Annotated in this window: 71 protein-coding genes, 2 rRNA genes, 1 pseudogene and 1 CRISPR repeat array (1 of these 75 only partly in view); of the genes and pseudogenes, 42 read left to right on the forward strand and 32 right to left on the reverse strand. The window is 73.1% G+C overall.

Annotated features, from left to right (window positions below):
- From CD790_RS16780 to CD790_RS16790, 3 genes are all read left to right on the forward strand, one after another.
- Window positions 1-110, forward strand: the final stretch of a protein-coding gene (locus CD790_RS16780; RefSeq protein WP_144384032.1) for an amidase domain-containing protein. It extends 1051 nt beyond the left edge of the window; the window shows 110 of its 1161 coding nt (coding positions 1052-1161); its start codon lies off the left edge, out of view; it ends in the stop codon at window positions 108-110.
- Between the two features lie 149 nt (window positions 111-259).
- On the forward strand, window positions 260-592 hold the full coding sequence (locus CD790_RS16785; RefSeq protein WP_144384033.1) for a glyoxalase superfamily protein: 333 nt from the start codon (window positions 260-262) through the stop codon (window positions 590-592).
- 129 nt (window positions 593-721) lie between these two features.
- Entirely contained in the window at window positions 722-1192 is a 471-nt protein-coding gene (locus tag CD790_RS16790; protein WP_144384034.1) for an FG-GAP repeat protein, read from the forward strand.
- 97 nt (window positions 1193-1289) lie between these two features.
- Here the strand turns inward: CD790_RS16790 and CD790_RS16795 are convergent, their stop codons facing one another.
- Together CD790_RS16795 and CD790_RS16800 are read right to left on the reverse strand one after the other, a co-directional pair.
- Window positions 1290-2204 (reverse strand): D-alanyl-D-alanine carboxypeptidase family protein, encoded by a 915-nt coding sequence (locus tag CD790_RS16795; protein ID WP_260867632.1) that lies wholly within the window; start codon window positions 2202-2204, stop codon window positions 1290-1292.
- A 188-nt stretch (window positions 2205-2392) separates the two neighbouring features.
- Window positions 2393-3247, reverse strand: coding sequence for an SGNH/GDSL hydrolase family protein (locus CD790_RS16800; RefSeq protein ID WP_260867633.1), 855 nt, complete (start codon window positions 3245-3247; stop codon window positions 2393-2395).
- 479 nt (window positions 3248-3726) lie between these two features.
- Here CD790_RS16800 and CD790_RS36615 point away from each other — a divergent pair, with 479 nt between their 5' ends.
- The 8 genes from CD790_RS36615 (at window position 3727) to CD790_RS16840 (ending at window position 11473) form a co-directional block, all read left to right on the forward strand.
- A complete protein-coding gene (locus CD790_RS36615) occupies window positions 3727-4923 on the forward strand; it encodes a CdaR family transcriptional regulator (protein ID WP_186319059.1) in 1197 nt (398 codons plus the stop codon).
- 179 nt (window positions 4924-5102) lie between these two features.
- Window positions 5103-6131, forward strand: coding sequence for a serine/threonine-protein kinase (locus tag CD790_RS16810; RefSeq protein WP_144384036.1), 1029 nt, complete (start codon window positions 5103-5105; stop codon window positions 6129-6131).
- Window positions 6118-6576: a hypothetical protein gene (locus CD790_RS16815; RefSeq protein ID WP_260867634.1), complete on the forward strand. Its 459-nt coding sequence runs from the start codon at window positions 6118-6120 to the stop codon at window positions 6574-6576. The genes CD790_RS16810 and CD790_RS16815 overlap by 14 nt, the downstream gene beginning before the upstream one ends.
- A gap of 121 nt (window positions 6577-6697) precedes the next feature.
- Window positions 6698-7945 (forward strand): hypothetical protein, encoded by a 1248-nt coding sequence (locus CD790_RS34645; RefSeq protein WP_186319060.1) that lies wholly within the window; start codon window positions 6698-6700, stop codon window positions 7943-7945.
- Window positions 7935-8696 carry a VWA domain-containing protein gene (locus tag CD790_RS16825; protein WP_144384037.1) on the forward strand — a complete coding sequence of 254 codons (762 nt, stop codon included), beginning with the start codon at window positions 7935-7937 and terminating at the stop codon, window positions 8694-8696. The genes CD790_RS34645 and CD790_RS16825 overlap by 11 nt, the downstream gene beginning before the upstream one ends.
- A 57-nt stretch (window positions 8697-8753) precedes the next feature.
- Window positions 8754-9506 carry a PP2C family serine/threonine-protein phosphatase gene (locus tag CD790_RS16830; protein WP_260867635.1) on the forward strand — a complete coding sequence of 251 codons (753 nt, stop codon included), beginning with the start codon at window positions 8754-8756 and terminating at the stop codon, window positions 9504-9506.
- A complete protein-coding gene (locus tag CD790_RS16835; RefSeq protein WP_144384039.1) occupies window positions 9503-10684 on the forward strand; it encodes a hypothetical protein in 1182 nt (393 codons plus the stop codon). Before CD790_RS16830 ends, CD790_RS16835 begins: the two co-directional genes overlap by 4 nt.
- A gap of 105 nt (window positions 10685-10789) precedes the next feature.
- Window positions 10790-11473: an alpha/beta fold hydrolase gene (locus CD790_RS16840; protein WP_144384040.1), complete on the forward strand. Its 684-nt coding sequence runs from the start codon at window positions 10790-10792 to the stop codon at window positions 11471-11473.
- Window positions 11474-11527: 54 nt separating this feature from the next.
- Here the strand turns inward: CD790_RS16840 and CD790_RS16845 are convergent, their stop codons facing one another.
- From CD790_RS16845 to CD790_RS16855, 3 genes are all read right to left on the reverse strand, one after another.
- The gene (locus tag CD790_RS16845; RefSeq protein ID WP_144384041.1) at window positions 11528-12061 is read right to left on the reverse strand and encodes a histidine phosphatase family protein; all 534 of its coding nucleotides are present in this window, start codon (window positions 12059-12061) and stop codon (window positions 11528-11530) included.
- Window positions 12058-13077 (reverse strand): hypothetical protein, encoded by a 1020-nt coding sequence (locus CD790_RS16850; RefSeq protein ID WP_144384042.1) that lies wholly within the window; start codon window positions 13075-13077, stop codon window positions 12058-12060. Before CD790_RS16850 ends, CD790_RS16845 begins: the two co-directional genes overlap by 4 nt.
- A gap of 105 nt (window positions 13078-13182) precedes the next feature.
- Window positions 13183-14775 carry an MFS transporter gene (locus CD790_RS16855; protein WP_144384043.1) on the reverse strand — a complete coding sequence of 531 codons (1593 nt, stop codon included), beginning with the start codon at window positions 14773-14775 and terminating at the stop codon, window positions 13183-13185.
- A gap of 79 nt (window positions 14776-14854) precedes the next feature.
- Here CD790_RS16855 and CD790_RS16860 point away from each other — a divergent pair.
- Window positions 14855-15454: pseudogene (locus CD790_RS16860) on the forward strand (TetR/AcrR family transcriptional regulator); the annotation flags it as partial.
- A gap of 97 nt (window positions 15455-15551) precedes the next feature.
- Here the strand turns inward: CD790_RS16860 and CD790_RS16865 are convergent.
- From CD790_RS16865 to CD790_RS16875, 3 genes are all read right to left on the reverse strand, one after another.
- Entirely contained in the window at window positions 15552-16541 is a 990-nt protein-coding gene (locus CD790_RS16865) for an alpha/beta fold hydrolase (protein ID WP_222108256.1), read from the reverse strand.
- A gap of 330 nt (window positions 16542-16871) precedes the next feature.
- Complete coding sequence (locus CD790_RS16870; protein ID WP_144384045.1) at window positions 16872-17237, reverse strand: DUF488 domain-containing protein; 366 nt, start codon at window positions 17235-17237, stop codon at window positions 16872-16874.
- An 85-nt stretch (window positions 17238-17322) separates the two neighbouring features.
- The gene (locus tag CD790_RS16875) at window positions 17323-17520 is read right to left on the reverse strand and encodes a hypothetical protein (RefSeq protein ID WP_144384046.1); all 198 of its coding nucleotides are present in this window, start codon (window positions 17518-17520) and stop codon (window positions 17323-17325) included.
- 240 nt (window positions 17521-17760) lie between these two features.
- Here CD790_RS16875 and CD790_RS16880 point away from each other — a divergent pair, with 240 nt between their 5' ends.
- The 12 genes from CD790_RS16880 (at window position 17761) to cas2e (ending at window position 36167) form a co-directional block, all read left to right on the forward strand.
- The gene (locus tag CD790_RS16880) at window positions 17761-18732 is read left to right on the forward strand and encodes a cyclase family protein (protein ID WP_144384047.1); all 972 of its coding nucleotides are present in this window, start codon (window positions 17761-17763) and stop codon (window positions 18730-18732) included.
- 228 nt (window positions 18733-18960) lie between these two features.
- Window positions 18961-21996, forward strand: a complete 3036-nt coding sequence (locus tag CD790_RS16885) for a SpoIIE family protein phosphatase (RefSeq protein WP_144384048.1) — start codon at window positions 18961-18963, stop codon at window positions 21994-21996.
- Between the two features lie 91 nt (window positions 21997-22087).
- Complete coding sequence (locus tag CD790_RS16890) at window positions 22088-23656, forward strand: sugar ABC transporter ATP-binding protein (protein ID WP_144384122.1); 1569 nt, start codon at window positions 22088-22090, stop codon at window positions 23654-23656.
- On the forward strand, window positions 23653-24708 hold the full coding sequence (locus tag CD790_RS16895; protein WP_144384049.1) for an ABC transporter permease: 1056 nt from the start codon (window positions 23653-23655) through the stop codon (window positions 24706-24708). The genes CD790_RS16890 and CD790_RS16895 overlap by 4 nt, the downstream gene beginning before the upstream one ends.
- Window positions 24709-24746: 38 nt before the next feature.
- Window positions 24747-25871 carry a substrate-binding domain-containing protein gene (locus tag CD790_RS16900; RefSeq protein ID WP_144384123.1) on the forward strand — a complete coding sequence of 375 codons (1125 nt, stop codon included), beginning with the start codon at window positions 24747-24749 and terminating at the stop codon, window positions 25869-25871.
- A 720-nt stretch (window positions 25872-26591) separates the two neighbouring features.
- Window positions 26592-31334 (forward strand): type I-E CRISPR-associated protein Cse1/CasA, encoded by a 4743-nt coding sequence (gene casA / locus CD790_RS16905; RefSeq protein WP_399217665.1) that lies wholly within the window; start codon window positions 26592-26594, stop codon window positions 31332-31334.
- Complete coding sequence (gene casB, locus CD790_RS16910; RefSeq protein ID WP_144384051.1) at window positions 31334-32059, forward strand: type I-E CRISPR-associated protein Cse2/CasB; 726 nt, start codon at window positions 31334-31336, stop codon at window positions 32057-32059. The genes casA and casB overlap by 1 nt, the downstream gene beginning before the upstream one ends.
- Before the next feature lie 45 nt (window positions 32060-32104).
- Complete coding sequence (cas7e, locus tag CD790_RS16915) at window positions 32105-33322, forward strand: type I-E CRISPR-associated protein Cas7/Cse4/CasC (RefSeq protein ID WP_144384052.1); 1218 nt, start codon at window positions 32105-32107, stop codon at window positions 33320-33322.
- Window positions 33319-34137, forward strand: coding sequence for a type I-E CRISPR-associated protein Cas5/CasD (gene cas5e, locus CD790_RS16920; protein WP_144384053.1), 819 nt, complete (start codon window positions 33319-33321; stop codon window positions 34135-34137). The genes cas7e and cas5e overlap by 4 nt, the downstream gene beginning before the upstream one ends.
- On the forward strand, window positions 34137-34853 hold the full coding sequence (gene cas6e, locus CD790_RS16925) for a type I-E CRISPR-associated protein Cas6/Cse3/CasE (protein ID WP_144384054.1): 717 nt from the start codon (window positions 34137-34139) through the stop codon (window positions 34851-34853). Before cas5e ends, cas6e begins: the two co-directional genes overlap by 1 nt.
- Before the next feature lie 4 nt (window positions 34854-34857).
- Window positions 34858-35805 carry a type I-E CRISPR-associated endonuclease Cas1e gene (gene cas1e, locus CD790_RS16930; protein WP_144384055.1) on the forward strand — a complete coding sequence of 316 codons (948 nt, stop codon included), beginning with the start codon at window positions 34858-34860 and terminating at the stop codon, window positions 35803-35805.
- A complete protein-coding gene (gene cas2e / locus CD790_RS16935) occupies window positions 35802-36167 on the forward strand; it encodes a type I-E CRISPR-associated endoribonuclease Cas2e (protein WP_144384056.1) in 366 nt (121 codons plus the stop codon). The genes cas1e and cas2e overlap by 4 nt, the downstream gene beginning before the upstream one ends.
- A gap of 106 nt (window positions 36168-36273) precedes the next feature.
- Window positions 36274-37457: a CRISPR direct-repeat array (repeat unit 29 nt; unit sequence GTGGTCCCCGCGCATGCGGGGGTGGTCCC).
- A gap of 176 nt (window positions 37458-37633) precedes the next feature.
- On the opposite strand, the gene CD790_RS16940 is transcribed toward cas2e, so the two are convergent.
- Window positions 37634-38275, reverse strand: coding sequence for a cysteine hydrolase family protein (locus CD790_RS16940; protein WP_144384057.1), 642 nt, complete (start codon window positions 38273-38275; stop codon window positions 37634-37636).
- Window positions 38276-38645: 370 nt separating this feature from the next.
- Between CD790_RS16940 and CD790_RS16945 the strand changes: the two genes are divergently transcribed.
- Window positions 38646-39467 carry an SDR family NAD(P)-dependent oxidoreductase gene (locus CD790_RS16945; RefSeq protein WP_144384058.1) on the forward strand — a complete coding sequence of 274 codons (822 nt, stop codon included), beginning with the start codon at window positions 38646-38648 and terminating at the stop codon, window positions 39465-39467.
- Here the strand turns inward: CD790_RS16945 and CD790_RS16950 are convergent.
- The 6 genes from CD790_RS16950 to CD790_RS16975 form a co-directional block, all read right to left on the reverse strand.
- Window positions 39464-40855, reverse strand: a complete 1392-nt coding sequence (locus CD790_RS16950; RefSeq protein WP_144384059.1) for a deoxyribodipyrimidine photo-lyase — start codon at window positions 40853-40855, stop codon at window positions 39464-39466. The genes CD790_RS16945 and CD790_RS16950 overlap by 4 nt on opposite strands.
- A 150-nt stretch (window positions 40856-41005) precedes the next feature.
- Complete coding sequence (locus CD790_RS16955) at window positions 41006-42709, reverse strand: SDR family oxidoreductase (protein WP_260867637.1); 1704 nt, start codon at window positions 42707-42709, stop codon at window positions 41006-41008.
- Between the two features lie 128 nt (window positions 42710-42837).
- Complete coding sequence (locus CD790_RS16960) at window positions 42838-43917, reverse strand: lipopolysaccharide assembly protein LapB (RefSeq protein ID WP_144384060.1); 1080 nt, start codon at window positions 43915-43917, stop codon at window positions 42838-42840.
- Entirely contained in the window at window positions 43914-45329 is a 1416-nt protein-coding gene (locus CD790_RS16965; protein ID WP_144384061.1) for a 26S protease regulatory subunit, read from the reverse strand. Before CD790_RS16965 ends, CD790_RS16960 begins: the two co-directional genes overlap by 4 nt.
- A gap of 88 nt (window positions 45330-45417) precedes the next feature.
- Window positions 45418-46353, reverse strand: a complete 936-nt coding sequence (locus CD790_RS16970; protein ID WP_144384062.1) for an aldo/keto reductase — start codon at window positions 46351-46353, stop codon at window positions 45418-45420.
- Window positions 46354-46510: 157 nt separating this feature from the next.
- The gene (locus CD790_RS16975) at window positions 46511-48229 is read right to left on the reverse strand and encodes a dihydroxyacetone kinase family protein (RefSeq protein ID WP_144384063.1); all 1719 of its coding nucleotides are present in this window, start codon (window positions 48227-48229) and stop codon (window positions 46511-46513) included.
- Between the two features lie 240 nt (window positions 48230-48469).
- Here CD790_RS16975 and CD790_RS16980 point away from each other — a divergent pair, with 240 nt between their 5' ends.
- Complete coding sequence (locus CD790_RS16980; protein WP_186319063.1) at window positions 48470-49270, forward strand: helix-turn-helix domain-containing protein; 801 nt, start codon at window positions 48470-48472, stop codon at window positions 49268-49270.
- 93 nt (window positions 49271-49363) lie between these two features.
- Here the strand turns inward: CD790_RS16980 and CD790_RS16985 are convergent, their stop codons facing one another.
- Complete coding sequence (locus tag CD790_RS16985) at window positions 49364-50266, reverse strand: LysR family transcriptional regulator ArgP (protein WP_144384065.1); 903 nt, start codon at window positions 50264-50266, stop codon at window positions 49364-49366.
- Window positions 50267-50335: 69 nt separating this feature from the next.
- On the opposite strand from CD790_RS16985, the gene CD790_RS16990 reads away from it, so the two are divergent.
- The 3 genes from CD790_RS16990 (at window position 50336) to CD790_RS17000 (ending at window position 53607) form a co-directional block, all read left to right on the forward strand.
- Entirely contained in the window at window positions 50336-50959 is a 624-nt protein-coding gene (locus tag CD790_RS16990) for a LysE/ArgO family amino acid transporter (protein WP_144384066.1), read from the forward strand.
- A gap of 164 nt (window positions 50960-51123) precedes the next feature.
- Window positions 51124-52275 (forward strand): MalY/PatB family protein, encoded by a 1152-nt coding sequence (locus CD790_RS16995; protein WP_144384067.1) that lies wholly within the window; start codon window positions 51124-51126, stop codon window positions 52273-52275.
- Window positions 52276-52359: 84 nt separating this feature from the next.
- Window positions 52360-53607: a PP2C family protein-serine/threonine phosphatase gene (locus tag CD790_RS17000; RefSeq protein ID WP_144384068.1), complete on the forward strand. Its 1248-nt coding sequence runs from the start codon at window positions 52360-52362 to the stop codon at window positions 53605-53607.
- Between the two features lie 21 nt (window positions 53608-53628).
- Here CD790_RS17000 and CD790_RS17005 read toward each other — a convergent pair whose 3' ends face one another.
- Window positions 53629-54420 (reverse strand): VOC family protein, encoded by a 792-nt coding sequence (locus CD790_RS17005; protein WP_144384069.1) that lies wholly within the window; start codon window positions 54418-54420, stop codon window positions 53629-53631.
- A 226-nt stretch (window positions 54421-54646) separates the two neighbouring features.
- Between CD790_RS17005 and CD790_RS17010 the strand changes: the two genes are divergently transcribed.
- Window positions 54647-55429, forward strand: coding sequence for an SUKH-4 family immunity protein (locus CD790_RS17010; protein ID WP_144384070.1), 783 nt, complete (start codon window positions 54647-54649; stop codon window positions 55427-55429).
- Between the two features lie 199 nt (window positions 55430-55628).
- Window positions 55629-57242 carry a phospholipase D-like domain-containing protein gene (locus CD790_RS17015; protein WP_260867638.1) on the forward strand — a complete coding sequence of 538 codons (1614 nt, stop codon included), beginning with the start codon at window positions 55629-55631 and terminating at the stop codon, window positions 57240-57242.
- Window positions 57243-57384: 142 nt separating this feature from the next.
- On the opposite strand, the gene CD790_RS36850 is transcribed toward CD790_RS17015, so the two are convergent.
- A complete protein-coding gene (locus CD790_RS36850; RefSeq protein WP_399217693.1) occupies window positions 57385-57462 on the reverse strand; it encodes a 50S ribosomal protein L37 in 78 nt (25 codons plus the stop codon).
- A 128-nt stretch (window positions 57463-57590) separates the two neighbouring features.
- On the opposite strand from CD790_RS36850, the gene CD790_RS17020 reads away from it, so the two are divergent.
- The 5 genes from CD790_RS17020 to CD790_RS17040 all read left to right on the forward strand — a co-directional run bounded on the left by CD790_RS17020 (window position 57591) and on the right by CD790_RS17040 (window position 62742).
- Window positions 57591-58139, forward strand: coding sequence for a DUF4396 domain-containing protein (locus CD790_RS17020; protein ID WP_144384071.1), 549 nt, complete (start codon window positions 57591-57593; stop codon window positions 58137-58139).
- Window positions 58140-58332: 193 nt separating this feature from the next.
- Window positions 58333-59043, forward strand: a complete 711-nt coding sequence (locus CD790_RS17025) for a transketolase (RefSeq protein ID WP_144384072.1) — start codon at window positions 58333-58335, stop codon at window positions 59041-59043.
- A 137-nt stretch (window positions 59044-59180) separates the two neighbouring features.
- On the forward strand, window positions 59181-60113 hold the full coding sequence (locus CD790_RS17030) for a transketolase family protein (protein WP_144384073.1): 933 nt from the start codon (window positions 59181-59183) through the stop codon (window positions 60111-60113).
- A 148-nt stretch (window positions 60114-60261) separates the two neighbouring features.
- Window positions 60262-61641: a diacylglycerol kinase family protein gene (locus CD790_RS17035; RefSeq protein ID WP_144384074.1), complete on the forward strand. Its 1380-nt coding sequence runs from the start codon at window positions 60262-60264 to the stop codon at window positions 61639-61641.
- Window positions 61642-61791: 150 nt separating this feature from the next.
- Window positions 61792-62742 carry a polyphosphate kinase 2 family protein gene (locus tag CD790_RS17040; RefSeq protein WP_144384075.1) on the forward strand — a complete coding sequence of 317 codons (951 nt, stop codon included), beginning with the start codon at window positions 61792-61794 and terminating at the stop codon, window positions 62740-62742.
- Window positions 62743-62813: 71 nt separating this feature from the next.
- Here the strand turns inward: CD790_RS17040 and CD790_RS17045 are convergent, their stop codons facing one another.
- Entirely contained in the window at window positions 62814-63794 is a 981-nt protein-coding gene (locus CD790_RS17045) for a helix-turn-helix transcriptional regulator (protein ID WP_144384076.1), read from the reverse strand.
- Between the two features lie 98 nt (window positions 63795-63892).
- On the opposite strand from CD790_RS17045, the gene CD790_RS17050 reads away from it, so the two are divergent.
- Window positions 63893-64687 (forward strand): NAD(P)H-dependent oxidoreductase, encoded by a 795-nt coding sequence (locus CD790_RS17050; protein WP_144384077.1) that lies wholly within the window; start codon window positions 63893-63895, stop codon window positions 64685-64687.
- Window positions 64688-64836: 149 nt separating this feature from the next.
- On the opposite strand, the gene CD790_RS17055 is transcribed toward CD790_RS17050, so the two are convergent.
- Together CD790_RS17055 and CD790_RS17060 are read right to left on the reverse strand one after the other, a co-directional pair.
- Window positions 64837-66012: a glycosyltransferase gene (locus CD790_RS17055; RefSeq protein ID WP_144384078.1), complete on the reverse strand. Its 1176-nt coding sequence runs from the start codon at window positions 66010-66012 to the stop codon at window positions 64837-64839.
- Window positions 66013-66155: 143 nt separating this feature from the next.
- The gene (locus CD790_RS17060; protein WP_260867639.1) at window positions 66156-66782 is read right to left on the reverse strand and encodes a TetR/AcrR family transcriptional regulator; all 627 of its coding nucleotides are present in this window, start codon (window positions 66780-66782) and stop codon (window positions 66156-66158) included.
- Between the two features lie 154 nt (window positions 66783-66936).
- Between CD790_RS17060 and CD790_RS17065 the strand changes: the two genes are divergently transcribed.
- On the forward strand, window positions 66937-67518 hold the full coding sequence (locus CD790_RS17065) for an NADPH-dependent FMN reductase (protein WP_144384080.1): 582 nt from the start codon (window positions 66937-66939) through the stop codon (window positions 67516-67518).
- 152 nt (window positions 67519-67670) lie between these two features.
- Here CD790_RS17065 and CD790_RS17070 read toward each other — a convergent pair whose 3' ends face one another.
- The 5 genes from CD790_RS17070 to CD790_RS17090 form a co-directional block, all read right to left on the reverse strand.
- Entirely contained in the window at window positions 67671-68546 is an 876-nt protein-coding gene (locus tag CD790_RS17070) for a nuclease (RefSeq protein WP_144384081.1), read from the reverse strand.
- Window positions 68547-68796: 250 nt separating this feature from the next.
- Entirely contained in the window at window positions 68797-70011 is a 1215-nt protein-coding gene (locus tag CD790_RS17075; RefSeq protein WP_144384082.1) for a S8 family peptidase, read from the reverse strand.
- A 331-nt stretch (window positions 70012-70342) separates the two neighbouring features.
- The gene (locus CD790_RS17080; protein ID WP_144384083.1) at window positions 70343-72496 is read right to left on the reverse strand and encodes a SpoIIE family protein phosphatase; all 2154 of its coding nucleotides are present in this window, start codon (window positions 72494-72496) and stop codon (window positions 70343-70345) included.
- A 481-nt stretch (window positions 72497-72977) separates the two neighbouring features.
- Window positions 72978-74012, reverse strand: coding sequence for an SHOCT domain-containing protein (locus tag CD790_RS17085; RefSeq protein ID WP_144384084.1), 1035 nt, complete (start codon window positions 74010-74012; stop codon window positions 72978-72980).
- Window positions 74013-74104: 92 nt separating this feature from the next.
- Window positions 74105-74650 carry a hypothetical protein gene (locus CD790_RS17090; protein WP_144384085.1) on the reverse strand — a complete coding sequence of 182 codons (546 nt, stop codon included), beginning with the start codon at window positions 74648-74650 and terminating at the stop codon, window positions 74105-74107.
- A 214-nt stretch (window positions 74651-74864) separates the two neighbouring features.
- Between CD790_RS17090 and CD790_RS34650 the strand changes: the two genes are divergently transcribed.
- A complete protein-coding gene (locus CD790_RS34650) occupies window positions 74865-75440 on the forward strand; it encodes a hypothetical protein (RefSeq protein ID WP_186319064.1) in 576 nt (191 codons plus the stop codon).
- A gap of 16 nt (window positions 75441-75456) precedes the next feature.
- Here the strand turns inward: CD790_RS34650 and CD790_RS17100 are convergent, their stop codons facing one another.
- A complete protein-coding gene (locus tag CD790_RS17100; protein WP_144384086.1) occupies window positions 75457-77541 on the reverse strand; it encodes a SpoIIE family protein phosphatase in 2085 nt (694 codons plus the stop codon).
- 397 nt (window positions 77542-77938) lie between these two features.
- Between CD790_RS17100 and CD790_RS17105 the strand changes: the two genes are divergently transcribed.
- The gene (locus CD790_RS17105) at window positions 77939-78823 is read left to right on the forward strand and encodes a hypothetical protein (RefSeq protein ID WP_144384087.1); all 885 of its coding nucleotides are present in this window, start codon (window positions 77939-77941) and stop codon (window positions 78821-78823) included.
- Window positions 78824-78925: 102 nt separating this feature from the next.
- Here the strand turns inward: CD790_RS17105 and CD790_RS17110 are convergent, their stop codons facing one another.
- Window positions 78926-79423 carry a hypothetical protein gene (locus CD790_RS17110; protein ID WP_144384088.1) on the reverse strand — a complete coding sequence of 166 codons (498 nt, stop codon included), beginning with the start codon at window positions 79421-79423 and terminating at the stop codon, window positions 78926-78928.
- Between the two features lie 103 nt (window positions 79424-79526).
- On the opposite strand from CD790_RS17110, the gene CD790_RS17115 reads away from it, so the two are divergent.
- Window positions 79527-80153, forward strand: coding sequence for a hypothetical protein (locus tag CD790_RS17115; RefSeq protein WP_260867640.1), 627 nt, complete (start codon window positions 79527-79529; stop codon window positions 80151-80153).
- 79 nt (window positions 80154-80232) lie between these two features.
- On the opposite strand, the gene nadE is transcribed toward CD790_RS17115, so the two are convergent.
- Both nadE and CD790_RS35830 read right to left on the reverse strand, forming a co-directional pair.
- Window positions 80233-81063, reverse strand: coding sequence for an ammonia-dependent NAD(+) synthetase (nadE, locus tag CD790_RS17120; protein WP_144384089.1), 831 nt, complete (start codon window positions 81061-81063; stop codon window positions 80233-80235).
- A 105-nt stretch (window positions 81064-81168) separates the two neighbouring features.
- Window positions 81169-81300, reverse strand: a complete 132-nt coding sequence (locus tag CD790_RS35830) for a hypothetical protein (protein WP_260867641.1) — start codon at window positions 81298-81300, stop codon at window positions 81169-81171.
- 90 nt (window positions 81301-81390) lie between these two features.
- Between CD790_RS35830 and CD790_RS17125 the strand changes: the two genes are divergently transcribed.
- Window positions 81391-82899 (forward strand): 5'-methylthioadenosine/S-adenosylhomocysteine nucleosidase, encoded by a 1509-nt coding sequence (locus CD790_RS17125; RefSeq protein ID WP_186319065.1) that lies wholly within the window; start codon window positions 81391-81393, stop codon window positions 82897-82899.
- A gap of 104 nt (window positions 82900-83003) precedes the next feature.
- Here the strand turns inward: CD790_RS17125 and rrf are convergent.
- A 5S ribosomal RNA gene (gene rrf, locus CD790_RS17130) occupies window positions 83004-83120 on the reverse strand.
- A gap of 71 nt (window positions 83121-83191) precedes the next feature.
- Window positions 83192-83281: ribosomal RNA gene (locus CD790_RS17135) — 23S ribosomal RNA — on the reverse strand; the annotation flags it as partial.

Consider the following 83281-nt stretch of genomic DNA (forward strand, 5'->3'; position numbering starts at 1 on the left):
GGAGCGGCGTCCCCTACCTGACGTACCACCAGACCAACACCTACCGGAAGTCGGTCGCCAGCATCATCGCCACCAACCCGCGCGCGCTCTACTACGCCTACCGCACCTGATCGCTCGCCGCACCACGCCACACCCCCGGCTGACGCCGGCTGACGTGTCCTTAGGACGCGCCACCGTGGCCACGGGCCCCGCCGGAACCCATCGGCGGGGCCCGACTGCTGCCGCCCGCACGGTGCGCACGGTCTGCGAGGATGGCCCCATGGACGAGGAAGTCATCCCGGTTCTTCATGTGGCGGACGCCGCGACGGCGGTCGACTGGTACACCCGGCTGGGCTTCGCCAAGGAGTGGGAGCACCGCTTCGAGCCCGGGTTCCCGGCCTTCGTGGAGGTGGCCCGCGGGAAGGTGCGGCTCTTCCTGTCCGAGCACCGGGGGGACGCCCGTCCCGACACACTGGTGTACCTGCGCGTGCGTGACGTCGACGCGGTCGCCGCGGAGTTCGGGGTGACGGCCACGGAGGCTCCGTGGGCGCGCGAGGTCGAGCTGCGCGACCCGGACGGTAACCGGCTGCGGGTGGGCACGCCGAAGGACTGATCCGTCGCGTCGCCCGTCAGCCGCGGGGCTTGAGCCGGCGGGGTCCAGGCCCTGGTGGCCTGTGTGAAGAGGTAACGGCCCGTTCGTGGGAGAGCCGGCCGGGGCCGGGGACGGAAGGCACGCCCGCAGTTGTCCACCTGTGATCCACCGGGTGCAACCCTCCCCGGGGCCGCCGAGGCGGAGGACGACTTCGGCGGGGCGCTGGCCGTCGCCAACCTCGACCGGGACGGCATCGACGAGCTGATCGTCGGCGTCGGCCACGAGGCCGTCGGCACCCAGGCTGACGCGGGCTCGTACCTGTGGCTCGCGGCGAACCACGACGGCGTCCTGGGCGGCGCCTCCTTCAGCCAGAACTCCCCCGGTGTGGCCGGTACGGCGGAGGCGGGCGACCGCTTCGGCGCGGCGGTCGCCACCGGCGACTACAACGGCGACGGCTACCCGGACATGGCGATCGGCGCGCCCGGCGAGGACGCCGCCTCGGGCGGCGTGTGGTTCGACGCCACCCGCGAGGAGGGCACCCAGCCGCCGACCACCTCGGTGACCCCGGCGCGGCTGGGGCTGACGGGAGCGGTCGAGTACGGCGGGACGCTCGGCCGATAGCCCGCCAAGGGCCGACCACCGGCCCACGACGAAGGGGCCCGCCCGGCGACCTGGATGGCCGCCGGACAGGCCCCTGGGCCGTCCGACCCGGTGCGGACTACTTCTTGAAGCCGTAGTCCATGAGCTTCTTGGCGTCCGCCAGGCGGGCCTCCGGGGAGGTGGAGGTCAGCACCGTGCCGATGACCGTCTTGCCGTTCCGGGTGGCGGCGAAGACCAGGCAGTACTTGGCCTCCGGACCCGAGCCGGTCTTGACGCCGATGGCACCGGAGTAGCCGCCGAGCAGCTTGTTGGTGTTCTCCCAGTCCATGTAACGGTAGCCACCGGACTTGGTGGTGACCGTCTGACGGGTCTTCTTCGTCTTCACGACGGTACGGAACGTGGAGTTCTTCATCGCGCTGCTGGCGAGCTTCGTCAGGTCGCGCGGGGTGGAGTAGTTGGCTCCGTGCCCGATGCCGTCGAACGAGTCGAAGTGGGTGTTGGTCATGCCGAGCCTCTTGGCCGTGGCGTTCATCTTGCCGATGAACGACTTCACCCGCTCGGCACGGGTCTTGCCGGTGCCGAACTTGTCGGCGAGTGCGTACGCCGCGTCGCAGCCGGACGGGAGCATCAGCCCGTACAGCAGCTGGCGGACGGTGACCTTGTCGCCGACGATCAGCCTGGCCGAGGAGGCCCAGTTGTTGTCGACGATGTAGTCGCTGTACGCCTTCTGGACGGTGACCTTGGCGTCCAGATTGAGGTTCTTCTGGTCGAGCACCACCTTCGCCGTCATTATCTTGGTGGTGGAGCCGGTGGATCGGCGGGTGTCGGCGGCCTTGGTGTAGAGCGCCTTGCCCGTGGCGTTGTTCATCACGAAGCCGCCCTTGGCGGCGATCGTGGGCGTCTTCAGCGTGACGGCCGCCGGGGCGGCCTGCGCGGCGGCGTCCCGCGCCGGAGCTGCCTGGGCCGGGGCGACGAACGCCCCGGCGACCATGACGGCCCCCGCGGTGACGACAATCGCGGACACGTGACGCATGCCCTTAATGCCGGTTTTCAACGTGAATACTCCAAACTGCACCTTGCAGTGCGGCAACATGAGGGTGCCGCTCACCCATGAGACGCATGAGACGGGCCAATGGATGTACAGCCGGCGGATATTTTCTCTCAGATGTCTCACACGTCCCACACAACGCGGCGCAGCGGGAGGGCCAGAACGCGCCAAAGTCAGCGCCCCAGGGCGTTCAGCACCGCGGTCGCCATCACCCGCTCCCCCGTCGCGTTGGGGTGGAGCGGCAGCGCGGGCGCGGTGGGGAGGAGCCCCTCGACCCAGGGTTCGGCGGAGCAACCGTCATGTCCCCTGGTGGGGTTGAGCGTGTCGACGTACGTGGCGTGGCCGGTCTCGGCGGCGTCGGCGACCCGGTCGTTCAGCTCCCCGAGGACCGAGCGGAGAAAGGCCACGTCGCCGGTGGTGATGGGCAGTCTGCCCAGGCACTTCGCCGGGTCGTCCGGCACCACCGACGGATAGCCGACGACCAGCACCCGGGCTCGTGGCGCCTTGGCGTGAACGAGACGGAGAGCTCCCGCGAGTCGTGACGCGGCGGACTCCAGACGCCCGCTGAGGGAGTTCCCGTAGTGGGCACGGCACGGGGCCCCCAGGGGATCCGTCACGGCCAGGGACGCGCAGGTGGCCACGACGTCGACGAACCCGAGGTCCGAGGTGCCGAGGTCGTTGCCGCCGATGGTGACCGTGACCAGGCTGACGTCCGGTGCCACGGCGTCGAGCTGTGGGCCGTTGACGACCGCTCCGGCATCGGTCTGCGGGAGGGTCAGCGCGCCGACCTTGGCCCCCGCGCAACTCCGGTCCGTGTAGCCGGCGGGCGCCAGGGCGGCCGCGACGACCCGGCCGTAGTCGCGGTCGGAGCGCAGGCACAGACCCGCGGACTGCGCGGGGATGCCGGCACCGGCGGCATAGGAGTCCCCGAGCGCCACATAGCGGCCGGCCGCGACCCCCTCGCCGGTGCCGGTCGGGCGCGCGTGCGCGGGCACCGGGGCGGTGACGGCGCCGAGCGCGGCGGCCACGAGCGCACAGCCGACCGCGGCGGGGCGCCACTTCCCGGCGCGCCGGGAGCCGTCGCGCGCGGGGAGGGCCCGCCGGCCTCCGGACCGCGCCCGAGGGGTGGGGTGCGCCGCACTCGTCGACGGGACGGCACCCGTCGACGGCGCCGCGCTCGTTGACGAGACGGCACCCGTAGAGGAGGCCGCGCTTGTTGACGGCACGGCATCCGTCGAGGGGACCGCGCTCGCCGACGGGACGGCGCTCGCCGGCAGCGCGGGGCGCGGCGACTTCGGTGTGCGCGGGGGTACGGCTCCGGGCATGGTTGCTCCTGGGAGATGAGGACAGGGGAGACCGGGCTTCGAAACCGGCCGGTAACGTTCCCGACATGGTGGCGGCCGCCCGCCCCGCGAACCATGTGCCGGTGCCAGCGGCGCGGCAGGCGCCGTTTGTGCCCCGGCACAACCCCGCCCCGCTGCCAGACGGTCTTTGTAACCTGCGGGCCATGAGCCGCATACCGGAGCCGCCGAACGAGATCACCCCTGTGGCCTCCCTCCTGCTGGGGCACGCCGAGGAGTTGGGCCTGCGGATGGCCCACCGCATCCGGGCCGAGGTGGGCTACTACGGAAGCGAGGACCGGGTGCCCCTCGCCGAGCTGAGCTCCTCCTGCCGGCGCAACGCCGAGCTGGTCTTCGGCCAGCTCGCCGCCGGACGGTGCACCGACATGGCCGGGGCTGAGGACACCGGCCGGACGCGGGCGCGCCAGGGGGCGCCGCTGGGCGAGCTGCTGCACGCCTACCGCGTCGGGTCCGGGTTCCTGTGGTCCGAGCTGACCGCGGCGGTCCGCGGCAGCGACGCGGTCACCGCCGACACGATCGCGTCGCTCGCCGCGTGGTGGGTGCGCGAGGGTCTCGCGGCGGCGGCCAGCGACGCCTATCGGGAGGCCGCCGCCGCGCTGTCGCTCCAGCGCGAGAGGGAGCGCTCGGCGCTGGTGGAGGCGCTGTTCACGGGGGCGCTCGGCGGTCGCACCACCCTCTGGGAGACCGCCGACGCGCTCGGTCTGCCCACCGAGGGGCCGTATCTGGTGGTGGTCGCCGAGGCGCCCGGCCCGGGACGGGAGCCGCTGCCCGGCATCGAGCCCCGGCTGCTGGCCGAGCGGCTGCGCTCCGCCTGGCGGCTCCAGCCCGACCTCCAGGTCGGCGTGGTCGCCGCCCGCGAACCCGACGGCGCGGAGACCGTGCTGCGGGTCCTCGAGCGCTGCCCCGGCGCCCGGGTCGGCGTCAGCCCGCCGTACCGCACACTGCGGGACACCCCCAGGGCGCTGCGGTTGGCGCGGCTGGCGCTGGCCGGGCTGCGCGGACGGACGGCGGGGGTCGCCCGGTTCGCCGACAGTCCGGTCGCCCTGCTGGTGGCCGCCTCCCCCGAGGAGGCCGCGCGGGCCGCGCGGGCGGTGCTCGGCCCCGTACTGGAGCTGCCGCCCGCCGAGCGGTCCCGGCTGCTGGAGACGCTGGACCGCTGGTACGCGGCGGGGGGCTCGACGGCCGAGGCGGCGGTGCTGCTGTACTGCCACCGCAACACCGTGCGCTACCGACTGCGCCGGCTGGAGGAGCTGACGGGCCGTTCCCTCCAGGACCCGCGCGCGGTCGCCGACCTGGCGGTGGCGCTCCAGGCGCTGCGCCTCCCACCTCCCGAGCGGACCTGATCCGGGCAACCGGCGCGATAGCGCGGTACGCCGGCACCGAGACCGGGATCGAGCGAGGTGGAGCGGGCCGCCCGGTCCTCGGCGGGTGGCCGGATTCCTTCGGTGGACGTAGACGGAATCATCGCCGGGGAATCCGCACGGACCCTCCCGACGCGCGGGTCCAGCGGGAGAATCCTGCTATGAGAACACCGGTCAGCGACCCGCTGCGGGTGGGGCCGTACCGCATCGTGGGCCGTCTCGGCTCCGGCGGCATGGGCTGGGTCTACCTGGCCCGTTCGCCGTCCGGCCGGGCGGTGGCGGTCAAGGTGGTGCGCCCGGAGTTGGCCGCCGACCCCGAGTTCCGGCACCGTTTCGCCGGCGAGGTCGCGGCGGCCAAGGTGGTGAGCGGAGCGTTCACGGCGCCGGTCGTCGACGCCGATCCGCGGGCCGAACCGCCCTGGTTGGCCACGATGTACGTGCCGGGCCCCTCGCTCGCCGAGGCGGTCGTCCAGGACGGCCCGCTGGACGAGGCGCGGTCGCGGGCGCTGGGCGCCGGGCTGGTGGAGGCGCTCCAGGCCATCCATGGGGCCGGGGTGGTGCACCGCGACCTCAAGCCGTCCAACGTGCTGCTGGCCGCGGACGGTCCGCGCGTCATCGACTTCGGCATCTCCCGGGTCAGCGGCTCCGCGGGGCTCACCCGGGCCGGGATGGTGCTGGGCACACCCCCCTTCATGTCCCCGGAGCAGATCACGGGCCGAGCCGTGGACTTCAGGACCGATGTGTTCTCGCTGGGCGGGGTGCTCGTCTACGCCGCGACCGGCGGTCCGCCCTTCGGTGGCGACGACACGGTCGCCTACCGCGTCGTTCACGGGGAGCCGTCGCTCGACGGCGTCCCGCGGGCGCTGCGCGGCCTCGTGGCCCGCTGTCTCGCCAAGCGCCCCGCCGAACGGCCACCGCTCGACACGCTGTTGCGGGAGCTGGCCCCGCAGGAGGGCGAGGACCCGGCGCCGCGCCCGCGGCCCGCGGGGCGGGGCGCGAGCGCCGGGCCCGAGGCGCCGACCGGGCCTGGGGAGACGCCCGGGGAGACGCCCGGGGTGCGGCACCCGTCCGGTTCGGAGCCGGTCGGGGTGTCCGTGCCGTCATGCCTGCTGCTGCACGCGCGGGCGCTGTTGGACGCCGGGCTCAGCGACGCCATGGTGGCGGAGGCGGTGACGCGTGGAGCGGGCTGAGGCGTCGTCGTCCGTGCCCGTTCCCGGCATCGGCGGCCACTGGAGAACGGCGGTGGAGAGCTGGTCCGCGCGCGACCGTCTCCGCACGGTCGTGGCCGCCGACTCCATCTCCGTGGAGTTCGGGCTGCCGGAGACCGGCCGCGAGATCACCGTCCGGTTCATGACCACCCGAGAGCTGCTGGTGGCCTTCATGACGGACGGCCGCCGGCTGCGCCCGAACCAGCTCGCCGTGGCGGCGGCCGCGGCCAACGCCTGGAACACCGAGCAGTTGGTCCCCATGCTCTCCGTCTGGGACGTCCGGGGTCCGACCCCGTGCATCGCGGGGGTCTGCGCGCTGCCGCTCACCTGCCGGATGACCCAGCGGGACTTCGACGCGCTGGCGCGGGACTGGACCGGGCGGGCGCGACAGATGTTCACCCGGTGCCACCAGGTGTTCAGACTCTAGGCGCGCCGAGCGGGGCCCCGCGGTCGGCTGCGGCTTTCCCCTCCCTTGACCGAAGCCCTTTTCAAAATAGGGTAGTTGCTCCATATTTGTCCCTGTGATTCTCCGGCTTGAGGGAGGTGCCGTGGGCCACTCCACACGCCGTGCGGTCCTTCTCGGTGTGCTCCTCACGACGACACCGGTCGACACCGCGACCGCCGCTACCGCCACCGCCGCCACCGCCACCGCGACCGCCACCGCGACCGCCGCCAGCACGTTCACCACCACGCCCGCGGCGCGCCCCACCGAGCGGCCGTGCGACGACGAGAAGGACTTCGCCCGCCGGCTGAGCTGCCTGGCGGACGAGAGCGCCGAGCACCCGGGGACGAAGGTCGTCACCCGCCTCGACCACCCACTCGACCTGCCGAAGGGAGGCGCGGGCGACGACGGGCGGGGCCCCGCCGACGGCCTCGCGCTGAACCGACTCACCTCCGACCTGAACAAGGCCACGCTGGTCGTGGAGGTCCCCGGCGGGGGGACGACCGGCGAGGGTGGCACCGTCCTGCTGGTCCTCGCCGCGCGGCGCCACCTCGCCGCCGACAGCGTCGTCACCCGCCTCGACAAGGACACCGTGGCGCGGCTCCGACGCGCGGGCGCCTGCCCGAACGGAGGCGGAGAGGGAGCCGACGACGGCGCCCCCGGGAGCCCGGACGGCACCGACCTGTGCCAGCTGGTGCGGGGAAGGGGGGACGACGACCCGGACCTGACCGGCCGGGACCTGATCGACGAGAAGGTAGCCGGCCCACTCGCCGAGCGGGACGCCGGCACGTCCCCGCGGACCGCCGAGGACTCGTCCTCCACCCCGTGGCCCCTGCTGCTCACCGGCCTGCTCCTGCTGCTGGTCCTCCTCTTCCTGCTGGCCGTCAGCCGCTCCCGGGTGCGGGAACCGATGCCGGTCCGGGCGGATCCGGACACCCCGACCCGCCCCGACCTCCGTCCGGCGTACGCGGATCCCCCGGGGTACGAGGACCGCCCGGGGTACGAGGACCGCCCGGAGTACGAGGACCCGCCCCGGTACGAGGACGCGGCCTACGGGGACCACCGGGGACACGTGGATCACCCGACGTACGCGGACCGCCCGAGACGCGAGGAGCGGGCCCGCGCCACCGGCCCGCGCCGCCGCGCCGTCGTGCGGACCGTGCTGCACCCCCAGGGGTACGTCGAGGTCGACCGCTGTCTGCACCGCGTGGTGTGGGCCGACCCGGACGTCGATCCGCCCGCGCCCGGCAGCCCCGTCGAGATCGCGACGCCCGGCGGTCCGGAGCCGGATGTACTGCTCGCCTTCACGCCCGGTGACGGGCGGCGGACCACGGGAGACGCCCATGCGCAATGACCAGCAGCCCACGCTGCCGGCGCAGTACGCCGACATCGAGATCGAGAACAACGCCCAGCGGTTGCCGCTGGTGCTCTGCCTCGACACCTCCAGCTCCATGGCCGGGATACCCATCGAGTCGCTCAACGGCGCGCTGGCCGAGTGGACCCGGGAGCTGCACGACGACGTCAGCCTCAGCTACAGCGTCGAGGTCGCCGTCATCACCTTCGGCGGCCAGGGGGTGTACGCCTGGCAGGGGCCGCAGCCGCTCCCCGCGCACGCCCCGACCAACCCCTTCGTGCCCGCGCACCTGTTCCAGGCGCCCCGGCTCGTCGCCTCCGGAGTGACTCTGTTGACCGAGGCGTTGGAGCTCGCCATGCGCCTCGTGGCCACCCGCAAGGCCGAACTCCGCCGGTCCGGGCTCCAGTACCACCGCCCGCAGATCTGCCTGGTGACCGACGGGCTGCCGACGGACGGCATGGGCCGCTACACCGAGGATTGGCGGCGGTTGGTCCCGGTGGTGGCGGCGGAGCAGCAGGCCAGACGCTTCCGGCTGTACGCGATCGGGGTCGGCGGCATCACCGACCTCGGCGAGCAGGTGCTGAAGGCGTTCGCGCCGACCTTCCACGCACGGCTCCAGGGCTTCCCGTTCCGCGAGTTGCTCCAGATGATGTCGGCCAGCGCCAACGCGGAGCAGCGGGGGGCGGGTGACGAGGTCTTCGAGAAGATCTTCAGTCAGTTCAAGACCCAGCGCCCCGCGTGGGAAGCCTGAGCGGGGGCGCGGAGGATGGACCGGCGCGGCACGCGGTGGCGCACCCACGGGCTGAGCGTGGCGGGCTACCGTCACCGGCGCGACGGCATCCCCTGCCAGGACGCCTGGCAGCAGGTGGTGGCGGGCCCCGCCGAGGCGCCGGTGACGGTGCTCGCGGTGGCGGACGGCGCGGGCAGCCGGCTCCGCTCCGACGAGGGCTCGAAGCTGGCGGTCGCCCTCGCCATGGACGCCTTCGCCCGATGGGCGTCCCGGCCGTGCCCACCGGGCGAGGCCGTGCACGCCCTGCTCCGGCACGCGTACGAGGAGGTGGCGGACGCCTTCCTGGACCAGACGGGCGACCAGGCCGACGACTTCGCCACCACCCTCGCCGTGCTGGTGCTCGCCCCGGAGTGGATCGGCCACCTCAGCGTGGGTGACGGCTTCGCGGTCGTACGGGCGGGCACGGTGGACGGGCGGGCGCAGTTCCATCTCCTCCCCCAGGCCGCGGCGGCCAGCGAGTACAGCAACGAGACGGTGTTCCTGACCTCGCCCGGGGCGGAGCGCTGGGTGCGCACCGTGTGTGTGCGCGACGCGGGCGTCGACGGGGCCCTGTTGTCCACCGACGGGCTGGCGCAGGCGGCCCTCTCCCGCCCCGACGGACGCTGTCAGACCCCCAACGCCTCGTTCGTGGCCGCGGTGCTCGGCTCCCTGGACCGCCCCGGCCCCGACCCGGCCAGGGACGAGGAGGAGCTGGCGGCGCTGCTGCGCTCCGACCGGCTCAGCGCGCTCAACGCCGATGACAAGACGCTCGTCCGAGCGGTGCGGCCATGACGGGGCGCGAGGTGGTGCTGGGCGACGGGGTGCGGGTCACCCTCGCCGAACTCCCGCTGAAGGGCGGCGGCCAGGCGGCGGTGTACCCCGTGGTCGGCGACGACGGGGTCGTGGTCAAGATCTACCGGGAGCGGCAGGACGACGCGCAGGAGCGCCGGCTGACCCGCATGCTGGCCATGTCGCCGCTGGGCGGCCGGCCCACCGACCGCTCCCAGCAGCCGGAGCTGGCCTGGCCCACCGCCGTGGCGCGCGGCACCGACGGGGAGTTCCTCGGATACGCCATGCGCCGGTTCGGGGAGCCCGACCACGTGCAGCTCGTGGGCCTGTTCTCGAAGGCGCAGCGGCTGCGGCTGTTCCCCGAGCGGGCCGACTGGCGGTTCCTGCTCGGCGTGGCCTGGAACCTGTCGTTCATGACGGCGCGCGTGCACCACGAGGGCCTGGTCATCGGGGACTTCTCCAGCAGCAACGTGGTGGTCGACCGCAACGGCTTCATCACCTTCCTGGACTGCGACTCCATCGCCTTCACCGACCCGGTCTCGGGCGAGCCGTTCCCCTGTCTGATGCACACCACCGACTACTCGGCCCCGGAGCGGCAGGCGGGCGGCCCCGCGAGTCGCGAGAGCGACGCCTTCGCCCTCGCCGTGCTCGTCTACCAGCTGCTGACGGCGGGCAACCACCCCTTCGGGGGTGTGCCGCACGACAGCGACGCCGACTCCACGGTCAAGGACAACATCGCCGCGAGCATCTCGTACGTCGTCAAGCCGGAGCGGGTCACCGTGCCACGCGGCATCATCGACCCCTCGGTGCTGCCGCCCGCCCTGCTCGACCTGGCGCGCACCGCCTTCGGACCGGGCGTCACCGACCCCGCGGCCCGCCCCACCGCGCAGGACTGGCTGCGCGCGCTGGACCAGGAGCGCCAGGGGGTGCGGGTGTGCGCCGACCGCCCGCGGCACAGCTACGGTTCGCACCTCGTCGCCTGCCCGTGGTGCGGTCGGGCCCGGGCCACGGGGCACGACGTCTTCAACCCGACCCCGGTCCGTCCCCCCGTCCCGCCCCCGCCGCCATCGCCTCCGCCGGTTCCGGCCGTGCGGTCGCCGCTCTCCGACGAGGCGAAGGTGGTGCTCTGCGTGATGGTGTTCGTGCTCTTCATCGTCATCGTGGTGGCGGCGACGGCCTGACCCGGGCGGATGGCAAGATCCTTTCAGATCCTGGCAATCAGGCCACTCGTGGATCCCCCTCGGGCGCGGAAAGATGATCATCAACAACGACCCGAGGAGTACCCGATGTCGACCTTCGTCCTCGTCCCCGGTGCCTGGCACGGCGCGTGGACCTTCGAGCCGCTCGCCCGCCGACTGCGTCGCGAGGGCCACGAGGCCTATCCGCTCACCCTGACCGGCGTGGGCAGCCGCCGACACCTGCTCACCTCGTCGGTCAACCTGGACACCCACATCCTGGACGTGGTGAACCACCTGGAGGACGAGCAGATCACCGACGCCGTGCTCGTCGGCCACAGCTACGGCGGCATGGTCATCACCGGCGCCGCCGACCGCGCCCCCGAGCGGGTGGCCGGCCTGGTCTACGTCGACGCCGCCGTGCCCGAGGACGGCGACTCCATCTTCTCCCTCGTGACCGACAACGAGCGCGGGTGGTACCTCGACGGCGTGGGCGACAACGGCTACACCAGCGCGCCGCTCCCCTTCTTCGACCCCCGTGCCACCCCGCACCCGCTGCCCTCGCTGATGCAGGCCATCCGCCTCGACGGCACCCTGGACCGCTTCCCCAGCAAGGACTACGTCTACGCCACCGGGTGGCCCGGCGCCTCCCCCTTCGCCCCCCTCTACGAGCGCCTCCGCGAGGACTCCGCCTGGCGCACCCATGCGATCGACTCCGGGCACAACGTCATGCAGGGCGCCCCCGACGAACTCCTCAAGGTCCTGCTGTCCGCCGCGGACCACGCCCAGCGGTAGCCGACCGACGCGAAAGCGCCGCCGGAAGACCGCCGGGGGCCGCCGGAAGGGGCGTCACTCCTCGGATCGCGGCCCGCGGGGGACCGTGAAGTCGGTCAGCCGGGCGCCGCCGGGGGCGAGCGCGCTCCAGGGGCCGGACCAGGCCAGGACGGCGATGGCGGAGGTCGGGAACTTCTCCCGGGCCCGCTCCAGCGCGTCGCCGGCCGCCGCGCCGGCGAGCAGCGACACGAGCTCCTCGACCCCTGGGTTGTGGCCGATGAGCAGCAGCGTGCGCACGCCGTCGGGGGTTCCCCGTACGACGTCCAGCAGTTCGGCGGCGGTGGCCGCGTAGGCGCGTGGTTCATACGTCACCGCCGGCGCCGCACCGCCGAGTTCGGCGGTGGCCAGCTCCCAGGTCTCCCGGGTGCGCCGGGCGGTGGAGCAGACGACCAGGTCGGGGACGCGGCCGGCCTCGCGGATCCAGCGACCCGCCGCGGGGGCGTCACGCCGACCGCGCCCGGCGAGCGGCCGTTCGTGGTCGGGCACCTCGGGCCACGCGGACTTGGCGTGCCGCAGCAGGACCAGCCGCCGGGTCTGACCGGCCGTCATGGCGCCGGCTCGCGCGGCGCGGCGGAGGCGTCACGGCCGACCTCGCGCACGAGGTCGAGCGCGAGCACACGGTCCAGATGGGCGGCGGTCTCGAACCGGGAGCCGTCCGGCAGGCCCGGATCCTCCACCAGCCGCCGCAGCCCGTCCAGCACGGCCGGGACGAACAGATCGGCCCGCAACCCGCCCAGCGCCTCCGCCAGCACCTCGGCGCACATCGGCTTCGAGGGCGCCCGCGCCCACCCGGCCACCTCTCGTCGCCACCGCTCCAGGCTGTGCCGCGCCTCGGCGAGGACGTCCGGGGTGAGCTCGATCAGCTGGTAGTACGGGCGGGACAGCAGGGCCAGCCGCAGCGCCAGCGGGTCGTCGGCGCCGGGCTCGTCGCCCGCCACGACCGCGACGGCGTCAAACGACGGTCCGCGCCTTGCGATGTCGGAGGACGGTCCGCGCCCTGCGGCGCCCGCGTCGGTCGACCGCGCTCCGCCGGGCGCGTGCACCACGCCGACGCGCAGGACGATCCCGTACTCGGCCTCCGCGTCGCCACCCCGGGCGCCGGTCACATGGACCTCCGGTTTCCCGCCCAGGGCCTCCGTCACGTCCGCCCCGTCCCCGACGACCGCGGCCGGGCGGACGCCGAGCGCGGTCGCCCGGGCCTCCAGCCCGTCCCCACGCCCCCCGGAGCGCACCACGCCCACCAGCGCCTGCCCGCCGAACAGCTCCGCGGTGCGCGCCAGGACGTCGCCGACCAGTCGGGCCCGGAGTCCGGTCAGCTCCGCGTCGGCGAGTCCCGAGGCCGCGGCGTCGTCGACCGCGACGTCTTCGGCGCCGGCGGCGCCGGGGGCGGCCCCCGCCTCGGTCTCGTACGCGGGCTCGTCCGCCTCGTCGCACCGCGGCTCGACCACGACGCGCAGCGGTTCCCGGTACCCCGGATCGATCGCGACGGGATGGCCCGAGCCGGCGTCGACCAGGCGCAACGCCGTCTCGGACGCTTCCGCCCGTTCCACCGGCAGCACCCGCATGCCACTCACCCCAGCCAGACGACGGCCTGTCTCCCGCCCCTGCCACGACCCTAAGCCGCGACGGCGGCCGCCGCTATCGCGCCTCCCCGTCGCCGCCGGCCACGGTCATCGGTCCACGTGCGCCAGATCCCGCTCCGGGGCGGGCTCCGCCGGGGAGGCCGGCGTGCGGCGCGGCAGGAGGGTCGCCACCACCACGGTGCCGACGGCCAGGATCACCGCCCCGACCAGGCTGGTCTGCGCGACGGCGTCGGAGAAGGCGCCGTGCACGGCGTCGAGCATGGCCTGGGCCTGCTCGGGTCCGGCCTGCTCGCCGACCTTCTGAGCGACCACCAGGCCCGCGCCGACCGAGTCCTGAGCGGCGCTCAGCGCCGCGGGCGGAAGGCCCGGGGCGACCGCGTCCTCCAGGTGGGAGGAGTAGGAGTCGGCCAGCACCGAGCCGAGGATGGCGATGCCGAGCGAGCCGCCCAGCTCCAGCGAGGTGTCGTTGACCGCGCCGCCGACGCCCAGTCCGGACTCGGGGAAGGAACCCATGATCACGTCGGTGCAGGGCGACACGGACAGTCCGATGGCCAGTCCGAGGATGGCCAGCGGGAGGGCCAGATCCCCGTAGGTCGACCCCTCGTCCACCCGCGCCAGCAGGAGCATCGCCGCGGTGCCGCCCAGCATGCCCGCCATGACGGTGACCTTCATGCCCAGGCGCGGGGTGAGCACGCCGGTGAGCGCGGAGCCGACGAAGACCGCTCCGGCCAGCGGCAGCATCCGGACGCCGGTCTCCAGGGGGGTGTAGCCCAGCACGAACTGGAGGTGCTGGGTGAGGAAGTAGAAGGCGCCGAAGACCGCGATGAAGAAGAGGGCGACCGCCAGATTGGCCCCGGCGAACCGCCGTCGGCCGAACTTCCGCACGTCCAGCACGGGGCGCGGGTGGCGCAGCTCCCACAGGACGAACAGCGCGCAGCCGACGCCCGCGACGACGGCGGCGGTGATCGCCTTCGCGTCCCAGCCGAAGTGCGGGCCCTGAATGATCATGTAGACGAGGGCGCCGATCCACAGCACCGAGAGCAGTCCGCCGACGTAGTCGACGCGGTCGCGGTCCACCGCCTTGGACGGCGGGATGAGCACGAAGGCGCCGACGATGGTGAGCAGCACGACCGGGATGTTGATCAGGAAGGTCGAGGCCCAGCCGTTGTCCTGAAGCAGCACTCCCGCGATCAGCGGCCCGGCGGCGATGGCGATGCCCGCCGTTCCGTTCCACATGATGATCGCCTTGGCCCGCTCCTCGCGCGGGAAGGTCGCGGTGAGCAGGGAGAGGGTCGCGGGCATGATCATCGCGGCGCCGACCCCCATCACCGCGCGGGCCGCGATGACGCCCTCGGCGCTGTCGACCAGTGAGCCGGCTATCGAGCCGCCGCCGAAGACGAGCAGCCCGAGGACGAGCGCGCCGCGGCGGCTGTACTTGTCGCCGATCGCCCCGAACAGCAGCATCAGCGCGGCGTACGGGACGGTGTAGCCGTCGATCACCCACTGGAGGTCGGAGCTGGACAGGCCCAGGTCGGTGGTCATGTCGGGGGCGGCGACCGTCAGGGCGGTGTTCGCCATGACCGCGACCAGGAGGCTGAGACACAGGACGGCCAGCGCCCACCAGCGCCGGGGGTATGGCCCCGTCGTCTCGTCGACCGGCTTGTTCACCCACAGCGGCATTGCGTCGCACCCTCTCAGGAGATTGCACACGACTGTGTAATTGCACGGCCCTGTGCAATTTACGGGATTGCGCAGCGCTGTGCAAAATGGCTCCGTGAGTTCCGGAAGAGCCGACGCCAACCGCCGCCGCATCCTGGAGGTCGCGCTCACCGAGCTGGTGCGCGACCCGGACGCCTCGATGGACCAGATCGCCCGCGCCGCCGGCGTGGTGCGCCGGACGGTGTACGGGCACTTCCCCAATCGCGACGCGCTGATCGCGGAGATCGTGGACGGGGTCGGCGAGGCCGTCGCCGCCGCGCACGCGGCGGGCCGTGCGGGGGTGTCCGACCCGGCCGCGGCGCTCGCCCGGGCCACCCTCGCCGTGTGGGAGATCGTCGAGCCCTACCGCCTGCTGGTCTCCCTCGCCCAGCGCAGCGTCACGGTCGAGGGCATCCGCGCCAGCCTCGCCCCGGCCCGCAAGGAGTGCACGGACCTGCTGCGACGCGGCATGCGGGAGGGCGCGTTCACCTCGCCGCTCCCGGCCGCGGCCCTCGCCTACGTCCACGAACAGGTGCTCTTCGGTCTGATGGAGGCAGTCAACGGCGGCGTGTTGAGCGCGGCACAGGCCGGACCCGCCTCGGCGGAGACGGTGCTGCTGTCCGCGGGCGTCCCGGCCGAGCGGGCCGCCGAACTGGTGGCCTCCGCCCGGCCTCCCGCGGCGCCCGCCCCCGGCTCCCCCGGCCTCCCCTTCCGCCCGCCACCGGCGGCCGACCCCACACCGGCCGCCGCTTCGTCCGTCAGTCCAGGTCCGGCAGCCGATCGAGGAACCGCAACAGCGCCGTGTTGACCTCGTCCGGCCGCTCCTGCTGGGTCCAGTGGCCGCAGCCGGGGAGCATCAGGGTGCGGTGCAGCCGCGGCATGAGGTCGCCCAGCGACGGCAGCAGCCGGTCCATGCCGCGCAGCGAGGTCACCATGTCGCGGTCCCCGACCACGTAGAGCGCGGGCACGTCGATACTCCGGCCCTGGAAGGCGGTCAGCAGCTCGCTGTTGCGCTGGAGGTTCCGGTACCAGTTGAGGGGGCCGGTGAAGGCCCGGTCGCCGTGCCGGGCGTAGTCGCTCACGAAGGCGTCGATGTCCGCCGCGGTCAGCCAGCCGGGCAGCCGCTCCGGCTCCGGGATCGTGTCCATGAGGGTGGCGCCGTCGGGAATGACCCACGGCCGCGGCGCGGCGGAGCCCGGCCGGTCGCCCGATCCGCTGGCCAGGACGCGGCGGAACGTGGCCGGCAGATCCCGCGCCAACTCCGCGTCCGCCACCCCCGGCCGCTGGAAGTAGACCTGGTAGAAGCCCTCGCCGTAGACCTCCCGGGTGACCGACGGCGGGCTCATCGAGGCGGGCGGCGTCGGCGGGACGCTGAGCCCGACGACGGCGCGCACGACGTCCGGGCGGAGCAGCGCCGTCGTCCAGGCGACCGGCGCGCCCCAGTCGTGCCCGACGACGACCGCCCGCTCCTCGCCGAGCGCGTGGATCAGCCCGATCACGTCACCGACCAGGTGCGGCAGGGTGTAGGCGCCCACGTCCTCGGGCTGCTCGCTGCGGGCGTACCCGCGCTGGTCGGGCGCCACCACCCGATAGCCGGCCGCCGCCAGGGGGCCGAACTGGTGGCGCCAGGAGTACCAGCTCTCGGGGAAGCCGTGCAGCAGCAGGACCAGCGGCCCCTCGCCCTGCTCGGCCACGTGCAGGGTGTTTCCGTTGACCTCGACGAAGCCGTGCTCGATCGCGGCGGTCACACATCCTCCAACGGTGTCGTGGGGTGGGCCGTTGCCGAAGGGAAGGCGACCCGATCGGTTCCCGGCCCAACGGGCGCTAAACCAACGGGCCGTTCGGCCGGGCGCCGGGGTCCGGTGACAGCGGGACGCCGGCGGCGCGTCAGGCCCGGGCCGCCCCGCCGCTCCCGGCCCCCTCCGCCGCCCCATCGGCCTCGGCCTCGGCTTCCGACCGTTATCCGCAGCTCCCGGCCGCCTTCGACCGTTATCCGCGCTCCCCGCCCGCCTCCGACCGTTGCCCGCCGCTCCCGGCCGCCTCCGAGCACTCCCCGCGCTCCCCACCCCCTCCGACCGTTAGCCGGCGCGCAGGTGGTCGAGGAGCACCGGCACGTGGCCGGAGTCCACGTCCTTCACCGCCGTGAGGAGGGTGACCGTGGCGGTGCGGGCCAGCTCACGCAGGTGCCGCGCCGCCGCCTCGGGCTCCGGTTCGGCCAGTTCGGCCCGGTATCGGTCGGCGAACTCCGCGTGCTCCTCGCGGTTGCGGTGGTACCAGCCGCGCAACTCCCCGGACGGGGTGAGCTCCTTCGGCCACTCGTCCACCGCGGCCCGCTCCTTGGACAGTCCGCGTGGCCAGAGCCGGTCGACCAGCACCCGCGTCCCGTCGTCCGGCTCCGGCGGATCGTAGACGCGCCGCACCCGGAATCCCGTCTCGGACCGCACGCGCTCCTCCTCACCGGCGCCACCCACGGCACCTCCCGCCGTGTCTCGACGGTACGAAGCCGCCGGGGGCGGCGCCAACGGACGGTCAGGAACCGGCGGCCGCGGCCACGCTCCACCGGCCCACCTCGCGGTACGCCGAGTCGTAGACGGCGGAACCGTCGCCGGGCCGCAACGCGTAGTGGTGCAGATTCCCGCCCCAGTACCGCAGGATCCGGCCCAGCTCGCGGGCCGCCTCCCCCTCCGCCGCCGCATCGTCGATCTCGACTTCGAGCAGGAACCTCATGTCCTCGCCTCCCCGGCACGCCATGCGTCCAGGCCGCCTCTCGCGGCCCCCCATGAATTGTTTCATTCACCTTCGCTGGGAGACTTTCGCGGACATCACCGCTGGTCGGGGCCGAGAAGCAGCGCAGAAGCCTCAAGTGGGGGTCTACCCGTGGGGCGCCGAGCGGGTACGTCTGGAGATGAGGCGCCGCCCGGACCTCGGCGGCCCACCGGCCCACTCCCCTGGAGCGCTGAGCAGCCCATGAGCAGCAACGACCCCGCCGGGAGCCCGGCTCCCCCGCCCGCCGGCCCCCCGAACGGCCCGGCCGTCTCCCGCGAGGAGTTCGACGAGCTCTTCGCGTCGGTCCGCACCTGGGGGCGCTGGGACCCCGCCGAACGGGGCGCCTGGAACCGGGTGACCCCGGAGCACGTACGGCGCGCCGCCGACCTGGTCCGGTCGGGGACCGTGGTCCCGATGGCCCGCCCGTGGGACACCGCGGCAGGGCCGGACAACCGCAGGCCCGCCCTGCACTACATGTCCGACCTCGGCGACGTGGAGCCGCCCGAGCCCGCCACCCACAAGGACTTCGTCGGCGCCGACTACCACGGCAAGGCGATCACCCATCTGGACGCCCTGGCCCACGTCGCGTACCGGGGGCGGCTCTACGACGGCGGCGCGGCGGGCGAACTGGTCGATTCCGGCGGCGCCCGCTTCGGCTCCGTCGCCGCCCTCGGGCCACTGGTCACCCGGGGCGTACTGCTCGACCTGCCCGCCGTCCTCGGCCGCCCCTGGCTGGAGCCGGGCCGGGCCGTGCGCGCGGCGGACATCGTCGCGGCGGAGGAGGCCCTCGGGGTGCGGATCGGCGGGGGCGACGCCGTGCTGCTGCGCTCCGGCCAGCTGCGCCGCCGGACGGAGCTGGGCCCCTGGGACCCCGACACGGCGAGCGCGGGCTTCCACGTGGACGCCGTACCGCTGCTGGCCGAGCGGGGCATCGCCCTGCTTGGCGGCGACGGCGACAGTGACGTACGTCCCTCGCCCGTCGACGGGGTGCACTCGCCGGTGCACGCGCTCGCCGTCGTCGCGATGGGCGTACCCCTGCTGGACAACCTCGACCTGGAGGGGGTGTCGGCCGCCTGCGCGGCCGCGGAGCGCTATGAGTTCCTGCTCTGTGTGGCCCCGCTGAACATCCCCGGCGGCACCGGCTCACCCGTCAATCCGGTCGCGATGCTGTGACGACGTGGCCGCGGACCGGCCCCGCACCCGCGCGGCCCACCCAGGCCCACCATGGGAACACCACGGGAATACCATTCGTCACCGTACGTCACCGGCCCGACGGCCGTGCGCGACCCTGATCGACTCATGGCGCAATGTCGCCAAAGTTATAAAATTGGACGAACGGTGCACCCTCTCCGCTGGACGAGGGGCCATGGTGGCGCACGCCGATGGCGGGATGTGAAGGGGATGGGGCTCGTGGCAGCTGAGCTCGGCCCCGTGCGCGCCCGCGACCTGTTCCTTCGGGGTGAGGCGCTCGACCAGGTCGAGGGGGCCGTGCGCGACCCCATCATCAGCTCATGGCAGCGCTCCGTGTCCCTGGGGCTCACCCCGGAGGGGTGCGAGTTGCCCTTCCGCGCCGACCTGGACCTCGACGGAAGGCTGGTGCGCGCGGCCGGGCCCGTCATGGCACGGCTGCAGTCCCTGTTCACCGGCAGGAGCATGAACGTGTGCCTCGCCGACGGACGCGGGGCCGTACTGCAACGCAGGTTCGGCGAACCGTCCCTGGTGAGGCGGCTGGCCCCGATCCAGAGCGTCCCCGGCTTCGTGTTCGCCGAGGAGTTCGGCGGCACCAACGGCATCGGCCTGGCCCTCGCGGAGCGGCAGTTGGTCAACGTCTACGGCGCCGAGCACTTCGCCGAGCGCTCCCAGTCGAACGCCTGCTCGGCGATTCCGGTGCGCGACCTGCTCAGCGGGCGGATCGAGGGCGTGCTGTGCTTCGGCTATCCGTACGACGACATCGACCCGGCACTGAACACCGTGATCCGCAGAGCCGCCGGCGCCATCGAACGGCGGCTGCTGGAGCAGAGTTCGGCGCGCGAGCGGGCGCTGTTGCAGGCGTACCTCGACGCCCGGAGCCAGGTGTTCCTCGGCGAGGCCGCGAGCAACGGCCTGCCCGCCGATCTCGCCGACAGCGGACTGGACTGGCGCGACCAGATGATCCTCAAGGAGAAGGCGGCCGAGCTGATCGCCTCGGCGCAGCGCGCCGCCGTCGAGGTGCCGCTGCCCGGCGACCGCCGGATCACCCTGCTGAGCCGGCCGGTGCGCAGCGCCTCCGGAGTCGAGGGCCTGGTCATCGAGGCACTTCTGCCGTCCCGGCGGCAACGCCTGACCGTCGTCCAGTCCGAGGCCGCGCCCGGCCCGCCGCACGCCCCGGCACAGCGCCTCCCCTCCCCCTGCCTCACCCTGCCCGGCGGGCTTCCGGGCAGGCCGGCGAGCCGGACCGCCGCCATCGGTGCCGCCGTCGTCGCCGCCACGCCCGCGCCTCCTTCCGCCGAGACCCTCACCGCCGCCGCACCGTCCCGAGGGCCGACTCCGGGCGGTCCGGAGCCGGGCCGGGCCGTCGGCGATGCGGGGACCCCGACACCGCGGGACGGCGAAGGCATCGCCTACGGTCCGGATCTCACCCACCGCGAGGAGGCCGCCGACCGCGAGGGCGTCGGCGACGGCGCGACCAGCGGACTGGTGCTGGTGGGCGAGCCGGGGGTGGGGCAGTACGCCGTGGCGGCCCGGCGCCGTCTGGAGCTGTTGTCCGAGGCCAGCACCCGGATCGGTACCACCCTGGACGTGACCCGCACGACGCGGGAGCTCGCCGAGATGGCCGTCCCCCGCCTGGCCGACTTCGTCACCATCGACCTCCCCGAGGCGGTGCTGCGCGGCGAGGAGCCGACCGACCCGCGCGTCGACCTCTACCGCACGGTCGTCCACGGCATCCGTGACGACTGCCCCTTCTACCCGGCCGGCGGGCGGGTGGACCTGCGCCCCAGCACGCCCCACATCCGCTGCCTGACCAGCGGACAGCCCGTACTCGAACCCGATCTGCGGGCCGCGACGGGCTGGCTGCTCCAGGACCCCGCGCACGCCCAGCGCCTGCTGGCGCACAACGTCCACTCCCTCATCACGGTCCCCCTCCTCGCCCGCGGCATCGTCCTCGGTGTGGCCGGCTTCTACCGGTCCCGGGACCCCTCCCCGTTCGGGGACGACGACCGCGCCCTGGCGCAGGAGCTGGCGACCCGCGCCGCCATCTGCGTCGACAACGCCCGCCGTTACACCCGCGAGCACAGCATGGTGCTCGCCCTGCAGCGCAGCCTGCTGCCGCACGGCTTCCCAGAACAGAACGCCGTCGAGATAGCCCACTGCTACATGCCGGCCGAGTCCGGGGTCGGCGGCGACTGGTTCGACGTCATCCCCCTCTCCAGCGCCCGTGTCGCCCTCGTCGTCGGCGACGTCGTCGGCCACGGGCTGCACGCCGCCGCCACGATGGGCCGGCTGCGCACCGCCGCGCACAACTTCGCCGAGCTGGATCTGCCCCCGGACGAGGTCCTGACCCACCTCGACAACCTGGTGGGCCGTCTGGACCGGGACGAGAGCGGAGTGGAGGAGGACCCCACCAGTACCGGCATCATCGGCGCGACCTGTCTGTACGCCATCTACGACCCCACCTCGCAGCAGTGCACCATGGCGCGGGCCGGCCACCCGCCGCCGGCCCTGGTCCGCCCCGACGGCACCGTCACCTTCCCCGACCTGCCCGCCGGTCCGCCGCTGGGCCTGGGCGGTCTGCCCTTCGAGACCGCCGAGTTCCACCTCCCCGAGGGCAGCCAGCTGGTCCTCTACACGGACGGGCTCGTCGAGGACCGCCGACGTGACTTCGACACCGCCTACGACCAGCTGCGGCAGGTGCTGGCCCACCCCAGCCGCCCGCCCGAGGACACCTGTCGGGCCGTCCTCCAGTCGGTGGTGCCCGAACACCCCACCGACGACATCGCCCTCCTCGTCGCCCGTACGCACGCCCTCGATCCGCTCCGGATCGCCACCTGGGAGCTGCCCGCCGACCCGGCGCTCGTCTCCGAGATCCGCGCCGCCGTCACCCGCCGACTGACCGAATGGGGTCTGGATGAGCTCACCTTCGCCACCGAACTGCTGCTCAGCGAGCTCGTCACCAACGCCATCCGCTACGGAAGCGGCCCCATCGGCGTGCGCCTGCTCTACGACCGCACCCTGACCTGCGAGGTCTCCGACGGCAGCAGCACCGCCCCGCATCTGCGCCACGCCGCGACGACCGACGAGGGCGGGCGCGGGCTGTTCCTCGTCGCCCAGCTCGCCCAGGCGTGGGGCACCCGCTACACCGCCGCCGGCAAGGTGATCTGGGCCGAGTGCTCCCTGGACGTGCCCGGCGGGATCCCCGCGTTGGCCGGACCCCGGTTCGACGACATACCCGCGATCTGAGATCGCGGCGTCGAAGCGGAAAAGGGCCTTAGCATGGCGGAGGTGCGGGGGAGGACCAAGAGGCCGACCCCCGGAGAAGTCCGTGAAGTCCGTGCATGACGCTCCCGACGCCCCCGCTCCCCCAGGCCACGGCCCCGCGCCCCTCGTCCGCGTACACGGCCTCAGCAAGCGGTTTGGCGGCACGCTCGCGCTGGACGCGGTGGACCTCGACATCCGCCCCGGCAGCGTGCTCGCCCTGCTCGGCCCCAACGGCGCCGGAAAGTCGACCCTCATCAAGGTGCTGGCGGGCGTGCACCACGCGGACGAGGGCGAGGTGACCGTCGCCGGCCACCCGCTCGGCAGCGAGGCGGCCTCCCGCCGGATGTCCTTCATCCATCAGGACCTGGGGCTGGTGGACTGGATGAGCGTCGGCGAGAACATCGCCCTGGGCACCGGCTACCCGCGCCGCGCGGGGCTGCTGTCCTGGCGCGACATCCGCGCCCAGGGCACCGCGGCCCTGGCCACCGTCGCCGCGCACCTGGACCCGGACACCCCCGTCGCCACCCTCACCCGCGCCGAACGCTCCCTGGTGGCCATCGCCCGCGCGCTGTCCGCCCAGGCCGACGTCATCATCCTGGACGAGCCCACCGCCAGCCTGCCGGCCGCGGACTGCGCCCGGCTCTTCGAGGTGCTGCGCACCCTGCGCGACGAGGGGCACGCCGTCGTCTTCGTCACCCACCGGCTGGACGAGGTGTACAAGGTGGCCGACTCCTTCGCGGTGCTGCGCGACGGCCACCTCATCAGCCAGGGCCCGCTCGCCGGCTACGGATTCACCCAACTGGTGTACGACATCGTGGGCCACCAACCGGGCGGGATGCTGCCCGCGCACGCCATGAGCGCCTACGCCAGCACCATGCCGGAGCCCTCGTCCCGCCCCGTCGTGCTGAGCGTGGAGGGCGCACGGACCGAGAGCGCCGGACCGGTCGACCTGGAGCTGCGCGCCGGGGAGATCCTCGGCATGGTCGGCCTCACCGGCGCCGGGCACATGGAGCTGGGCCGCGCGCTGGCCGGCTCCCAGCCCCTCCTCGACGGACGCGCCCTGCTCGACGGCCGCCCGTACCGGCCGGGCAGCGTCGCCGACGCCGTCGACGCCGGCGTCGGCTTCGTGACCAGCAACCGTCAGGAGGAGGGTTGCGCCCCCGAGCTGACGGTGCGGGAGAACCTGCTGGCCAACCTTCGGGCGGGCGGGCGGTCCGCGGCCCGCTGGATCAGCCCCCGGCGCGAGCGCGCCGAGGCCACCGCCCTGATCGACCGGTTCTCGGTGCGACCGCGCGACAGCGAGGTGCCGATCGCCACGCTCTCCGGGGGAAACCAGCAGAAGATCATGATCGGCCGGTGGCTGCGGATGAGCCGACGGCTGCTGATCCTCGAGGAGCCGACCGCCGGCGTCGACGTCGGCGCCAAGGCCGCCATCTACCGGCTGCTCCACAACGCGCTGACCGAGGGGCTCGCCGTGCTGCTCATCTCCACCGACTTCGAGGAGGTCGCTCAGGTATGTCACCGGGCCCTGGTCTTCGTCCGCGGAACGGTGACCGCGGAGCTGAGCGACGAGGCCCTCACGGTCACCGAGCTCGCCCGCACCGCCTCGGCCATGCCGCCCCTCACCTGGACGCCGGCATGACGACCAGCCCACCCCGCACCCCGCCGAGCCGCCGCGTCGGCCATCTCGTCGGCGCCTACGGCCTGCTGGTCCTGACCGTCCTGGCCTTCGCGGCCTTCTCCCTCGCGCTGCCGGACACCTTCCCGACGCTGGACAACATCTCCGCCATCCTGTCCAACCAGTCGATCACCGCCATGCTGGCGCTCGGCGCGATGATCCCCATCGTCACCGGCAAGTTCGACCTGTCCATCGGCTACGGCCTGGGTCTGGCGCACGTCCTGACGATGTGGCTGATCGTCGACGGGAAGTGGCCCTGGCCGCTGGCCTGCCTGGTGGTGATCGTCGGCGGGGCGGTCGTCGGCGCCTTCAACGGCGTCGTGGTGGAGTTCGCACGGATCGACTCCTTCATCGCCACCCTGGGCACCGGCAGCATCATGTACGCCTTCACCGGCTGGATCACCGGCGGGGCCCGGATCGTGCCGGGCGCGGACGGCCTGCCGACCGGCTTCACCGACCTGTACGACTCCCGCTTCCTCGGCCTTCCGGTCTCCGCCTTCTACGTGCTCGCCCTCACCGCGGTGCTGTGGCTGGTCCTGGAGCGCCTGCCGCTGGGCCGCTACCTGTACGTCATCGGCTCCAGCTCCCGCACCGCCGACCTGGTCGGCATCCCCTCCCGCCGCTACATCGTCTACGCCTTCGTCGGCTCCGGCCTGGTGGTCGGCACCGCGGGGGTGCTGCTCGCCGCACAGCAGCGGATCGGCAACCCCAGCGTCGGCATCGACTACCTGCTGCCCGCCTTCGTCGGGGCCCTCCTCGGCTCCACCGCCATCCGGCCGGGCCGCGCCAACGCCCTGGGCACGCTCGTCGCCGTCACCATCCTGGCCATCGGCCTCGCCGGCATCGGCCAGCTCGGCGCCCAGTTCTGGGTCACCCCCCTGTTCAACGGCACCACCCTGCTCATCGCCGTGGGCCTGGCCGGCTACGCCGCGCGCCGCCAGCTGCGGCTGCGGAGAGCGGAGCCGCGCCCGGCCCTGCGCGACGTACCCGGGGCCACCCCGGGAGCCACCCCGTGAGACGCCCGGCGCCCGCGAGACGCACCGCCGCGCTGGCGATGGCGGCGGCCCTGGCCCTCGTGCCCGGCACCGCCCTCGTCGGCTGCGAACGCGGCTCGTCGACGGGCGCCGCCTCCTCCCCCACCGCTCCGGACACGCCCGGCTGCCCCGAGACCCTCGCCGAGGCCGGGGCCGCCGTACGGCAGGCCGAGAAGTCCGACCCCGAGTGGAGCGGACCGACCACCGGCCCCCGCGCGGTCCCCGACAAGGACCTGGTCTTCGTCGCCCAGACCATGACCAACCCCGGCGTCGCGGGCGCCGCCAACGGCGTCCGGGAGGCCGCGAAGGCCATCGGCTGGAACGTCAGGGTCATCGACGGCCAGGGCACCCCCGCCGGCATCCAGGCCGCCTTCAGCCAGGCCATCGCCCTCCGCCCCGACGGCATCGTCATCGGCGGCTTCGACCCCAAGCTGACCTCCCAGCAGGTCGCCCGGGCCAACGCGGCCGGCATCCCGCTCGTCGGCTGGCACGCGGTCGACTCCCCCGGCCCGAGCGAGGACCCCGAGCTGTTCAGCAACATCACCACCCGGGTCGAGGACGTCGCCAGGATCAGCGCCGACTGGATCATCGCGAACTCTCACGGCCACGCCGGCGTGGTGGTGTTCACGGACGCCTCGATCCCGTTCGCCCGCTACAAGTCCGACCTCATCAAGGAGGAGCTCGCCACCTGCTCCAGCGTGCGGCTCCTCGCAGAGGAGAACATCCCGCTCTCCGACTCGAGCACCCGCACCCCGCAGGAGGTCTCGTCGCTGCTGTCCCGCTTCCCCGGCACCTGGAGCCACTCCGTCGCCATCAACGACGTCTACTTCGCCGACGCCGCCCCGGCCTTCCGCGCCGCCCGCAAGAAGGGCGCCGATCCCCCCTACAACATCGGCGCCGGCGACGGCGACCCCTCCGCCTTCCAGCGCATCAACAGCGCCCAGTTCCAGACCGCCACCGTCCCCGAACCCCTCTCCGCCCAGGGCTGGCAGATCGTCGACGAGTTCAACCGCGCCTTCTCCCACCGCCCCGCCAGCGACTACGTAGCCCCCGTCCACATCTCCACCGCCGCCAACAGCAAGGGCCTCTCGACCTGGGACCCCCCGGGGTACCGGGAGGCGTACCGGGAGATCTGGGGGGTGTGACGGCGGGCCGGGCGGCTTCGTTCCGGCAAGCGTGGTGTCCGCCCCGCGGCGGTGAGGCATCATGAGGGCGTCGTTCAGTCCCCGTCCGACGGGGGTGGCCCCTAAAAACAGCTGCGCTCTGCCTGGTCCCCGCGCATGCGGGGCTGACCTCGGCGGCCTCAACGAGCAACGGTCCGGCTAGCGAACTAAAAACAGAAACGCTTAACTCCCCTTCTTTAACAGGGTAATTGCGATCAAGATACCGCGGCCTCTACCGTCTACAGCGCTGCGGACCCGCATCGAAGGCGTGACCGTCGCACAGCCATATGCACAAGAGACCGGGCCCGATGTACCTCACTCACGCGACGAGGAGGTGGGCCCGGTCTCGTCCCTCACGGCCTCAACGCAGAGAGGAACGACGGCATGTTATCGCCGCAGAATGGCGCCACCCAACCTCCAGAGCCTCCCCCAACCCTGTACGCGCTACTGCCGTCGCTCATCGCGGCGTGCCCCACCGCCGCCTCCTCCGCGCCGTGGGCATGGGGCACGGTAGTGATCGTGGTTGTCGTCCTGGCAATCATGCAGCCAAGGCCGCGGGGCCTCAGCGCCTGACGGGCGCAGCCGGTGCCGGTCCGTGATCCGGCACCGGACGCCCGTCCCGCTTATCACCTCACCCTCCGCTTCCTCTCCTCTTTCGGCATACAGCGCCCCAGGGAGGGCACAGGCATGTCCGATAGCCCCATGCACGCAGGACCCCCGACTGGCGAGCCGCCCTTTTCCCGCCTGTCTCCAGCCGCCCGGACGGCCTGGGCGAAAAGCGATCGCACAAGCAGCGCCTGGCTGCCTCTGTGGCGGCACATGGCCGACAGCGCGGCCGTGGCCGGGAAGCTATGGGACGGCTGGCTACCCGAAGCGGTCAAGGCTCACATAGCCGAGGCACTTCCCGGGGGCGACGAGGATGCGCGTCGCCTCGTCGTCTTCCTCGCCGGTGCGCACGACGCGGGGAAGGCCACAACTGCCTTCGCCTGCCAGGTAGACGCACTCGCCGACCGCATGCGCGCCGCCGGCCTCGACATGCTCTCCGCCGTGGAGTACGGCCAGGATCGACGGCTGGCGCCGCACGGACTCGCGGGTCAACTGCTGCTTCAGGAGTGGCTTTCGGAGCGGCACGGGATGAGCGCCCGGGCGTCCGGGCAGTTCGCGGTGGTGGCGGGGGGACACCACGGTACGCCGCCGGAGCACCAGCAGATCCACGACCTTCAGCTCCGGCCGCGGTTGTTGCGGCATCCGGGGCCGAGCGAGGCGCTCTGGCTCAGCGTGCAGTACGAGTTGATGGACGGGTGCGCCGAACTCGCGGGAGTGCGTGAGCGGTTGTCGGCCTGGCGGGCGGTACGACTGCCGCAGACGGTGCAGGTGCTGCTCACCGCGATCGTCATCCTGTCGGACTGGGTCGCCAGCGCTCCCGAGCTGTTCCCGTACGACCCGGACTCCTGGCAGCCCGCCGGGCCGGTCGGCGACGCGCGGCGGTTACGGGCGGCGTGGCAGGGGCTGGACCTGCCGGGGCCCTGGGCGCCCCACGAGCCCGACCAGTCGGCCGAGGCCCTGTTCGCGGAGCGCTTCGACCTGCCTGAGGGCGCGGAGATCAGGCCGGTGCAGGCCGAGGCCGTACGTATGGCTCGGTCCATGCCGACCGCCGGGCTGTTGATGATCGAGGCGCCCATGGGGGAGGGCAAGACCGAGGCGGCGTTCGCCGCGGCGGAGATCCTCGCCGCCAGGACCGGCGCCGGCGGCTGCCTGATTGCGCTGCCCACCCGGGCGACGACCGACGCGATGTTCCCTCGCCTCCTGAGCTGGTTGGAGCGTCTGCCCCACGACGGCCCGCGGTCCGTCGCCCTGGCGCACGCCAAGTCCGCGCTCAACGACCTCTGGGCGGGCATGCTGCAATCGAGCCGCCGGACCATCGCCGCCGTGGAGCCGGAGCTCCCGGAGCGGGTGAACGGGTTCCAGGCTCTGCGACCCCAGCCCGCCGGGCTGCACGCCCACCAGTGGCTGCGCGGCCGGAAGAAGACACTGCTCGCCTCGTTCGCGGTAGGAACGATCGACCAAGTGCTCTTCGCCGGACTCAAAAGCCGCCATCTGGCACTGCGGCACCTGGCCGTGGCCGGCAAGGTGGTCGTCATCGACGAGGTCCACGCGTACGACGCCTATATGAACCGGTACCTGGACCGGGTACTGGAGTGGCTCGCCGCATACCGCGTACCGGTGGTACTGCTCTCCGCGACCCTTCCGGCGGCCCGGAGGCGAGCGCTGGCCGCCGCCTACTCGGGCTGCGCGGAGCCGGAGACCCCGACGGACGACCTATCCGACGACGCCTATCCACTGATCACGACCGTGGCGCCCGGCGCCACGGCACGTGCGGCAGGTCCCGCGGCCGCCTCCGATCGCCGCACGGAGATCGCGCTGGAGCGGGTGGACGACGACCTCGCACTGCTCGCGGACCGGTTGGAGCGCGAACTCGTCGATGGTGGATGCGCCTTGGTCGTGCGCAACACCGTCGACCGGGTAATGGAAGCGGCCGACGCCCTGCGGGAGCGGTTCGGGGACGACGCGGTGACGGTCGCCCACTCCCGGTTCCTGGCCGCCGATCGGGCCGCCAACGACGCCCGTCTACGGGAGAGGTTCGGCCGGAACGGGGATCGGCCGACCGGGCCACACGTGGTGGTGGCCAGCCAAGTAGTCGAACAGTCACTCGATATCGATTTCGACCTCCTCGTCACCGACCTCGCCCCCGTCGATCTGCTCCTCCAACGAATGGGGCGGCTGCATCGGCATCCGCGTCCACGGCCCGAACGGCTGTCGCGGGCCCGCTGCCTGGTGACGGGCGTGGAGGACTGGCAGGCGGAGGGGGAGCCGCCGCGCCCCGCGCGTGGATCCCTCGCCGTCTATCGATCGTTTCCGCTCCTGCGGGCGCTCGCCGTGCTGGTCCCGCATCTGGACGGGCTCCCGCTGGTGCTCCCCGACCACATCAGCCCACTGGTACAGGCGGCCTACGGAGACGGTGACGTCGGACCGGAGGACTGGGCCGGCGCGATGCGCGCCGCCCACGACGACCATACGAGGTTCCTCGCCGAGAAGCAGGAGAGAGCCGAGGCGTTCCTCCTGGGACCGGTACGCCGCGCGGGACGGCCGGTGTACGGGTGGCTGGGGGCCGGGGCCGGGGACGTGGACGACAGCCGGGCCGGGCGCGCCCAGGTGCGGGACGGTGACGAGGGCTTGGAGGTCCTGGTCGTGCGGCGACTGCGGGACGGTCGGTTGACTACCGTGCCGTGGCTCGACGGCGGGCGGGGCGGGCTGGAGCTCTCCAGGGACTTTCCACCGGAGCGACGCGCCGCCGAGGCCGTCGCCGCGAGTGCGATCACCCTTCCGTGGCAGTTCGCCAAGCCCTGGGTGATCGACCGGACCATCGCCGAGCTGGAGCGCTTCATGGTGCCGGCCTGGCAGGTGAAGGAATGCCCGTGGCTGGCGGGGGAGTTGCTGCTCGTTCTGGACGAGGATTGTCAGACCCGTCTGTCAGGCTTCGTTCTCAGGTACAGCAGCGCCGACGGACTGCGTGTGTCCTCCGCCGGCGTGCCCGCGACCCCGCCGGCATCGTCGGCGTCACCAAGAGAGGGAGACGAGAAACGTGAGTGGACGGCGATTAGCCCCACCCCCTCCGGGACTCCTCACGTGGTCGGGTCACCCCCCGCGGAGGACGTGAGTCCGTTGCCGCCTCCACCCCCTCCCCCGCCGCCTTCCTTCGATCTCGTCTCCTCACCCTGGCTGCCGGTCCAGCGACTCGACGGCCGCACGGAGGAGCTCTCACTGCGCGAGGTCTTCGCCCAAGCCGGTGATCTACGGCGGCTGGTGGGGGACCTCCCCAGCCAGGAATTCGCGCTGCTGCGGCTGTTGCTGGCGATCCTGTACGACGCGCTCGACGGCCCCGCGGACGTGGAGGAGTGGAGCGAACTGTGGCTGTCGGGCGATCCTTTCGCCCCCGTAGCCGACTATCTCGACACCCACCGCGACCACTTCGACCTGCTGCACGCGAAACGGCCGTTCTTCCAGGTGGCGGACCTGCGTACGGAGAAGGACGAGGTCGCCTCGCTCAACCGCGTCGTCGCCGACGTCCCGAACGGCGACCCGTTCTTCGCCATGCGCCGGCCGGGCGTGGACCGGTTGTCGTACGCGGAAGCGGCCCGTTGGCTGGTACACACGCACGCCTACGACCCCTCCGGCATCAAGTCGGGGATGGCGGGTGACGACCGCGCGAAGGCGGGGAAGGTCTACCCGCTCGGCGTGGGGTCCGTCGGCAGTCTGGGCGGGGTGTTCGCCGAGGGAGCCACCCTACGGGAGACGCTGCTGCTGAATCTGGTCGCCCTCGATGAGGGCATCGTGGACACGGCCGCCGGCGACGCGTCGGGCGATGGTGTGGACATGCCCGCCTGGCGACGTCCTCCCTTCGGGCCCGGCCCGTCCGAAGACGCACCGGGCGCCCGCCGGCCGAGTGGTCTCCGCGACCTCTACACCTGGCAGTCCCGGCGCGTCCGCCTGCACGCCCAGGGCGGAGCGGTGACCGGCGTCGTCCTCGGCTATGGCGACCCGCTCACCCCGCACGCGCCGTGGAAGCTGGAGCCCATGTCGGGATGGCGCCGCAGCCCCGCCCAGGAGAAAAAACAGGGTCGCCCCCTGGTCTATCTGCCGCGGCAGCACGACCCGAGCCGGGCCGCCTGGCGGGGATTGGCCTCCCTCCTGCCCGCGCGCCGTGCCGCGACCGACGACCCAGCCGGCGGGGAGGCGCCCCAAACCCTTCCGTCCGGGATCGTCAGATGGTTCTCGATGCTCACCACGGAGGGGGAGCTCGACCCGCGCTCGCTGATCCGCGTGCGGATCGTCGGCGCCCTGTACGGCACCCAGCAGTCCGTCGTGGACGAGATCGTGGACGATGCCGTCGTGTTCCCCATGGTGCTGCTGCACCAGGAGCACCTCCTCTACGGCGACACGGCCGTCGACGCCGTGAACGACGCGGAGCAGGCCGTGGCCGCCCTCGGCCACCTCGCCGGGAACCTGGCCCGGGCCGCAGGTTCCGACCCGGCCCCCGCCACGGCCGCCGCCCGCGATCTGGGGTACGGGGACCTCGACAGTCCGTACCGCAGGTGGTTGGCGGAGCTGGCCACACATTCCGACCCTCATGTGGCACGCCGGGCATGGCAGGTCCTCGTCCGCCGCCGGGTGATTCGACTCAGTCGAAGCCTGCTCGACTCGGCGGGGCCGGCCGCCTCCGAGGGGCGCATCGCCGATGTCCCCGGCATCGGCAAGCGTTGGGTCGACGACGCTCGCGCCGAGCTCTGGTTCCGCCGGCGACTGAACCAGGTACTCCCCTCGGCAGCCATCCCACGGCCGGAGGGTTCGGCCAGCGATCAGGACAACGAACCGGAGGGCGCCTGATGACCACCAGCACGCAATCTTCCGAGGGAGCCGGCCGACCGACCGGCGGTCGCCGCTCATGGTCGCTTGCCAGGCGCGCCACCGCCAGTTGTCTCAAGCGACTTCAGGGCGGATACCTCACGGACAATGCGGCCGCCGTCGCGACCGTGGCCCGACTGCGCCGTAGCGTGGGGCGTCTCGTTCACGACTCCCCCACCACCTGGGGCATCGACGACGGCCTGGACGACCTCATCCGTCTCAGGGACCAGCAGGCCGCCAAGGCGGCCCAGGAGGAGCAGACGGCGCCCTTCCCGCTGAACGAGACGCAGTTGCAGGCCGAGGAGCAGGCCGTCCATCTCGCGGTGACCCTCTGGGCCCTGCACCAACAGTCCATCCGGGACGCCGGCATGTGCGAAACCGGGTGGCCCCTGGGGCGCGCCGTCCGGCGTCTCACGGCTCCTGTCTCCGGCTCGGGGAACTCTGGAGCCCGCCTGGAGGACGAGCAGAACGAGACGCTTCGCAAGCGCTTCGTGCGAATCGGCACGGCGACGTCGTTCGAGTCGCTGGGCACCCGGCTGCGGGAGATGGTGCTTCTGCTGCGCACCGCGCGGATTCCGCTGGACTACGGGCTTCTCGCCGACCAGCTCGTCAGCTGGCAGACCGAGACGAGACGGACGGAGGTCCGTCGGGAGTGGGGCCGAGAGTTCCATCTGGCCTATTCCGAGGAACGGGACACCACGTCCTGACGCCGCCTTCACCCCCCTTCGACACGACAAGGAAACGGAAACCCGGTGACGCGAACCATCCTCGATATCCACATCCTGCAGACCGTCCCGCCGAGCAATCTGAACCGGGACGACACAGGCACCCCCAAATCGGCGCTGTACGGCGGTGTGCGGCGGGCACGGGTCTCCAGTCAGGCGTGGAAGCGCGCCACGCGGAAGGCGTTCGAGGAACTGCTACCCCCGTCCGAATTGGGAGTGCGGACGAAGAGGGTCGCCGAGGCACTGGCGGAGCGCATCGTCGCCCTGGATCCGTCGCTGGAGCCTGCCAGCGCGATCGAGCTGGCGGTCGAGACTATGAAGACCGCGACCAACAACAGCAAGATCGAGGCGCCCAAACGGAAGACGAAGGCCGCCCAGGACGACGGCGGCGACGAGGGAAAAGTGGCGCCGGAGTCCGCATATCTGATGTTCCTGAGCAGGCGTCAGCTCGATGCGCTGGCCGCGCTCACCGTGGAGGGCAGCGCCGACGGTTCCGTAGCGTCTCTGCAGAAGTACTGGAAGGACAAGGAGAACAAGGCGAAGGCCCGGAAGGCCGTCGACACCCGGCACTCGGTGGACATCGCGCTCTTCGGCCGGATGGTCGCCGACTCCGCGGACCTCAACGTGGAGGCGGCCACACAGGTCGCGCACGCAATCGGCGTGCACGTCTCCGAGATCGAGTCTGACTACTTCACGGCCGTTGACGACCGGAATTCCGACGGCGAAACAGGCGCGGGGATGATCGGTTCCGTCGACTTCAACTCCGCGACGCTCTATCGCTATGCCGCCGTCGACGTCAACGAACTCCACCGCAACCTCGGCGCGGGGATGAGGAATGACGAGTCACCCACGACACCGACGCAGAAGGCGGTGGGTGCCTTCCTGGAGGGCTTCATCACCTCGCTCCCCACAGGCAAGATCAAAACTTTCGGAAACCACACGCTTCCGGCCGCGGTAGTCGTCAAGTTGCGCACCCGCCGGCCGGTCAGCTTCGTCGGCGCCTTCGAGGAGCCGGTACGCAAGGGGGACGAGGGTGGGTTCCTGAGAGGCGCCTGCGCGAAGCTCGCCGAGCACGCAATCAGCCTGGAACAGCAGTACGGGACGTCAGACGACGAACACACATGGGTCTTCCGCATCGGCGAGGAGACCAGGGCGTTGGCCGAGCTCGGTACCGAGGTGACGTTGGCGGGTCTGGTGAAGGACGTGGAGGTCGCCGTCGCGGCGCGGCTGGAGCCCGGCGCATGAGCGTGCTGCTGTTGCGGCTCGCCGGACCGCTCCAGTCCTGGGGGTCCGCCGCCCGCTTCACCCGCCGGGGCACCGAGAACGCTCCGACGAAGAGTGGCGTGATCGGCCTGCTCGCCGCCGCGCAGGGCCGTACCCGGGAAGCGGACCTGTCGGACCTGGTGGCACTGCGGTTCGGCGTGCGCATCGACCAGCCGGGTTCGCGGCTGCGGGACTTCCAGACGGCGCACCACGCGGATTCCGGCAAGGCCATGCCGCTGTCGGAGCGCTTCTACCTCGCGGACGCGGTGTTCGTCGCGGCGGTGGAAGGTGATCGCCCGCTGCTCCAGTTGCTGCACGACGCCCTGCTCGAACCCCACTTCCTCCCTTATCTTGGCCGGCGCTCCTGCCCGCCGTCGCGGCAGATCGCCATGGGGCCGCCGCAGGACACCTCGTTGGAGATGGCCCTGCGCGAGGCACCGTGGCAGGCGTCCGACTGGTACGTGCGGCGGCTGAATCGGGAAGCGGAACGCGAGGGCGGGACAGCCGGACCGGAGACGCTGGACCTCCTCATCGACTGCCCCCCGTCCAGCACCCCCGACTTCTCTCTGCGCGACACCCCGCTGAGCTTCGATCCGCGTCACCGCCAGTACGGGCTGCGCGGAGTCCGCGGGGGGCAGGCCCCACCCCCCATGCCGGCTCCCGCGTCGGGGGCCGTGCCACCCCATGACCCGACCGAGGTACTCACGGTCGCGGCGCAGACCACCGGCCGGCCTCCCACCTCCGGGACGTCCGCGAAGCCCACTACTCCGGCAGACTCTCCCCTGAGGTCGACCTGATGTATCTGACCCGATTCCGCATCAACACCGGTCGTTCGGGTGCCCGCCGGCTGCTCGGTTCTCCCCACCTGATGCACGGCGCCGTGAACATGGGATTCCCGGACCCGCCGCCCCGGGACGGTCAGGGGCCTCGGGTGCTGTGGCGCGTCGACCCTGCCCACCAGGCGGAGACGAACCTGTTCATCGTCAGTCCCACCCGCCCCGATCTCACCCACCTGGTCGAGCAGGCCGGCTGGCCCACCCTGGACACGCCCGGGTGGACGTCCTTCGCCTACAGCGAGTTCCTGGACGCCCTGGCCGAGGGGGACACCTGGGGCTTCCGCCTCACGGCCAACCCGGTGCACCACATCCGTAGACCGGGTGCCGCGCCCGGCACCCCCACGAAGCGGGTCGCCCACCAGACCCCCCGGCACCAGTTGCGGTGGCTGCTGGAACGGCAGGAGAAGGCGGGCTTCGAGGTGGTCCGCAAACCCCCGGAGCGCCGGTTGACCGAGTACGGGGACGAACACGAGCTGATCGTGCGCGACCGGCTCCCGCTCCAGTTCCGCCGTCCCCCTGCCGCCCACTCCCGAGAGGATGTCCGCTTCACCCGGGTCACCTTCGACGGCCGCCTGCGCATCGCCGACCTCGCTCTCTTCCGCCGCACCCTCACCCAGGGCCTCGGCAAGGCGAGGGCGTATGGCTGCGGCCTGATGACCCTGGCCCCGGTGCGGTGAGGCGATGAGCACCGTCAGCCGCCGGAGCGTGTCGACGCCACGCGAACTCACCCGGGTCGGGGACCGGACCTCCTTCCTCTACCTGGAGCGCTGCAAGGTACAGCGCGACGACAACGCGATAACCGCGATCGACGCCGACGGGGTGACCCACATCCCGTCCGCCACCATCGGGACGCTCCTCCTGGGGCCCGGCACACAGGTGTCCCACCAGGCCATGTCCCTCCTCGGCGAGTGCGGGGCGGGCGTGGCGTGGGTCGGCGAGCACGGGGTGCGCTTCTACGCGGGCGGCCGCGCCCTCACCCGCTCCTCGGGCCTTGTCGAAGCCCAGGCCACGGCCTGGGCGAACCTGCGCACCCGGCTGGAGGTGGCCCGAGCCATGTACGGCCTGCGCTTCCCGGACGAGGACCCGGCCGGCCGCACCCGCCAGCAGCTGCTGAGCATGGAGGGCCGCCGCCTCAGACACTGCTACCGGCGCGAGTCGGCCCGCACCGGCGTCCCTTGGCGACGGCGTGAGTACCACCGCGAGGACTTCTCGGCCGGTGACGCTCCCAACCAGGGCATCACCGCGGCCGCACAGTGCATGTACGGCATCGCGCACGCCGTCGTCACCGCACTCGGCTGTTCACCGGCGCTCGGCTTCGTCCACTCCGGCAACGAACGGTCCTTCGTGCTCGACATCGCCGACCTGTACAAGACCGACGTGGCCATCCCGGCAGCCTTCGACGCGGCGGCCGCGGGCGACGAGGACGTCGCCTCCCGCACCCGCCGAGCCCTCCGCGATCGCATCAATGAGACCGGCCTGCTCGATCGTTGTGTGCGGGACATCAAACACCTGCTGCGCTACGACGACGGTCAGGAGACGACTCAGTCGCAGGATCGCATGACACTGCAATCTGACGGCGGCACGCAGGTGGCCAGCGGTCGCAACTACGGGGAGGAGCCCATCTGGTGACCGTCATCATCCTCGCCAACTGCCCGGCCGGCCTTCGGGGCTTCCTCACCCGCTGGCTTCTGGAGATCTCCCCCGGCGTCTTCCTCGGCTCCCCTTCGGCTCGCATCCGCGACATCCTCTGGGCCGAAGTCCGCCAATACGCGGCCCAGGGCCGCGCCCTCCTTGTCCACCAGGCCGACAACGAACAAGGCTTCACCTTCCAGACCCACAACCACGCCTGGCACCCCACGGACCACGAGGGCCTCACCCTCCTCCACCGCCCCGCCCCCAACACCCCGCACAACCACCCCCCACGCCAACCCACCCCACCCCCACAGGGCTGGAGCAAAGCCGCCAAACGCCGTCGTTTCGGACAGCGGTAGCGTGCAGGCGGGCTCCACCCGAGAGGACTCAATGACCGCTATGCCGGAATCTCCAATCCTAAGCAAAAACGGCACCCACGCCGCATAAAGGCGCAGGTCAGCTTCTGTGGTCCCCGCGCATGCGGGGGTGGTCCCGCCTACCAGGCCGACCTGTACGCCCTCCGCACGTGGTCCCCGCGCATGCGGGGGTGGTCCCGACGGCGGCCAGACGTGGACGCCGGTGCGGCTGTGGTCCCCGCGCATGCGGGGGTGGTCCCGTGCAGGCCACGGCCGGCCATGTTCCGTAGCTGTGGTCCCCGCGCATGCGGGGGTGGTCCCCCCCACTCGAGCAACTGGATCTGCCTGGTGCTGTGGTCCCCGCGCATGCGGGGGTGGTCCCGTGTACGGGGCCCTGTGATGAGCACGGGGGAGGTGGTCCCCGCGCATGCGGGGGTGGTCCCCTCCAGTTCGCGACTCCGCGCGCGGTGCAGGAGTGGTCCCCGCGCATGCGGGGGTGGTCCCGGATGACGGTGCGCCGGCGGTTGGATGCCGATGTGGTCCCCGCGCATGCGGGGGTGGTCCCTGATCACCACCCCCGCCCGGAACGCCATGACCGTGGTCCCCGCGCATGCGGGGGTGGTCCCCTGGCGAACGTCGGCGTGGGTGCCGTCGATGGGTGGTCCCCGCGCATGCGGGGGTGGCCCCTGGCCAGCTTGATCCCCACCCACTTCTTTGAGGTGGTCCCCGCGCATGCGGGGGTGGTCCCTCTCGCAGTTCCTCGATCGCTGTCATCGGCTCGTGGTCCCCGCGCATGCGGGGGTGGTCCCTGGTCGTGCAGCTGCGGCGAGGTGGGGGTGCCGTGGTCCCCGCGCATGCGGGGGTGGTCCCTTCAGGTCGATCAACACCAGCCGGTCGCTCTCGTGGTCCCCGCGCATGCGGGGGTGGTCCCGAGCTCTTCACCGACAGCGTGATCTCGCTGGAGTGGTCCCCGCGCATGCGGGGGTGGTCCCATCACCGGCAGGCCCTGATCATCCGTACTGTGGTCCCCGCGCATGCGGGGGTGGTCCCGGCCCGCCGAGTGCGCTCCTCGCTGCTGGGCAGTGATCCCCACGCATGTGGGGTGGTCCCGGCACCACCTGGACCATCGGCCGCTCGGACACGTGGTCTCCGCGCATGTGGGGGTGGTCCCGCACGCGACCTAATCCGCATCGACGTCCCCTTGTGATCCCCGCGCATGCGGGGGTGGTCCCGGAGCATGCGGGGCCTCGCGGCCGCGCTCGGCGTGGTCCCCGCGCATGCGGGGGTGGTCCCGGAGTCAGCCTGCCGCCGGGGACCGCGGGTAGGTGGTCCCCGCGCGGTGCTCCCCCAGGACATGCTCCAGGCCGTTCTGGAGCGCCGTGGTCCCCGCCCACACAGGGCGCCCCCGCTGACAGGTCACGTGCAGGCATGAGCTACCCGCAAGCGGGGGCCGGTGGCCGGGCCGGGGGTCAGCTCGTCGGGAGGGCCTTGCGGAATTCGTCCGTCGTGGTCAGGAAGGCGTCGCCGGCGAAGCGGAGGGTGGCGAGGGAGCGTTCGCCGGCTTCGGGGTCGCCGGGGCCGCAGGCGTCGGTGATGACGACGGGGAGGTAGCCGAGGTCGGCGGCGTGGCGGACGGTGGGTTCGATGCCGATCTCGGTGGCCACGCCGACGACGGCGACGGTGGTGATGCCGCAGTCGCGCAGGGCGATGTCGAGCCAGGTGCCCTCGAAGGCGGACATGGTGATCTTGTCGAGGACCGCTTCGTGCTCGGTGGGGCGCAGCTCTGGGATGAGCTGGGTCTGCGGGGCGTCCGGTGGGAAGGGGGAGACGACATCGGCCGCGCGTTCGGTGCGCTGCCAGCTGCGCCACATGCGGAGTTGGGAGACGCCCATGAGTGCGGTGGGCAGGGTCACATGGCGCAGGAAGAAGGTCCGTACGCCGGCGGCGCGGGCGGCCTCGACCACCTCGACGGTCCGGGCGACGACGCGGTCCCGATCGCCGATCTGGCCCAGAATGCCGACCTGCATGTCGTAGACCAGCAGCGCCAGACGCTTGGGATCACACGCTTCCTGCAACGACCGCGGTACCGCGAGCCCGTTTCGATCATCCACGGCGGGGACGCTACCCCGCACTCGCCGTCGTGGACCATCCCCACGCGGGACAACCGGCTTTCGGATCGCCGTTGTTGACCCAGACGCCACCCGTCGGAGGCGCGCCGCCCCGCGTGGTGCCGCCGGCGCGGTGTCGGATTCGCCGCGGTATCGGGCGGACTGGACCGGCGTTCGGTGGTGTGATGGTCACGCAGGGGCAGGGGGCACCGTGCGGCGGGGCGGTGTCGGTAGGCCCGTGTGCCCGATGTCCCGTCGTCCGTATGGTGGACGGCCGCCCTCCGGGGGAGGGCCCGCGCCGTGTCCTGGTGGTGCCGACACCAGGCTCAGCCCCCTCTCCCCACCCGTCGCCGCGCGCCGACAGGCTGTCCGCATGAGCCCACGCACCATTCTGATCACCGGAGCGACCCAGGGACTGGGTCGCGGCATCGCACGCGACCTGGCCACGAAGGGTCACACCCTGCTGCTGCACGGGCGCGACCGCGCCCGTCTGGAGGCCGTCGCGGCCGAGTTGGCGGAGGTCGCCCCGGAGGCGACCGTCCGCACCTACCTGGCCGACCTGTCCGACCTGGAGCAGGTGCGCGCGCTGGCCTCCCGGATCCGGGAGGCGGAGCCGCGGCTCGACGGGCTGGTCAACAACGCCGTGGCGGGCGGCGGCGCCGAGCCGCTGCGGCGGGAGTACAGCCGCCAGGGGCACGAGCTGCGGTTCGCCGTGAACCACCTCGCCCCCTACGCCCTCGTCCGCGATCTGCTGCCGCTGCTCACCGCCTCCGCGCCCGCCCGCGTCGTCAACGTCGCCTCGATCGGGCAGGAGGCGATCGACTTCGACGACGTCATGTTGGAGCGGGGCTACGAGGGGCTGCGCGCCTACTGCCGCAGCAAGCTGGCGATGATCATGGCGACCTTCGAGCTGGCCGCCGAACTCGACGGCACCGGTGTCACGGTCAACACCCTGCACCCCGCCCATCTCATGGACACCGAGGGAGTGCGCGCCTACGGGCTGACGCCGGTCATCGGCGTCGAGGAGGGGGTGCGGCCCACCGTGAGGCTGCTCCTCGACCCGGAGCTCGCCACCACCACCGGCCGCTACTTCGACCAGTTCACCGACGCCCGGGCGCACGACCAGGCATACGACCTCGAGGCCCGCGATCGGTTGATGGAGCTGACGCATCGGCTCCTCGGGATGGCCGCCTAGCCCGGATGGCTCCGCGAGCTCGACTCACGGGCCTGTCGGAAGCGCGCCAGGCCGTCGGCCAGGTCGACCACCGGCTCCGGGTAGTCGTATCGTGCGCGCTCCGGGGCCCGCAGCTTCCACGGCTGGTGGACGGCGGGCCCTTCGAGCGCCGCGAGCTCGGGCACCCAGCGCCGCACGTACACGCCGTCCGGGTCGTGGCGCAGGGCCTGGCGCACCGGGTTGAGCACGCGGTTCGGTCGGGTGTCGGTGCCGGTGCCGGCCACCCACTGCCAGTTGAGCTGGTTGTTCGCGATGTCCCCGTCGACCAGCAGGTCCAGGAAGTGTCGGGCGCCGATGCGCCAGTCGACGTAGAGCGTCTTGGTGAGGAAGCTCGCGGCGAGCAGCCGGGCTCGGTTGTGCATCCAACCCTCGTGGCGCAGTTGGCGCATGGCGGCGTCCACGACCGGGTAGCCCGTGCGGCCGCTCCGCCACGCCTCGATCTCGTCCCCGGCCTCGTCCTCGGAGCGCCAGTGGTCGCCCCGGGCGCGGTAGTCGTCGGCGGCGGCCGCGGGCCGTGCGGCCAGCACCTGGTGGTGGAAGTCGCGCCAGCACACCTGGCGTACGAACGCCTCGGGCCCCGGGCCGCCCACCGAGCGGGCGCGGTGGACGAGCTCCGCGGCCGAGACCGTGCCGAAGTGGAGGTGTGGCGAGAGGCGCGAGGTCGCGTCGCCGGCGAGGTCGTCGTGCGTGTCCTCGTACCGTGAGATCCCGCCGCGCAGCCAGGCGTCGAGCAGCCGTCGTCCCTCCTTCTCGCCGCCGGGTGCGAGGCCCTCCGAGACCCCGTCGCCCCGATCGCGGGAGGGGATCTCCTCGGAGCTGAGGCCGTCCGGCACGCGGACCACGCGCGGAGCGCCGAGCGGGTCCCGGATCCGCTCCTGCGACCAGCGGCGGAGGTACGGGGTGAACACGGCGAAGTGGTCGGACCCCGCGGGGACGACGGCGCCGGGGGCCAGCGCGGTCACCACGGCGTCGTGGACCCACAGCGCGCGGCCGTCCCGCTCCAGGGCCGCGCGCAGCCGCCGCTCCCGCGCCTGCGCGTAGCCGCTGACGCCGGCGGCCAGGTGCACCTCGGCGGCGTCCGTCTCCTGTGCCACCTGGCGGAGTCGGGCCACGACGTCGCCGGAGCGGACGACCAGCCGGCCGCCGCGGGCCCGCAGTCCGGCGTCGAGGTCTCTCAGGCAGTCGGCGAGGAAGGCCCGCCGGTTGGGGGCGTCGAACCCCGCGGCCGCGATGCGCTCGTCCCGTACGAACAGGGGCACCACCCGCTCGCACGCGGACAGCGCCGCGCGCAGCGGCGGATGGTCGTGCAGCCGCAGGTCGGAGGTGAACAGCACGACGGCGACGCTCATGGGGTCACTCTGCCACCGTCCGCGGCGTCCGCGCGGGCCGTGCCCCGTGGACCGCCGACCGTGTCGATTCGCGGAGCCGCCCCGGGCGTTCAAGCGCCTCTGTCACCTGTCGCCGTACCCCGGGGCCGTCCTGCCGGCCGCCGCCAGCGCTCAGCCCCCGCTCGCGGCACCGCCCCTACGGGCGGCGTCCGCGCGGGCCGCGGCCTGGGCGATGTTGCGTGCCATGCCGCCGAAGACCACCGCGTGGAAGGGGGACACGCTCCACCAGTAGAGGTGGCCCAGCAGGCCGTGCGGGTGGAACAGCGCCCGCTGGCGGTAGCGGGACCGGCCGGCGTCGTCGCGGTCGGCGCGCATCTCCAGCCAGGCGAGGCCGGGCAGACGCATCTCGGCGCGCAGCCGCAGCAGCCTGCCGGGCTCGATCTCCTCCACGCGCCAGAAGTCCAGCGAGTCCCCGACCCGCAGCCGTGCGGCGTCCCGGCGGCCGCGGCGGAGTCCGACCCCGCCGACGAACCGGTCGAGCCAGCCCCGTAGGGCCCAGGCGAGCGGGAAGGAGTACCAGCCGTTGTCGCCGCCGATGCCCTCGATCACCCGCCACAGCGCCTCCGGCGAGGCGTCGACGGCCCGGGTGCGCCGGTCGGTGTACAGGCTGCCGCCGGCCCAGTCCGGGTCGGTGGGCAGCGGGTCGCTCGGCGCGCCGGGCAGGGAGGCGGAGGACCAGCGGGTGGCGACCTGGGCGTCACGCACCCGCTGGAGGGCCAGGCGGAGCGCGTCGTCGAAGGGGATCGGGGTGCCGGGCGGGCCCGGCACATAGCGCGCGATGTCGTGCTCCCGGCAGACCACCTCGTGGCGCAACGACTCGGTCAGCGGCCGGGCGAGGGCCGGCGGAACGGGGGTGACCAGGCCGATCCAGAGGCTGGAGAGGCGGGGCGTCAGCATCGGCACGCGCAGGATGAACCGGTGGGCGAGCCGGGCCACCTCGGCGTACCGCCGCATCATCTGCTCGTACGTCATGACGTCGGGCCCGCCGATGTCGAAGGCGCGGTTGACGTCGTCGGGCATCCGCGCGCTGCCGACCAGGTAGCGCAGCACGTCCCGGACCGCGATCGGCTGGATCCGGGTCCTGACCCAGCTGGGCGTGACCATCACCGGGAGCCGCTCGGTGAGGTAGCGCAGCATCTCGAAGGAGGCGGAGCCGGAGCCGATGATGACCGCGGCGCGCAGGACCGTCGCCGGCACACCCGAGCGGAGGAGGATCTCCCCCACCTCGGCACGCGAGCGCAGGTGGGGCGACAGCTCACGTTCGGGGACGTCGACCGGGGTCAGTCCGCCCAGGTAGACGATGCGTCGTACGCCCGCGGCGCGGGCCTGCTCGGTGAAGATCCGCGCGGCGCTGCGGTCGGTCTCCTCGAAGTCGCGCCCCGAGCGGAGCGCGTGGACGAGGTAGTACGCCACGTCGATGCCGTGCAGCGCCCGCCCCACCGACTCGGGGTCCGTCACGTCACCGCGGACCACCTCCACGTCGCCCGCCCAGGGGTGGTCGCGCAGCCGCTCCGGGGACCGGGCCAGGCAGCGCACCCGGTGCCCGGCGGCCAGCAGCTCCGGCACCAGCCGGCCCCCGATGTAGCCCGTGGCGCCCGTCACCAGGCAGCGCGGACCGGGCGCGGCCCGATCCGAGGCTCGCGCCGAGCCGTCCCCGCCGGGCTCGGCGCCGTCGGGGCCGGGCCCGGCGCCATCCCGGGCGCGTTCGGCGCCGTCCGGGCGGGGCTCGTCCCGGCCGTCTCCCGGATCGCCGTCTGCCGGAACGCCGTCTGTCGGATCGCCGTCTGCCGGATCGCCGTCTGCCGGATCGCTCATGGCCGCCATGGCCGCCTCCGCATCGTCGTCCGCCGTCTCCGCGTACACCCTCCACGGTGGCTCCCGCCCCGGCGTCCCGCTCGCGGAAGGGGCGGCGGCGCGCGGGCCTCGGCTCGGGCCGGCCGCGTTCAGGCCCTCTTCTTGTGGTCGAACCAGATCGTGGCCAGCGTGGGCAGGAGTCCGGCCCAGAAGAGGATCTGCGGCACGGTGCGCTCCGTCCACGGCACCTGCGAGATCAGCAGCGAGCAGAGCATGGCCCAGCCGGCCTGGGCGATGACGACGCGGGCCCACCGGCCGCGGCGGGCCAGGGACCACACGGTCAGCCGAACCCCGGTGCGCAGCCCGCGGTAGCGGCGCCAGGCGACGAAGCCCCAGAGGGCGGCCATGGGGACGAGCGCCCAGAGCCGGTTGCCGAGCGGCACCGGCAGTTCCCTCGGCGCCTCGCCGTCCTGGGGGAACAGGTCGACCATGACGCCCGCGGCCGCCACGCAGACGAGCGCCAGCCAGCGGACCCCGCGCAGCAGGCGGTAGGTGGCCTGGTCGAGGTCCTGCCGGAGGCCGGGGCTGTCGGGGACGACGGCGAGCGCGTCGGCGTACTTCTCCGCGGCCTGCGTGGCCGTGGTGCCCGGCTGGTGGGCCTCCTGCTCGGTCACCAGGAGAAGGGCCCGGGGGTTGGCGGGGTCGATCCGGAGCACCTCGCGCAACGCCCACCGGAACGTCTCGACGTCGTTCGCCGCGGCGGCCGCCGTCCACAGCGCCTCGTACCCCCGTACGTCCTCGGGTTCGAGCCGCACCGCCTCCCTGGCCAGGTGCAGGGCCTCGGCGTGGCGGTGCGGGTAGTACGCCAGGAGCTCGCCGAGCAGCGCGTGCACGGCGCCGCTCTGCGGCTCGACGCGGAGTGCCGCCCGGAGCGACGCCTCCGCCTGCTGCCAGCGCGCCCCCTTGTCCAGGTGGTCCGCGCGCCGCAGCGCGTGGGCGCGCATGTGCAGCGCGCCGACGTCCTCGGGGGCTATCCGGAGCGCCTGGTCGAGCGCGGCGAGCGACTGTTCGGCGTTCCCCTCGGCCAGGTGGCAGCGGCCGAGCTTCACCCAGGCGCGGACGTCCTCGGTGTCCTCGGCGAGGCGGCCGGCCAGCATGCGGCGGGCCTGCTCGTACCGCTTCAGGTCGATGAGCGCGTCGGCCTGTTCGACGGCGGGGTGGAGGGTCACAGTTTGCGCCTCTTCTTCAGGTAGGCGAGCAGGTCGTCGTACATGCCGCCCTCGTTCGCGAACATCGCCACGTTGCGCGCGGCCGCGAACCACGGTTCGGTGGAGGGGACGACGGCCTTTGCCGCGCCGAGCAGGTCCTTCATGCCGATCAGCCGGACGGAGCCGGTGCGCGCCGAGTCGAGCAGCGCGGTCTCGGCCGCGGCCTCGCACACATGGGCCAGGTCGGCGCCCGAGAGGCCCTCGGTGGCCTTGGCGAGCCGGCCCAGGTCGACGTTCTCGATGGGCCGGTCGCGCAGGTGGTAGCGGAGGATCGATTCGCGCGCGGGCGCGTCGGGCGGCAGCACGAGGAGGGTGCGGTCGAGGCGGCCGGGGCGGCGCAGGGCGATGTCCACGTCCCAGGGGACGTTGGTGGCCGCCAGGACGAAGACCCCCTCGTTGGCCGCGGCGTGGACGCCGTCCAGCTCCGTGAGCAGCTGGTTGACGGTGGTGCGCAGGCCGCTGTGCTGGATGCGGCCGCGCTTGGCGCCGAGGGCGTCCAGCTCGTCGAGGAAGACGACACAGGGGGCTTGCCGGCGGGCGGTGGCGAAGACCTCGTGCATGTTGCGCTCGGAGTTGCCGATCCACATGTCGAGGACGTCGTTGATGGACACCGACAGGAACGCGGCGCCCAGTTCGCCGGCCACCGCGCGGGCGATGAACGTCTTGCCGCAACCTGGCGGGCCGTACATCAGCAGCCCGCCGCGCAGGCTCTTGCCGTACAGACGGCGCAGTTCGGGGTTGCGCATGGGGGCGAGGAAGGCGGCCTCCAGCCGGTCCTTGACCTGCCGCATGCCGCCGACGTCTGCCAGGCGTACGGCGCCGGGCGCGTCCACGTCCCAGGCCGGGGCGGCCCCCGGGTCTCCGCCGCCGTCGACGGCGAGCGGGGCCTCGACGTATCGGGGCGGCACCACGTCGCCGACCTGGTCCTCGGCGGCCCGCCAGTCGAAGGCGCCGCGGGGCCGACCGGGCGCCCCCGACTCCGGTCCACCGGGCGCGGCGGACTCCGACCCACCGGGCGCCTCGGACTCCGGTCCACCGGGCGCCTCGGACCGCGGAGGCGGCGCGGGCGGCGAAGGCGGCGCCTGCGGCGAGGAATCGGCGGGCCGCTCGGGCTGCGCCGGCTCCGTGCGCTGGGCGGGCGGCGTGGGCCGCGCGGGTGCCGCGGCGGGCGCTCCCATGGCACGGGCCATCAGCTCCCGGCCGTGCGGGTCCCCGGGCGCGTGCTGGAGGGCGACGGCCACCTCCACCACGGCCGCGTCGTGCCGCCCGGCGTCCAGCAGGAGTTGCGCGAGGTGCAGCCGCAGCGGCACATCACCGGGCGCGGCGGCGACGGCCGTGCGAAGGCTCTGGATCAGGGGCGGTTCCTCGGACATGGCCGACACTCTACGTAGCCGCCTTCGGTGTCCGATCACCCTCCCCCGGCCTGGTCCGCGCCGCGCCTGACGGGGCGTCCGGCGACGGTCAGGACCAGGCGCGGGCGGCCCGGGTGCGCCAGTACGCCTCGGCCGGCTCGGCCAGCTCCGCGAGGGCGGTGAGGTGTCGTTCGGTCAGGGGCAGGGTGGCGGCGGTGGCGTTGGAGGTCAGCTGGGTCTCGGTGGCGGCCCCGGAGAGGACCACGTCCGCCCAGGGCTGGTGGAACGCCGCGGCCAGCGCGACCGCGTCGGTGCCGGCGTCCAGCTCGGCGGCGATCCGGCGCAGCGTCTCGGGGGCCTCCGCGCCGACCAGGCGCCCGTTGGCCACCCCCTCCTTGACGACGACCAGCCAGCCGGCGGCATGGGCTTCGGCGAGCGCCGGCGCCACGGACGGTTCGAGGGGGTTCCAGGTGGCCTGCACGGAGCTGAACAGGGGCCCCCCGTCGACGGTCACCTCCAGCGCGGCGCGGAGGGCGTCGGCCTGCCGTGGTCCGCTGGTGGAGATGCCGATGCGCACGCCCTCCGCCGCGAGGTCGGCGAGGGCGCGGTGCAGGGCGGTGTCGGTGAGGGCGGGGCTGTCCGGGGTGAGCGAGTGGATCCGGTAGAGGTCCAGGCGGTCGCCGAGGAGGGCCCCGGTCTCCTCGCGCTGTCGCAGGAAGGCGGCGAGGCTGTGATCCTTGACCTCGTGCTTGTCCGCGGTCAACGACCAGCCGCCGGTGTACGTGTAACCCCACTTGCTGGCGACGAACAGGTCCGTCGGCACCTCTCGGCGCTCCCGAAGCCAGTCCGCCACGAACTCCTCTGACCGACCGTAGGAACGGGCCATGTCGATGTGGCGCACGCCGAGGCGGCAGGCGAGGTCCAGCAGATCGTGACAGCGCCGGCGCAGGGCGTCCGGGGAGCGGTCGGGGAGATCCGCGGCGCGGCCGCCGGTGATGTAGGCGGGCCTGCCGACGGCTGCGAGGCCGAGGCCGAGTGTGGGCATGGGACGTCGGTCCCTTTCGTCGGTGGCGGTACCGGGGCGGGCCGTCGCATCGCTTCCGCGGTGACGGGCCCGCCCCAGTATGGAGCGGTGTGCGGCCGCCGGGCCGGAGCCTGACGGCCCGTGGGGCTACGGTCATGGGCCGCCGGGCGCTCCCGGCTCAGTGCAGGGTGATGTACCCCGGCGCCGGCAGCCGCGTGGCCGTGGCCGGCTCGTGGACGTCGGCGATCGCGACGAAGAGGAGGGCGACGGCGAGGGCGCCGGGGTCCGGTACGCCGATGGCGTGGTCGCCGACGTAGCTGGCGCGGCCGCGCCGGGGGCGCAGGGAGGCGGTGGCCAGGGCGCCGCGGACGGCGGCCTGCGCCGCCTCGGTGAAGGGCGCCTCGACGGACTCCTCCCGGGTGGTGTCGGCCAGCGCCTCGGCGGTGGGCGCGAGGGCGTCGACCAGGGTGCAGTCGCCGGGGTTGGCGCCGCCGACCCGGTGTACGGCGGCGAGCCCGGCCGCGACGGCCCCGGCCAGCGCCTCGCGGGAGGGCGCCTCGTCGCCCGCCGGCGACACCGAGGCCAGGTGCTGGAAGAGCAGCCCGAACAGGGGGCCGCTGGTGCCGCCGACGTCGTTGAGGAACGCCTCGGCGAGGGCGGCCAGGCCGTCGCCGCCGTCCTCGTCGGCCAGCTTCACGGCGCGCCGTACGCCGCCGGCGAGGTTGTCGCCGAAGTCGCCGTCGCCCACGAGCTGGTCGAGCCGGGTGAGGTTGTCGCGCACCTGGGTCACGATGAGCGCGAAGCGGTCGAGGACCGCCCGGCCGCCCTCGGCGCGCGGCGCGACCGCGCGGGTGACGGTCTGCCGGGGCGCGGCCGGCGGGATGTCCTGGTCCGCGGCGAGGGTGAGGTTCGGCAGGACCAGCGGGGTCTCGGTGGGGGCGGTCCACAGCTCGGCCCAGCCCTCCTCCAGCCGGGTGAGGGTGAGCGAGAACCCCGACATGTCCAGCGCGGCGGTGTACGTGCCGGGCACGATGGCCACCGGCCGCAGACCCCGGGCCAGCAGCTGCTCGTTGAGCAGGGTGCCGATGGCGTGGAGCTCCAGGCTGGTCGTGGCGCCGAGCCCGTTGACCACCGCGAGCACCTCGGCGGGCCCGGCGGGCAGCGCGTCGAGGAGGTCGTCGGTCATCCGCCGGACCAGCTCGTCGATCGGCGGGTGGGCGATGGTGCGGGTGCCGCGCTCGCCGTGGATGCCCACGCCGTAGTCGAGGGTGCCGGGGTTCAGGGTGAACGCCGGGTTCCCGGTCGTGGGCGAGGTCTGGGCGCGGGCGGCGACGGCGATGCTGCGGGACCGGGCCACGATCTCGGTGCCGAGGGCGGCGAGCTCCTCCAGCGAGGCGCCCCGGTCGGCGGCGGCGCCGAGCAGCTTCTCCACCACCACGGTGGCGGCGGTGCCGCGGCGGCCGGTCGCGCTGTCGGCGGCGTCGGTGGACAGGTCGTCGTCGACGAGGACCGTGGCGACGGGGATCCCGCCGTGCCGGAGCCGCTCGGCGGCGATCTGAAAGTTGATCACGTCGCCGGTGTAGTTCTTGACGATGAGCAGGACGCCGTCGGGGCCGGCGGCCGCCACGCTCGCCTCGTAGATCTGGCGGTTGTGCGGGGAGGCGAAGATCTCGCCGGGACAGACGGCGTCCAGGCCGCCGCGCCCGAGGAGTCCGGTGTGCAGGGGCTCGTGGCCGGAGCCGCCGCCGGAGACCAGGCCGACCCTGCGGTCCGGGTGCGGCGCCCGGGCCCGCAGATAGAGCGGTCCGGTGTGCACCTCGACCATGCCGGGGTGCGCGAGGGCCAGACCGCGGGCGGCGGTCAGGACGGGGTCGGTCTCCGGCAGGAAGTAGCTCATCGAGGGACTCCGTGGTGGTGCGGGCGGAAGGGACGGGCGTGGGGTGTCCCACGACGGCCACCATGAACGCCCCGCACTCCCCAAGATCGGCACGCTGTGGTTCCGGTACTCCGGAGTTCCGGTCGCGGGACGCGTGTGCGATGCTGCCACCTGCGCCGGATCGGGGGTGCACCCATGCGGCGCAGCCCAGGGTTCACCGCTCGGCAGCTCCATCTTTGCGAGGTCTTTACGTTGGCGGACGTGCGACGCGAGGACCTCGGCCGGATGCTGCGCGGCTGGCGCCGGGCCCGTGACCCTCGGCTGATCCCCGCCCCGGTCCCCTCGCGAGGCCACCGGACCTACCTCACCCAGCTGGACATGGCGCTGCTGCTGGGCGTCTCCGAGCGCTGGTACCGCGCCCTGGAGAAGGGGGAGGACCGCCGGTACGGGGTGGAGATGATCGCCGGCATCGTACGGATCCTGGACCTCGACCCGCGGCAGGCCGCGGCGCTCTACCGGGGCACCGGCCATCGGCCGCCGCGGCACCCGCACGCCGCCGCGCGCCCCGCCCCCGCCCTGCTGGAGCTGATGCACCAGCAGCGCTGCGTGAGCTACCTCGCCGACCAGGCATGGGACGTCGTCGGCGCCAACGCCATCGCCGCCCGCCACTGCCCCTGGCTGGTCCGCCCCGGCGCCAACGTGATGACCTGGGCCTTCTCCCCCGAGGCCCGCTACCAGCTACGCGACTGGGAGCGCAGCTGGGCCGCCCCGCTGCTCGACCGGCTCCGCCTCGCCTGGCAGCGCTGGCCGGACAACGACCGGCTGGACGAGGTGGTCCGGGCGGTGCGCGGCGCTCCCGGCGTCCGCGAGCTCTGGGACGCCCAGGCCCCCGCCCGCCTCTCCGACGACGGCCTCTCCGACGACGCGCCGCGGCCCGGGTACTTCCCCCTCGTCGCCCCCGACCCCATCGACGTCCGCGTCTCGGCCTTCGCCCCGTACGACGACCGGTCCCTGCGCTGGGTCATGATCTCCCCGGTGGACCCCGGCGTCACCTTCCCGTGAGGCGGCCCGACGCGCCGGCCGGGCGGTCAGCCCGCCCGACGTGCGCGGCAGGCCGGCCCACAGGCTCGTGCGCGACAGGCCGGGCGCGCACGCTCAGCCCGGCGTCAGCAGCGCCTCCGCCGCGGCCTCGGCGATCGCGGCCGCCGCGACGGCCAGGGCGGGAGAGTCGAGCTTCCACTGCTGCCAGAAGAGGGGGACGTCGAACGGGCGGTCCGGGGCGAGGAGGGTGAGCGCCCCGGAGCGGAGCAGCGGGACGGCCTGCGGTTCGGGGACCAGGCCCCACCCGAGGCCGGCGACGACGGCGTCGCAGTACCCCTCCGAGGTGGGGATGTGATGGCGGACGCGGCTGGCGCCGGTGCCGTCGCCGGTGAGGGAGCGGACGAAGGCGTCCTGGAGGTCGTCGCGACGGTCGAAGACGATGACCGGCGCCTCCCGCAGGTCGCGCTCCAGCGGCCCGGTCAGATGGCGGCCCGCGAAGCCGGGGTCGGCCACCGGGAGGTAGCGGGCGAGGCCGAGGCGGCGCACCGTGCAGCCGGCCACCGGGTCGGGCGACGAGGTGACCGCGGCCATCACCTTCCCCTCGCGCAGCAGCGCGGTGGTGTGGGTCTCGTCCTCGCGGTGCAGCTCGAAGCAGATCGGAGGGTCCTGGGGCACCCGGGCCAGCGCCGGTAGGAACCAGGTGGCGAGGGAGTCCGCGTTCACCGCGATGGGCAGCCGTGCCGGGCCACGGTCGTCGGCGATGCCCAGTTCGGCGCGCGCGTCGCGCTCCAGGCGGGCCAGCTGGCGCGCGAAGCGCACGACGACCTCGCCCGACTCGGTGGGGCGCACCGGCTTGGTGCGCATCAGCAGCACCCGTCCGGTGCGCTGCTCCAGCGCCTTGACGCGCTGGCTGACCGCCGAGGGCGTCACATGCAGGGCGGCCGCCGCCGCGTCGAAGGTGCCTTCGTCCACGGCCGCGAGCAGGGTGCGGACCTGCTCAAGGGGAAGCTCTTCCATCACGAAGGCTAAGGTTACGTTAGAAACTTTAGCTGTACTGAATATGTGCTGATCCATAGCGTCGGTGGCATGACCCAAGGCATCTTCCCGGCGGCGGCCGCCGGATTCGGTACCGGACTCTCCCTGATCGTGGCCATCGGCGCGCAGAACGCCTTCGTACTGCGCCAGGGGGCGCGTCGCCAGGCCGTCCTCGCGGTGGTCGGCATCTGTGCCGTCTCCGACGCGGTGCTCATCGCGCTCGGCGTCGCCGGCGTGGGAAGCGTCGTCACCGCGTGGCCGGCGGCCATCACGGCGGTCGGCCTGGCCGGCGGCGCCTTTCTCCTCTGCTACGGGGCGCTCGCCGCACGACGCGTGCTGAGGCCGGCGCCCGACGCGGGCCTCTCGGCGGGGGGCGACGCGGCCGGCTCCGTCGGGAAGGCCGTGCTGACCTGTCTGGTCATGACCTGGCTCAACCCGCATGTCTACCTGGACACCGTGCTCCTGCTCGGCTCCGTCGCCTCCCACCACGGATCCCTGCGGTGGGCCTTCGGAGTCGGCGCCGCCGTCGCGAGCCTGGCCTGGTTCAGCTCGCTCGGCTACGGGGCCCGGCTGCTCAGCGGCGTGCTGGCGCGCCCCGCCGCCTGGCGGGTGCTGGACGGCGTGGTCGCCGCCACCATGATCACGATGGGCGCGATGCTGGTGCTGGGGGCCTGACAGCATGGGCACGGGGCGCCTCGGCGCCCGGTCGAGAAATCGCTTGCCCGGGCGCGTGATCTCCAGCACGCTGGCGGATGGCCGGGCGGGCGGGGAACCACGACACCGCGCGGGGGAAGCACCGGTACGGGTGGCCTGTACGAGCGAAGGGGTGGCCAGCGCCAATGTTCGACGACCTCGATCCGGAGACGCTCCGCCGACGCACCGGTCTGAAGTGGGCCGCGGCCACCCCCGGGGTGCTCCCGGCCTGGATAGCGGACATGGACTTCCCCGTCGCGGATCCGGTACGCGAGGTGCTGCGCCGCGGCGCGGAGGGCGACCTCGGCTATCCGGAGTGGGACGACCGGCCGGGGGCGAACCCGCTGCGGGAGCTGTTCACGGAGCGGATGCGGCAGCGGTATGACGTCGCCCTCGACCCCGAGCACGTCCGGGTGTTCACCGAGCTGATCCAGACGCTCCAGGCCGTTCTGCACGTCGCCACCCGGCCGGGCGACGCCGTGGCGATGCACACGCCCGCGTACCCCCCGTTCCTGAAGACGCTCGAGGACATGGACCGGCGACTGGTCCCCATCCCCATGCTCGACGGGGCGAACGGCTGGTCCTTCGACGTCGACCGCCTCGCAGCGGACGTGGCCGAGCACGGCTGCCGGGCGATCGTGCTGGTCAACCCGCACAACCCGACCGGCCGCGCGCTGACGCGCGAGGAGCTCTCCGCCATCGCCGAGATCGCCGAACGACACGACCTGCTGGTGATCTCCGACGAGATCCACGGTGAGCTCGTCCACGCCCCGGCGCGGCACATCCCGTTCACCTCGCTGGGCGCGGACGTCGCCGCCCGCACCGTCACGCTGACCTCCGCCAGCAAGGCGTTCAACCTCGCCGGGCTGCGCTGCTCGGTGGCCCACATCGGGCATGCCGGAGTCCGTCGGGCGCTGGACGCCCTGCCGCCGCTGCTGTTCGGCGAGGTGAGCTCGCTCAGCGTGCTCGCCACCGCGGCGGCCTGGCGACACGGCGACGACTGGCTGGCCGAGGCGCTCGCGACGCTCGACCGCAACCGCCGGCTGCTCGCCGAGTCGCTGCCGAAGGGGGTCCGTCACCACACCCCCGAGGCGACCTACCTCGCCTGGCTGGACTGCCGTGGCCTGGGCCTGGGCCAGGACCCGGCCGCCTTCTTCCTCGACCGCGCCGGGGTCATGCTCAACAGCGGCCTCGACTTCGGGCCCGGCGGCGAGGGCTTCGCCCGGCTGAACTTCGCGACCTCCGGTCCGGTCCTCGAGGAGATCCTGCGCCGGCTGCGCGCCGCGGTCCACGAGTGACGGGGGAGCGCGAGCGAGGGACCGGGGGGACCGGCCCCGGGCGACTGAGTGGAACCCTGTACTCCGAAGAGGCAGGCTGTACGCATGCGGTGGCTCTCCCGCGCTTCCCCGCAAGCGGTAGCAGGCGGTCACAGTCCGTTCCTGTACGCGCTCGCGCACTGTCTGCCGTTCGCGCTCGCGCTGATCGTCATCGTGATCGAGCTCACCCCGGCGCACTTCATCTACACCGGCCCCCTGCTGACGGCGACGCCGGCGCTGGCCGCCGTGACGATGGGCCCGAAGGGCACTCTCGCGGCGGCCGGCGTGGCGGTGGGGGTGAGCATCACCACGGCCACCTACAACCAGGCCTGGGGCAGCCAGCAGGTCTACACCAACTTCCTCGCCATCCTGCTGGTCTCCGTGGCCAGCGTCATGACCAGCAGCGCCACCCGCGCCCGTAGGGAGGGCGAGCTCAACCAGGTGCGCCGGATCGCCGTGGCGGCGCAGCGGGTCCTGCTGCGCCCCGTGCCGTCCCGGCTGGGCCCGGTGCGGGTGGCGAGCATGTATCTCGCCGCCGAGACCGGTGCCCAGATCGGCGGCGATCTGTACGAGGCGGTGCAGACCCGCTACGGGGTCCGGATGATCGTGGGCGACGTACGCGGCAAGGGGCTGCCGGCCGTACGTCTGGCCGCGGCGGTCCTGGGCGCGTTCCGGGAGGCCGTGCACTACGAGGACGACCTGGTGGAGGTCATGAACCACTGCGCGGAGGCGCTCCGCCGCGAGTGCGCCGCGCCGAGCACGACCGACCAGGACGACATGGAGGTGCCGATGGAGGACTTCGTCACCGCGGTCCTGGCGGAGCTGCCCGACGGCCCCATGGTCCACCTGGTCAACCGCGGCCACCCGGCCCCGCTGCTGCTGCGCCAGGGCAGGGTGCGGGCCCTGTCGCCCACCACGCCGATGCCCCCGCTCGGCATGGAGGACCTCGTCGGCGGCGCTCCCGGCGTGCGGGAGAGCTTCCCCTTCGCCCCCGGCGACCGGCTGCTGCTGCACACCGACGGCGTGATCGAGGCCCGCAACCCCGACAACGACTTCTTCGCCCTCGCCCAGGCCATGGAGGCGGCGCACGGCCGCACCCCGCCGGAGTTCCTGGACGAACTGCACCAGGAGCTGATTCGCCACACCAACGGCCGGTTGACGGACGACGTGGCGATGATCCTCGTCGACCGGCTCGACTGCGCGGAGTCCGAGGCCGCCCACGCGACGGAGGCCGAGGTCGCCGACCGCACGGAGGCCACGGTCGTCGACGGCGCGGAGGCCGGACGCGGAGGCGACGAGGGCGTCAGACCCTGAGCGCCCCGACGGACGTCGGTGTCAGCCCGCGCCCAGGGGAGCGGGTGCGATGACCGCGAAGGGCGCCCCCTGGGAGTCCTTCACCACGGCCATGCGTCCGGCGATCATGTCGAAGGGGGCGCGGAGCACCTCCCCGCCCTGCTCGGTCACCTTGGCCGCCGTCGCGTCGGCGTCGTCGGTGGCGAAGTAGGTGAGCCAGTGCGCGGGGGTTCCGGCCGGGAGGCCCGGGTCGAGCCCCTGCATCCCGCCGACGGCGCGCCCGCCCACGTTGAGCGAGAAGTAGCCCTCCGCGCCCTCCATGGCGGCGGCCTCGATGCCGAAGACGGAGCCGTAGAAGGAGGAGGCCGCCTCCCGGTCGGTGGTGTTGAGCTCGTTCCACACCACCGCCCCCGGCTCGTTGACGATGCCGGCGCCACCGAACTCGTTCGCCTGCCACACGCCGAAGACGGCCTGCGTCGGATCGGCCGCGATGAGCATCCGGCCGAGGGTCTGGACGTCCATGACGGGCATGAGCACGCTGCCGCCCGCGGCCTCGATCGCCTGCTGGGTGGCGACCGCGTCGACGGAGGCGAGATAGGTGGTCCACACCGTCGGCGGCGGGGGCTGGTCGCCCATGGCGACCGCGGCCATGATCCCGGCCACCGGCTTTCCCCGGTACGCGCAGACCGAGTAGCCGCCGAACTCCTCGGGTCCGATCTCCGCGGTCCAGCCGAACACGGCGGCGTAGAAGTCGAGCGCCGCCTGCTGGTCGGGGGCGGCGAGATCGACCCAGCAGGGCGTCCCGGGCGGGTACGGGTCGGTGATCTCGGCCATCGGGACCTCCAGGTCTGGCTCTCTCGCCGTTACGGCCCCCGGCCCACTGTTTCGGCTCCCCGCACCACCGGCAAGAGCGGCGCGCCGACCGGGTGACACGTCGTCGGTGTCCGGGAGTCGCGGTCGGGGAGTCGCGGAAGCGGACGCCGATCGGTGTCGCGGTGGAGAACCCCGGCCCCGTGGTCGCGTCGCGGGACGTGTCCCCGCCGACTGGCAGGATGCCCGCATGAACGATCACGAAGCGGCCCGCGCCGAGCGGCGTGGGCTCCACGAGGCGCGCGGGGTGGTGGTGGTCGAGCGGAACGAGGCGGCGCTCGCGTCGTGGCCCACGGGCGGCACGGACTCCTCCTCGTGGGAATCGGCCGTGGACGAGCCGTGGTTCGCGCCCGGCACGCGCGGTGACGGGCCGCCGACCGCGGCCCGACTCGACGCGCTCCAGGGCCCCGACTGGGTGACCCGGATCGCCCGGGAGGAGCTTCCGGAGGCCCTGGAGCACCCGGCCACCCGCGTCTTCCTGAGCGAGGTCGGCCTGCCACGGCACTGGGCCGCCGGGGTCACCTCCTTCGCGGTCGCCGAGAAGCCGCTGCTGCCGCTGTCCGCCGCCATACCCGAGGCGGCCGCCGAGACCGAGGCGGCCGCCGAGGCGCCGAACGCGGACGACCTGCTGCACCTGGGCGAGTTCGAGTTCGGCCACGACGACGGCCCGGTCTTCGTCCACCGCGTCACGGGCGTGGTGTACGTGTGGCGCGAGGACGACGCGCCCGAGCCGGGGCCGTACCCGCTCTTTCCGCTCTCTCGCGACGTGGAGGCGTTCGTCGGGTTCCTGGAGGGCGTACGCCGCCACATGGGTGCCTGCTGGGACTCGTACCCCAACGAGCCCGGCAGGGGGGCCTTCCTCGGCGCCATGGAGCGGCTGGACTCCGAGGCCCTGACGGAGGGGACGCCGGCGGCGCGCGTCTGGGAGCACGTCTTCGCGTCCATCACCGAGCTGAGCGTCTGGGGGTACTGACCGCCGACACCGCGACCGCACCCGCCGGGCGCCTCGGCGGGTGCCGGCGGGTGTCTCGAGGTGGGCGCCCCGAGGCGCCCGGCGGACGGCAGGGTGGGCACCAAAGGGGATTACCTGCTGGTAACTTCATCGAAGTTGATCATTCCGCCTCGATGGCGTGACGCCGCCTCGATGACGACAACTCGATAAGGACCCCCCCTTGGCCCGTACCCGGCTCAGCCGCATGCACCGACTCCTGGGAACCGCGGCGGTCTCCGCCCTCGCCGTCGCCCTGCTGCCCGCCACCCCGGCGACCGCCGACTCGCCCACCACCCCGCACCTCGACGCGGTCGAGCGGGTCCTGCGCGAGGTCTCCCCGGGGCTCGAAGGCCAGGTCTGGGAGCGGACCGGCGGCAACACGCTCGACGCCACCGCCGACGACCCCGCCGACTGGCTGCTCCAGACTCCCGGCTGCTGGGGCGACCCGCGCTGCGCCGAACGCCCCGGCGCCGAGCGGCTGCTGACGAAGATGACCGAGAACATCGCCGCGGCCACCCACACCGTCGACATATCCACTCTGGCGCCCTTCCCCAACGGAGAGTTCCAGGACGCGATCGTGGCGGGCCTCAAGAAGGCGACGGCGTCCGGCAACAAGCTCACCGTGCGCGTCCTGGTGGGCGCCGCGCCGGTCTACCACTCGACCGTGTTCCCGTCGAAGTACCGCGACGAGCTGCTCGCCAAGCTCGGCCCCGCGGCCGACGACATCACCCTGAACGTCGCCTCGATGACGACCTCCAAGACCGCGTTCTCCTGGAACCACGCCAAAATCCTGGTGGTCGACGGCCGTTCGGCCATCACGGGCGGCATCAACGACTGGAAGGACGACTACCTCGACACCACCCACCCGGTGGCCGACGTCGACCTCGCACTGACCGGCCCGGCCGCGGGCTCCGCGAGCCGGTATCTCGACCGGCTGTGGGGCTGGACCTGCCAGAACAAGGGCAACATCGCCAAGGTCTGGTTCGCCGCCTCCCCCGGCGCCGGCTGCGTCCCGTCGCTGACGAAGGAGACCACCCCGGCGGTCGCGACCGGTGACGTGCCGGTGATCGCCGTCGGCGGCCTCGGCGTGGGCATCCAGGACTCCGACCCGTCCTCGACGTTCCAGCCGCGGTTGCCGACCGCGTCCGACACCAAGTGCGTCGTGGGGCTGCCCGACAGGACCAACGCCGACCGCGACTACGACACGGTCAACCCCGAGGAGAGCGCGCTGCGCGCGCTGGTCGACAGCGCGGACAGCCACATCGAGATCTCCCAGCAGGACCTCAACGCCACCTGCCCGCCCCTGCCGCGGTACGACGTCCGGCTGTACGACGCCCTCGCGGCGAAGCTGGCCTCGGGGGTGAAGGTCCGGATCGTGGTGAGCGACCCGGCCAACCGCGGCGCGGTCGGCAGCGGCGGCTACTCGCAGATCAAGTCGCTGAACGAGATCAGCGACGTGCTGCGCAACCGCCTCACGCGGATCACCGGCGGACAGCAGCAGGCGAAGGCGGCCATGTGCGGCAACCTCCAGCTCGCGACGGCCCGCAGCGCGGACAGCGCCACCTGGGCCGACGGCAAGCCGTACGCCCAGCACCACAAGCTGGTCTCCGTGGACGGCTCGGCCTTCTACATCGGCTCCAAGAACCTCTACCCGTCCTGGCTGCAGGACTTCGGGTACATCGTGGAGAGCCCCGAGGCGGCCAAGCAGTTGGACGCACGGCTGCTGGCCCCGCAGTGGAAGTACTCGCAGGCGACGGCCACCTTCGACTACGCCCGCGGGATCTGCCAGGGCTGACCGACCCGCCTCTCACCTGACGGAACGTCAACTCAGGCGGCCGGGCGCGGTGGACACCGCACCCGGCCGTCGTTCCACACCTCGGGTACACCACATCATCACCATGGGCGGCGGACACGCGGCCCAGGCCGGGCTCAGCGCGTCAGCACTGCGGGCGCCGGCCGTGGTTGGCCCCGCGCTTACGCCGTTCCCTCTTCTTGCGACGCCGCTTCGAGGACATGCCGTCTCCTCTCCACCAGGACCTTCCATAAATCTATACCGCTTTTATGTGGTATGCCCGACTCACCCGGTCCCCCGGGTCGGCCCCCGGGGCCATCCGAGCCACACTGGGAGGGAGGGAGCGGCGCCATGGACCACAGCAGCCACCACACCAGCCGCCACCCGGGCGGAGCGACCGGCCCCGGCCACGAGCCGCGCGGCGGTCAGGGCGGCTGGGGCGGCGACGGCGGACACCACCCGGGCGGCGCCTCCTGGGGCCTCGCCGCCCGGGCGACGCTGCACTGCCTGACCGGCTGCGCGACCGGCGAGATCCTCGGCATGGTGATCGGCACGGCGCTGCGCTGGGGCAACGTTCCCACCATGGCCCTCGCCATCTTCCTGGCCTTCGTCCTCGGCTACTCCCTCACCCTCCTGGCGGCCCTCCGGGCGGGCCTGGGACTTGCGGCGGCCGTGAAGGTGGCGCTGGCCGCCGACACCGTCTCCATCGTCGTGATGGAGGCCGTGGACAACCTCATCATCGCCCTGACCCCCGGCGCGATGGACGCCCATCTGACCGACGGCCTGTTCTGGGCCGCCCTCCTGGGCGGCTTCGCCGTCGCCTTCGTCGTCACCACACCCGTGAACAAGTGGATGATCGGCCGCGGCAGGGGCCACGCCGTCGTCCACGACCTGCACTGACCGCGAGTCCACCCGGTGCCGTCGGCAGGCGTCCGGAGCGGGCGGAGTGGTGGGGCGGGTGGAGCGGGTCGGGTGGCCGGCTGATCGAGGGAGAGGCCGACCCGTTGGACCGCGCGGGCTTCGGAATCCGCGAGGTCATGCCCGTGATCGCAGCGCTTGACTTCAAGTCGACTTTAAGTTGCAGGCTTGTCCCATGACCACCACGACGACTGGTACGTCCACCTCCTACGGCTTCGCCGAACTCCCCGGCCTGATGAGCCTGATGACCGGCGACGAGAAGCACGGGCCCGCCGCGACCTCCACCCTGGACGCGCTCTGGGTGCTGTACGACCGGGTGCTGCGGGTCAGGCCGGAGACCGCGGAGGCCCCCGATCGGGACCGCTTCCTGCTCTCCAAGGGGCACGGCCCGATGGCGTACTACGCGGTCCTCGCGGCCAAGGGGTTCTTCCCCGTCTCGCTGCTCTCCGGCTTCGGCACCTATGACTCACCGCTCGGACACCACCCGGACCGGACCCTGGTGCCCGGAGCCGAGATCAGCAGCGGCTCACTCGGGCACGGGCTCCCGCTCGCGGTCGGCACCGCGCTCGGGCTGCGCGCGCAGGGGCGCCGCGACCCCCACGTCTGGGTGCTGGTCGGGGACGCCGAACTGGACGAGGGCAGCAACCACGAGGCGATGGCCTTCGCCGGCGCCACCGGGATCGAGCAGCTCCACGCCCTCGTCGTCGACAACGCCTCGGCCACCCACGGCTGGCCCGGCGGCATCGCCTCCCGCTTCGCCGCGCAGGGCTGGTCCACCGCGACCGTCGACGGCCGCGACCACGACGCCCTGCACGCCGCCTACACCGCCCCGCACCCCGGACGCCCGCACGCCGTCGTCGCGCGCGTCGAGCCCAAGGTGGCGTAAGCCCTCCGCATCACCCCGCGCCACAACGCACCGCACCGCACCACAACGCACCGCACCGCATCGCACCACGCCGCACCCCATCGCACCGCGCCCCATCACCTCGCGCCCCATCGCATCGCATCCGAGAGGACCCACCCGTGGACACCATGCGCGAACGCTTCGCCGCCGTCACCTCCCGCCTCCTCGACGACGACCCCCGGCTCGCCGTGGTCCTCGCCGACATCGGCGTCGACGGGTTCGCGGAGGCCGCCCGCACCCACCCCGACCGGGTGATCAACGTGGGCATCCGGGAACAGCTCCTCGTCGGGGTCGGCGGCGGGCTCGCCCTGACCGGGCTGCGGCCGATCGTCCACACCTTCGCCAGCTTCCTGGTCGAGCGGCCCTTCGAGCAGATCAAGCTGGACTTCGGCCACCAGGGCGCCACCGGAGTGCTGGTCAGCGCGGCCGGCTCGTACGACTGGCCGGCCGGCGGGTTCACCCACATGTCCCCCGGCGACATCGCGCTGCTGGACACCCTCGACGGCTGGGAGGTCCATGTGCCCGGCCATCCCGACGAGGCCGAGGCGCTGCTGCGGCACGCCGCCGCCGGCGACGGACTGGCCTACGTACGGCTGTCGGCCCACGTCAACGAGGCGGCCCTGCCGATCGCTCCGGGACGGTTCCACACCGTGCGCGAGGGGCGCGACGGCGTCGTCGTCGCGGTGGGCCCCCTGCTCGACGACGTCCTCCGGGCCGTCTCCGGGCTGGACGTCACCGTGCTGTACGCCACCACCGTCCGGCCCTTCGACGCCCGTACGCTGCACGCCGCCGTGCGGGCGCAGCTCCCCGACGGTGGCAGCGGCACCGGGTCGGCGGACGTCGTGCTCGTCGAGCCCTACCTGGCCGGCACCTCCGTCGCCGCCGCGAACGACGCCCTCGCCGATGTGCCGCACCGCGTGCTCGGCCTCGGCATCGACCGCCGTGAGCTGCGCCGCTACGGCACGATCGAAGAGCACCTCGCGGGTCAGGGCCTGGACCCGGCCACCCTGAGGGAGCGCATCGCCGGCTTCCTTCCGACGCGGGTGCGCTGACCTCGCGCGCCCCCGACCGTGGCGGCGCCCTCACCCGTGGCGGGCGATGCGCGACCGGTCCCGTCGGGTGTGCGATGCGGAACGAGGCGTCATGAGAGGAGGGCAAAGCCGGAACGATCCGGGACGAGGCGGGAGGTTCGGAGGTTCGATGGGCAGGTCCCTGCGCCCGGGTGGTCCCCTGGCTCCGCGGTGGTACGCGCGTCTCGCCCTGGCGGCGGGGGCGGCGGCGGTCCTCGTGCTGCTGTCCGCCGGTCTCACGAGCATCGCGCTGGTGGCGGTGGGGCTGGCCGGCCTGGCGGCGACGGCGGCGGGCGCGTGGTGGGCGCTCGCTCACCGAGCCCTGCCCCGGGCGCTGGGGTTCGCCCTGGCCGTCGTCGCGCCCCTCGTCGTCGTCGCCCTCTACGTGCTCTATGGGATGTTGTGGGTGGTGGTCGCGTCGCTCGCCCTGGGCGCGCTGGCCGTCTCGTCCGGGTGGGCCGCGCTGTCCGCGGATGCCGGACGGACGGGCGCCATCGCACGGCCGGCCGCCGCGCCGATGCGCCCCTTCCTCATCATGAACCCGCGGTCCGGGGGCGGGAAGGTGGGCCGGTTCCACCTCGTGGAGAAGGCGGAGGCGCTGGGAGCCGACATCGTCCTGCTGGACGCGGCACACCCGGTGGACGTGGTCGGTCTCGCGCGGCGGGCCGCCGACGAGGGAGCGGACCTGCTCGGCGTGGCGGGCGGTGACGGCACCCAGGCCCTGGTGGCGGGCGTGGCGGCCGAGCGCGGCCTGCCCTTCCTGGTCATCTCGGCCGGCACCCGCAACCACTTCGCCATGGATCTCGGTCTGGACCGGGACGACCCCGCCAGATGTCTGGAGGCGCTGACCGACGGCGTCGAGCTCCGGATCGACCTGGGCTTCGTCAACGACCAGCCCTTCGTCAACAACGCCTCCTTCGGCGCCTACGCGGCCGTCGTCCAACACCCCGCCTACCGCGGCGACAAGGCCCGTACCACGCTCAAGGTGCTGCCGGACCTGCTCACGCACCACACCGGCCCACGGCTGACCGTGCGGGCCGGGGACGCCGTCATCGAGCGCCCGCAGGCCGTGCTGGTGAGCAACAACCCCTACCGGATCGGGGACGCGGCGGGGGTCGGACGCCGGGAGCGGCTGGACTCCGGGGCCCTCGGCGTGCTGGGCGTGACGGTCGACAACGCGGCCCAGGCCGCCGGGATGCTCCGCGGCAGACGCGGGCCCGGGCTGACCTCGCTGACCGCCACGGAGGTCGTCGTCGACGCCGACGCGCCCACCCTCCACGTCGGTGTGGACGGGGAGGCGCTGACCCTGCCGTCCCCCGTCCGCTGCCGCGTCGCCGCCGGCGCCCTGCGGGTACGCCTGCCTCGCCACCGCCCCGGCACGAGGGGCGGCAAGCCACGGATGGACTGGGGCCGGATCCGCCGGCTGGCCCTGACCGGACGGCGGACGGCGGGGCCCGCCCACCCGGGTCGAACGGCCCGCGCATACGGCGCAGGCGCCACCGGCCCCTGACGGGCGCCGGGCCCGCCCCCGCCAGGCGCACGGCAGGCGATCTTGACGGGGCGGCCGGAGAATGGGAGACGGCCGTACCGCGGAGGCGCGGGCGACGGCACCGCGGTCGCCGATCGTCCCTGTCGCGCCGAAGAGAAGGGCTGGTCGCCGATGGCGGACACCAGGGCCGAGCGCATCGCGGAACTGACCGCGCCGCTGCGTGTGAAGCCGGGTTCGCGGGTGGACCTGGGCCGGGACTTCGACCCCCGCTACAAGGGCCGGCTGGACAAGGAAAAGGGCGCCGAGCTGCTCAAGACCGGGGTCGCGCTGCTCGCCGAGTACCAGGAACGGCTGGCCGCCCAGAACACATACGGAGTGCTGCTCTGTCTCCAGGCACTCGACGCCGGGGGCAAGGACAGCACCATCCGCCACGTCATGAGCGGAGTCAACCCGCAGGGCGTGAAGGTGAGCAGCTTCAAGGTGCCCTCCGCGGAGGAGCTCGACCACGACTACCTGTGGCGCTACACCCTCAGACTGCCGGCCCGCGGGGAGATCGCGATCTTCAACCGTTCCCACTACGAGGAGGTCCTGGTCGTACGGGTGCACCCGGAACACCTCGACCGACAGCGGCTGCCGGAGACGGCCCGGGGGCAGGGCATCTGGCAGCGCCGCTACCGGGATATCAACAACTGGGAGCGCTACCTCACCGACAACGGCTTCAGGGTGGTGAAGATCTTCCTGAACATCTCCCGCGAGGAACAGCGCACCCGTTTCATGAAGCGGATCGACCTGCCGGAGAAGAACTGGAAGTTCTCCGCCGCCGACGTACGGGAACGCCGGCGGTGGGACGACTACCAGGTCGCGTTCTCCGAGATGCTCTCGGAGACCAGCACGAAGTGGGCGCCCTGGTACGTGGTGCCGGCGGACCGCAAGTGGTTCGCCCGCATCTGCACGGCGGCCATCCTGGCCGACACGCTGATCGGCCTCGACCCCCAGTACCCCGTGGTCAGCGTGGAGGCCCGCAAGGAGCTGCAGAGCGCCAAGCGGCAGTTGGAACGAGAGGCCCCCGCGGGCGCCCCGGCCGACCCGTACGCGGCCGAACACGGGGACGGCAAGGGCTGAATCATCCGCTGGAGCGGTGAGCACGCTCCCAGCCGTGTCAGCAGGGGCCTCACGCGTGAACGCCCCGGGAGTCACCCCCCGACGGACGCCGCCGCCACCGCCGTGGCCAGCCGCTCCAGGGCGGTGGACTCCTCGCTGTCCTCCTCGGCGCTGAAGACGTGCACCACCAGCCCCGTCTCGCCGGGTGCGGCCGGCACCTGCAGCGTCTCGAAGTCCAGGGTGAGGAGGCCGGCCACGGGGTGGCGCAGTCGTTTGCGGCCCGCCACGCACATCACGACCTCGCCGGTGGACCAGATCCGGCGGAAGTCGGCGCTGTGCGTGGACAGTTCCGTGATGAGACGGGCCAGCTCCGCATCGTCGGGGTGGCGGCCGGCGGCGACTCGCAGCTGGCCCACGGCCTCCGCCGCCCGGTCCTCCCACTCGGGGTGGACGGTCCGGGAGGCGGGGTCGAGGAAGAGGTACCTGGCGTTGTTCCGGTCGCGGCGGGCCGGGTCGGCCAGACCGCCGATCAGTTCGGCGCCCAGGGCGTTCCACGCCACCACGTCGAGGCGGTGGTCGGTCGCGAAGGCGGGGAAGTGGGCCATGGCGTCCAGCATCCGCCGCAGTTGGGGGCTGACCCGAGCCCGGGGCGCGGGCCCGCCCACGGCGACGCGCAGCGACGGCGGTCGGGTGCAGGCCAGGGTGGTGAGGTGTCCGCGCTCCGCCGTGTCGAGTCCGAGTGCCCTGGCGAGGGCGTCGATCACCTCGGGGGACGGCTGGGTGGCCCGGCCCTGTTCCAGGCGGACGTAGTAGTCCACGCTGATCCCCGCGAGCAGGGCCAACTCCTCACGGCGCAGGCCCTGTACCCGCCGGCGGCGGCCTTCCGGGAGTCCGACCTGTTCCGGCGCCACGCGTCCCCGGCGTGCGCGCAGGAAGGCGCCGAGCGCCCGGCGGGTGTCGCCCACCCCGTCGACGGGTTCGCCCGCGTCCGTACCGCCCCTTCTCCCGGGCCCCTCCGCCCCGGTGCCGTCGTCCACGCCCGCTGTCCGCCCGATCTGGTCCACGCCGTCCATACGCTCCAGTATGGGTGGCACCCGCAGTACCAGGATCACCGTTCCTACGGTCGCGCAGGGTGCTGGTTACCCGCTCCGAGCTGGGCGAACGTAGGAGCATGACCGAAACAACGCCGCAGCCGCGGAAGAGGATCCTCGTCGTCTCCGCCCACCCCGAACCCCGTTCGCTCAACGCCGCTCTGACCGCCTTCGCGGTCGAGCATCTGCGCGCGGCGGGGCACGAGGTGCGGGTGTCCGACCTGTACGCGATGAAGTGGAAGGCGACGGTGGACGCCGACGACTTCCCCGAGGACGCCGTGGATCGGCGGTTGAACGTGATGGACGTCTCGGAGCGGGCCACGCTGGCGGGGCGGCTGGCGCCGGACATCGCGGCGGAGCAGGAGAAGGTGCGCTGGTCGGACGCGGTGATCCTGCAGTTCCCCCTCTGGTGGTTCGGGACGCCCGCGATCCTGAAGGGCTGGATGGACCGGGTGTTCACCGCCGGGTTCGGCTACGGGCCGAAGGTCCCGCCGCCGTACGGCGGGGGCGCCCTGACGGGGCGGCGGGCGCTGGTGTCGGTGACGGCCGGGGCCCGCGAGACCTCGTTCGCCGAGCGGGGCATCCACGGGCGGCTGGCCGACGTCCTCCACCCGCTCCAGCACGGGCTGTTCTGGTTCACCGGCATGGCGCCGCTGGAGCCGTTCGCGGTGTACGGCTCGAACGATCTGCCCGAGGAGCGGTTCGCGGCGGCGCGCCGGGAGTACGGCCGACGGCTCGACGGCCTCTTCACGGACGAGCCGGTCCCGTACCGGACGCTGGTCGGCGGCGACTACGACCACGACATGCGGCTGCTGCCGGGTGTCGAGGAGCCGGGGACGAGTGGACTGGATCTCCATCTGCGCCCGCGGGGTTGAACGAGCGGCCTGCACGAGCGGCCTGGGAGCACCCGCGGAACGGCGCCGCGGTCCGCGGGTGCGGCCAGGTGGTCGAGGAGGGCCGAAGGAGAAGGCGTGGCCCCGGCCGTCCTGGACGGCGGCCGGGGCGCCTACGCGGTCGGCCGTCGTCAGCCGGAGGCGGCGGAGAGGATCACGTCGACCAGTCGCTCGGCGGCGTCCGGACGTCCGTGCGCCCGGGCCCGCTCGGCCATCATGCTGCGTCGGACCGGGTCGGTCAGCAGCGGGTCCACCGCGGCGTAGAGGCTCTGTGCGGTGACGTCGCCCAGCAGTGCCACGGCGGCGCCGGCCTCCTCCAGGTGGCGGGCGTTGTGGGCCTGCTCGTTGCCCGCCGAGGTGGCGAGCGGGACGAAGACCGCGGGCTTGCCCAGCGCGGTCAGCTCGGCGAGCGTCCCGGCTCCGCTGCGGGAGATCACGACATCGGCGAGGGCCAGCACGTCGGGGAGCTCGGGGCCGACGAACCCGGCCACGTAGTAGCGGGCGGCCAGCTCCGGCGGCAGGGCCGCGGCGTGCTGCCGCAGGGTGTCCACGTGGTTCGGCCCGCACTGGTGGATGATGTTCGCGCGGCCCAGCAGCCACGGCAGGGCGTCCCGGACGACGTCGTTGATCTGCTGGGCGCCCTGGGCGCCACCGGTCACGTAGAGGGTGGGCAGGCGCCGGTCGAAGCCGTACAGCGACAGCGCCGCGATGGCCTTCTCCGGGTGTCCCGAGAGCACCTCGGGGCGGACCGGGTTGCCCGTGACGACCGCGGCGCCGCGCACCGCCTCCGGCAGCAGCGACAGCGTCGACTCCGAGGACACCGCGATACGCGTCGCCGAGCTGGCGAGCTTGCGGTTGGCCAGGCCGAGGCGCACCGTCTGCTCGTGCAGCACCAGCGGGCGGCGGCACATGCGGGCGGCCAGGCCGGCCGGGACGGCGACGTACCCGCCGGTGGCGAGGACGACGTCCGGCTGGAAGTCGGACACGATCTTCCGGGCCTGGGCGACGCCCAGCGGCACCCGTGCCATGTCCCGAACGTTGGCCGGGGACACCATCTTGAGCGGATTGCTGGAGCGGCGGATCTTGCCCGTGGCGACCGTGGCGAACGCGATGCCCTCGGCGGGGGCCACGCGGGCCTCCAGGCCCTCCGGCGTACCGATCCACAGCACATCCAGCGTTCCACCGGACGCCGCCAACCTGGCCTGCAGCGTGCGGATCGCCGTCAGGGCGGGGTAGGTATGGCCGCCGGTCCCTCCGCCCGTGACGATCAGCCGGAAGGGATGCGGGAGACGAGAAGCACTATTCACCTGAGGCACCCTACTGGCGACCGTTCCCCGCCCGCCAAACACCTCCCCCCGCCGTGGCCGGAACCCGCGCGCCCACGGGGCCGCGGGGCGCCGGTCGGCTGCCGCCGGTACGGCGTCGGTGGGGGCGACGGACCCGACCGACCTCAGGCGCGGTAGTACGTCAGGAACATGTCCACACCCGTGGTGATGAGCCGCTCGGCGAGGTCTTCGTCGAGGCGATCGCCATAGGCGCTGTGGACGATGTGCGGATAGAGCACCAGCGCGTAGAACTGCACGACCGCCAGGCCCATGTCCGGGATGTCGAGGTCGTCCCGGGCGGCCAGCGCGGCGGAGAGGGGTTCGGCGAACCGGTCCGGCCCCTGCTCACGCCAGGCCCGCCCCAGCTCGGGGAAGCGGCGGGCCTCCGCGGCGATCAGCGCGCGCAGCGCCAGGACCTCGGGGCGGCCGATGCCCTTCACCCAGTCGCGAGCCGTCGCGGTCAGGACCTCGCGGATGTCGTCGACCCCACCCAGGCGCTCGACCATGGCGCGCATGCTCTCGCCCAGCGCCTCCTCCAGGGCGTCGCCCACCACCTCGATGAACAGCTCCTCCTTGCCGCTGAAGTGGTTGTAGACGGTCACCTTGGACACGTTCGCCTCGGCGGCGATCTGATCCATTCCCACGCCGAACCCCTGACGCAGGAACTCCTTGCGCGCCGCCCGCACGATGGCGGCCCGCTTCCGCGCGGCGCGCTCGCCCGACGGAGGGGTGCGTTTGCTGGTCGTCTTCACCCCGCCCATGATAGCCGCCACCTGAACTGAACAGTTGAGTTCACATGTACTGTCCCGTACAGTTCAGGCCATTGCCCGGGGCGAGAACGGCCCCGAAGCCATGGGCGCGTTCCTGCCCCATGGGCCCCTGCCTCCGCGAAGAAAGCGATCCCCGATGAGTGAGCTCAAGATCCTCGGCATCTCCGGCAGCCTGCGTGCCGACTCGTACAACTCGGCCCTGCTGCGCGCCGCCCAGAAGTTCGCGCCGTCCGGCGTCGCCGTGGAGATCTACGAGGGGCTGCGCGACGTCCCCCTGTACGACCAGGACCTCGACGCCCCGGAGCGCCGCCCGGCGGCCGCCCAGGAGCTGCGCGAGCGCATCAAGGCGGCCGACGGGGTGCTGCTCGTCACGCCGGAGTTCAACTACTCCATCCCCGGCGTCCTCAAGAACGCCATCGACTGGGCCAGCACCGACTGGACCCGGACCGAGGGCGTCCCGCTGCTCCACAAGCCGGTCGCCATCACCGGCGCCGCCCCGACCAACTTCGGTTCGGTCCGCGCGCAGCTCGCCCTGCGCCAGGTCTTCGTCTGCATCGAGGCCGACGTGGTCGTCAAGCCCGAGGTGATCGTCTTCCAGGCCCACGAGCGCTTCGACGAGGGCGGCAACCTCACCGACGAGACCACCCGGGGCCTCCTCCAGGACCTGCTGACCGCCCTCGCCGGCAAGGTCACGTCCCGCTCCGCGACCGCCGCCTGACCCACCGGCCCGGCTACCGGGCCCCCGTCACGGGTGACGTCGGCCCGGTGCGCGGACGTGTGTCCTCCGGCGCCCGCGGCTCACGCCCGTCGGGTGGGGTGCCCTCGGTTGGGAGCGGAGCGGGTTCGCGGCGACGAGGGCGGCCGCAACGCTCACTTCTCCTCGAAGAGCAGGTCCTCGATGGGGCGCGTCATGCGCAGGGTGTGTTCGTTGGTGATCTCGACGACGTTGTGCAGGCCGACGACCTCTTTGTCGGTCGACAGGATGCGGAACCGGTCCGCGGCCCCGGCCAGGAAGGTGGGGAAACCGGCCAACGACGGGGCGCCGGACGAGAAGTGGTCCTTCAGACGGCGGAACAGCTTCGGGAGGAGCACCACGTCGCCCTCTTCGATGATCGAGGCCATCCCGATGATCTTCCCCCCTCGCATGGTCGCGTCGCTCGGCCACAGGCCCTTGAGCGCGGCCCTGGCCTGCTGGGCGGCGGCGACCAGTTCGAGACGCAGGTCCTTGGGCAGGCCCTCGTAGAAGGTGGGATAGGCCAGGCCCTGGGTGAGCAGATGGTGGTTGGCGGTCCGCCTCAGATGCTCCACCTTGACGTTCACCTCGTAGCCACTGGCCATCGGCGGGGCGCCACGGCCGACCAGCGCGACGCAGCGGCCGTAGGTGTCGGTGCCGCGGGTGAGGATGTAGCCCGGCACACTGGCGGGGACGGCGGTGATGGCCTCGTCCGGCCCGCGCTGGACGTCGGGGAAGCCGAGCCAGGCGAGCAGCTCGTTCGCGGCGGCATGGGGGAAGCGACCTGGCTGGCGCACCTCTTCCCCGCCGTAGGGGCCCTCGTAGTGGGTCTCCAGCGCGTCGACGCCTTCGAGTCGCACCCCGACGGTGCCGTTCGCCCCGGGCACCGGCTTGCGGCACCCCTGGACGAGCTTCCATTCGCCCACGTAGTCGGGGGCGAACGGGATGGTGTCCCCGTCGGGCTTGCTCCGGCCCGACAGATGGAACGATCCCTTGATCAGCAACATCGGCATGGCGGCTCCCACGAACGCCGGGCGGACGCCGCACGCCGCTCGCGTCACGGGCAGACGCGACCGCCCCGCCGAGTATCCGCTGCTTACGACCCCTTCCTCATCGAATCTATGGAGGGCCCCCACCGGGCGCAAACGCTGTTGCGACGAACGGGAACCGCGGGAAAGGCGGCCGGCCGCCGCGCCCTGTGGGGGTGGGGTGCGGCGGCCGTCCGGTTGCGCGGGGAGCGCGGAGCGCGGGGGCTCGCGGTGCCTACGACACGACCCTGAGCAGCCTGTTCGGCGTGCCCCAGGCCGGGTTGGAGATCCTGTTCGGGATGGCGTTCCGGATCAGCGCGGAGGCGACCTGGCTGGGGGTGGCCCGCGGATGCCCGGCGAGGTAGACGGCGGCGGCACCCGCGACGTGCGGGGTGGCCATCGAGGTGCCGGACATGGTCTGGGTCGCCCGGTCACCGCGGTTCGCGGCCGAGACGATGTCCGAGCCCGGTGCGTAGAGGTCCACCGCCGGGCCGTAGTTGGAGAAGCCCGACTGCTGGTCGTAGGCGGTGCTGGAGGCGACGGTGATCGCCTCCGGAACGCGGGCCGGCGAGACCCGCCGGGCGTCGGTGGACTCGTTGCCCGCCGCGACGGCGACGGTGATGCCGGAGGCGACCGCCCGCTTCACCGCGGCGTCCAGCGCCCAGTCGACGCCGCCGCCGAGGCTCAGGTTGGCGACCGACGGGCCCCGGTGGTGCGCGATCATCCAGTCGATGCCCGCGACGATCTGCTCGGTGGTGCCGCGCCCCCGGTTGTCCAGCACCCGGACCGCGACGATCTTCGCCTTCTTGGCGACGCCGTACCGGGCGCCGGCGATGGTGCCCGCGACATGGGTGCCGTGGCCCTGGCCGTCGCTGGCGTCGTTGTCGTTGTCGACGGCGTCGAAGCCGGAGACCGCGCGCCCCTGGAAGTCCTGGTGGCTCACGCGCACACCGGTGTCGATGACGTACGCCGTGACGCCCGTGCCGGCGTTGTCGGGGAAGGTGTACCTTCCGTCGCGCGCGCCACGCGTCTGGTCGATCCGATCCAGGCCCCACGACGGGGGGTTGACCTGCGTGGCCTCGATGCTGAACCGCTGGTTCTGGACCACCTTGGCGACCGCCGGGTCGGCGGCAAGCTGCTTGGCCTCGGTCTCGCTCAGCCCGCTGGCGGAGAAGCCGTTGACCGCGGAGTCGTAGCTGCGGCGCAGTCTGCCGCCGTACTCCTCGGCCAGGTCCTCGCCCTCGGCGGCGGCCTTGATGCTCTTGCCGCCCTTCAGCAGCACGATGTAGCTGCCGTCGACGGCGTCCTTGGACTCGGTGCCGTACACCGTGCCCTCGGCGGGCGTCGACGCGCCGGCCGGAAGGGCGACGAAGGCGCCCGCGGTCACCGCGGCGGCCGCGGCTATGCCCAGAACGATCTTCCGCTTGCCGACACGCTTGTGTGTGGCCATGACGAGGTTCCTCCTCGTAGAGGTTGTGGGGGGAACTCGGGCACGACGGCGTCGAGATGTCGCACGCCATTCGGAACTTGAGGTTCCGGGTGCCTGAGTTGATCGAAACCCTGACCGATCAGCCCACGTAATTCAAGTTCCACGAGGGAAACCAGGGCTGGGTGTGACATTCGCAACGCCCTTGCGAACCAATGGAGTCCACCGGTCCACGGCGACGCGACGAGGGCCCACGAACCCCGCCCGACGCATCCGACATGCCGCGATCCGACCTGCCGGGAGAGCGGCGCCAGCCATGTGACCTGCGGTTTGCCGTCAGGCGATTGACGGGTTGTCAGTCTCCGGGGCGCGAGGCGGCGGCGGTCGACGGCGGCCCGGTCCGCAGCAGCAGCATGGCGATGTCGTCGGTGTACCGACCGCCGGGCCAGGTGCGGTGGATGAGGCGGTCGATGAGACCGTCGAGGTCCTGGTCGCTGTGGTCGCCGAGTTGGTGGGCGAGGCCGGTGGCGATCTGGCCGGAGTCGGCGCCCGGCACCTCGATCAGTCCGTCGGTGTAGAGAGCGAGGGTCATTCCGCGCGTGAGAGTCAGACCGGTGACGGGATAGGAGATGTCGATGTCGACGCCGAGCAGGGGCCCGGGGTCGAGCGCCAGCACCTCGGCCGGCCGGCCGGGGCGGTGCAGAAACGGTGGGGGATGGCCCGCGCTGGCCAGGGTGGCCTGCTGGCGGGTGAGGTCGAGGTGGACGTAGAGGCAGGAGGCGAGCAGGTCGGTCTCCAGGTCGGCCAGGACGCGGTTGGTGCTGGCGAGGACCTGGTCGGGTGAGGCGCCGGCGGTGGCGTGGATGGCGGTGCGGACCTGGCCCATGAGCGCGGCGGCGGCGACGTTGTGCCCCTGGACGTCGCCGATGACGGCCGCGACGGTGGTGGCGTCGAGTCGGATGACGTCGTAGAAGTCGCCGCCGATGTCCATGCCGTGACTGGCCGGCAGGTACCGGGCGGCGATCCGCAGCCCCGGCACGGTCGGCAGGCTGTGCGGGAGGAGGGCCTGCTGGAGGCCGTGGGCGAGGTCGTGTGCGGCGTCGTAGAGGCGGGCGCGGTCCAAGGCCTGGGCGACCAGGCCGGCCAGGGAGGTGAGGACGGCGCGTTCGTCGGCGGTGAAGGTGCGCGGGTGGTCGTAGGAGAGGATGCAGCAGCCGACGGGGCGGCCGTGGATGAGCAGCGGCAGGAACGCCCACGCCTGCTTGTCGCTGATCTGCGGGGCCCGCGGATAGCGGCGGGCCATCTCCTCGGGGCTGGCGAAGAAGGACGGGACACCGCTGGCCAGCACCTGCCCGGCGGGGGTGAGGTCGGTGTCCAGGGGCAGGCCGTCGAGGCGGTCGATGACCTGCTGGTCGTAGCCGTGGTGACCGGTGATCTTCAGCCGGCCGGCGTCGGCGGCGGACAGCACCAGGCCGTCGGCGCCGAACGCGGGCAGGACCTGGTCGGCGACCAGCTCGACGACGTCGCGGACGGCGACGGTCTCGGTCAGCGCGGCCGCCAGGTGCACCAGTTGGAAGAGCCGTCCGGCCTGGGCGGCGCGGGTGGGGCTCGGGTCGCCGGGTTCCCGCTCCCCGGCCGGCCGGGACCGTTCGCGGCCGGCCGCCGGGGCGCGGCTGATACGGGCGCTGATGCCGCTGGCGTCCGGGTAGAGCTCGAAGTGCAACCAGCTGTCCGGTGGGCGCAGGGCGACGAAGGCCACCGGGTCGCGACTGATCACGGCGGTGCGGTAGTGGTCCTCCACGACGGGGTCGTCCAGCCAGGGCAGGGACTGCCAGGGCCGGGTGCCCAGCAGCTGGCTCGCATCGCGGTCGAGCAGCGCCGCGGCCGTGGCGGTCAGGAAGGTGATCCGGCCCTCCAGGTCCAGGGCCAGTCCCCCTTCCGGCAGGCGCTCGGCGTAGTCCGCGGCGGCCTGCGAGGGCTGGCCGCCACCCGCGTCGGACCCGGCGACCGGGACGAACCGGGGCTCGTCGGGCACGACGGGCGGAGCGGCGGCCTCGTCCAGGACGCGGGCGATACGTCGGGCGGCGGCGGTGATGTGGCCCAGCTCGCGGCGAGTGGCGCTCTCCGGGTGGCTGGCGGGCCACAGCAGGAGCATGGTGCCCCAGCTACGGGACCGGCCGAGCAGGGGCGCGGCGGCGAGCGCGAAGCGGTACGGCAGGCTCGCGGCGGCGCGTGGGTAGATCCGCGTCAGCTCCTCCTGGGAGGCCACCCACACCAGACGGCCCTCGCGGACCGCGTCGGTGACCGGGGCCGGCGCGTTCAGCGGCATCCGGCGCCACGGCCACCCCAGCTCCAGCGGCACCCCGCAGACCACCGCGAGGCCCAGCGTCCGCGTCGCCTCGTCCAGGAGGTAGACGCGGCCCGCGGAGGCACCGGTGCGCCGCACGGTGTCGGCCAGGACCTCGTCCAGCGACTCGACGCCTTCGGGGCTCTCACCACGGCCGGACATCGCGGCTCTCCGACCGCGGGCGCGCCCCGCCGGTCCCGGGCCGCGGCCGCGGCCGGGCATCGCGGGACACCGACCGTGGCATGGCGACCGACCGCGGCCGAGGAGCGCGGAACCGTGACCCTGGCCGGGCGGCGCAGGCCCTCATACCAGGACGATACGCCCGGAGCGTGGCGTCTGCCCCGACCGACGGGGGCCGTCCGGCCCACGGGCGCCCCGGCCGCGCCACGGCGTCGGCACGGCCTCGCGGACCACGGTCGTCGTCCCCGGCAGCGGGTCGGACACCGCGGCGCCGACACCCCCGGAATCCTCAAGGCTCCGGCGCCGGACACGGGGCTCCGGACACCGGGCGCCAGACACCGGGCGCCGGGCGCCAGACACCGACCACCGGATTCCCGGACCTGGGCCCCGGGCCACGGCTCGGCCCCGGGCCACGGCTCGGACGCCGGGCGCCGGGTGCCGGGTGCCGGGTGCCGGGTGCCTGTCACAGCCGGTCGAGCAACTCTCGTTTCTTCTGCTCGAACTCGGCGGTGGTGAGGACCCCGGCCGCGTGCAGCTCACCGAGCCTGGCTATCTGGTCGAGGACGCCCGCAGCCGGAGCGGGGGACGGGGAGGGGGCCGGAGACGGGGGCGCGGTCGGCGGGGCCGTCGCGGTCCGTCCGAGTGAGCCCACGGCCAGCCGCAGCGCCTCGTCGAGCCGTGCCAGGTCCTCCTCCTTGAGGCGCTCGAATTCCAGGACGAGACCCCTCATGGTCTCGACCCGCAGCACGCCGTGGGTGAGCTTCTGGCTGCCGGCCGCCATCCTGATCTCGGCGAGGTGGAGGACGAACAGATCCTCTCCGGAGAACCTGGTCCTGACGAACAGGAGCCGCTGGTTGGTGAGGAGGACCGTGCCCAGGTCGCTGCCGACGAAGCACTCCGCCACGACGAAGAGCTGCTCGCCACCGAGGAGGAGGCCGGGCAGCCGCTTGAGGACGTACCAGCAGCGGTCGCCCGTGGCCGAGGCGAGGGCGGCGGCCATGATGTCCTCACGGGCGGCCGCCTCCGGACCGAGCTTCTGCGCGAGTCGGGCGATGTGCCGCTGTTCCGCGGCGTGCGCGCGTACGGCCCGCTCCTCCTCGGCCCGTGCCCGGGCGACACCCTGCCGGGTCAGCCAGGCCAGCAGGGGATCGGCCGCGGCCTCGTAGGCGGCCGCCACGTCGACGCCCTGGGCCTCGTTCGTGGCCACGACATGACGGAGGTGCTCAGCGAGGCCACGGAACGCCTCCCGCTGCCCGTGGCCGAAGCCGATCGTGTCGGGGTCCTCGTCGGAGCCCGCCGGGACCAGGGCGCGCCCGCCGAAGCACAGCTGAAGGTGTCCGCGCCGCAGCCGGGTCGCGTCCTTGAACTCGACGTCGGATAACGCCTGGAGCGGCAGCACGCGCGGCGGGAGGGGTTCCGGCCTACGGTCCGTCCGACAGACCGTGAGCGACGCCGGACCGAGCTCGATCCAGCCGCCCACACCCTCGTACCTGACCATCGAGCAGCCCCCCACACGTTCGATTCCGTTGCCGGACAGTGTACGGACGCCTCGTATCACGCCCCCGTCAGTCGGGACGGCGGAGGACGCGCTCAGTCCTCTCCGGTGGCGACGATGACGACGGCATGGCCGTTGCCGATGCCGACCACGGCGGCGTCGAACGTCGCCTCGGTGACCGGCTTCCAGGAGACGTTGCCGTGTCGGCCCTCGCGGTACGCGGCGTAGCCGTTGGCGCGCCAGTCGGCGTGCGTCCCGAGCATGGCCGCCAGCCCCTCGCCGATGGCGTCGGCCACGGGGCGCATCGGTCCGTCGCCTCCCTTCGCATGGACGAGGTTCCGGATCAGCGTGGCGGCCGTCCAGGGTGCCACCTCGTGCGGCGGGATCCGCCGGTCCAGGGCGGACTCCATCTGCTCGGGGCCGCGCGGGGCACCGTGTCCATGACGGCGGTGGCCGCGGTGCGGCGCGAGCAACCCGGTGGGCGCCAGGACGTCCCAGCACAGCTGCCCGTGGCCGCGGCCGTCGTCCGGTCCGAGGTGGACGATCCGGTCCGCGTACTCGCCCCACTCCCTCAGCCACATGCCGAGGTCCGCGCCCGGCCCCAGGTCGTACGCCGGTGGCGGCTCGAACGACAGGCCCATGGCCTCCCCTCCCTTCGGCTCGCACCGCACAGCGGACACGGATGTCCGAAAGGCGGTGCTTGTGGCGCGCGCTGACGGTTCCTAGTCTCGCGCTAGCGGTCGGCCGGCCGGGCCCCGGGGCACCGACCGCGGTGGGGCGGCTCCGTCCGTCACACGGAACCGAACCACCTCGCGGCCGCGACGACCTTCGGAACCCGACGAGAAAGGCCAAGGGATGCGCTCGATCCGCCATGGGTTGCTCACCGCCGCCGGCTGCGCCGCGTTGGCCGCCCTTTCCGCACCGGCAGCCATCGCCCAACCCACCTCCGCGAGCCAGCACACGCGGGCCGTCGAACAGCCCACGCCGGCCGTCTCCCCGACCGGCCGGACCCTCGCGGACGCCATCGTCCCCGGCGTCCCGTACCACCTGGTCGAGACCCGGACCGGCCGGGGCGTCGACTTCGCGGCCCGCGCTGACGAGGACTACACCCTGCTCGCCGACTCGGGCGACAGGCGGGGAACCGCCGTGGTCTTCACCAAGAAGGGCGACGGCTACACCGTCACCTCGACACGCTCCCACCGGAGCGGATACGACACATGGTGCGCCGTCGACAACGGGATCAGGCTGGCCAGGAAGAGCGAGTGCGCCACCGTCTGGCGTCTGTCCAACTGGTACCCCGGCTTCCTGCTCGAAGCGGACGGGAAGTACCCGACCTACCCCGCGAAGGGGAGGGCGTGGCTGGAGGGACACGGCGTCGACCTTCCCGCCGGTAGGGAGTTCGCCTACTTCAAGGCCGTCGAGACCTCGTAGGCGAAACGCCGCACGCTCAGCGGGGCACGGACGACCTCCGCTGTCGCCGCCCGACCCGCGCGAGGACCAGAACGGTGTCGTCGGCGGGCTGGTCGGGCAGCAGACGCGTGATGATGTGGTCCGTCATCGCCTCCAAGGGGCCGGACGCCCGGCCGAGTTCGGCGCGCAACGCGCTCAGGCCGGCTTCGACGTCCCGACCTCGTGCCTCGATGAGGCCGTCGGTGTAGAGGGCCAGGGTCGCGTTCTCGGGGATTTCGATCTCCGTTACGCCGAAGGGGCAGCCGCCGACGCCGAGGGGGACGCCCAGGACGTCGTCGACCGTCTCGATTGCGCCGTCCGGACGCAGCACCAGGGGTGGCGGGTGCCCGGCACTGGCGATGCGGGCGCGGCCGGTGGTCGGGTCGTACACGATGTAGAGGCAGGTGGCGAGCTCGATGCCGGCCTCCAGGGTGCACGCGTCGAGCTCCGTCAGCAGCTCCGTGGGGTCGAGGTCGCGCCTGGCCAGGGTCTTGGCGGTGATCCTGAGCCGCCCCATGGCGGCGGCGGCCGGCACACCGTGTCCCATGACGTCGCCCACCACCAGGGCGACCCGTTCGCCGGGCAGCACGATCGCGTCGTACCAGTCGCCGCCGACCTCGGTGATCCGGCCGCCGGGGATGTACCGGTGGGCCATCTCCACATACGGTCCGGTGTCGAGCGCGCTGGGCAGCAGGGCGCGTTGGAGGGTCAGCGCGATGTTCTGCACACGGCTGTACAGGCGTGCGTTGTCCAGGCAGATCGCGGCGCGGGAGGCGAGCTCGCCGGCGAGGCTGAGATCGTCCCGGGTGAACGGCTGGCGGGCCGCGGACCGTCCGAACATGGCGAGCCCCTGCACCGTGCCCCTGGCGATGAGCGGCGCGAAGAGGATCCAGGCCACCCGGCTCTCGGCCAGCAGCCGTGCGCGCGACTCGATCAGGACGGTCCGGCGCACCAGCTCCGCGTCCACCTCGGCGGCGATCGGGCGGCCGGTTCGGAGCACGTCGTGGACGACCGAGCCCGGCGGGTAGGTCACCGTCTCCCTTCCGCTGACGAGTTCGATGGCGGGAGGCGGGAGGATGGTCCCGGACGCGATCCGGCGGGTGACCAGCGGCAGGGCCGGGTCGAACAGCTCGGACTCGTCCGCCCACTCCACGAGCTCCACCACCGAGCCGTCGCAGAAGTCCGGCATCGCCGTCTCGACCAGCTCCCGGGCCGTGAGGTTCACATTCAACGTGGTGCCGATCCGGGCGGCGGCGCGGTCCAGCAGGGCCAGCCGCTGGCGGCTGGCGGTGGCCTCCAGAATGGCCCGCTCCCGGTCGGTGACGTCCACCATCAGCCCACCCACCCCGGGCCGCGAGTCGAGCGCCTGGCTGAGTGGGAAGAAGCTGACCGACCGCACCTGGTCACGGTCCGGATACCCCCGGGTACGCAGCCCCACCAGCGCCCCCACGACGGGCTCGCCACCGGCGGCGACGGCGCGGAGCATGCGCTGGTACTCGCCGCCGTCCGACATCACCATGATCTCGTCCATGCGCCGCCCGAGATGCGCCTCCACGGGCAGCCCGTCCATGTCCGCCAGGGCCTGGTTGAGATGGATGTACCGGAGTTCCGGGTCGAGCATGACCAGCCCGATGGGGCAGGTCTCGAAGAGGGCGTCGAGGAAGGCCAGATTGGTCTTGACCCGATCGAGCTCGTCGCTGCGGCTCGCCAGACCCATCACCGCCGAGTGCCCCTCGACCCCGGACACCGTGAAGACCCGGAAGCCGCAGTCGAAGGTCGCGCCCGCCCGGTCCCGCGCCCTCAGCCGACCCCGCCAGTACCCCTCGGCACGGCCCTGCTCCAGCATCCAGGCGCACGACGGAGAGGCGTCCCCGGACGCGTCGGCGAAGAGCACGGCCCCCGGCTGGGACAGGACCTCGGCGGGTTCGTAACCGAAGAGCTCCCGCGCGCCGGGGCCCCAGAAACAGATCCGGTCCACGTCGTCGAAGCCGAAGACGGCCACCGGTACGTGCTGGAGCAGAGTGCCCGGCTCAGACCAGAAGGGGCCGTGCAGCCTCCCGCCCCCCGGCCGATCCGACGGCACGAGACGCCCCCTTTCACCCCCCGCTCCCCCACGGCTTCCGGCCCCCCTCGCGGGTCGTTAACCATTATCCCGGTCGTGTTCCCTCCGAGGCGCGTCGCCGCCACCCGTCCTCACCGCACAGCACACGGTCGGTGACGGAGAGCGTCCGAAGCACGGGCGGGGCGGCGCGAGGGACGCTTTCCGGCCGCGTACGCGGGAGCCGCGAGCCGGGTAGCCGCGTACGGGGGAGCGGTACCCCGGATTTCGGCGCCCGAGGTCCCGGCGCCCGAGGTCCCGGCGCCCGGGGTCCCGGCGCCCGGGAGAAAGTGAACGCCACGGGCGTCACACCACGGTAGGTCCATGGGATCGTTGAGAGGCCAAGTACGCACGGGAGTACGGAAGTTCGCACGGGGGAATCGTGGACGACAGCACATCGCAGGCGCGACAGCGCGGCATCCTGGCCCTGGTGGCCGCGTTAGCGGTCTTCGCCGTTCTGATCCTGCCGCAGGTGGTGGAGGACAAGGACGGCAAGACGGGCCTCACGGGAGCGGGCAGAACGCCCACCGCCACGCCCGGTCTGCCGAACCTCCCGAACCTGCCGGACCTGCCCCAGCCGCCGAGCCTGCCCGGCCTTCCGACTCCGGGGGCCACCGCCGGCGGCTCCGGCTCCTCCTCCGGCGGGTGGACGGATCCCACGGGGGGCGGCTCGGGCGGCTCGGGCGGTGGGACGGGCGGAGCGACCGGCGGCGGTGCGGTCCGTACCCGGGAGCCGTCCGCGCCCACCCGCGCCCCTGACCCGACAGCCGAGGCGTTCCGCGCGGTGCGGCCCGGCGACTGCCTCGCCGTGTACGACACCGGTCACGGCGAGTGGAGCACCCGCAGCCCCTACCGGGTGGGGTGCGGCTCGGGCAACGCCACGGTCTTCGTCACCGCCGTACGCTCCAGCGCGGCGTCCTGCCCCGGCGGAGCGGGGCAGAGCTACTGGTCGTACACGTCCGGGGGAAGCACCACCGCGCTCTGCCTCAACCGTCAGTTCCAGGTGGGCTACTGCCTGCTGGCGGAACAGTCGGGCAGCGGCTCCGCCGCGCGGATGAACGCGGGGCTGATGACCGCGGTGGACTGCGACGCCGACAAGGTCCCGTCGAAGTACAACCAGATCCTGCACATCACCGGCGTCTACCGGGCCCCGTCCCACCCGTCCTCCACCAGCTGCGCCCGCGCCCAGGGCGATCAGACGTACTACTGGTACTGGATGGTGAACGGCGGCAGAACCCTGCTGTGCACGATGGTCTACCGGGGCTGACCACGGCTGACGGACCCGGCGCCGGGCGGCCGGCGACGCAGCGCGGCCGAAAGCGGCAGCGCGGCAGAGGGCGGCAGCGCGACCGACGGACCGCCCGCCCGCTCAGCGCGTCGCCGCGCGGACGATCCCCCCGCAGAACGCGAGCAGCAGCAGGAACACGAACTCGCCGGGCGCGGCGGTGTACGGGAGCAGGGCCACGGCGCCCACCACGCAGTACACGGCGGCGGCGACGGAGATCACCCTCTGCACCTGGTGCGGGCCGTTCCGGTTGAGCCGCACGACCAGGGCCATGAAGACGGCCGCCCACAGGGCGGCCCGCGGCTGGTCGAAGGAGATGGCCTCGAACAGCTCGGAGACGTCCCGGTACCAGCCCGTCTCCGCCAGCGCCCGGGCCCGGTCCGCCATGTCCTTCAGATAGCTCCTCGAGGCCAGCGACGCCGCGCTCGCCCCGTCGAGATCGGCCCGCACCCACTCGGCGACCATCAGGATCGCCATGCCCAGCGCGTGGCAGAACCCCGACCCCGTGCCCACGGTCGCCCTGCGCGCCGCCTCGTCCGCCGCCGACGTGAACCCGTCCGCGGCGCCCGCCCCCGTACTCATGCGTCCCCCTTTGCCTCGTCCCCTATGTGTTGCCCATGATGCTGCCCTGTCAACTCGCGTCGCGCCTATGCGAGTTGTCTCTCTCCCAGGGAAGGGCGTACTCATGAACGTGCTCACGAAGAGGACATCCGCTCGGAGGCTCATCCGGCTGCTGCTCACCCTCGGCGCGGTGACGGCCGTGACCGTGCCGGCCGCGGCCGCGGGGGCCGCCGAGAGCGGGCCGGACGAGGGGGCGCGGCAGGCTCGCGGCGGCGGGTGTGTGGTGGCCTACTTCGACCTCGGCGAGACACTGGTGCACTCGGCCGCGGACGGGAGCATGCGGTACGCGCCGGGAGCCGCCGAGCACCTGCGCGCGCTGCGCGCCCGGCACATCCCCGTCGGCCTCATCACCAACGTCCCGTCCTCCTGGGGCTCCACCGACGCGGAACGCGCCGCCGCGCTGCGGAAGGTCGTCGACGAGGAGTGGACCGACTCCGCCCCGTTCGCCTGGTCGGACTTCGACGACCGGATCCTCACCCCGCGGACCGAGGCGGAGCGCAAGCCCGCGCCCGTCCTGTGGGAGCGGGCCAGGGAGGCGGCGGGCGACTGCCGGGTGGTGTTCCAGGGGGAGAACGCCGAGGAGGTGCGCACGGCCGGCTCCCTCGGCTACGTCGCCTACCAGGTGGCGCGGGCCCACCGCCCGGCCTACCTGCCGCCCCGGCTGATCGCCCTGCTCGCGCACCTGCCGTAGGGAAGGGCGGCCGCCGGCCCGGCGGGGCTGGGGCGGCCGCCGGCCCGGCGGGGCTGACGGCCGCCTTCGGCGGGCCGGCTCAGGGGGCGATCGGCAGCTGTCGCTTGTGCTCGGTGAGCCGGTAACGGCGGACGATGGCGGCGAAGGCGGCCTCGTCGACCGGCTTGCCCTCCAGGAAGTCGTCGATGTCGTCGTAGCTGACGCCGAGCGCGTCCTCGTCGGGCTTGCCCGGGTCCAGCGTCTCCAGGTCCGCGGTCGGAGTCTTCTCGATCAGCGTGACCGGCGCCCCCAGGGCCCGCGACACGGCGCGTACCCGCCGCTTGGTGAGGCCGGTGAGCGGAACCACGTCGGCCGCGCCGTCGCCGAACTTGGTGAAGAAGCCGGAGACCGCCTCGGCGGCGTGGTCGGTGCCCACCACGAGGCCCTCGTGCGCGCCCGCGACCGCGTACTGCGCGATCATGCGCTGCCGGGCCTTGATGTTGCCGTGCACGAAGTCCTGGTGGTGCGCGTCGCGGAAGACCGTGCCGCCGGCCAGGGCCGCCTCCAGCGCGGCGTCGCTGGCGGGCTTCACGTCGACGGTCAGGACCCGGTCGGCCCGGATGAACTCCAGCGCCAGCTGCGCGTCCTTCTCGTCGGCCTGGGTGCCGTACGGCAGCCGCATCGCGAAGAACGTCGCCTCCCGCCCGGTGGCGCGGACCCGCTCGACCGCGAGCTGGCACAGCCGGCCCGCGGTCGTGGAGTCCACCCCGCCGCTGATGCCCAGCACCAGCGAGCGCAGCCCCGTGGAGATCAGCTGGTCGGCGAGGAAGCCCACCCGGCGCTCGATCTCCTGCTGTGCGTCGAAGGACGCGCTCACCTGGAGATCACGAGCGATCTCCTGCTGGAGGGGTATGGACGCCAGGTCGGTCACGGTTGCTCCTCGGTCGGGCCTCTGGGCAGGGGCGGCACGCGCGCCGCCGGGCCGGGGCCGCGGGCGCGGGTAGCGGACGGAGGCACTCTAAAGGAAGGGCGCCGCTCACCAGTCACGCAGCCCCGCGAGGGCCATGCCGCGCTCCCGGCGGCGGTCCTCGGCTTCGGCCGGGACGAGGCCGGTCTGGAACCGCCACCGTGCCCCGGTGCGACACCCCTTGCTCCGGGGGAGGGCCATGTGCTCAGGTAGGCGAGGCATGGTGAGGTGGCGCCCTCCGGGGTGTGCACGGAGGGGGCGCCGGGCTTGGTGGGCTCGAACCGTACAGCTGTGATCTTGACCGCGCTGGGCCTGGAGTACCGGGCGGTGCGGGAGTACCTGGTCGAGGTGGAAGAAGCTCGTCATGAGACGGGGACGGTCTTCGAAGTGGGAACACTCGCCGGGACATCGTGGCGGGTCGCCCTGGTGGAGGCGGGTGAGGGCAACCGCTCCGCCGCCGTGGTCACCGAGCAGGCGCGCCAGCTCTTCTCCCCCGACGCCCTGCTGTTCGTCGGAGTCGCCGGCGCGCTCAAGGACGACGTGGCGTTGGGCGATGTCGTGGTGGCCACACGGGTCGACGCGTTCCACGGCGGCAAGATGGCCGCCGGCGGTTTTCTGCCACGGCCCGAGGTGTGGTCCGGCTCCCACGCTCTGCTGCAGACGGCCCGGCACGCCCTGCGGGGCAAGGTCTGGCGCAAGCGGCCGCGCGCCAGGGGGGTGCATGGTCGACCGCGGGTGTTCTTCAAGCCGATCGCCGCCGGAGACGTGGTGCTCAACTCGCCCCGTTCTCTACTGCGCGAGCGGTTACACGAGCACTACAACGACGTCGTGGCGATCGAGATGGAAAGCGCCGGCATGGCCCACGCCGCGCAGATCGGCGGAATGGAAGCCCTGACCATCCGCGGGATCAGCGACCGGGCCGATGGCACCAAGTGCGCCGACGACGACGCCGAGCGCCAGCCTCGTGCCGCGGCGCACGCCGCCGCGGCCGCCGTCGCCATCCTCCGCCACCACCACCGCCCGGCGCCGCCGCCGTCCGGCGCACCGGTGCCGTCGACGCGCCGACCGCCACGGAGGCGGGCGGCGTGGCTGGCCAGGATCCTCGCCTCGCCGAAGGTACGGGGCGCCGCGGCCGGTGTCGGCGTCTTCGTCCTCTTGCTGGGGTCGGCGCACTACGCGGGATATCTCCCGAACGCCGGAGTCGTGGACCATGGCAAGGACCAGGCCACCGGCACGCCCGGAAACCACTCGACGCCCCTGTCGCAGCCCTCCGACCCCGATGAGCCACGACCGTCCCCCACCCCGTCACCCCCACCCAGCCCGGCCCCGGATACGTCGCCCTCTGACGTGCCGACGCCCTCCCCCTCCCCCTCGTCGTCCACGCCGAGTCCGTCCCCGCCCCCGCCCGAAGATCCGCCCCGGCCCGGGCCCACCGCACCGACCGTGCGGGTGCGCTGGCAGGGCACGCTGTCCCTCTACAGCAACGGCGCGCCCATGGGCTGGTGGTTGGACAACGCGCCGCCCACCCGGGCGCTGATCGGCGATCTCGGCCTCGAGTGCGACTGCCACCCCGGTGAAGTCGTCGCCAACGCCATCGCGGCATGGGATGGTCCACAGCAGCCGAGATACCAGCAGTGCTCCGAGATGAGCGGCCAGTTGGCGCGCCGCGCGCTGACCGTCCAGGTGGGTTCCATGGCCTGCCTCAGAACCCAGAACGGCCGTCTGGGCTACTTCACGGTGACGAGCATGCCAGGCCCCTCGCAGGTGAACGTGGAGGCGACCGTCTGGGATCGCGGTTGAGGACGCCAGCCGCGAGGGAGGGCTCCGGTGAGGAATTCGTAACGCCGACGCTCTGAACGCGAAAAAGCCCCGCACCTTACGGTGCGGGGCTTTCCCCAATGATTGTTCGGCGGCGTCCTACTCTCCCACAGGGTCCCCCCTGCAGTACCATCGGCGCTGAAAGGCTTAGCTTCCGGGTTCGGTATGTAACCGGGCGTTTCCCTAACGCTATAACCACCGAAACACTATAAAACACAACAACCGGACATACCTGGTTGTGGCTTCAGAACCAACACAGTGGACGCGAGCAACCGAGGACAAGCCCTCGGCCTATTAGTACCGGTCAACTCCACCAGTTACCTGGCTTCCATATCCGGCCTATCAACCCAGTCGTCTACTGGGA

The sequence above is a fragment of the Streptomyces sp. SAJ15 genome, assembly GCF_007595705.1.
Classification (GTDB): Bacteria; Actinomycetota; Actinomycetes; order Streptomycetales; family Streptomycetaceae; genus Streptomyces.

What these genes read in the sequence shown, in the direction of transcription:
- CD790_RS16785 (WP_144384033.1), top strand. Translation starts at nt 260, where the DNA reads ATGGACGAGGAAGTCATCCCGGTTCTTCATGTGGCGGACGCCGCGACG.
- CD790_RS16795 (WP_260867632.1), bottom strand. Translation starts at nt 2,204, where the DNA reads ATGCGTCACGTGTCCGCGATTGTCGTCACCGCGGGGGCCGTCATGGTC.
- CD790_RS36615 (WP_186319059.1), top strand. Translation starts at nt 3,727, where the DNA reads ATGAGCCGCATACCGGAGCCGCCGAACGAGATCACCCCTGTGGCCTCC.
- CD790_RS16810 (WP_144384036.1), top strand. Translation starts at nt 5,103, where the DNA reads ATGAGAACACCGGTCAGCGACCCGCTGCGGGTGGGGCCGTACCGCATC.
- CD790_RS16825 (WP_144384037.1), top strand. Translation starts at nt 7,935, where the DNA reads ATGCGCAATGACCAGCAGCCCACGCTGCCGGCGCAGTACGCCGACATC.
- CD790_RS16835 (WP_144384039.1), top strand. Translation starts at nt 9,503, where the DNA reads ATGACGGGGCGCGAGGTGGTGCTGGGCGACGGGGTGCGGGTCACCCTC.
- CD790_RS16840 (WP_144384040.1), top strand. Translation starts at nt 10,790, where the DNA reads ATGTCGACCTTCGTCCTCGTCCCCGGTGCCTGGCACGGCGCGTGGACC.
- CD790_RS16845 (WP_144384041.1), bottom strand. Translation starts at nt 12,061, where the DNA reads ATGACGGCCGGTCAGACCCGGCGGCTGGTCCTGCTGCGGCACGCCAAG.
- CD790_RS16850 (WP_144384042.1), bottom strand. Translation starts at nt 13,077, where the DNA reads ATGCGGGTGCTGCCGGTGGAACGGGCGGAAGCGTCCGAGACGGCGTTG.
- CD790_RS16855 (WP_144384043.1), bottom strand. Translation starts at nt 14,775, where the DNA reads ATGCCGCTGTGGGTGAACAAGCCGGTCGACGAGACGACGGGGCCATAC.
- CD790_RS16875 (WP_144384046.1), bottom strand. Translation starts at nt 17,520, where the DNA reads ATGAGGTTCCTGCTCGAAGTCGAGATCGACGATGCGGCGGCGGAGGGG.
- CD790_RS16880 (WP_144384047.1), top strand. Translation starts at nt 17,761, where the DNA reads ATGAGCAGCAACGACCCCGCCGGGAGCCCGGCTCCCCCGCCCGCCGGC.
- CD790_RS16885 (WP_144384048.1), top strand. Translation starts at nt 18,961, where the DNA reads ATGGGGCTCGTGGCAGCTGAGCTCGGCCCCGTGCGCGCCCGCGACCTG.
- CD790_RS16895 (WP_144384049.1), top strand. Translation starts at nt 23,653, where the DNA reads ATGACGACCAGCCCACCCCGCACCCCGCCGAGCCGCCGCGTCGGCCAT.
- CD790_RS16900 (WP_144384123.1), top strand. Translation starts at nt 24,747, where the DNA reads ATGGCGGCGGCCCTGGCCCTCGTGCCCGGCACCGCCCTCGTCGGCTGC.
- casA (WP_399217665.1), top strand. Translation starts at nt 26,592, where the DNA reads ATGCACGCAGGACCCCCGACTGGCGAGCCGCCCTTTTCCCGCCTGTCT.
- casB (WP_144384051.1), top strand. Translation starts at nt 31,334, where the DNA reads ATGACCACCAGCACGCAATCTTCCGAGGGAGCCGGCCGACCGACCGGC.
- cas5e (WP_144384053.1), top strand. Translation starts at nt 33,319, where the DNA reads ATGAGCGTGCTGCTGTTGCGGCTCGCCGGACCGCTCCAGTCCTGGGGG.
- cas6e (WP_144384054.1), top strand. Translation starts at nt 34,137, where the DNA reads ATGTATCTGACCCGATTCCGCATCAACACCGGTCGTTCGGGTGCCCGC.
- cas1e (WP_144384055.1), top strand. Translation starts at nt 34,858, where the DNA reads ATGAGCACCGTCAGCCGCCGGAGCGTGTCGACGCCACGCGAACTCACC.
- CD790_RS16945 (WP_144384058.1), top strand. Translation starts at nt 38,646, where the DNA reads ATGAGCCCACGCACCATTCTGATCACCGGAGCGACCCAGGGACTGGGT.
- CD790_RS16950 (WP_144384059.1), bottom strand. Translation starts at nt 40,855, where the DNA reads ATGAGCGTCGCCGTCGTGCTGTTCACCTCCGACCTGCGGCTGCACGAC.
- CD790_RS16955 (WP_260867637.1), bottom strand. Translation starts at nt 42,709, where the DNA reads ATGAGCGATCCGGCAGACGGCGATCCGGCAGACGGCGATCCGACAGAC.
- CD790_RS16965 (WP_144384061.1), bottom strand. Translation starts at nt 45,329, where the DNA reads ATGTCCGAGGAACCGCCCCTGATCCAGAGCCTTCGCACGGCCGTCGCC.
- CD790_RS16970 (WP_144384062.1), bottom strand. Translation starts at nt 46,353, where the DNA reads ATGCCCACACTCGGCCTCGGCCTCGCAGCCGTCGGCAGGCCCGCCTAC.
- CD790_RS16975 (WP_144384063.1), bottom strand. Translation starts at nt 48,229, where the DNA reads ATGAGCTACTTCCTGCCGGAGACCGACCCCGTCCTGACCGCCGCCCGC.
- CD790_RS16985 (WP_144384065.1), bottom strand. Translation starts at nt 50,266, where the DNA reads ATGGAAGAGCTTCCCCTTGAGCAGGTCCGCACCCTGCTCGCGGCCGTG.
- CD790_RS16990 (WP_144384066.1), top strand. Translation starts at nt 50,336, where the DNA reads ATGACCCAAGGCATCTTCCCGGCGGCGGCCGCCGGATTCGGTACCGGA.
- CD790_RS16995 (WP_144384067.1), top strand. Translation starts at nt 51,124, where the DNA reads ATGTTCGACGACCTCGATCCGGAGACGCTCCGCCGACGCACCGGTCTG.
- CD790_RS17000 (WP_144384068.1), top strand. Translation starts at nt 52,360, where the DNA reads ATGCGGTGGCTCTCCCGCGCTTCCCCGCAAGCGGTAGCAGGCGGTCAC.
- CD790_RS17005 (WP_144384069.1), bottom strand. Translation starts at nt 54,420, where the DNA reads ATGGCCGAGATCACCGACCCGTACCCGCCCGGGACGCCCTGCTGGGTC.
- CD790_RS17010 (WP_144384070.1), top strand. Translation starts at nt 54,647, where the DNA reads ATGAACGATCACGAAGCGGCCCGCGCCGAGCGGCGTGGGCTCCACGAG.
- CD790_RS36850 (WP_399217693.1), bottom strand. Translation starts at nt 57,462, where the DNA reads ATGTCCTCGAAGCGGCGTCGCAAGAAGAGGGAACGGCGTAAGCGCGGG.
- CD790_RS17020 (WP_144384071.1), top strand. Translation starts at nt 57,591, where the DNA reads ATGGACCACAGCAGCCACCACACCAGCCGCCACCCGGGCGGAGCGACC.
- CD790_RS17025 (WP_144384072.1), top strand. Translation starts at nt 58,333, where the DNA reads ATGACCACCACGACGACTGGTACGTCCACCTCCTACGGCTTCGCCGAA.
- CD790_RS17035 (WP_144384074.1), top strand. Translation starts at nt 60,262, where the DNA reads ATGGGCAGGTCCCTGCGCCCGGGTGGTCCCCTGGCTCCGCGGTGGTAC.
- CD790_RS17040 (WP_144384075.1), top strand. Translation starts at nt 61,792, where the DNA reads ATGGCGGACACCAGGGCCGAGCGCATCGCGGAACTGACCGCGCCGCTG.
- CD790_RS17045 (WP_144384076.1), bottom strand. Translation starts at nt 63,794, where the DNA reads ATGGACGGCGTGGACCAGATCGGGCGGACAGCGGGCGTGGACGACGGC.
- CD790_RS17050 (WP_144384077.1), top strand. Translation starts at nt 63,893, where the DNA reads ATGACCGAAACAACGCCGCAGCCGCGGAAGAGGATCCTCGTCGTCTCC.
- CD790_RS17065 (WP_144384080.1), top strand. Translation starts at nt 66,937, where the DNA reads ATGAGTGAGCTCAAGATCCTCGGCATCTCCGGCAGCCTGCGTGCCGAC.
- CD790_RS17070 (WP_144384081.1), bottom strand. Translation starts at nt 68,546, where the DNA reads ATGCCGATGTTGCTGATCAAGGGATCGTTCCATCTGTCGGGCCGGAGC.
- CD790_RS17075 (WP_144384082.1), bottom strand. Translation starts at nt 70,011, where the DNA reads ATGGCCACACACAAGCGTGTCGGCAAGCGGAAGATCGTTCTGGGCATA.
- CD790_RS17080 (WP_144384083.1), bottom strand. Translation starts at nt 72,496, where the DNA reads ATGTCCGGCCGTGGTGAGAGCCCCGAAGGCGTCGAGTCGCTGGACGAG.
- CD790_RS17085 (WP_144384084.1), bottom strand. Translation starts at nt 74,012, where the DNA reads ATGGTCAGGTACGAGGGTGTGGGCGGCTGGATCGAGCTCGGTCCGGCG.
- CD790_RS17090 (WP_144384085.1), bottom strand. Translation starts at nt 74,650, where the DNA reads ATGGGCCTGTCGTTCGAGCCGCCACCGGCGTACGACCTGGGGCCGGGC.
- CD790_RS34650 (WP_186319064.1), top strand. Translation starts at nt 74,865, where the DNA reads ATGCGCTCGATCCGCCATGGGTTGCTCACCGCCGCCGGCTGCGCCGCG.
- CD790_RS17110 (WP_144384088.1), bottom strand. Translation starts at nt 79,423, where the DNA reads ATGAGTACGGGGGCGGGCGCCGCGGACGGGTTCACGTCGGCGGCGGAC.
- CD790_RS17115 (WP_260867640.1), top strand. Translation starts at nt 79,527, where the DNA reads ATGAACGTGCTCACGAAGAGGACATCCGCTCGGAGGCTCATCCGGCTG.
- CD790_RS35830 (WP_260867641.1), bottom strand. Translation starts at nt 81,300, where the DNA reads ATGGCCCTCCCCCGGAGCAAGGGGTGTCGCACCGGGGCACGGTGGCGG.